Source organism: Faecalibacterium sp. I4-3-84 (assembly GCF_023347255.1).
Lineage (GTDB): Bacteria > Bacillota > Clostridia > Oscillospirales > Ruminococcaceae > Faecalibacterium > Faecalibacterium taiwanense.
In genome coordinates this window covers 2,176,892-2,292,234 of record NZ_CP094466.1, presented here as the reverse complement: position 1 = coordinate 2,292,234, position 115,343 = coordinate 2,176,892, and the positions used below count along the sequence as shown (strand labels likewise).

General features: G+C 55.7%; 104 protein-coding genes, 1 tRNA gene, 1 pseudogene and 2 other annotated features (2 of these 108 running past the window's edge). Of the genes and pseudogenes, 37 read left to right on the top strand and 69 right to left on the bottom strand.

Translation table 11 applies throughout. The features are described 5' to 3' along the window. The 13 genes from MTP41_RS11155 to MTP41_RS11095 form a co-directional block, all read right to left on the bottom strand. On the bottom strand, positions 1–1,809 hold the 5' portion of the coding sequence (locus MTP41_RS11155) for a ribonucleoside-diphosphate reductase subunit alpha (RefSeq protein ID WP_249235536.1). It extends 708 nt beyond the left edge of the window; the window shows 1,809 of its 2,517 coding nt (coding positions 1–1,809); the start codon lies at positions 1,807–1,809; the stop codon falls past the left edge of the window. Between the two features lie 165 nt (positions 1,810–1,974). Next, positions 1,975–3,186, bottom strand: a complete 1,212-nt coding sequence (locus MTP41_RS11150) for an FprA family A-type flavoprotein (RefSeq protein WP_005946385.1) — start codon at positions 3,184–3,186, stop codon at positions 1,975–1,977. A gap of 23 nt (positions 3,187–3,209) precedes the next feature. Then, on the bottom strand, positions 3,210–5,123 hold the full coding sequence (locus MTP41_RS11145; RefSeq protein ID WP_097777351.1) for an acyl-CoA dehydrogenase family protein: 1,914 nt from the start codon (positions 5,121–5,123) through the stop codon (positions 3,210–3,212). A gap of 22 nt (positions 5,124–5,145) precedes the next feature. Further along, a complete protein-coding gene (locus MTP41_RS11140) occupies positions 5,146–5,577 on the bottom strand; it encodes an RrF2 family transcriptional regulator (protein WP_249235535.1) in 432 nt (143 codons plus the stop codon). A gap of 357 nt (positions 5,578–5,934) precedes the next feature. Beyond that, a complete protein-coding gene (locus MTP41_RS11135) occupies positions 5,935–6,606 on the bottom strand; it encodes a GTP pyrophosphokinase (RefSeq protein ID WP_117506265.1) in 672 nt (223 codons plus the stop codon). After that, on the bottom strand, positions 6,603–8,297 hold the full coding sequence (locus MTP41_RS11130; protein ID WP_249235534.1) for an FAD-dependent oxidoreductase: 1,695 nt from the start codon (positions 8,295–8,297) through the stop codon (positions 6,603–6,605). The genes MTP41_RS11135 and MTP41_RS11130 overlap by 4 nt, the downstream gene beginning before the upstream one ends. Next, positions 8,294–8,614: a thioredoxin gene (trxA, locus tag MTP41_RS11125; protein ID WP_156075278.1), complete on the bottom strand. Its 321-nt coding sequence runs from the start codon at positions 8,612–8,614 to the stop codon at positions 8,294–8,296. Before trxA ends, MTP41_RS11130 begins: the two co-directional genes overlap by 4 nt. Before the next feature lie 28 nt (positions 8,615–8,642). After that, positions 8,643–9,218, bottom strand: coding sequence for a 4Fe-4S binding protein (locus tag MTP41_RS11120; protein WP_120121338.1), 576 nt, complete (start codon positions 9,216–9,218; stop codon positions 8,643–8,645). After that, complete coding sequence (locus MTP41_RS11115) at positions 9,215–9,418, bottom strand: 4Fe-4S binding protein (protein ID WP_249235533.1); 204 nt, start codon at positions 9,416–9,418, stop codon at positions 9,215–9,217. The genes MTP41_RS11120 and MTP41_RS11115 overlap by 4 nt, the downstream gene beginning before the upstream one ends. Positions 9,419–9,436: 18 nt before the next feature. Further along, entirely contained in the window at positions 9,437–9,634 is a 198-nt protein-coding gene (locus MTP41_RS11110) for a ferredoxin-thioredoxin reductase catalytic domain-containing protein (protein ID WP_097771466.1), read from the bottom strand. A gap of 121 nt (positions 9,635–9,755) precedes the next feature. Then, positions 9,756–10,130 (bottom strand): desulfoferrodoxin family protein, encoded by a 375-nt coding sequence (locus MTP41_RS11105; protein ID WP_005946408.1) that lies wholly within the window; start codon positions 10,128–10,130, stop codon positions 9,756–9,758. Between the two features lie 22 nt (positions 10,131–10,152). Then, positions 10,153–10,695, bottom strand: coding sequence for a rubrerythrin (rbr, locus tag MTP41_RS11100; RefSeq protein WP_249236571.1), 543 nt, complete (start codon positions 10,693–10,695; stop codon positions 10,153–10,155). Further along, positions 10,631–11,185, bottom strand: a complete 555-nt coding sequence (locus MTP41_RS11095) for a DUF134 domain-containing protein (protein ID WP_243111493.1) — start codon at positions 11,183–11,185, stop codon at positions 10,631–10,633. Before MTP41_RS11095 ends, rbr begins: the two co-directional genes overlap by 65 nt. Before the next feature lie 275 nt (positions 11,186–11,460). On the opposite strand from MTP41_RS11095, the gene MTP41_RS11090 reads away from it, so the two are divergent. After that, complete coding sequence (locus MTP41_RS11090; protein ID WP_082210884.1) at positions 11,461–11,667, top strand: DUF6219 family protein; 207 nt, start codon at positions 11,461–11,463, stop codon at positions 11,665–11,667. A gap of 318 nt (positions 11,668–11,985) precedes the next feature. On the opposite strand, the gene MTP41_RS11085 is transcribed toward MTP41_RS11090, so the two are convergent. Continuing rightward, positions 11,986–12,774, bottom strand: coding sequence for a DUF975 family protein (locus MTP41_RS11085; protein WP_249235532.1), 789 nt, complete (start codon positions 12,772–12,774; stop codon positions 11,986–11,988). A 191-nt stretch (positions 12,775–12,965) separates the two neighbouring features. After that, positions 12,966–13,301: a hypothetical protein gene (locus tag MTP41_RS11080; protein ID WP_015565819.1), complete on the bottom strand. Its 336-nt coding sequence runs from the start codon at positions 13,299–13,301 to the stop codon at positions 12,966–12,968. Between the two features lie 162 nt (positions 13,302–13,463). Between MTP41_RS11080 and MTP41_RS11075 the strand changes: the two genes are divergently transcribed. Next, positions 13,464–15,083, top strand: a complete 1,620-nt coding sequence (locus MTP41_RS11075; protein ID WP_249235531.1) for a tyrosine-type recombinase/integrase — start codon at positions 13,464–13,466, stop codon at positions 15,081–15,083. Between the two features lie 364 nt (positions 15,084–15,447). Here MTP41_RS11075 and MTP41_RS11070 read toward each other — a convergent pair whose 3' ends face one another. The 4 genes from MTP41_RS11070 to MTP41_RS11055 form a co-directional block, all read right to left on the bottom strand. Continuing rightward, entirely contained in the window at positions 15,448–16,821 is a 1,374-nt protein-coding gene (locus MTP41_RS11070) for a sodium-dependent transporter (protein WP_097780897.1), read from the bottom strand. Positions 16,822–16,980: 159 nt separating this feature from the next. After that, positions 16,981–18,273 carry a TRAP transporter large permease gene (locus tag MTP41_RS11065; RefSeq protein ID WP_097780898.1) on the bottom strand — a complete coding sequence of 431 codons (1,293 nt, stop codon included), beginning with the start codon at positions 18,271–18,273 and terminating at the stop codon, positions 16,981–16,983. A gap of 24 nt (positions 18,274–18,297) precedes the next feature. After that, entirely contained in the window at positions 18,298–18,780 is a 483-nt protein-coding gene (locus tag MTP41_RS11060; RefSeq protein ID WP_249235530.1) for a TRAP transporter small permease, read from the bottom strand. A gap of 164 nt (positions 18,781–18,944) precedes the next feature. Then, positions 18,945–20,045, bottom strand: a complete 1,101-nt coding sequence (locus MTP41_RS11055) for a TRAP transporter substrate-binding protein (protein ID WP_154255862.1) — start codon at positions 20,043–20,045, stop codon at positions 18,945–18,947. 392 nt (positions 20,046–20,437) lie between these two features. Between MTP41_RS11055 and MTP41_RS11050 the strand changes: the two genes are divergently transcribed. After that, entirely contained in the window at positions 20,438–21,127 is a 690-nt protein-coding gene (locus MTP41_RS11050; RefSeq protein ID WP_249235529.1) for a GntR family transcriptional regulator, read from the top strand. 70 nt (positions 21,128–21,197) lie between these two features. Here the strand turns inward: MTP41_RS11050 and MTP41_RS11045 are convergent, their stop codons facing one another. From MTP41_RS11045 to MTP41_RS11025, 5 genes are all read right to left on the bottom strand, one after another. Then, positions 21,198–22,691, bottom strand: coding sequence for a DUF1846 domain-containing protein (locus MTP41_RS11045; RefSeq protein ID WP_097776665.1), 1,494 nt, complete (start codon positions 22,689–22,691; stop codon positions 21,198–21,200). 479 nt (positions 22,692–23,170) lie between these two features. After that, the gene (locus tag MTP41_RS11040) at positions 23,171–25,096 is read right to left on the bottom strand and encodes a PTS fructose transporter subunit IIABC (RefSeq protein WP_249235528.1); all 1,926 of its coding nucleotides are present in this window, start codon (positions 25,094–25,096) and stop codon (positions 23,171–23,173) included. Between the two features lie 183 nt (positions 25,097–25,279). Beyond that, entirely contained in the window at positions 25,280–26,185 is a 906-nt protein-coding gene (pfkB, locus tag MTP41_RS11035) for a 1-phosphofructokinase (RefSeq protein WP_249235527.1), read from the bottom strand. After that, positions 26,182–26,937 carry a DeoR/GlpR family DNA-binding transcription regulator gene (locus tag MTP41_RS11030; protein ID WP_249235526.1) on the bottom strand — a complete coding sequence of 252 codons (756 nt, stop codon included), beginning with the start codon at positions 26,935–26,937 and terminating at the stop codon, positions 26,182–26,184. The genes pfkB and MTP41_RS11030 overlap by 4 nt, the downstream gene beginning before the upstream one ends. A gap of 263 nt (positions 26,938–27,200) precedes the next feature. Then, positions 27,201–28,265 (bottom strand): ABC transporter substrate-binding protein, encoded by a 1,065-nt coding sequence (locus tag MTP41_RS11025; RefSeq protein ID WP_249235525.1) that lies wholly within the window; start codon positions 28,263–28,265, stop codon positions 27,201–27,203. A gap of 218 nt (positions 28,266–28,483) precedes the next feature. Between MTP41_RS11025 and MTP41_RS11020 the strand changes: the two genes are divergently transcribed. The 3 genes from MTP41_RS11020 (at position 28,484) to MTP41_RS11010 (ending at position 30,893) form a co-directional block, all read left to right on the top strand. Next, entirely contained in the window at positions 28,484–29,164 is a 681-nt protein-coding gene (locus MTP41_RS11020) for a Crp/Fnr family transcriptional regulator (RefSeq protein WP_249235524.1), read from the top strand. 167 nt (positions 29,165–29,331) lie between these two features. After that, a complete protein-coding gene (locus MTP41_RS11015) occupies positions 29,332–30,312 on the top strand; it encodes a glycosyltransferase family 2 protein (RefSeq protein WP_120020989.1) in 981 nt (326 codons plus the stop codon). Then, complete coding sequence (locus MTP41_RS11010) at positions 30,309–30,893, top strand: flavin reductase family protein (RefSeq protein WP_249235523.1); 585 nt, start codon at positions 30,309–30,311, stop codon at positions 30,891–30,893. The genes MTP41_RS11015 and MTP41_RS11010 overlap by 4 nt, the downstream gene beginning before the upstream one ends. 349 nt (positions 30,894–31,242) lie before the next feature. On the opposite strand, the gene metA is transcribed toward MTP41_RS11010, so the two are convergent. From metA to MTP41_RS10985, 5 genes are all read right to left on the bottom strand, one after another. Beyond that, the gene (gene metA, locus MTP41_RS11005; RefSeq protein WP_005946493.1) at positions 31,243–32,175 is read right to left on the bottom strand and encodes a homoserine O-acetyltransferase MetA; all 933 of its coding nucleotides are present in this window, start codon (positions 32,173–32,175) and stop codon (positions 31,243–31,245) included. A gap of 160 nt (positions 32,176–32,335) precedes the next feature. Then, positions 32,336–33,610: an O-acetylhomoserine aminocarboxypropyltransferase/cysteine synthase family protein gene (locus MTP41_RS11000; protein ID WP_118529154.1), complete on the bottom strand. Its 1,275-nt coding sequence runs from the start codon at positions 33,608–33,610 to the stop codon at positions 32,336–32,338. A gap of 255 nt (positions 33,611–33,865) precedes the next feature. Then, the gene (locus MTP41_RS10995; protein WP_097773982.1) at positions 33,866–34,522 is read right to left on the bottom strand and encodes a methionine ABC transporter permease; all 657 of its coding nucleotides are present in this window, start codon (positions 34,520–34,522) and stop codon (positions 33,866–33,868) included. Next, positions 34,519–35,532, bottom strand: a complete 1,014-nt coding sequence (locus MTP41_RS10990; RefSeq protein WP_118529153.1) for a methionine ABC transporter ATP-binding protein — start codon at positions 35,530–35,532, stop codon at positions 34,519–34,521. Before MTP41_RS10990 ends, MTP41_RS10995 begins: the two co-directional genes overlap by 4 nt. 150 nt (positions 35,533–35,682) lie before the next feature. After that, on the bottom strand, positions 35,683–36,603 hold the full coding sequence (locus MTP41_RS10985; RefSeq protein ID WP_249235522.1) for a MetQ/NlpA family ABC transporter substrate-binding protein: 921 nt from the start codon (positions 36,601–36,603) through the stop codon (positions 35,683–35,685). Positions 36,604–37,140: 537 nt separating this feature from the next. Here MTP41_RS10985 and MTP41_RS10980 point away from each other — a divergent pair. Together MTP41_RS10980 and MTP41_RS10975 are read left to right on the top strand one after the other, a co-directional pair. Continuing rightward, positions 37,141–37,932: a threonine/serine exporter family protein gene (locus MTP41_RS10980; protein WP_118529152.1), complete on the top strand. Its 792-nt coding sequence runs from the start codon at positions 37,141–37,143 to the stop codon at positions 37,930–37,932. Beyond that, entirely contained in the window at positions 37,929–38,384 is a 456-nt protein-coding gene (locus MTP41_RS10975; RefSeq protein ID WP_120020985.1) for a threonine/serine exporter family protein, read from the top strand. Before MTP41_RS10980 ends, MTP41_RS10975 begins: the two co-directional genes overlap by 4 nt. Positions 38,385–38,453: 69 nt before the next feature. On the opposite strand, the gene MTP41_RS10970 is transcribed toward MTP41_RS10975, so the two are convergent. Beyond that, entirely contained in the window at positions 38,454–38,606 is a 153-nt protein-coding gene (locus tag MTP41_RS10970) for a hypothetical protein (RefSeq protein WP_158576386.1), read from the bottom strand. A gap of 179 nt (positions 38,607–38,785) precedes the next feature. Here MTP41_RS10970 and MTP41_RS10965 point away from each other — a divergent pair, with 179 nt between their 5' ends. The 4 genes from MTP41_RS10965 (at position 38,786) to MTP41_RS10950 (ending at position 42,027) form a co-directional block, all read left to right on the top strand. Beyond that, positions 38,786–39,361: a nitroreductase family protein gene (locus MTP41_RS10965; RefSeq protein ID WP_097776676.1), complete on the top strand. Its 576-nt coding sequence runs from the start codon at positions 38,786–38,788 to the stop codon at positions 39,359–39,361. Positions 39,362–39,557: 196 nt separating this feature from the next. Continuing rightward, positions 39,558–40,397, top strand: coding sequence for an amino acid ABC transporter substrate-binding protein (locus MTP41_RS10960; RefSeq protein ID WP_097776677.1), 840 nt, complete (start codon positions 39,558–39,560; stop codon positions 40,395–40,397). A 111-nt stretch (positions 40,398–40,508) separates the two neighbouring features. After that, complete coding sequence (locus MTP41_RS10955) at positions 40,509–41,273, top strand: amino acid ABC transporter permease (protein ID WP_249235521.1); 765 nt, start codon at positions 40,509–40,511, stop codon at positions 41,271–41,273. Beyond that, complete coding sequence (locus MTP41_RS10950) at positions 41,263–42,027, top strand: amino acid ABC transporter ATP-binding protein (RefSeq protein ID WP_097776679.1); 765 nt, start codon at positions 41,263–41,265, stop codon at positions 42,025–42,027. Before MTP41_RS10955 ends, MTP41_RS10950 begins: the two co-directional genes overlap by 11 nt. A gap of 233 nt (positions 42,028–42,260) precedes the next feature. Here the strand turns inward: MTP41_RS10950 and MTP41_RS10945 are convergent, their stop codons facing one another. From MTP41_RS10945 to MTP41_RS10920, 6 genes are all read right to left on the bottom strand, one after another. Then, positions 42,261–42,686: a GtrA family protein gene (locus tag MTP41_RS10945; protein WP_249235520.1), complete on the bottom strand. Its 426-nt coding sequence runs from the start codon at positions 42,684–42,686 to the stop codon at positions 42,261–42,263. Then, the gene (locus tag MTP41_RS10940) at positions 42,683–43,462 is read right to left on the bottom strand and encodes a glycosyltransferase family 2 protein (RefSeq protein WP_442900299.1); all 780 of its coding nucleotides are present in this window, start codon (positions 43,460–43,462) and stop codon (positions 42,683–42,685) included. Before MTP41_RS10940 ends, MTP41_RS10945 begins: the two co-directional genes overlap by 4 nt. A 175-nt stretch (positions 43,463–43,637) precedes the next feature. After that, positions 43,638–45,176, bottom strand: a complete 1,539-nt coding sequence (locus MTP41_RS10935) for a glucosyltransferase domain-containing protein (RefSeq protein ID WP_249235519.1) — start codon at positions 45,174–45,176, stop codon at positions 43,638–43,640. A 164-nt stretch (positions 45,177–45,340) separates the two neighbouring features. Next, positions 45,341–47,155 (bottom strand): molecular chaperone DnaK, encoded by a 1,815-nt coding sequence (dnaK, locus tag MTP41_RS10930; RefSeq protein WP_097776682.1) that lies wholly within the window; start codon positions 47,153–47,155, stop codon positions 45,341–45,343. Between the two features lie 91 nt (positions 47,156–47,246). Next, on the bottom strand, positions 47,247–48,347 hold the full coding sequence (locus MTP41_RS10925) for an SseB family protein (RefSeq protein WP_005946528.1): 1,101 nt from the start codon (positions 48,345–48,347) through the stop codon (positions 47,247–47,249). A gap of 164 nt (positions 48,348–48,511) precedes the next feature. Further along, the gene (locus MTP41_RS10920) at positions 48,512–49,462 is read right to left on the bottom strand and encodes a glycosyltransferase family 2 protein (RefSeq protein WP_097776683.1); all 951 of its coding nucleotides are present in this window, start codon (positions 49,460–49,462) and stop codon (positions 48,512–48,514) included. 199 nt (positions 49,463–49,661) lie between these two features. On the opposite strand from MTP41_RS10920, the gene MTP41_RS10915 reads away from it, so the two are divergent. Together MTP41_RS10915 and MTP41_RS10910 are read left to right on the top strand one after the other, a co-directional pair. Beyond that, positions 49,662–51,401, top strand: coding sequence for an ABC transporter ATP-binding protein (locus MTP41_RS10915; protein WP_330220984.1), 1,740 nt, complete (start codon positions 49,662–49,664; stop codon positions 51,399–51,401). Beyond that, complete coding sequence (locus MTP41_RS10910) at positions 51,398–53,173, top strand: ABC transporter ATP-binding protein (RefSeq protein ID WP_249235518.1); 1,776 nt, start codon at positions 51,398–51,400, stop codon at positions 53,171–53,173. The genes MTP41_RS10915 and MTP41_RS10910 overlap by 4 nt, the downstream gene beginning before the upstream one ends. A 57-nt stretch (positions 53,174–53,230) precedes the next feature. Here MTP41_RS10910 and MTP41_RS10905 read toward each other — a convergent pair whose 3' ends face one another. After that, a complete protein-coding gene (locus tag MTP41_RS10905; protein WP_249235517.1) occupies positions 53,231–54,184 on the bottom strand; it encodes an FKBP-type peptidylprolyl isomerase in 954 nt (317 codons plus the stop codon). Positions 54,185–54,198: 14 nt separating this feature from the next. Next, positions 54,199–54,573 carry a DUF3592 domain-containing protein gene (locus MTP41_RS10900; RefSeq protein WP_249235516.1) on the bottom strand — a complete coding sequence of 125 codons (375 nt, stop codon included), beginning with the start codon at positions 54,571–54,573 and terminating at the stop codon, positions 54,199–54,201. A 230-nt stretch (positions 54,574–54,803) separates the two neighbouring features. Between MTP41_RS10900 and MTP41_RS10895 the strand changes: the two genes are divergently transcribed. Next, positions 54,804–54,890, top strand: a tRNA-Leu gene (locus MTP41_RS10895). Positions 54,891–55,058: 168 nt separating this feature from the next. Then, complete coding sequence (locus tag MTP41_RS10890; protein ID WP_249235515.1) at positions 55,059–55,310, top strand: DUF6061 family protein; 252 nt, start codon at positions 55,059–55,061, stop codon at positions 55,308–55,310. Positions 55,311–55,359: 49 nt separating this feature from the next. Here MTP41_RS10890 and MTP41_RS10885 read toward each other — a convergent pair whose 3' ends face one another. After that, positions 55,360–55,857: a TetR/AcrR family transcriptional regulator gene (locus tag MTP41_RS10885; protein WP_179860443.1), complete on the bottom strand. Its 498-nt coding sequence runs from the start codon at positions 55,855–55,857 to the stop codon at positions 55,360–55,362. Positions 55,858–55,996: 139 nt separating this feature from the next. Here MTP41_RS10885 and MTP41_RS15595 point away from each other — a divergent pair, with 139 nt between their 5' ends. The 3 genes from MTP41_RS15595 to MTP41_RS10875 all read left to right on the top strand — a co-directional run bounded on the left by MTP41_RS15595 (position 55,997) and on the right by MTP41_RS10875 (position 58,125). Then, positions 55,997–56,131 carry a hypothetical protein gene (locus MTP41_RS15595; RefSeq protein WP_256466445.1) on the top strand — a complete coding sequence of 45 codons (135 nt, stop codon included), beginning with the start codon at positions 55,997–55,999 and terminating at the stop codon, positions 56,129–56,131. Continuing rightward, complete coding sequence (locus MTP41_RS10880) at positions 56,128–57,075, top strand: alpha/beta hydrolase (protein WP_249235514.1); 948 nt, start codon at positions 56,128–56,130, stop codon at positions 57,073–57,075. Before MTP41_RS15595 ends, MTP41_RS10880 begins: the two co-directional genes overlap by 4 nt. A 147-nt stretch (positions 57,076–57,222) precedes the next feature. Then, positions 57,223–58,125 (top strand): alpha/beta hydrolase fold domain-containing protein, encoded by a 903-nt coding sequence (locus tag MTP41_RS10875; protein ID WP_249235513.1) that lies wholly within the window; start codon positions 57,223–57,225, stop codon positions 58,123–58,125. 806 nt (positions 58,126–58,931) lie between these two features. Here MTP41_RS10875 and MTP41_RS10870 read toward each other — a convergent pair. From MTP41_RS10870 to MTP41_RS10855, 4 genes are all read right to left on the bottom strand, one after another. Further along, on the bottom strand, positions 58,932–59,867 hold the full coding sequence (locus tag MTP41_RS10870; protein ID WP_249235512.1) for a hypothetical protein: 936 nt from the start codon (positions 59,865–59,867) through the stop codon (positions 58,932–58,934). A 12-nt stretch (positions 59,868–59,879) separates the two neighbouring features. Beyond that, positions 59,880–61,415 (bottom strand): relaxase/mobilization nuclease domain-containing protein, encoded by a 1,536-nt coding sequence (locus MTP41_RS10865; protein ID WP_249235511.1) that lies wholly within the window; start codon positions 61,413–61,415, stop codon positions 59,880–59,882. Next, positions 61,387–61,821 (bottom strand): plasmid mobilization protein, encoded by a 435-nt coding sequence (locus MTP41_RS10860; protein WP_249235510.1) that lies wholly within the window; start codon positions 61,819–61,821, stop codon positions 61,387–61,389. Before MTP41_RS10860 ends, MTP41_RS10865 begins: the two co-directional genes overlap by 29 nt. Positions 61,822–62,891: 1,070 nt before the next feature. Next, positions 62,892–64,115 (bottom strand): argininosuccinate synthase, encoded by a 1,224-nt coding sequence (locus tag MTP41_RS10855; RefSeq protein ID WP_249235509.1) that lies wholly within the window; start codon positions 64,113–64,115, stop codon positions 62,892–62,894. A 203-nt stretch (positions 64,116–64,318) separates the two neighbouring features. Here MTP41_RS10855 and MTP41_RS10850 point away from each other — a divergent pair, with 203 nt between their 5' ends. After that, complete coding sequence (locus MTP41_RS10850; RefSeq protein ID WP_118553935.1) at positions 64,319–65,071, top strand: DUF4866 domain-containing protein; 753 nt, start codon at positions 64,319–64,321, stop codon at positions 65,069–65,071. Positions 65,072–65,190: 119 nt separating this feature from the next. Here MTP41_RS10850 and MTP41_RS10845 read toward each other — a convergent pair whose 3' ends face one another. Further along, positions 65,191–66,525 carry a threonine/serine ThrE exporter family protein gene (locus MTP41_RS10845; RefSeq protein ID WP_118553936.1) on the bottom strand — a complete coding sequence of 445 codons (1,335 nt, stop codon included), beginning with the start codon at positions 66,523–66,525 and terminating at the stop codon, positions 65,191–65,193. Between the two features lie 199 nt (positions 66,526–66,724). Here MTP41_RS10845 and MTP41_RS10840 point away from each other — a divergent pair, with 199 nt between their 5' ends. The 3 genes from MTP41_RS10840 (at position 66,725) to MTP41_RS10830 (ending at position 70,584) form a co-directional block, all read left to right on the top strand. Next, on the top strand, positions 66,725–67,630 hold the full coding sequence (locus MTP41_RS10840; RefSeq protein ID WP_112092015.1) for a LysR family transcriptional regulator: 906 nt from the start codon (positions 66,725–66,727) through the stop codon (positions 67,628–67,630). 117 nt (positions 67,631–67,747) lie between these two features. Continuing rightward, entirely contained in the window at positions 67,748–68,866 is a 1,119-nt protein-coding gene (locus MTP41_RS10835; protein WP_112092016.1) for a 5-methyltetrahydropteroyltriglutamate--homocysteine S-methyltransferase, read from the top strand. A 158-nt stretch (positions 68,867–69,024) separates the two neighbouring features. Continuing rightward, the gene (locus MTP41_RS10830; protein WP_249235508.1) at positions 69,025–70,584 is read left to right on the top strand and encodes a recombinase family protein; all 1,560 of its coding nucleotides are present in this window, start codon (positions 69,025–69,027) and stop codon (positions 70,582–70,584) included. A gap of 389 nt (positions 70,585–70,973) precedes the next feature. Here MTP41_RS10830 and MTP41_RS10825 read toward each other — a convergent pair whose 3' ends face one another. The 3 genes and pseudogenes from MTP41_RS10825 to MTP41_RS10815 all read right to left on the bottom strand — a co-directional run. After that, complete coding sequence (locus MTP41_RS10825; RefSeq protein ID WP_118529304.1) at positions 70,974–71,561, bottom strand: DUF2812 domain-containing protein; 588 nt, start codon at positions 71,559–71,561, stop codon at positions 70,974–70,976. Then, positions 71,558–71,788: a PadR family transcriptional regulator gene (locus tag MTP41_RS10820; RefSeq protein ID WP_207653487.1), complete on the bottom strand. Its 231-nt coding sequence runs from the start codon at positions 71,786–71,788 to the stop codon at positions 71,558–71,560. Before MTP41_RS10820 ends, MTP41_RS10825 begins: the two co-directional genes overlap by 4 nt. After that, positions 71,781–72,140: pseudogene (locus MTP41_RS10815) on the bottom strand (MATE family efflux transporter); the annotation flags it as partial. The gene MTP41_RS10820 and the pseudogene MTP41_RS10815, both read right to left, overlap by 8 nt. 335 nt (positions 72,141–72,475) lie before the next feature. On the opposite strand from MTP41_RS10815, the gene MTP41_RS10810 reads away from it, so the two are divergent. After that, the gene (locus tag MTP41_RS10810) at positions 72,476–72,712 is read left to right on the top strand and encodes a hypothetical protein (protein WP_249235507.1); all 237 of its coding nucleotides are present in this window, start codon (positions 72,476–72,478) and stop codon (positions 72,710–72,712) included. Between the two features lie 3 nt (positions 72,713–72,715). Here the strand turns inward: MTP41_RS10810 and MTP41_RS10805 are convergent, their stop codons facing one another. Together MTP41_RS10805 and MTP41_RS10800 are read right to left on the bottom strand one after the other, a co-directional pair. Next, positions 72,716–75,151, bottom strand: a complete 2,436-nt coding sequence (locus MTP41_RS10805; protein WP_097776693.1) for a GH36-type glycosyl hydrolase domain-containing protein — start codon at positions 75,149–75,151, stop codon at positions 72,716–72,718. Positions 75,152–75,167: 16 nt separating this feature from the next. Beyond that, positions 75,168–75,356 carry a hypothetical protein gene (locus MTP41_RS10800; protein ID WP_005942300.1) on the bottom strand — a complete coding sequence of 63 codons (189 nt, stop codon included), beginning with the start codon at positions 75,354–75,356 and terminating at the stop codon, positions 75,168–75,170. 314 nt (positions 75,357–75,670) lie between these two features. On the opposite strand from MTP41_RS10800, the gene MTP41_RS10795 reads away from it, so the two are divergent. From MTP41_RS10795 to MTP41_RS10780, 4 genes are all read left to right on the top strand, one after another. Next, on the top strand, positions 75,671–76,678 hold the full coding sequence (locus MTP41_RS10795; RefSeq protein ID WP_249235506.1) for a LacI family DNA-binding transcriptional regulator: 1,008 nt from the start codon (positions 75,671–75,673) through the stop codon (positions 76,676–76,678). An 85-nt stretch (positions 76,679–76,763) separates the two neighbouring features. Beyond that, positions 76,764–78,203 (top strand): twin-arginine translocation signal domain-containing protein, encoded by a 1,440-nt coding sequence (locus tag MTP41_RS10790; RefSeq protein ID WP_120020977.1) that lies wholly within the window; start codon positions 76,764–76,766, stop codon positions 78,201–78,203. A 103-nt stretch (positions 78,204–78,306) separates the two neighbouring features. Beyond that, a complete protein-coding gene (locus MTP41_RS10785) occupies positions 78,307–79,278 on the top strand; it encodes a carbohydrate ABC transporter permease (RefSeq protein WP_097774019.1) in 972 nt (323 codons plus the stop codon). A gap of 2 nt (positions 79,279–79,280) precedes the next feature. After that, the gene (locus MTP41_RS10780) at positions 79,281–80,147 is read left to right on the top strand and encodes a carbohydrate ABC transporter permease (RefSeq protein WP_249235505.1); all 867 of its coding nucleotides are present in this window, start codon (positions 79,281–79,283) and stop codon (positions 80,145–80,147) included. Positions 80,148–80,292: 145 nt separating this feature from the next. Here the strand turns inward: MTP41_RS10780 and MTP41_RS10775 are convergent, their stop codons facing one another. Continuing rightward, positions 80,293–81,582: an O-acetylhomoserine aminocarboxypropyltransferase/cysteine synthase family protein gene (locus MTP41_RS10775; RefSeq protein ID WP_249235504.1), complete on the bottom strand. Its 1,290-nt coding sequence runs from the start codon at positions 81,580–81,582 to the stop codon at positions 80,293–80,295. Positions 81,583–81,694: 112 nt separating this feature from the next. Beyond that, a complete protein-coding gene (locus tag MTP41_RS15590; RefSeq protein WP_256466444.1) occupies positions 81,695–81,826 on the bottom strand; it encodes a hypothetical protein in 132 nt (43 codons plus the stop codon). Positions 81,827–82,217: 391 nt separating this feature from the next. Between MTP41_RS15590 and MTP41_RS10770 the strand changes: the two genes are divergently transcribed. Continuing rightward, positions 82,218–82,949, top strand: a complete 732-nt coding sequence (locus MTP41_RS10770; RefSeq protein WP_242960029.1) for a biosynthetic peptidoglycan transglycosylase — start codon at positions 82,218–82,220, stop codon at positions 82,947–82,949. A gap of 184 nt (positions 82,950–83,133) precedes the next feature. On the opposite strand, the gene MTP41_RS10765 is transcribed toward MTP41_RS10770, so the two are convergent. The 5 genes from MTP41_RS10765 to MTP41_RS10745 all read right to left on the bottom strand — a co-directional run bounded on the left by MTP41_RS10765 (position 83,134) and on the right by MTP41_RS10745 (position 92,779). Then, entirely contained in the window at positions 83,134–86,406 is a 3,273-nt protein-coding gene (locus MTP41_RS10765) for an ABC transporter permease (RefSeq protein WP_249235503.1), read from the bottom strand. Then, complete coding sequence (locus MTP41_RS10760; RefSeq protein WP_005942271.1) at positions 86,403–87,107, bottom strand: ABC transporter ATP-binding protein; 705 nt, start codon at positions 87,105–87,107, stop codon at positions 86,403–86,405. Before MTP41_RS10760 ends, MTP41_RS10765 begins: the two co-directional genes overlap by 4 nt. Before the next feature lie 173 nt (positions 87,108–87,280). Next, complete coding sequence (locus tag MTP41_RS10755; protein ID WP_044953740.1) at positions 87,281–87,916, bottom strand: hypothetical protein; 636 nt, start codon at positions 87,914–87,916, stop codon at positions 87,281–87,283. Between the two features lie 171 nt (positions 87,917–88,087). Next, complete coding sequence (gene ftsH / locus MTP41_RS10750) at positions 88,088–89,926, bottom strand: ATP-dependent zinc metalloprotease FtsH (protein ID WP_154255886.1); 1,839 nt, start codon at positions 89,924–89,926, stop codon at positions 88,088–88,090. 168 nt (positions 89,927–90,094) lie between these two features. Then, positions 90,095–92,779, bottom strand: a complete 2,685-nt coding sequence (locus MTP41_RS10745) for a hypothetical protein (RefSeq protein WP_249235502.1) — start codon at positions 92,777–92,779, stop codon at positions 90,095–90,097. 223 nt (positions 92,780–93,002) lie between these two features. Beyond that, positions 93,003–93,269: a binding site (T-box leader), on the top strand. A gap of 250 nt (positions 93,270–93,519) precedes the next feature. Between MTP41_RS10745 and MTP41_RS10740 the strand changes: the two genes are divergently transcribed. The 4 genes from MTP41_RS10740 (at position 93,520) to leuB (ending at position 98,187) form a co-directional block, all read left to right on the top strand. Continuing rightward, positions 93,520–95,172, top strand: a complete 1,653-nt coding sequence (locus MTP41_RS10740) for a 2-isopropylmalate synthase (RefSeq protein ID WP_249235501.1) — start codon at positions 93,520–93,522, stop codon at positions 95,170–95,172. 163 nt (positions 95,173–95,335) lie between these two features. Continuing rightward, positions 95,336–96,595, top strand: coding sequence for a 3-isopropylmalate dehydratase large subunit (gene leuC / locus MTP41_RS10735; RefSeq protein WP_118529126.1), 1,260 nt, complete (start codon positions 95,336–95,338; stop codon positions 96,593–96,595). Positions 96,596–96,613: 18 nt separating this feature from the next. Next, positions 96,614–97,102, top strand: a complete 489-nt coding sequence (leuD, locus tag MTP41_RS10730; protein WP_097776707.1) for a 3-isopropylmalate dehydratase small subunit — start codon at positions 96,614–96,616, stop codon at positions 97,100–97,102. Positions 97,103–97,113: 11 nt separating this feature from the next. Further along, positions 97,114–98,187, top strand: a complete 1,074-nt coding sequence (gene leuB / locus MTP41_RS10725; protein ID WP_097776708.1) for a 3-isopropylmalate dehydrogenase — start codon at positions 97,114–97,116, stop codon at positions 98,185–98,187. A gap of 103 nt (positions 98,188–98,290) precedes the next feature. Here the strand turns inward: leuB and upp are convergent, their stop codons facing one another. The 5 genes from upp to MTP41_RS10700 all read right to left on the bottom strand — a co-directional run bounded on the left by upp (position 98,291) and on the right by MTP41_RS10700 (position 101,907). Beyond that, complete coding sequence (upp, locus tag MTP41_RS10720; protein ID WP_005942246.1) at positions 98,291–98,917, bottom strand: uracil phosphoribosyltransferase; 627 nt, start codon at positions 98,915–98,917, stop codon at positions 98,291–98,293. An 85-nt stretch (positions 98,918–99,002) separates the two neighbouring features. Then, a complete protein-coding gene (gene rpiB / locus MTP41_RS10715; protein ID WP_097776710.1) occupies positions 99,003–99,449 on the bottom strand; it encodes a ribose 5-phosphate isomerase B in 447 nt (148 codons plus the stop codon). A 33-nt stretch (positions 99,450–99,482) separates the two neighbouring features. Then, positions 99,483–100,211, bottom strand: a complete 729-nt coding sequence (tsaB, locus tag MTP41_RS10710; protein ID WP_249235500.1) for a tRNA (adenosine(37)-N6)-threonylcarbamoyltransferase complex dimerization subunit type 1 TsaB — start codon at positions 100,209–100,211, stop codon at positions 99,483–99,485. Then, the gene (gene tsaE / locus MTP41_RS10705) at positions 100,208–100,633 is read right to left on the bottom strand and encodes a tRNA (adenosine(37)-N6)-threonylcarbamoyltransferase complex ATPase subunit type 1 TsaE (protein ID WP_005942237.1); all 426 of its coding nucleotides are present in this window, start codon (positions 100,631–100,633) and stop codon (positions 100,208–100,210) included. The genes tsaB and tsaE overlap by 4 nt, the downstream gene beginning before the upstream one ends. A gap of 98 nt (positions 100,634–100,731) precedes the next feature. Further along, positions 100,732–101,907 (bottom strand): hypothetical protein, encoded by a 1,176-nt coding sequence (locus MTP41_RS10700; RefSeq protein WP_249235499.1) that lies wholly within the window; start codon positions 101,905–101,907, stop codon positions 100,732–100,734. A 296-nt stretch (positions 101,908–102,203) separates the two neighbouring features. On the opposite strand from MTP41_RS10700, the gene MTP41_RS10695 reads away from it, so the two are divergent. Together MTP41_RS10695 and MTP41_RS10690 are read left to right on the top strand one after the other, a co-directional pair. Further along, positions 102,204–103,421, top strand: a complete 1,218-nt coding sequence (locus MTP41_RS10695) for an FtsW/RodA/SpoVE family cell cycle protein (RefSeq protein WP_249235498.1) — start codon at positions 102,204–102,206, stop codon at positions 103,419–103,421. A 263-nt stretch (positions 103,422–103,684) separates the two neighbouring features. Next, on the top strand, positions 103,685–104,365 hold the full coding sequence (locus MTP41_RS10690; RefSeq protein ID WP_249236569.1) for a sugar transferase: 681 nt from the start codon (positions 103,685–103,687) through the stop codon (positions 104,363–104,365). Positions 104,366–104,486: 121 nt separating this feature from the next. On the opposite strand, the gene ilvD is transcribed toward MTP41_RS10690, so the two are convergent. The 4 genes from ilvD to ilvB all read right to left on the bottom strand — a co-directional run bounded on the left by ilvD (position 104,487) and on the right by ilvB (position 109,672). Next, complete coding sequence (gene ilvD, locus MTP41_RS10685; RefSeq protein WP_249235497.1) at positions 104,487–106,145, bottom strand: dihydroxy-acid dehydratase; 1,659 nt, start codon at positions 106,143–106,145, stop codon at positions 104,487–104,489. 168 nt (positions 106,146–106,313) lie between these two features. Further along, positions 106,314–107,333 carry a ketol-acid reductoisomerase gene (gene ilvC, locus MTP41_RS10680; protein ID WP_097774032.1) on the bottom strand — a complete coding sequence of 340 codons (1,020 nt, stop codon included), beginning with the start codon at positions 107,331–107,333 and terminating at the stop codon, positions 106,314–106,316. A gap of 86 nt (positions 107,334–107,419) precedes the next feature. Then, positions 107,420–107,992: an acetolactate synthase small subunit gene (gene ilvN, locus MTP41_RS10675; protein WP_118529110.1), complete on the bottom strand. Its 573-nt coding sequence runs from the start codon at positions 107,990–107,992 to the stop codon at positions 107,420–107,422. Positions 107,993–108,007: 15 nt separating this feature from the next. Then, positions 108,008–109,672 (bottom strand): biosynthetic-type acetolactate synthase large subunit, encoded by a 1,665-nt coding sequence (gene ilvB, locus MTP41_RS10670; RefSeq protein WP_249235496.1) that lies wholly within the window; start codon positions 109,670–109,672, stop codon positions 108,008–108,010. Positions 109,673–109,765: 93 nt separating this feature from the next. Beyond that, positions 109,766–110,024, bottom strand: a binding site (T-box leader). A 169-nt stretch (positions 110,025–110,193) separates the two neighbouring features. Here ilvB and MTP41_RS10665 point away from each other — a divergent pair. Then, a complete protein-coding gene (locus MTP41_RS10665; protein WP_118529106.1) occupies positions 110,194–111,411 on the top strand; it encodes an ATP-binding protein in 1,218 nt (405 codons plus the stop codon). Positions 111,412–111,615: 204 nt separating this feature from the next. After that, the gene (locus MTP41_RS10660) at positions 111,616–112,416 is read left to right on the top strand and encodes an SDR family NAD(P)-dependent oxidoreductase (protein ID WP_097776716.1); all 801 of its coding nucleotides are present in this window, start codon (positions 111,616–111,618) and stop codon (positions 112,414–112,416) included. Between the two features lie 76 nt (positions 112,417–112,492). Here the strand turns inward: MTP41_RS10660 and MTP41_RS10655 are convergent, their stop codons facing one another. From MTP41_RS10655 to MTP41_RS10640, 4 genes are all read right to left on the bottom strand, one after another. Next, complete coding sequence (locus MTP41_RS10655) at positions 112,493–112,867, bottom strand: RidA family protein (protein ID WP_097774035.1); 375 nt, start codon at positions 112,865–112,867, stop codon at positions 112,493–112,495. A gap of 29 nt (positions 112,868–112,896) precedes the next feature. After that, on the bottom strand, positions 112,897–114,102 hold the full coding sequence (gene ilvA / locus MTP41_RS10650) for a threonine ammonia-lyase (protein WP_154260834.1): 1,206 nt from the start codon (positions 114,100–114,102) through the stop codon (positions 112,897–112,899). A gap of 200 nt (positions 114,103–114,302) precedes the next feature. After that, complete coding sequence (locus tag MTP41_RS10645; protein ID WP_249235495.1) at positions 114,303–115,340, bottom strand: TPM domain-containing protein; 1,038 nt, start codon at positions 115,338–115,340, stop codon at positions 114,303–114,305. Next, positions 115,337–115,343: the 3' end of a LemA gene (locus MTP41_RS10640; RefSeq protein ID WP_249235494.1), read on the bottom strand. It continues 752 nt past the right edge of the window; 7 of the gene's 759 nt are visible here — the last part of the coding sequence; the start codon falls outside the window, past its right edge — the gene reads right to left on this strand; it ends in the stop codon at positions 115,337–115,339. The genes MTP41_RS10645 and MTP41_RS10640 overlap by 4 nt, the downstream gene beginning before the upstream one ends.

Sequence of the window (115,343 nt, the reverse complement as noted above, 5' to 3'; positions counted from 1 at the left end):
GTTGAGGTCGATCACATTATCCAGTGCGCGGATGGCCGTTTCCACCGTGCGTTCCATATAGGCCTCGTCCTCCACCGGCAGATTACCGAGAGACAGACTCGCCAGGTTGCAGACCACAAACTCACCTGGGCGTGTGGCCGTCACCACTATTGTGTCGCCGTTCTCCGTGTGCACCTCAGTGCTGATGTGCTCGATGGGCGCCATGTTCTGCGCGATCTCCGTACAGAGATTGGAGCAATAGATCATTCCCGTGTGACCGTTTGGGTTCATATGATTTACACTGTCGCGATTGAAAGCGAAGGGCGTGCCGGTCTCCACTGCCGAGCGAAGCACCAGCCGCACGATGTCCTTGACGGTGACGCTGCGCTTTTCGATGCGCGGGTCATTGACGCAGTCCAGATACCGCTTCTCCCATTCTGTACCCCAGTAATCCTCCAGTGCGTAGCCCTTGACCGTGAGGATCTCATGCGGACACATGAGATGCCACGGCGCGTCTATGTTCTCCTCCGCCAGTCGCCAGAAGAGATCCGGATAGCACACGGCGGGAAACACATCATGTGCCTTCATGCGGTCGTCGCCGTTGTTGGTGCGCAGTTGAAGGAATTCCGGCAGATCCCGGTGCCATGCGTCTAAGTAAACCGCCACAGCGCCCTGCCGCATCCCCAACTGATCCACCGCCACGGCGGTGTCGTTGACCAGCCGGATCCAGCGGATAACACCGCCCGCCGCCCCTTGAAAGCCGCGGATGGTGCTGCCTGCAGCGCGCACCTTACCGAAGTACATCCCCATTCCACCGCCGAATTTAGAGACCTTTGCGAAGTTGTCCAGCGAGCGGTAGATGCCGTCCAGACTGTCCGGCACAGTGTCCACAAAGCAGCTTGAAAGCTGATGGTAGGGCTTTCGTGCGTTGGACATGGTAGGTGTCGCCATCGTGACCTCCATACGGCTGAGCATATCGTAAAAGCGTTTTACCCACCCCATGCGGTCAGAGCCTTCGTTCATAGCAAGATGCAGCGCGATACCCAAAAACATCTCCTGCGGTGTTTCCAGCGGCACGCGGCTGCGTGACTGGATCACATAGCGTTTGAGCAGCAGGTCAAGGCCGGAGTAGGTGAACAGCTCGTCCCGTTCCGGGCAGAGAAAGTCCTCCGCCATGGCAATCTCCTCGTGGGTATAGTGGGCAAGGATATAGTCACCGTAGAGTCCCTTATCCGTCAGATAGCGAAGCTTGCCATAGAGGTCGCAGACGCCGCGCCCCTCCCATTCCTGTGCGTTGCGACAGCGAAAGGAGTGGTTCAGAAGCCGCGCCGCGATGAACTCCCACTTGGGTGCCTCTGCCGTAGTCAGCTCTACCGCTGCCTTAATCAGTGCCTCAGCCCGCTCATCCTCCGTCATGCCCGGGCGACAGAAACTCTCAAACTTCATTTGAAGCGCCGCGAGGGAGTAGACTTCCTCGGTAAAATCCATCTGGATGCGGCGCAGCACCTCGTCAAGCGAGTCATCCCCCACCGTCCGCGCGATGGTATGCCGGACACGGCGCAGCGCAGACCGCTTTTCGCGGTAGAGGATGTACGCCTTGGCCACCTCATAGTGTCCGCGATCCATGAGCGTTCGCTCCACCTCGTCCTGCACACGTTCCACGGTGAGCGGCACTGTGACGGAGAGATTGTTGAGAACGGTGGCGAGGATCTCATCCATCTCTCTGCTCCCGATCTCCTTGCCCTGTCCGTCAAACGCCTTTTTCATGGCGTTGAAAATTTTCTCCTGTTGAAAGGGAACAGACTCCCCGTTTCGTTTTCTGATCTCCATTTCGATCCTCTCATCTTCTCCGGTCACTTCTCATGTCCTTTTGAGCAAAGAGCGGGCAAGCGCAGTATCACGCTTGCCCGCTCTGTTTTTGAAAGCCGGTTTTTCTGCAGCCGACGCGGCGGGGCTGTTTGTTGTCTGTTGTCTTGGTTTTGGCTTTCCTGCCAGTTACTTCATAGATTCCAGAATGGCGTCCGCCAGTGCTTCCAGCTCAGTGCGCTTGTCCGTGCCCATGGACGAGGCGAGGCTGAGCCGCTCGTTGAGCACCGTCATGTTCTTTAGCTCATTGTTGACGAATTTCTGCATGAGGTCACCGGACTTCACCGCCCATGAGCCGTTTTCAATGATGGCAAAGGTGCGGTTTTGCAGATTCAGCGCCTTCATATCCATGAGGAAGTCATGCATGGCGGGGTAGATGCCGAGGTTGTAGGTCACAGAGGCCAGGACAATGTGACTGTACTTAAATGCCTCGGAGATCAGCTGGGAGACATGAGTGGAGGACACATCGTACATCGCCACCTTGCTCATGCCCTTATCGCAGAGCGACGTCGCCAGCGCCTGCGCCGCGTTCTCCGTGTTGCCGTACATAGAGGCGTAGACGATGAGCACGCCCTGGGTCTCAGGGGCATAGCGGCTCCATGTGTCGTACTTTTCGATGAACCAGCCCAGATCCTTGCGCCACACGGGGCCGTGGAGCGGGCAGATGTACTTGATCTGATCCAAAACGCCGCCGGCCTTTTTCAGCAGGAGCTGGATGTGGGGGCCGTACTTGCCCACGATGTTGGTGAGGTAGCGGCGGGCGTCGTCCAGCCAGTCCCGCTCGAAGTCCACCTCGTCGGCGAACAGCTTGCCGTCCAGCGCGCCGAAGGTGCCGAAGGCGTCGGCGGAAAAGAGGACGCCGTCGGTGACGTCGAGGGTCACCATGGCCTCCGGCCAGTGAACCATAGGCGCGCCCACAAAGGTGACGGTGTGCTTGCCGAAGGAGAAGGTGTCGCCCTCCTTCACCTCGATGCACTCATGTCCGTCCACATGGAAGCCGAACTGCCGCATGAGCATGAATGCCTTCTCGTTGGAGATCAATTTCACCTTGGGATGGCGCAGCAGGATCTCCTCGATGCAGGCGGCGTGATCCGGCTCCAGATGGTTGACCAGCAGGTAGTCCAGCTCGCGGCCATCCAGCACATACGCCAGATTTTCCAAAAGCTGGCGGCAGGCAGACCAGTCCACCGTGTCAAAGAGCACCGTCTTTTCATCCAGCAGGCAGTAGGCGTTGTAGCTTACGCCCCGGGGAATGGGAAAGCAGTTTTCAAACAGGGCCAGGCGATGGTCGTTGGCGCCCACCCAGTAGAGGTCGTTCGTTACTTTACGCACGCAATACATCTTATCTTGCCTCCTTCACGGCCTCAAGCCTTTACAAATTGATCCTTCGTCTCCGCGCACTCGGGACACACCCACTCGGCGGGAAGCTGCTCAAAGAGCGTACCGGGCGCGATCTCGCCGTCCTCGTCGCCCAACTCCGGCACATACTCGTAGCCGCAGCCGCTGCAGACGTAGCGGTCGCCGATGGGGGCGGGCTTCGGCGGCGTGGGCCGCTTCATCTTTACCATGGGCGGCGCGGGCAGCTTTTCGCCGCTATCCAGCGCGGCAGTGAGCAGGGGCAGGATCTCCTCCACATCGCCCACGATGCCGTAGTCGCAGTTCTTAAAGATAGGCGCGTTACCGTTCTTATTGATGGCCACGATGGTGGAGGCGTCCTTGATGCCCTTAAGGTGCTGGGATGCGCCGGAGATGCCGCAGGCGATGTACAGATTGCCGGTGAACTTCTGACCGGACATACCCACATAGCGGTTCAGCGGCAGATATTTGAGAGTCTCCGCCACAGGGCGGGAAGAACCGATGGCCGCGCCGGCGGCCTTGGCCAGCGACTCTACCAGTTTCATGTTCTTTTTCTCCCCGATGCCCTTGCCCGCGGAGACCACCCGCTCCGCCTGCGGGATGGGCGTATCCATAGGGATGCCCACGGAGAAGTCGTGACCATCCTTCTTCAGCGCCGCCACAAGGTCGGCCACCTGCTGGGCAGCATCCCCCTCCCGGAAGATGGTCTTTTTGCGAATGCCGGTGATGGGCGCGGGTTTCTTGGCCGCCGAACGGCTCTCGCCGCCGGAGCTCTTGCCCAGCCTGCCCAACAGATGAGAGGCGATGACCACCCGCTGGATCTCGTTAGTGCCCTCGTAGAGGGTGGTGATCTTGGCGTCGCGGTAGGCCCGTTCCACCTCCATGCCCTTGAGGTAGCCGCTGCCGCCGTGGATCTGCAAGGCATCGTTGGTGACCTCCAGCGCGATGTCCGAGGCGTACATCTTCGCCATGGCGGACTCCATGCCGTAAGGCGCGTGCTGCTCCTTCAGCTCCGCCGCGGAGTAGATGAGGAACCGGGCGCAGCGCAGCTTGGTTGCCATATCCGCCAGCTTGAAGGCGATGCTCTGCTGGGCCGCGATGGGCTTGCCGAACTGGACGCGCTCCTTGGAATAGCTCAACGCGTGCTCAAACGCGCCCTGGGCGATGCCCAGCGCCTGCGCGGCGATGCCGATGCGTCCGCCGTCCAGCGTGGACATGGCAATCTTGAAGCCCTCGCCCTCCTTGCCCAATAGGTTTTCCTTGGGAACCTTCACGTCGTTGAAGATCAGCTCCGCCGTGGAGGAGGAGCGAATACCCATCTTGTCATAGTGGTCGCCGAACTCAAAGCCCTTCCAGCCCTTCTCCACGATGAAAGCGGAGATGCCCCGGGTGCCGATGTCCGGCGTGGTGACGGCGAAAACCACATAGGTGTCCGCCTTAGGGGCGTTGGTAATGAAGATCTTGCCGCCGTTGAGGAGGTAGTAGTCCCCCTTATCCAGCGCCGTGGTCTCCGTGCCGCCGGCGTCGGATCCGGCGTTGGTCTCCGTAAGGCCGAAGGCGCCGATTTTCTCGCCCTTGGCCAGCGGAACCAGATATTTCTTCTTCTGCTCCTCGGTGCCATAGGCGAAAATGGGCCATGAGCCGAGGGAGACGTGGGCGGAGAGGATTACGCCCGTGCCGCCGTCCACACGGGCCAGCTCCTCCACCGCGATGGCGTAGCTCAGAGCATCAAGACCGGCACCGCCGTACTCCTTGGGGTAGGGAATGCCCATCCAGCCCAGCTTCCCCAGCTTCTTGACAGCCTCCTCGGGAAACTCGTTGTTCTGATCCATTAAAAATGCGAGGGGCTTGATCTCCTCCTCCGCAAAACTCCGGATCTTCGCGCGCAGCTCTTCGTGCGCCGCCGTGGTTTGAAACAGCATACGGGTACCTCCTTTTAAAATTTTACAGCTTGCTTGTATCTTGGGGATCGGATCCGCCGGTCAGCAGCCTGCGCAGGCTCACGGCACGGAACGCCTCGTCCTGCTTTTGCTGCAAGGCCGCCAGCTGACAGTGGATGGCGCACCGCCCATACTTGTCCTGCCAGCGGCATTCATATCCCGGCTCCATGCAGGCGCATAGGATGCCCCGCTCCCCCACGACCCCCATGAGATCGTAGAGGGAGGTCGCGTCCAGATCGCAGGACAGCGCGCAGCCGCCGAGAGCGCCGCGGCTCACCCGCACCAAGTTGCCGGCGGAGAGCTTGCGCAGAATCTGGTAGGCAAACTGATTGGGGATCAATTCCGTTTCCGACATCTCGGCCACCGAATGCTTCTCCCCGTCCAGCAGCACCCGCAAAATGCGCAGCGCGTAGTCCGTCTCTTTGGTGATGATCATGCTCCACATCCTCTTTTCGCTTGCTTGTTAATACCATCATATCAATCTTGATAAAATTTGTCAAGATAATTTCAAAAAAAATATCGCTTTAATACAGACCGCCCCAGCACAGACCGCCCCAGCCCGGGTCAGCTTCGCTTTCCATTCAGCGAAAAGCCATGTTCCTTACAATTATAGAAGCCGAAAAAGCTGTGCCGTGGCAGTCCGCCGAAAGCAGAAAAGACTATGCCTGAAAACCAGAAAGCGGAGAAATTGGTTGGGGCTCGCAGGGGTCGCCCATCCAAGGCGGATGAGGCGATCCCTGGCAAGTCCAAGGCAAGCACCAAAGTGCGTGCTTTTCATTTTATATCCGACGCATTATGTTAAGATGTGCAGTAGATGTTCCATTTTGCTGTCCCATTCTCTGCTGGAATCGGCGCACTCTTTCAGTTCAGTTTCGATTTCAGCATTTATCGGCAGATTTTTCTTATAGCGGATGGTATGCTCAAGGCTTGCCCAGAAGTCCATAGCGATTGTACGGAGTTGTATCTCCACTGGCACATGGATCTCTTTTTCCGCAAAGAATACCGGCAGCCGGATCGTCAGGTGCAGACTGCGATAGCCATTTGGCTTAGGGTGTGAAATATAATCTTTCTCCGTGATGATTTCAATGTCAGACTGATCTTTTAAGCACTTTGCCAAAAAGAACACATCTTCCTCGAAAGAGCAGATCACCCGCACACCGGCAATATCCATGATATTTGCCTGCATGGTCGGAAAATCCAGAGAAAGTCCGCGCTTCTGCATCTTATTCATAATGCTGGACGGCGACTTCAAGCGACTTTTCATACTTTCTATCGGATTGCGATCATGCTGCAATGAAAACTCTTCGTTTAGAATTTCCAACCTGCTTTCCAGTGCTTTCAGCGCACATCGGTATTGCAGCATGACTTCCTGATACCTGCGATTTTCGCTTAAAAGGCGCTGGCACTGCAGATCATCTAAGCCTTTATCTGCCGCAACCGTCAAGCCAAATAAATTTTCACTCATAGTTTCTCCATTCCGCAGGGATAGGCGCTCCGCGCTGTCTGCTGCTCTTGTGTTACGACCTGATAAAAACTGTATCCGCCGGAGAGATGGGAACAGCTGAAACCATACTGCGTTAAAAGCCGACAGGCCAGATAACTGCGAAGCCCAGTCTGGCAATTCACATAGATAGGCTTGTCCCGCTCTAACTCGTCCAAGTGCTCCCGCAGATCGTCCAGTGGAATATTGCGGAATCCATTCAAGTGCCCACGCCGATATTCGCCTTCCGTACGGACGTCCAGCAGCGTCGCACTGCCATCGCAGGGCAAGTCCTCAACATCATTCCAATGGAACTGCTGCACTTTCCCGCTCTCCAAATCCTCGATCATAAAACCGGCCATATTGACCGGATCCTTGGCAGAGGAATAGGGCGGCGCATAGGAAAGGTCAAGTTCCGTCAGTTCCAAAGCTTTCATTTTTGCGCGAATGGCCGTTGCCAGTACATCAATACGCTTGTCCACGCCCTCGCCGCCAACAATCTGCGCACCGAGCAGCCGCAGGCTTTCTTTTTCATACAGTACTTTCATTGCCATTGACCGTGCGCCGGGATAATAGGCAGCGTGGGATGCCGGGAAAAGTACGACTTTGTCGTAAGCGATTCCTGCTGCCTGCGCTGCCTTTTCATTGATACCCGTGGAGGCCGCTGTCAAGCCAAACAGTTTCAGAACAGACGAACCCTGAGAGCCGGTAAAGTGGCTGTTGCCGCCGCAGATATTGTCAGCGGCAATGCGTCCCTGCTTGTTGGCGGGTCCCGCCAGCGAAATCAACGCTTTCTGCCCGGTTACAAAATGGGTGACCTCTACGGCATCGCCCACAGCATAGATGTCCGGCACGGAGGTTTCCATCCGTTCGTTGACAGCGATGCTGCCACGAATACCAAGCTCAAGACCGACATCTTTTGCTAAATGCGTATCTGGGGTAACACCGATGGCCAGCAAAACCATATCCGAATGCAGCGGCTCACTACCCTCCAGCAGGGTCAGCACGGAATCTCCGTCCTGTCGAAATCCGGTGACGGTTTCACCCAACCGCAGAGTCACGCCGTGTCTGCGCATTTCCGCATGGACAAAGCTCGCCATGTCCGCATCCAGTGGTGCTAATAGCTGATTGGGTCGCTGAACGATGGTGACAGAAACGCCCATTTCTGTAAGGTTTTCCGCCATTTCCAGACCGATAAAGCCGCCGCCAGCCAAAACAGCGCTTTTCAGCTTCTGATCCTCTACAAAGTGCCTAATGCGGAGGGTATCCTCCACGGTGCGCAGCGTGAAAACACGCTCACTGCTGACGCCGGAAAGCGCAGGAACCGTCGGCTTTGCGCCGGGTGCGAGGAGCAGTTTGTCATAGGTTTCCGTGTAGACCTTTCCACTATCCAATGCGTGAATGGTGACGGTTTTCTCTGTGGGATTGATCGCAGTTACTTCCTGCCGTACCCGCACATCAATGCGAAAGCGGTCCCAGAAGCTCTCCGGAGTTTGCAGTGTCAGTTCTTCTTGCTCCTTGATCACACCGCCCACATAATACGGCAGACCGCAGTTGGCATAGGACACATAGCCGCTGCGCTCGATCATGATGATCTGGGCGTGTTCATCCAAACGGCGGATGCGGGCAGCGGCAGAAGCACCGCCCGCCACACCGCCTACGATCACAACTTTCATCTTGCGCCCTCCACCATTGCGGCAATCTCCGACTTAGGCCGATAGCCGACCGATTTGGTAATGGCCTTTCCATCCTTGAATACGACCAGCATCGGGATGCTGGATACTTGAAAACGCATCGCCAGCTCCATCTGCTCGTCCACATTGACCTTGCCCACCTTGAGCGCACCGCTTTTTTCTTCGGCAAGCTCATGCAGTACGGGAGAGAGCATTTTGCACGGTCCGCACCAGTCCGCATAGAAATCCAGCAGGACGGGCTTGTCGGAATGCAGTACCTCATTTTCAAAATTCGCAGCAGTAATTTTCAGTTCAGCCATGAGAAAGGCTCCGTTCTGTTATCTTTGTTTATTCTTTGTTTTTCAGCTTGCAAATGCCCTGCGTCATGGTTCCCATCGGACAAAACGCACACCATGTGCGGGGCTTGTAGAGCACCATAACGATCAGACCCAGCAGCAGAGAGGTCAGCATGAGGCCATAAAAGCCAAAGCTGAACTGCGCCACCCAGTCAGTGACCGTACCGGCTGTATAAGTCCAGCTCCACGGCACACGGAATGTCCAGAACAGCTTAATGGCCTCCCGCAGGGACGTAGCACCAGCAGCGACCAGATAGGTCTGGAACACCATGTTGCCGAACATCGTCAGGAAAAAGAGCAAAAAGGCATAACGGAACCACTTGGAGGACATCCAGCGGGGCGTGGGCTTGCAGCGGGAGCATTTAAGGTCTGTCCCCAGCTTGCTGAACAGTTGACCCCGTCCGCAGAGGTGGTTGCAAAAGAATTTGTTCCCGCCAAAGATGGCTAAAAGCAGCGGCAGAAGAAAATCGATCATACCCAGCCACGCGAACAGGATATTGAAAAAGCCCAGTGCAAAATAGATGATGGCATATACCCACAGGTAATCGTACCAATGCTTTGCTTTCATGCGTCAGCCCTCACTTTCGCCTTAATGCAGCCGACGGGACAGAGCTTTGCGCACTTGCCGCAGCCTACGCAGCGTTCCGCCTCCACGGCGGCGTAGCAGCCACGGCGCACCTTGACGGCCCCCAGTGGACAGGTATTTTCACACACACCACAGGCGACACACCGCGTCTTATCTATGGCAGCCAGTTTCTTTGACAGCATAGCGTTCCTCCCTTAATCCTACAAGGATTTGTAATAGAGCATACAGTGGCAGACCCCCTCGAAGCCCGGATCTGCAATTGGATTCTTGAACTCCTGGCACATACATTTGGTTGCCTCTGTGCGCTCCCTGCGGCAGGGGCAGTACCCGCCGGTGCGCTTGAGTCCTTTTCTGATGGTGCTGACAATCTCCTGATCGGGATTGAGCTTGATTTTCATGTTCGCTAGCTCTTTCTTGATTGTGGCTTTATCATACCGCAGGACAAAGTCTTTTTCTGTGACGAGGTTACATTGAAAAAAAATCCGGTGCTTTTTGAGCACCGGATTTTAAGAAGGTGAATTACGCTTTCCACAGACTGTGGAGGTTGCAGTAGGCGTAGACCGCCTCGACCTCATCGCCCTCGCAGAGAGCGAAGCAGACCTCCGGCTTTTCGCCGGGATGCAGTTCCTTACGCTGATTGCCCTGCTTGGTCTGGAGAGATACCCATTCGATGTAGTGCTCCGGCAGCATGGGGTGCTCCACAGAGCCGACCTTGACATGGACGATGCCGTTTTCCACCGTCCAGACAGGGACGTGCTTTTCCACGGCGGCATCGGTGGTGCCGGGAACGATCTCGCTCATCGGCTCGCCGCAGCAGACAACAGGGACGCCTGCGTCCTTAACTTTGGCAATGATGTTACCGCAATGCTTGCAAATGTAAAACTTCTGCTCCATGATAATTCTCCTTTTCTTTTCTTTAATAGTTTTCTGCATGAATTTCAAAATAGCTCTGGGGATGGTTGCAGGTGGGGCAAACCTCCGGGGCCTTCTCGCCCACGACGATGTGACCGCAGTTGCGGCACTCCCACACCTTGACCTCACTCTTGGCAAAGACCTCTGCCATCTCCACATTGTGCAGCAGGGCACGGTAGCGCTCCTCATGGTGCTTTTCAATGGCGGCTACCAGGCGGAAACGCTGGGCCAGCTCATGAAAGCCTTCCTCATCGGCAGTTTTGACAAAGCCATCGTACATATCCGTCCACTCGTAGTTCTCACCCTCAGCGGCGGAGAGAAGGTTTTCTGCGGTGTCGCCAATGCCGTTCAGTTCTTTGAACCACAGCTTGGCGTGCTCCTTCTCATTATCAGCGGTTTTGAGGAACAGTGCCGCGATCTGCTCAAAGCCTTCCTTCTTGGCCTTGGATGCAAAATAGGTGTACTTGTTGCGTGCCTCGGACTCACCGGCAAAGGCAGCCATCAGGTTTTTTTCGGTTTGAGTTCCTGCGTATTTCGTCTCTTTCATGGTGGATACTATGAGTGATTTTGCCGTCCAAAGCTTCATAAAGCTTGAACTGCTCGGTGTGACCGAAGTGCTGAAAGATTTGACCGTTTTCATAGGCAACTGCAATTTTCATAATGGAATCTCCTTTGCAAGTTTTGCCTGATTTTTCCATGTTGGCTCTCTGCATCCAGCAGCAGCGGCCGCAGTGAGCTGCCTCCTGTCCTCCGCAGATGCGGTAGTTTCCCCCGGTGATGTGCAGCGGTTTCCCGTGGACAAGACACGCTGCGATCTTGCTCCGTGCGCTTTCGTAAATCTCCTGCACGGTAGAGCGGGAAATGTCCATTTGAGCGGCACACTGCTCGTGGGTTTGCTGCTCCAAGTCAACCAGCCGAATGACCTCGTATTCGTCCAGCGTCAGCAGGATCGGCTCGGTATTCTCGCACCCGTTGGGACAGAATGTATCGACCTGTGGTACGCCACAAATTTGACGGCACCGTGGCGGTCTTGGCATGGGAGCTTTCCTCCCTTTGTATTCGGTATATTCCGATTGTAGCACTTTGAGCAGAAAAAAGCAATTTTTTCAAAAGCTGCTACATTTTCCGTCCTCATATGTGTGCCGGCTGATATTCGGAGTCGAATGCTACATGTGAGCCTTGTGCGTAATGCCCACCGATCATGACCGTAGCGGCAGTCACAGCCTCCACATGAAAGCGTTCCCGGTAATGCTTGCATTTTCGTAAAAAAACGTTATAATTGAATCAGTTAAATCAAAGGAGGTATCAAATCATGAAATCACATAAATACTGGTCCTTAGGCGCACTTTTCTGTATGTTGGGATGCATTTATTCTGGAATCAAAAAATCTATGACTGCGCATAAATACTTTGCCTATTCTTCATTGCTTTGTATGGGTATGTCCATTTATTCCGGTCACAAACTGGTTTCTCCAAAGAAGAAAAAAATCACTAAATCAAATAATAGTGAGAATAGTTAAACAAAAAATTTCCTTTATTCATCAAAGACAAAGTTGCTGGAGAATTTTTTTCTCCAGCAGCTTTCTTTCATAGAGAAAACGCTGGGAGAGATCTCCCAGCGCAAGCAGCCCTAATCACAGTACCGACGTGTGCCAAGCCAAAGTGGACCCAGTACCCACAACCAAGGCAGTGAAAACGTTCTCGTCACTTTTAATACCGTAAGCACCAGCGTTAAAGCATACAAGAGGCTCATTGTAATTATTTCGGAACGGTCAGGTTTCTTATCCATACGCAGACCACCTCGAAAATCCGGTCACATCTGCGAAATAGTATAAAAGTCAGTATGCTTCATCCGGTTCGGTAGGTGCTGCGGTAATATCGCGGTAGAAAGTGGCCCATGCAGCTTCCTCATAGGGGCGTACAAAAAAGAAGCCAATGCTCAATGGAATTGTCAGCAGAAGAACAAGAGAAATCGCCATAGCCTCTGAACCGGTGAAATATTTGAGAACCAGAAAACCCCCGGCATACAGTGGCAACGAACAAAGCAGCTCCCAGCCAATGAAGCTGAAATCCAGACAGAACAGCCGCCATTTGTTGCCGTCCATGATTCGCCGGGATTCTGTGATCGCTTCATTTGCGGTCAGCGAAGGATGCTCGGACATGATGTAAGGTGTCATCGCATAGCTGTATGTTTTCACGATTCCCGGAATTACCAACAACAGCGACCAGAGGGCGATATACAGACCCTGCAGGAATTTCATGCAGAAGCCATCCCACAGACGGTCTTTCTGAGAGAACAAATCCGAGATGGCAGCATCCTTTCCATCTACAAGGTTCAAATTAAAATGAGCATATCCCAGTTGAGCTGCACCGCCCACGATCAGTTGGAGGACTGCCCACAGAACAATGCCGGCAAGCAGAACAGCAAGCAGCCGACCGCCGTTGGGCTGGGAGAACAGTTCAAAATGGATGTCCTTTGCCTGATTGGAATTGGATACGGCACTGTTGGAACTGCTCACAATGGTAGCACCGAGCGCACTGGCGGCAATACCTGTCAAAACAGCAGTTTTCCATTTTCCGCGCAGGGCATCGAGAGCGAGCATACGATAGTCGGCAGATACTTTCATAAAAGCAACCTCCTGTCTGAAAACGGCAAGGATTTGTGAAATAGGAAGATGATATGCCACTTTAATTTAGATACGTTTGAAAAGCTGAAAAAATTGCAGCATGAATGAAAAAGAGGCTGTTACACCGGTTTTATCCTTGTGCAACAGCCCCTTCCTTTACTTCAGCAGCTTGTCCAGTTCATCATATTGCATTACTGGAGCTTTGCAAGGATTTCTTCAGCCGTCATACCGCTGGCAAGCAGCTTCTTCAGCACATCTTCTGCTTCGCCCTTCTTTGCTTCTTCTGCTGCCTTTGCTTCGGCGGCAGCTTTTTTGTTTTCGGCTTTGGCAAGTTCCTTGGTGGCGGCTTTCAATTCTGCTTTCTTGGCTTTCAGCTGCGTCTTCAGATCATCGAGATTTGCAGTCAACGTAGCAACCTCAGATTCGATTTTCTCTTTTTTTGCGGCCTTTTCTGCAATGACTGCTACATAATCAACGCTGGCCTTTACAGTACGAGCCTTATTCTTGCTTCCCTTGGGTCTTGCCATAATAATTTCCTCCCATAAAGTGAAATAATTTGATACTTACAAGTATATTTCCAAATAGTCAGAATTGCAATAGGTAACCTGAGCTATTTTCAACTGCCAATGCAAATCTTATTCGGTATGCCCGAAGATCGTCGCAAATGTATTCCTTCAATGGTAACAATCATGGAGATTAGTGTTTATCTGGAGATTAATGGAACGCTAAAGCAGAAATGGGAAACCTTTAGCGACCTTGCAGATGCCAAAAACCGTAAGAAAGAGGTCGAATACAAAGAATCCGTCGGTACCTTTGTGGCACCCCAGTGCCGAACTCTAAAAGACTTGCTTACAGAATATGTTGCCCTGTACGGAAAAACCAAATGGGCACTCTCAACCTATCAATCAAACAATGCTCTGATTTCAAACTACATAATACCGCTTATCGGCTCAATGAAGCTGCAAGATCTCACCACCCGCGTAATTGAGGGATATTATCAGCGGCTGCTCAAATACGAAGCAGTCGACCCTATGTGTGGAAAGCGTCAGCATCAATACGTTTCTCCCGGCACGGTTCGTTCGGTTCACAAAATTTTGAGAAGTGCCTTTGAGCAGGCTGTAAAGTGGGAACTTATGGAAAAGAATCCCTGTATTTATGCCACCTTGCCCAAATACACTTCCAAGAAACGTGATATTTGGACAGCCGAAACGCTGTTCCGTGCTTTGAAAGTTTGTGATGATCCGAAGCTGCGGCTGTGCATCAATCTCTCGTTCTCCTGCTCCCTGCGTTTGGGCGAACTGCTCGGCCTGACTTGGGATTGCGTGGATATCTCCCCTGAAAGCATTGATGCAGGACGCGCATCCATTTACATAAACAAAGAACTTCAGCGTGTGGATGTTGCTTCACTGAACGCATTGGAAAACAAAAATGTTATCACCCGTTTTCCATCGCTGAGTTCCCGCTGCACTACGGTTCAGGTTCTGAAAAGCCCTAAAACGGATAGCAGTATCCGAACCATCTTCCTGCCCAAAACGGTCGCTGAAATGCTTGTCCAATATAAAGCCGAGCAAGACATGACAAGGGATGCACTGGGCACAGAGTACGCTGACTATAATCTTGTGGTCGCCGGCCCGCTGGGAATGCCGACCGAACAATCCACCATCAACGGTGCATTGAAGCAGCTGATTGAGGAAAACAATCTTCCCAAAGTAGTTTTTCACAGTTTTCGACACTCCAGCATTACATACAAGCTCAAGCTGAACGGCGGCGATATCAAAGCCGTGCAGGGCGATTCCGGTCATGCACAGGCTTCAATGGTCACCGAGCAGTACGCACACATTCTGGATGATGACCGGCGTTTGAACGCACAGCGATTCGACGATTTCTTCTACAATATTAAATTTCTTTTCCATTGCACACTCCTAAGATCACGCAAAGTTCCTTGCATCCAGTGCCTTTACTCCCGTAAGAATACCATAAGACCCTTCCTTTTACAAGACAATGCGCATTTCCATTCGCACTGTTACATAGACCAGAGTTTTCTCGCAGAAAGCTCTGGTCTTTTTCTATTGAAAACATTAGTCCATCACACCAGTTACGGCTGTATGGACTGGTTCACGAATGCTAAACAAGCAAATATCCGTAGGGAAACGTACACTTCCCAGCTAATGAAAGGTGGGCATTTTACAATGAACCTTCCACTTTTCATTAGCTCTGCTAATTTTCTGCTAATGAAAAGCCTTTTACTCGTTTTATTTCGGGGTTTGTGTTCTTTACTCGGATTGACAGCACAACAAAAAATCCATTGATAAAACGTTACTTGTTTTACCTACTTTTGTCTAGGATTTATTGCTTCAGCCCCTACTCCTAAGCCTGAGGCCCCCGGTTCGAATCCGGGCGGGGACGCCATATTTTAAGAAAATGCGAAGGTCATTTTTCCATGTGAAAGACGATCTTCGCATTTTTCATTTTGAACCTATCACCAAAATTAGCCAGCGAATGCCATTAGCAGAATTTTCGGTTCCAGCTAATAAAATCAGGCTTCCAGCTAATTGAGGCCAAAATCGCCGTTTTCTATGCTTTATGCAACTTCACAGCATAAGAAAACCTTTTGGACATACAAAAAAGCGCAGAAGGCTTCCTTTGAGAAACACCTTCTGCGCTTTTCTGTTTTTACATTGCGATCCAGCCCAGAGCATTTGCCACAGAGCTGATCAGGATAATGGCCGCAAAGATGGGGCACAGATACTGGATCATGAAGTTGAAGATCTTTTTACGGCGGAAGGGCTTGCCGCCCAGCGTCACCTCTTCTTCGATCTTCTGCACGCCGATCACGCGGGACACCAGCAGGCAGATAGCAATGGCTGCAATGGGCATCATGACAGAGTTGGTGAGGAAATCGAAGAAATCCAGAAACTGCATTCCGAACACCGTCACGCCCGCCAGCGGGCCATAGCCCAGTGCCGAAAGGCTGCCCAGCGCCACCATGATCAGGCCGATCAGTGCCGTTGCGCGCTCGCGGCTCCAGCCCAGCTCGTCCTCAAAGGTGGAGACAGCGCTCTCGGTCAGGGCAATGGAGCTGGTCACGGCTGCAAACAGCACCAGCAAAAAGAACAGGATGCCCACCACATGGCCAAAGCCCATGCTCTCAAACACCTTGGGGATGGTAATGAACATCAGCGCCGGGCCGGCCTGCAGGGTGTCCGGGTCGCCGCCGGAGAAGGAGAACACCGCCGGAATGATCATCAGGCCCGCCATGATGGCAATGGCCGTGTCAAACACCTCCACGTTCTCGGTGGATTCCTCAATGGAGACCTCCTTCTTCATATAGGAGCCAAAGGTGACCAGAATGCCCATAGCGATGGACAGCGAATAGAACATCTGGCCCATGGCCGTGACCACCGTCATCCAGGAAAAGTTTGCCACGTTCGGCACCAGAAAATACTTCACGCCTGCCAACGCACCCGGGCGCGTGACCGAGTAGCCTGCAATGACCACCGAAAGCACCACCAGCACCGGCATCATCACCTTGGAAACACGCTCCACGCCGTTGCGCACACCTGCAAAGATGATGGCCAGCGTAAAGGCCGTGAAGATCAGAAAGCACACCTCTGCCGACAGTCCGCTGGAAATGAAATTGGAAAAATAACCGTCCTGCGAAAGCTCACTGCCATGGCCGCTGATATACTCCGACAGATAGCGGATGACCCAGCCGCCGATGACCGAATAGTACGGCACGATCAGAATGGGAATGACCGCATTGATCCAGCCGCCAAACCGCAGGCCGCCCTTTTTGCCAAAAGCTCCAAAGGCACCCACCGGGCTTTTGTGGGTCATGCGGCCCAGTGCCGTTTCGGCCACGATCATCGTGTAGCCAAAGGTGACGGCCAGCACGATGTACACCAGCAGAAAAATGCCGCCGCCGTATTTCGCGGCGAGGTACGGAAACCGCCAGATGTTGCCCAGACCTACCGAAGCGCCTGCGGCCGACAGCACAAAGCCGATCTTGCCGGAAAAGGCGCTGCGCTTTTGTTTTTGCGTATCCATGATTTAATTCCTCTTTTCCTATATTCCTATACACAAGTGGCCTTAGTGTACCATATCTGTCCGTCAAATACAATGGTCCCGCCTGTTTGCGTGCAAAAAACAAACAGCGCCCCGCAAGGGAGCGCTGCCTGTTTTTTATAAGAGGTATACGCGTTGATCTCAGAAGATGCTGTAGCCCAGCAGCTGCGGCAGGGCGGTAGTAAGCGGGCCCCACAGGCTGATGGAGATCAGAACGATCACGTTGCAGATCACGTAGGGCGCTGCGCCCTTGAAGATCTCGATGATGGGCATGCGGTTGATCTTGTTGCAGGCGTTCAGGCACATGCCGACCGGCGGAGTGACCAGACCGATGGCCAGACCGGTGATCATCATGGCACCGAACTGCAGCGGCGAGAAGCCGTACTGCACCATGACCGGCAGCAGGATGGGGGTGAGCAGCAGGATGGCCGGGCTGACGTCGATGAAGGTGCCGATCATCAGGATCAGCACATCGAAGATCAGCGCAATGGCCCATGCGGGCATGTTCAGAGACATGAAGAAGGCACCCACCGTCTGCGGCACCTTCTGCATGGTCAGCACCCATGTGAAGATGGTGGTGAAGCCGATGATGAGCATGATGGAGGAAGAAGAGATCAGGGTCTTTTTCAAAGCTTCCCAGACACCCTTCCATGTCAGCTCCTTGTAGACGAAGAAGCCCACCAGCATGGAATACAGCACGGCCACACCGGCACTTTCGGATGCAGTGCACACGCCGAAGGAAACGCAGATGATGATGAACAGCGGCATGATGAGGGCAGGGATGCCGGAAAGCAGGCTCTTGGCGGCGCGCTTGCCGTCAAACTTGACCTTTTCCGGATGCCAGCCCTTCTTGGCGCTGATGATGTACACCAGCACCAGCTGGGTCAGACCGATCAGGATGCCGGGCACGGCACCTGCCACGAACAGCGCACCCACCGATGCACCGGAGATCATGGAGTAAACGATCATGGGTGTGGAGGGCGGGATGATCATGCCCATGGTAGAGGATGCCACCGTGATACCGGCAGAAGCTTCCGGCGGGTAGCCTTCCTTCTCCATGGCGGGGATCAGGATGGAACCCAGAGCCGAGGTATCGGCCACAGAGGAACCGGAAATGCCGCCAAAGATCATGGAAGCCACAATGTTCACTTCGCCCAGACCGCCGCGGATGGGCCGCAGCAGTTCCATGCAGAAGTTAATAATGCGCTGGGTGATGCCGCCGGTGTTCATCAGTTCGCCAGCCAGCATGAACAGCGGCATGGCGATCATCAGCTCACTGTAGGCACCGTTCCACACGCGCTGCGGCAGCATGGTGATAAAGGTAGGTGCATAGATCAGGATGTAGGTCACGCAGGAAGCACCGATGGCGAAAGCCAGCGGGATGCCCAGCGCGGCAAAGAAGATCAGCAGCACCAGAAGGATGAGCATTGCCATAGTTGTGTATTCTCCCCTTTCCTCTTATGCGTCGTCACGGCTCAGCGCCTGATTCTTGGGCGCAAAGTAGGAAATATCGGCCTTGTACAGGGTGATGATCTTGATCACGACGCAGATGGCACAGATGATGCCGCACACCGGCATGATGCCGTACATATACATCATGGGGATCTCCATGCCCTGACTGATCTGCTTACCGGCAACTCCCACATACTTGAAGCCCTGATAGGTGAACACCAGCACCACGGCCAGCACGATGAGGTAATTGACGATAGCCAGCCAGCGCTTGCGGGCAGGCTTGACACCGTCGTAAAGGATGTCGATCATGACGTGCTCGTCCTTGATCACGTTGATGCCCATGCCCCAGAAGGTGGTAAAGGCAAACAGGGTGGTGTTGAACTCTGCCAGTTCCTTCCAGCTCAGCGAGAAGAAGTAGCGTGCAATGACCGTAAAGATCACAAGAGCTGCCAGCAGTGCCATGGCAATGACGCCGATGGTAAAATACACGTCGAACAGCTTTTTCCCGAATTTTTTAAGGTTTTCGATGGTGCTCAGCCCCTTTCGGTTATTTTACAACTTTTTCCATTGGCCTGTTACAGCAGAGGGCAGCCCGCAGGCTGCCCTCTCGCCTTTACCGTAACATGGCCGTTCTAGCCTTTGGTCGTTTCTGCTTATGCCTTTGCGACGATATCCTGCATTTCCTTGATCTCGTCGGCGGTGCAGATGCCCTCGGTGACACACTGGTCGTACACGGACTGCACAGCGGTCTGGAAGGCCTTCAGCTCATCGGCAGAGGGCTCGTAGACTTCGCAGCCGGAATCCACGATGGTCTGCTTTGCGGCGCTGGAGTTCTTGTCGATCAGCTCGTCGTTGTACTCGCCCATCTTGGTGGCGCACTCGGTAATGATATCGCGGTACTCCTCGGGCAGGCCGTTCCACCATGCTGCGTTCACATAGAAGGGATCCGGATGGAACTGGTAGTTGACCTCGGTGAAGTACTTCTGCACTTCATAGAACTTCATGCCCTCTACGTTGACCCAGGGGTTCTCCTGACCGTCTGCAACGCCGGTCTTCAGGCCCATGTACAGGTCGGAGTACGGGATGGTGGTGGTGGTAGCACCCATTGCCTGGAAGGTCATGTCAATGGTCTTCATGCCATTGGTGCGCATCTTCAGGCCCTTCAGGTCTGCGGGAGCCTTGATGGGGTGCTTGGAGTTGGAGAACTGGCGGTAGCCGCCCGCATCGCACAGGTTAATGATGACAGTGCCCGTCTCGCCTTCGGCCTCAGCGCACACCTTCTGTGCCAGATCGCTCTGCAGCAGAGCCGTGACCTGCGCACGGGTGTTGGTCAGGAAGGGCAGGGTGAACATCAGCAGACGGGGGCTGAAGTCGAACTGACCGCCGCGCATGCCCTGCACGGTGCCGGCCACGACCTGCTCCAGCATCTCCTTCTCGGTGCCCAGCTGGCCGTTGCCGTAAACCTCGATCTTCACATGGCCGTTGGTGGCCTCTGCCACATCGGCGGCAAACTGCTCCATGGAAACAAAGCGGGGGTTGCCTTCGGGCTGTGCATGACCCACGGTCATGGTGAAGTCGCCCAGAGATGCAAACTTGTCCTCACCGGCTGCTGCGGCACTTGCTGCAGTGCTGGTGGATGCTGCGCCGGAAGCAGCCGGAGTGGATGCACCGGAACCGCCGCAGGCTGCCAGAGCACCTGCAGCTGCCATTGCACCAGACACCTTCAGGAAATTGCGACGAGAGACCTTTTTCATAATCTTCTTCCTCCTTGTTTCAGGGGTGCCGTTTTGCCTTATACGCCAGCAAAGTTTTTGGCGGCCCCTGTATACAGCATTTTCATTGCACGCTAATCGTAACAGAAAATTCACATCCGCACAAGAGCCAAACTTCACCAACTTCGTAAAGTTTCTTTGTGCATAACTAACAATCTTATCCGTTTCTCGTGAAAACTGTTACAATCTGATGACACAATTCCGTTCATTTTCATCTGATATATCAATTTTTGTCAGATATGATAAATTTCGGAGCTTTTCCTATACTTGTATACAGGCTATTGTATACTTCATTCTCATACGTTGACAATCTCTTTTTGGCAGGCTAAAATAGAAATATCTTATCATCAACTATGTAAATGGAGTGTGAGCACATGGCTGAACAGCTGCATCCGGAGGACATCTACCAGACGCTGGAATATGAGATCGTCACGCTGAAGATCAAGCCCGGAGAGACCATCAGTGAAAATCAGCTGTGCAAACGGTTCGGCATCTCTCGCACACCAGTGCGCGCTGCCCTGCAGCGGCTGGAGCAGAATGGCTTTGTGCAGATCATTCCCTGCAAGGGCACCATCGTCACCCCCATTGATCTGGATATCGTGGATCAGATCGTGTACCAGCGCACCGCTGTGGAAAGCATGGTCCTGCGTGATTTTATCCAGGTGTGTTCCCCCAAGGAGTACATTGAGATCAAGCACAAGTATGACCTGCTGGAAGAGATGGCCCAGACCATGACCGACCCGGACAATGTGGATATCAATGCCTTCCTGACGCTGGATCTGGAAATGCACGCCATCTGGTTTTGCAGCATGAACAAGTGGTACATCTGGCAGAACCTGACCAAGCCGCAGCCGGATTATTCCCGCTTTACCCGTCTGGATGTGGTGCGGGCCAACAATGTGCCGGATGTGCTGAGCGAGCACCGGGAAATTTTGCGGGTGATCCGGGAAAAAGATCTGGATGCCATTGAACCGCTGATCCGGCAGCACCTGTACGGCGGCCTGCGCCGCATGGGCACCCAGCTGTACGCAGAAAAGTACAGATCCTATTTTACCGGCATCTGAACCAATGAAAAACAGGCGCATCCGCCAGCCCTTCGGCCTTTGGATGCGCCTGTTTCGTTTTTTGTATGATTTACTGCTTGTGGTACTTGCGGTCCTCTTCCTCGTAAACAGGGTCACAGGTCAGGTACATTCCCAGTCGGTTCAGGGTGCTGGTATCCACACCCGAGAGCAGCACGGTGGAGTGCACATCGCAGCCCTTGAGGTTGGGCAGCTGATGCATGGCCGCTGCAGCCTGCTCGTTGGAAGCAGCCGAGCTGGAAAGTGCGATCAGGATCTCGTCGGTGTGCAGGCGGGGATTCTTGCCGCCCAGATAGTTGGTCTTGAGGGTCTGGATGGGCTCAATGGAAGCCGCGCTCACAAGGTCGGTCTCCTGCGGGATACCGGCCAGCACCTTGAGAGCATTCATCAGAGCAGATGCTGCTGCACCCAGCAGCGGACCGGTCTTGCCGGTAACAACGGTGCCGTCCGGCAGCTCAATGGCGGCAGCAGGGGCTCCGCCGGTGCTCTCGCTGCGGGCATGAGCCTGCTTTTCCACTTCGCGCTGGCCCACGGTCAGGTCGGCCTGATTCATCAGCAGTTCCAGCTTGTAGCGCTCGGTCTCCTTGACCGTGCCGGTGATTTTCTGCTCACACAGGCACTTGAAGTAGCGGCGCAGGATCTCCTTGCGGGAGGCTTCGCGGCAGACCGCATCGTCCACGATGCAGTTGCCTGCCATGTTCACGCCCATGTCCGTGGGGGACTTATACGGGCTTTTGCCAGCGATCAGCTCAAACATGGCGTTCACCACCGGGAAGATCTCAATATCGCGGTTGTAGTTGACGGTGGTCACGCCGTAGGCTTCCAGATGGAACGGGTCGATCATGTTCACATCGTTCAGGTCGGCTGTAGCGGCCTCGTAGGCCAGATTCACCGGGTGCTTGAGGGGAATATTCCAGATGGGGAAGGTCTCGAACTTGGCGTAACCGGCCTTCACGCCGCGCTTGTACTCGTGGTACAGCTGGGAAAGGCAGGTGGCCATTTTACCGCTTCCGGGGCCGGGGGCCGTGATGACCACCAGCGGGCGCTGGGTCTCGATGTAATCGTTCTTGCCGTAGCCCTCGTCGCTGACGATGCGGGCCACATCGTTGGGATAGCCGGGAATTTTGTAGTGGCGGAAGGTGCGGATGCCCAGACCGTTCAGCCGCTTTTCAAAGGCCTCCACCTCCGGTGCAGCGGCGTACTTGGTCACGCACACGCTGCCCACATACAGGCCTACTTCCTGGAAGGCATCGATCAGGCGCAGCACATCCAGATCGTAGGTGATGCCGTAGTCGCCGCGGATCTTGTTGCTGATGATGTCCTCGGCGCTGATAACGATGACCACCTCGGCCTGATCCTTCAGCTGCAGCAGCATCTGCAGCTTGGAATCGGGCTGGAAACCCGGCAGTACGCGGGATGCATGGTAGTCATCGAACAGCTTGCCGCCGAATTCCAGATAGAGCTTGTTGTCAAATTTCTTGATGCGCTCGCGGATATGTTCTGACTGCATCGAGAGATATTTGTCGTTGTCAAATCCAATTTTCATCGTTCGTTTCCTTTTTCCTCTTTGCTGTGCCCGGCACACCGCACCGGAACTTTTCCATAACAGAAACAGTATACCACACTCAAAAACCGGGTGCAATCCAAAAGGGCGGCTGCAAGGCTTTTTCCAGCAAATGCGGTGTTTCGCGCTGTTCTTTGCTGCATTTTTTGTGAAAATGGTTCTTGCCGTGTTATTGACAGCGGGTGTATCATGTTATATCTGATGGCTCATGCTTGGCAAAGTACACACCAGCGTCTATCATGAAGACCGGAAAAGGCACTGCCCGCAAACGGCAGACCTCTTACCGGCAATTAAATTTCAAAAGAAAAGTAACCGCCTGGATTGGAAGTCGTGGGCGGTTACTTTTTTCTTTTTATCCTTCTGATCCTTCGCGCGATCCTGCGTAATACAGCAAGCCCCCGGGTCTCCCCAGAGGCTTGCTGCGGCTTTATGAAGTATCTCGAATATGGAGAGAATGGCGTTTATTCTGCGTCGGTACGGTTTTTCTTGAGCAGGCTCAGGATCACAGCACCCAGCACGCTGCCCACAGCCAGCGCCACACAGTACAGAGCGGTATGGTCCACGACTGGGAACACGAAGATGCCGCCGTGCGGTGCACGCAGAGCGCAGCCGAAGGTCATGGAGAGCGCACCGGCCACCGCTGCACCGGCCACGCAGCTGGGCAGGACGCGCAGCGGATCTGCTGCTGCATAAGGGATCGCACCCTCGGTGACGAAGCACAGGCCCATGACGTAGTTCACGATGCCGTTGCGGCGCTCGTCGGCAGTCCACTTCTTGGGGCAGAAGGTGGTGGACAGGGCGATGGCGATGGGAGGAACCATGCCGCCCACCATGACAGCGGCCATCACCTCATAGTTGCCGGAGGCAAGGGCTGCCGTGCCAAAGACATAAGCTGCTTTGTTGAACGGGCCGCCCATATCAATGCTCATCATACCGGCCACGACGGCACCCAGCAGCACCTTGGAGGTGCCGCCCATGGCGTTCAGGCAATCGGTCATGGCAGTGTTGATCATGCCCATGACCGGGTTGATGCCGCACATTACCGCGCCGAGGATGAGCATACCGCCCAGCGGGTAGATGAGCATGGGACGGATGCCATTCAGGCTGGCAGGCAGCTTTTCGGTGATCTTTTTCAGCAGCTCGACGATGTAGCCTGCAGCAAAACCGGCCAGCAGTGCAGCAAGGAAGCCGCCGGAAACACCGGTGGTCTCACCCGCTGCAATGCCTGCAAAGTTGGTGCCGTTCATGGCCAGCACACCGCCCACAAAACCGACTGCCAGACCCGGACGGTCCGCGATGGACATGGCAATGAAGGCCGACAGAATGGGCAGCATGTAACCGAAGGCTGCGCTGCCTACCGTCTTAAAGAAGGCAGCGACCGGGGTGTTCATGCCAAAGTTGGAGGGATCGATGGTGTAATCGTCCAGCAGAAACGCCAGTGCGATCATGATGCCGCCGCCCACCACGAAGGGCAGCATGTGGGAGACACCGTTCATCAGGTTCTTGTACAGAGCGCGGCCAAAGCTGTCCTTGCCGGAAGCATCCTCGGCGGCCTGTGCGCCGCCCTCGGCGTGGTAAACAGGCACCTCGCCGTGCACGATCTTCTTGATGAGCTCCTCCGGCTTGTGGATGCCATCGTCCACCCGGGTGAACAGCACCGGCTTGCCGTCGAAGCGTGCGGTCTCTACCTTCTTTTCTGCTGCCACGATGATGCCGTCGCAGTTTGCGATTTCTTCTCTGGTGAGGATGTTCTTGGCACCGTCCGAGCCATTGGTCTCCACCTTGGTGGGCAGGCCCAGCTTGTCACCGGCCTTGGTCAGGGCTTCCGCTGCCATATAGGTGTGGGCGATGCCGTTGACGCAGGCGGTCACGGCCAGAATGCGGTAGCCGCTCTGGGGGATCTCCTGCTGGGTGAAGCTCTCCGCGCCGAACTGAGCCTCCTCCTGTGCATCGATGCAGTCAAGGAACTCTGCAGGGGTCTTTGCGGCCTTCAGCTTTTCTACAAAGTCCTCGTTCATCAGCATCTGCATCATACGGGCCAGCATGTCCACATGCAGGCTGCCGTTTTCCGGAGCCGCAATGGCAAACAGCAGGTCGGTGGTACCGTCGTCCTCGGCATTGTACTGCACAGGGCTGCTCAGCCGCAGCGCCGCCAGACTGGGCCGGGTGACTACATTGGTCTTGGCGTGGGGCACCGTGATGCCGTTGTCCACATAGGTGGAGCCCTCCGCCTCACGGGCATAAAGGGCCTTTTTGTAGGCTTCCTTATCCGTGATGTTGCCATGGGTGGCCTGCAGCTCCACCAGACGGCTGATGATCTGCTCCTGATCGGTCAGAGCCTCATCCAGTGCGATGGACTGCGCGGTGAATAATTCCGTAATACGCATGATTTTTCTCCCTTCGTTCTTATCTCTTAGCGTCCTCGCCCTCTCAGGCCGCTTCGCGTCCAGCTCTCCCAAAGGGAGAGCCTCTGGCGAAACCGGAAACTTTGCATGGACTGCCAAAGCCTCTCCCTTTGGGAGAGGTGGCATTGCACCAGCAATGACGGAGAGGGCGAGCCATCTATCCTTTCAAATTTCCTTCATCAGTTCGTCGATTTTTTCTTTGGTGGCAAGGCCAAGGCTGAACGCCGTTGCACTGCCGCAGGCTGTACCCAGACGCAGTGCAAAGGAATAGCTCCGGGTCTGCATCCAGCCAGCCACAAAGCCGGCCACCATGCTGTCGCCTGCGCCCACGCTGTTTACGACCTTGCCCTTGGGGCAGCCGATGCGGTGCACCTCGCCATTTTCGTCCACCAGCAGGGCACCGTCGCCCGCCATGCTTACCAGCACGTTGCGAGCGCCCTTTTGCTGTAGGGTGCGGGCCGCAGCAATGATCTCTTCGTCCGTAGTCAGCACCCTGCCCACGATCTCGCCCAGCTCGTGGTTATTGGGCTTGATGAGGAAGGGGTGGTACTGCAGCACATTCACCAGCAGGTCGCGGGTGGCATCCACCACAGCACGCACGCCCCTGCCCTGCAACCGGGCCAGCAGCCGCTCGTAGGTATCCTGCGAAAGGCTTGCCGGGATGCTGCCCGCCAGAATGAGGATATCGTCCTCGTTCAGGCTGTCCAGCTTCTTTTCCAGCTCCTGCATAGCGCTCTCCGGGATGTCGGGGCCCGCCCCGTTCAGCTCGGTCTCCTGCCCTGCCTTGATCTTGACATTGATGCGGGTCATGCCCTGTTCCAGATGCACAAAATCGGTCTTTAAGCCCTGTGCAGCAAGACCGCGTTCCAGCCATGTGCCGGTCTCACCGGCCACAAAGCCCAGCGCCACGCTCTCGCAGCCCAGCTGTGCCAGCACACCGGACACATTGATGCCCTTGCCGCCCAGCACGCAGTCCTCGCCTTTGGCGCGGTTCACCTCGCCTACTTCCAGCGGTGCATCCAGACGCACCACATAGTCAATGGCCGGGTTGAATGTGACTGTATAGATCATACTTCCGTCTCCTTTACCAGCGTGAATTGTTTGTATTTGGGATTGGGGCAGCGGTTGGTGAGAATGGCACCGCCCTGCAGGTCGGCAATGACAGCCGGGTAGATGCGGGCAAACTTGGCATCATCCACAAGGAACCAGGCTTCCCGTGCACGGTGCACTGCCGCTGCTTTCACGGCAGCTTCCTCGGGGTCCGGCGTGGTAAAACCGGCATCCAGCGCCACACCGTTGGCACCCATGAACGCCTTGGTAAAATTGTAGCGCTGCAGGCTGGTGACTGTGGGTGCACCCACAATGGCTTCGGTCTGGGGCCGCAGCAGTCCCCCGGGCAGATACACCCGGCAGCCCTTTCGGGCCAGTGCCCGGGCATGGGCCACGCCGTTGGTCACATAGCTTGCTTTGAGGGCGTCCCCCGCCAGTGCACGCACCAGCTCCAGCGTGGTGGAGCCTGCATCGATGAACACAAAATCATCGGCGTTGATGAGCTTTGCCGCCGCCTGTGCGATGCTGCGCTTCTGCTCCACAGCCTGCGACTCCTTGGCCTCCATGGTGGGTTCATCCGCTAGAAAACGGCTGTCCGGCAGGGTGGCACCGCCGTGCACCTTGTTCAGCTTGCCCAGCCGGTCCAGTTCGGTCAGGTCGCGCCGGATGGTGGATTCGCTGGTGTTCAGCGCCTCGCACAGTTCCTGCACCGTCACGGTGCGCTTGCGGTTCAGCTGTTCCATGATCAGGCTGAAGCGTTCTTCTGCCAGCATCGGCATCCTCTCCTTTGGTTTGATCTTATCTTTGACGGTTTATGACCGTTTGTGCGTTGTTTTGGTTGATTGCATCTTTATTATAGCAAATACAACGCCAAAATCAATCGCTTTCAGTCAATTTCATTCATTTTCGTTCACAAAAAATTGTCTTTAAATTTGTGCAGGGAGCACAAAAGCTGGGATACAAGCATTTTGTGCAAACAAAAAAGCCGCCGTGCGTACCAATCGCACAGCGGCCGGAGAGATGGCTTATTGAGGAATCACTCGGCAGTCCAGTAGAAATCGTCGCCGGGCATTGCGCCGCCCACTGCCTTGGGGTCGGCATCAAACAGCACCTGCAGATAAGCGGATGCGTTGGTCTTGAGCTCGTCGCCGGTCAGGCAGACGATGTTGCAGTTGGGCAGGGCCTTCTTGGCAATGGCAGCCTTGGCCACAACACCCTGCTCCTCGCACAGAGCGGCAGTGCCGTCCAGATCGGTGTTGGCAGCTTCCACGCTCTTGGCGTAGTCGGTAAGGAATGTGGCCACAACATCCGGGTGTTCCTCGGCATACTCCTTGCGCACCACGGTCACGCCGGTGATGAGCTGGGTATCCGCGACCTTGTTCCATTCCTCGGTCAGGTCGAGGGCCACACGCAGGGTGTCGTCCTGCAGGCCGGCTGCAGTTACATAGGGCTGGGGCAGAACTGCAATGGCATCCTCGGTATTGGCCATCTGGGCCGTGACCTCGGTGGCCTCGCTGTAGTATTCAATGGTCACGTCCTTGTCCGGGTCGATGCCGTTGGCGTTCAGAAGATAGCGCAGCACGTACTCCGGCGTGGTGCCCTTGCCGGTGGACAGGATGGTACGGCCTGCAAGGTCTGCCATGGACTGGATCGTATCGCCGCCTTTTTCCACTACGTACAGCACGCCCAGCGTGTTGACGGCCACAGCCTGAATGCCGCCCTCCGTCTTCTGATACAGGGTGGCGGCCAGATTTGCCGGGATGGCAGCCATGTCCAGCTCGCCCTTCATCAGCAGCGGCACAATCTCATCGGCAGCGCCGTAAAGTTGCAGGTCGTAATCCATGGAAGCGGTGCCATCCTCTTCCATGCTCAGCAGGTTGACAAGGCCCATGGTGGTGGGGCCTTTCAGGCCGGCAATGCGCAGAGCATCGGTGGTGGACAGTTTCTTTGCTTCCTCACTGGAAGCGGCTTCCGAAGCAGCCTCTGGGACAGCTTCGCTGGAAGCTGCACTGGATGCAACAGAGCTGGATGCCGCACCGCCGCAGGCGGCAAGGCTCAGCGCAAGGGCCAGAGCCAGCAGCATGGATGTCAGTTTTTTCATGCGGGGTTCCCTCTTTCCTCACAAGACCGCGCCGTTTTGTGCCTGAAAATTTTGCACAGAACCATGGGTCGGTCTTTTCATATTTTTTACAAGGCAAATTTGCAAAATCATTTGCTTTGCGGGTCTAAGTTTACTATAATAGAGTCAAAAATACCGTTGCGTGTGCAACGGAATTGCAGGAGGGCTGTGGGAAGCCGGATCTTTCCCACGGAATTGTGATGAAAAACTTTCTTCCGCTGTTATGCTCCACCTCTTTATTCAATGGTCTGACCCCTGAAGAGCTGCAGACCCTGCTGGCCCAGCTGGGTTCCGTTATGCGCAGCTACGGCAAAGGCGAAGCGCTTGTTCTGGCGGGCGAACCCAACCGCAGGGTGGGCATCGTGCTGTCCGGTGAGCTGGAAGCCTACCGTCCCGGGCCGCAGGGTGCGCGCATTCCTATCACCCACATGGAACCGGGCGGCGTGTTCGGCGATGTGCTGAGCGGTTCCAGTCTGGCAAGCCCGGTCACGGTGGTGGCTTCGGTGCCCTGCGAGGTGCTGCTGATTCCCTACGAGCGGCTGCTGCTTTCGGATGGCAGTCCGGCGCACCAGCAGACATTGCGCAATCTGGTGCGCACCATCAGCGATAAATATTTTTCCCTCTCCCGCCGCATCGACCTGCTGGTGCTCAAAAGCCTGCGGGCCAAAGTGTGCGCCTATCTGCTCAGTGAAGCCGAGCGGGCTGGCAGCCTGACCTTCAGCATCCCGTTCTCCCGCATCCAGCTGGCAGATTACCTGAACTGTGACCGCAGTGCTCTCTCCCGCGAGCTGAGCCAGATGCAGCGGGACGGCCTGCTGGACACCTACAAAAGCAGCTTCAAGCTGCTGGAGCCTGAGGTACTGAGGCAAATGGTGCAGTGACCATTTGAATAGCCGCCGCGTGCGCTTTGGCTGTATTCAGCTTGAATTTTATTTTTATATTTGAGTTTTAGAAAAATCTACGGATTTTCTCAAACTCTTTTTCACTGGAAGGCCGTAACCGTCAGCGGCATCCTCTTGTTATTTTTAATATAGGAGTATTTTTAAATATGTCAAAACCGATTTTATGGATCGTGATCCCCTGCTACAACGAGGAGCAGGTGCTGCCCATTACAGCGCCCATGTTTCTGGAAAAGATCAGCGGCCTTGCCGCACAGGGCCTTGTGAGCGAGAAGAGCCGGGTGCTGTTCGTGAACGACGGCTCCAAAGACAAGACATGGGAACTGATCCAGAGTTTTGCCGCACAGGACGAGCACTACATCGGCATTTCCCAGAGCCGCAACCGCGGCCACCAGAACGCCGTGCTGGCAGGCTTGATGGAAGCACTGCACAGCGGCACCTGCGATGTTACCATTTCCATCGACTGCGATGGTCAGGACGACATCAACGCCATGGACGAGATGGTTAAAAAGTATCTGGACGGTGCCGAGGTGGTCTACGGCGTGCGCAGCCGCCGCGATACAGACACCTTCTTCAAGCGCTTCACCGCCGAGGGCTTTTACCATTTGATGAACGCTCTGGGCGCAGACATCGTGTTCAACCACGCAGACTACCGCCTCATCAGCACCCGTGTGCTGGAAAGCTTTGCCGACTACAGGGAAGTGAACATTTTCCTGCGCGGCATGGTGCCGCTGGTTGGCTTCAAGAGCGAGGTAGTCACCTATGAGCGCCACGAACGCCTTGCCGGTGAGAGCCACTATCCGCTGAGCAAGATGCTGGCCCTTGCCTTTGACGGCATCACCAGTCTTTCCAACAAGCCCATCCGCCTTATTACCGGATCTGGCATCTTTGTGAGCCTGATCAGCTTTATCGGAGTCATCTGGGCCATCATCGAAGCTGCCATGGGCAGCGTGGTGGCCGGCTGGGCCTCCACTATCTGCATCGTCTGCTTTGTGGGCGGCGTGCAGCTGGTGTGCTTAGGCGTGATCGGCGAGTATATCGGTAAAATTTATATGGAGACGAAAGCCCGCCCTCGCTACATCATCAGCGAGCGCACCTGGGCACCCTACGAAAGGAAGTATCACGGATGAGCAAACAGAGCTGGCGGGGCAGCACCCTGCTGAACCCGGAACCGCCGGTACTGGTGTCCTGCGGCGGGCTGGAAAAGCCCAATCTCATCACCATCGGCTGGACGGGCACCATCTGCACCCAGCCCAGCATGGTGTCCATCAGCGTTCGGCCGGAGCGCTACAGCCACCACCTCATCAAGGAAAGCGGACAGTTTGCCATCAATCTGCCCACCGAAGCGCTGGTGCGTTCGGTGGACTGGTGCGGCGTGAAAAGCGGCCGTGATGTGGATAAATTTGCCGCCTGCGGCCTGCATTCTGCCCCCGGCAGCGTGCTGACCGACTGCCCCATTCTGGTAGAAAGCCCGGTCAATCTGGAATGCAAGGTAACTCAGGTGATCCCGCTGGGCAGCCACGACCTGTTCCTTGCCGAAGTGGTGGCCTGTGATGTGGACGAAAGCCTGCTGGACGAAAACGGCAAGCTGTGTCTCGAAAAGGCAAAGCTCATCGTCTACAGCCACGGTGACTATCTGGCACTGGGCAAAAAGCTGGGCACCTTTGGCTACAGCGTGCGCAAGAAAAAGCCGGTAAGGCGTAAAAAATAATTTACATTTCATCGCTTGACTTTTGCCCAAAACTGCATATACTAAAGATAGGCAATGAGATGAAGGCCTGTTCCGTGGTTACCACGAAAAAACCAAAAGCCCCCCGGTACTGATACTACCGGGGGGCTTCTTGAGTTAGTGCTTACTGCCCTTGAAGAACAGGCTGTCAAGCCACTTGCACAGATAGTAGGCAACTACCTCTGCTCCGACAGTCTGTATAAATGAGATGAAGGCTTCCATTGGTTACCACCTCCTTTCCGCGGTTAGGGGAATGGAGAAGGGCCGCAGAAACAGTATAACATAAAAACCGGTATCGCGCAATTTTGACGCAATACCGGTTTTTGTGCATTTATTCGTGCTTCACGCGCTGGATCTCGCCCAGATCGTAGGGGGTGTTCTGGTAGACATAGTAGTTCAGCCAGTTCTCATACAGCAGGTGGGCGTGGGCACGCCAGCGGAACAGCGGCGGCTTTGTGGGATCATCGTCTGGGTAGTAATTCACCGGCACATGGATGGGCAGGCCCTTGTCCACATCGCGGCGGTACTCTGAATCCAGCGTGTATTTGTCATATTCCGGGTGGCCGGTGACAAAGATCTGCCGTCCGTTCTCGGTGCTCATAAGGAAGGGCCCGGCAGCATCGCTCTCGGCAAGGATGCGCAAAGCCTTACAGTTGTCCACATCCTCGCGGCTGATGCCGGTGTGGCGGCTGTGGGGCGCATAGAACACCTCGTCAAAGCCGCGCACCAAAGGGTTCGACGGGCGGGTGACCCGGTGCTCGAACACGCCGAACATCTTTTCCGGCAGCAGCTGCTTGTGCACGCCGTAGTGGTAGTACAGGCCCGCCTGTGCGCCCCAGCACACATGCAGGGTGGAGTAGACGTTCGTCTCGCTGAAGTCCATGATCTCGCACAGCTCCGGCCAGTAATCCACCTGCTCAAAGTCCATGGTCTCCACCGGTGCGCCGGTGATGATCATGCCGTCGTAGCGGTTGTTCTTCACCTCGTTGAAGTTCTTATAGAACGATTCGAGGTGTGCTGCCGAAACGTGGGTCGCCGCATGGCTGGCCGTCTGCAGCAGGGTCATGTGCACCTGCAGCGGGGTATTTGCCAGCAGACGGGCGATCTGGGTCTCGGTGGTGATCTTGGTGGGCATCAGGTTCAGGATCAGGATCTCCAGCGGGCGGATGTGCTGGGCAAGGGCGCGCTCACGATGCATGACGAAGATATTTTCGTTGTAGAGGGCATCGTAAGCAGGCAGGGTCTTGGGGATGATCAGCGGCATAGTTCGTACTCCTAACGATTTAGAATAGCCTCCGCTGACGCTCTGGCTATCTTCAGCGGAATTTATTTTTTATATTTTGCGTTTGTCGCGCCCTGCGGGGTGCTCCAAACGCGTTTTTACGAGAAGGGCCGGAACCGATAGATGCTGCTGAACTCACCTTTTAGATCTTATCCAGCGCCTGTGCAATATCTGCGATGAGGTCTTCGCTGCTTTCCAGACCGCAGCTCATGCGCACCAGCTCTGCGGGCACACCAGCGGCTTTCAGCTGCTCATCGTTCATCTGGCGGTGGGTGCTGGATGCAGGGTTCAGGCAACAGGTGCGGGCATCGGCCACATGGGTCTCGATGGCTGCCAGCTTCAGGTTCTTCATAAAGATGCTTGCAGCCTCACGGCCGCCGGCCAGACCAAAGCTGACCACGCCGCAGCTGCCGTTCGGCAAGTATTTTTCAGCCAGTGCATGGTACGGGCTGGACTCCAGGCCGCAGTAGTTCACGTAGGCCACCTTGGGATGGCTTTCAAGGAACTCTGCCACGGCCATGCCGTTGGCACAGTGGCGCTGCATCCGGACATGCAGGCTTTCCAAACCGAGGTTCAGCATGTAGGCGTTCATGGGCGACTGCATGGAGCCAAAGTCACGCATCAGCTGCGCGGTAGCCTTGGTGATAAAGGCACCCTCTTTGCCGAAACGCTCGGCGTAGGTGATGCCGTGGTAGCTGTCGTCCGGGGTGCACAGGCCGGGGAACTTCTCAGCGTGGGCCATCCAGTCGAACTTGCCGCCGTCCACGATGGCACCGCCCAGCACCGCGCCATGACCGTCCATGTACTTGGTGGTGGAGTGGGTCACGATATCCGCGCCCCACTCAAAGGGGCGGCAGTTGACCGGCGTGGGGAAGGTGTTGTCCACGATCAGCGGCACACCGTGGGCGTGAGCAGCCTTGGCAAACTTCTCAATGTCCAGCACGGTCAGGGCCGGGTTTGCGATGGTCTCGCCGAACACCACCTTGGTGTTGGGCTGGAATGCGGCGTTCAATTCTTCCTCGGTGCACAGCGGGTCCACAAAGGTGGCTTCAATGCCCATCTTCTTCATGGTGACGGAGATCAGGTTGAAGGTGCCGCCGTAGATGGTACTGGATGCCACGATGTGGTCGCCTGCTTCGCAGAGATTGAACAGGGCAAAGAAGTTTGCAGCCTGACCGCTGCTGGTCAGCATAGCGGCAGTGCCGCCTTCCAGCTCGCAGATCTTCTTAGCCACAAGGTCGCAGGTGGGGTTCTGCAGACGGGAATAGAAGTAGCCGTCAGCTTCCAGATCGAACAGCTTGCCCATGTCTTCGCTGGTGGCATACTTGAAGGTGGTGGACTGAACAATGGGGATCTGGCGGGGTTCGCCGTTGCCGGGGGTGTAACCGCCCTGCACACAGATGGTATCACGATTCATACTACATACTCCTTTACTGGGTTTGTCCATATAGCACAATTCCCCGCAGGAGTGCAGCGGCCTCCGGCGGGGAATTGAAACGTTAAATTTTAGTTCCCGTCCGGGGGCGAAATGAGGAGAGAACTCCTTCCGTCAAAGCCTTTCGGCTTTGCCACTTCCCTCAAAGAGGGAGGCTTTGGCAATACCGGAAAGTTTTCCTCTTCGCCAGAGGCTCCCTCTCCGAGGGAGCTGGCGCACGAAGTGCGACTGAAGGAGTTACTTCCGCAGCCGCTTATCGCTTCTGGTGGCCCAGGCAGTGCCCAAAGTCTGGAACACCTGAACCATCAGCACCAGCAAAATGACACACACGATCATGATATCGGTCTGGTAGCGGTAATAGCCGTAGGACAAAGCGATCTTGCCCAGACCGCCGCCGCCAATGACACCGGACATGGCCGAGTAGCCCAGAATGGTGGTCAGTGCGGTGGTCATGCTGGAGATCAGGCCGGGCAGGCATTCCGGGATCATCACCTTGGTAATGATCTGGAACGGCGTTGCGCCCATGCTCTGGGCGGCTTCCACCACGCCCTCGTCCAGTTCGCGCAGGCTGGTCTCCACCAGACGTGCCACGAACGGGAAGGCTGCCACCACCAGCGGAACGATGGTGGCTTTGGTACCTACCGTGGTGCCCACGATGGCACGGGTAAGCGGGAATACACAGATCATCAGGATCAGGAACGGAACACTGCGCAGGATGTTGATAACGATGTTGAGAATGTGCATCAGCCAGCCGGGCAGCGGCAGAATGCCGTCCTTATCACCGGCCACCAGCAGCACACCCAGCGGCAGGCCCAGCACCAGCGCAAACGCGGTGGAAAGGACCGTCACATAAAAGGTCTCCCAGATGGCAAAGCCGTAATCTGCAATACTCATTCGCCGGTCACCTCCTCTACCGTAATGCCGGGCTGGGCGCGCATATAGGCCGCAGCCTGCTTTGCCTGCTCCACATCAGCGGGCAGCTTGAGCAGCATGGAGCCGTAGCACTGACCGCTCAGGTCGCGGGTGTCGGCGCTGAGCACCGACACCAGAATGCCTTTTTCTGCGGCAAGGCTTGCCACCAGCGGTTTTGCCGTGGACGAACCGTTGAAGGTGACGCGCACCACATGGTCGTCCGGTGCAAAACTGGACAGATCCCGCGCGGCGCTGCCGCCGTTGGGTGCCACCAGACGCTTTGCTGCGGGCGTTTTGGGGTTCGAGAAGATCTCCTGCACGGAGCCTTCCTCCACCACAACGCCGCCGTCCAGAATAGCAACGTGATCGCAGATCTCTTCCACAACGCTCATCTGATGGGTGATGACCACCACCGTGATGCCCAGCTTCTTGTTGATGTCCTTGATCAGGGTCAGGATCGCATGGGTGGTGTTGGGGTCCAGTGCGCTGGTGGCTTCATCGCAGAGCAGAACTTTGGGGTCCGTTGCCAGTGCACGGGCAATGGCAATGCGCTGCTTCTGGCCGCCGGACAGCTGTGCCGGGTAGGCGTTAGCCTTATCGGGCAGGCCCACCACTTCCAGCAGCTCTCTGGCACGCTTTTCGGCATCCGCCTTTTTCACACCGGCCAGCTCCATGGGGAAGCAGATGTTCTTCAGGCAGCTGCGCTGCATCAGCAGATTGAACTGCTGGAAGATCATGGTGATCTCGCGGCGGCGCTCACGCAGCTGGGCTGCGTTTAAAGTCTCCATAGCGGTGCCGTCGATCACAACGCTGCCCTCGGTGGGGCGCTCCAGCAGGTTGATGCAGCGCACCAGCGTGGATTTACCTGCACCGGACATGCCGATGATGCCATAAATGGAACCATCCGGGATGGTGAGGTTGATGTCCTTCAGCGCATTCACCGCGCCGTCCTTCATCTGGAAGGTCTTGGAAAGATGTTTGATCTCGATCACAGAAATTGCTCCTTGCTGTTGAATAAACTCCTTCAGTCAAACCCTTGCGGGTTTGCCAGCTCCCTCATGGAGGGAGCCTGAAACAGAACGGTCAGGCAAAGGCCCCCTCCCCGAGGGGGCTGTCACCGCAAGGTGACTGGGGGAGTCTGCTTAGCCCTCGATCGGTGCCAGACTGTCCTGCTTGCCGCCGTAGATGCCCATAGGCTCCACGTGGATGCCGGCAACCGTCACCAGATGGGTGCCGTGCTCTGCATTGAAGTCGTCCAGATACGGCTGATGCTGGAAATAGTTGGTATCGCACTGGCCGTCCTCAACGATGTTGTTGGGAATGATGTAGTCGTCGTACTCCTGAATATCCAGCGTGATGCCCTTTTCGGCCAGAATGTCCTTGCAGATCTCCAGAACCTCGCAGTGAGGAGCCGGAGTAGCAGCGCAGCTGACGGTCTCGCCGTTCAGTGCATCGTAGTCGATGGAGGAGTCATAGCCGTCGGTGGGGTTTTCCACAACGGACACCACAGCGCCCTTGTAGTTTTCATCCATGAACTCCTTCACCTTCTGGCTCTGCAGAGCAGCGGCCAGAGCCTTGATCTTCGGCTCTTCCTGATTGCCGTCCTTGCAGACCAGAATATTGACGTAAGCAGAGGTGCCGTCCTCCATTGCCAGAGCATCGGTCATGGGGTCCAGACCAGCGGAGATGGCGTAGTTGGAGTTGATGACGGCGTAGTCCTCGTCCTGCAGGACGTTGGGCACCTGAGCAGCCTCGACCTCATCGACGGAAACATTCAGAGGGTTCTCCTCGATGTCCTTTGCGGTTGCGGTCAGGCCTGCATCCGCCTTCAGCTTAAAGAAGCCGTTCTTCTCCAGCAGGGTCAGGGCGCGTGCCTCGTTGGTGGTGTCGTTGGGCACAGCCACCTTCACCTTGTCCAGCTTAGCCACAGCAGAAGAAGCTGCGGAAGAAGCAGTGCCGGAAGCAACAGAAGATGCGGTGGAAGAAGAACCGCCGCATGCGGTCAGGGCAGCTGCAGCTGCTGCAGCTCCGGTAACTTTCAGAAAATCACGACGAGTAATCATAGTTTTGTTCCCTCTCTATTTGCTTATTATAATGTACAGCGGCCCGCACGGCACAGTTCCTTGCTAAGGGCCTTTGACGGATGCATGAAAAAAGCTCCCGTCCTTGACCTTGAGCCAACGCTCAGACAAGGACGGGAGCATAACATACTTCCGTGGTACCACCTTGGTTTACCGCACCCTTGCGGGCACAGCCTCAATGCTGCGGCAGCTTTGCTGCTTACAGCCGGACGCTGTAACGGGCGCATCCCGTTGCAAACTTAGCGCTCATGCACCTCGCCCGCACAGCTCCGAGACCATTTTCAGCTTCCTGTTTCCTGCCCTTTTCCATCGCCCGGGCTTTCTGGTAAGGATCAATGCGAAGGCCTACTCTTCTCTTCACAGCCATTTTTGTGATATTGCATTTATAATAATCCAATCGACCGGATTTGTCAACACCTACAACGAAGTTTTTTAGTAGGGAATTGCGTTTTTTTATCTTGTGCGCCAGCCGCGGACATGGTAGAATAAGACAGCATTATTTATAAAGGAGGTGCGGCAATGAACAGCCGCGAGGTTTTCCCGGATGAAGAACTGCGCCGCCGCATCATGGATTTTATCATGGCGGCGGGCCAGACATTGCTGGAAAACGGTGCCGAGGTGTTCCGGGTGGAGCAGACCATGGAGATCATGGCCCGGTCATTCCACCTGCGGGAGTTCCATGTTTACGTGCTGACCAACGGCATCTTTGCCAGTGCGGGCACCGCCGAGATCAGCGAGGTGCGCAATGTGCCTACCCGCACCACTCATCTGGGCCGGGTGGCGGCAGTGAACGCCCTCTCCCGCGAGATTGCAGAGGGCAGCATGTCGCTGGACGAAGCCGAGAGCCGTCTGGTGCTGGCGCGGCGCATCCCTTTTCCCAAGAACTGGGTGCAGCTGGTCAGCGGCATGTGCGGTGCATTCTGCTTTGCACTGATCTTCGGCGGCACACTGCGCAGTGCACTGGCGGCGGCACTGGCAGGCTTTCTTGCCAGCGGCTATTTGCTGCTGTGTGAGCAGCACGAGCTGCCCGGCGGCTTTTGCAAGATCAGCTGTGCTGCGCTTATCACGCTGGTGTGCATTCTGGCCTGCCGAGTGCTGGGCACACCGGCCAGTCATTCTATTATTGGTTCGCTGATGATCCTGACCCCCGGCATCGCCTTTACCATGGGCATCCGCGACTTTGTGCACGGAGATTACCTCTCCGGCACCATCCGCATGATCGATGCGCTGCTCATTGCAGCCAGCATTGCCATTGGCACCGGCCTTGTGCTGAGCCTTTATACATTCTTTACGGGGGTGGTCGTGGCATGATGTTGACCAGTACACAAATTGGGGAGCTGGCCGCGCAGTTTTTTATTGCCGGCGCAGGCACCCTGAGTTTTGCCGTTCTGTTCGGCTGTCCGCGCAAAAGCCTGCCCTTCTGCGGGCTGGTGGGTGCCGTGGGCTGGTTCGTCTACGAGCTGGCCGTGATGCTGGGGGCAGACAGTGCCGCAGCCTCCCTGCTGGCGGTGATCCCGCTGACCATCCTCACCCGGGTGTTTGCCATCGTGCTCAAAATGCCGGTAACAGTGTTCCTGCTGTCCGGCATCTTCCCGCTGGTGCCCGGCGCGGGCATCTACTACACCGCCTACTATTTCATACAGGGCAACAATGCGCTGGCCCTCTCCAACGGCATCAGTACCTTTAAAGTAGCCGTTGCGCTGGCCATCGGCATCACGCTGGTGCTCAGTGTGCCCATCCCAAAGCGGCACCGGAAACATTAAAAATCATAATTTAAGGGCCGCTGCACATTATTCCCTGCAGCGGCCCCTTCTGTTCTGTGCTATTTTTATTCATCCTCCGCATGTCCCGTTTTCATCTTTCGTCTGCTCCTGTTCCTCTCTCGTCTGCTTCTGTTCCTCTCTTGCCGCCCGCATCAGCCCGGCAAACAAAAAACCCACATTGACCCCCAGAATAAAACCCACGATGCCTGCCGCCAATACCATTGCGCCGCTCCCTTCTTTTACTATATTTTACCATATATCATTCGTCGGATGCAATCGCAGCCTGTCGCAGAAGGCAAGATCACTGCCCAGCGTGCAAGCTTTTTTTGCGCCGGAGCGTTGCAAGACTCTGCCGCATCTGCTATACTTTTGACAGTACTTATACAAAAGAGGTGCTCTTTATGTCTGTTATGGATACTCTTGTCAGCCGCCGCACCTACCGCCGCTTTGCACAGAAAGCTGTTCCGCAGGATGTGGTGGATGATATCGTCGAGGCCGTCCGCCTGTCCTCCTGCGGAGCCAACCGTCAGGCTGTGCGTCTGGTGGTGGTGAACAAGCCCGAGGAGGTGGCAAAGGTGCAGCCGCTGGTCAAGTGGGCTGCCTATCTGCCGCCGGAGCAGGGCACACCCAAAGCCGACGAGCTGCCCACCCTGTATGTGGCCGTGGTGCAGGATACCTCCATCCCCGGCGACCTTGCCACCGATACCGGCATTGCCCTTGCCAACATGACCCTTGCCGCATGGGACAAAGGCGTGGGCAGCTGCATCATGGGCGCGATCAACAAGCCCGCCCTCACCGAACTGCTGGGCATTGAAGAACCTCAGAAGCTGGCATTCATGGTGGCGTTCGGCTACCCGGCCCACAAGGCTCACATTGTGCCGCTGACGGCTGAGACCGGCGTAAAGTATTATCTGGACGAGAACCGGGATTACTGCGTGCCAAAGCGGAGCAAAGAAGAGATCGCAAAATATCTATAATTTGTATATATACATTTTGTCGACGCATTTTTTGTATAATTGTTTTCAATTCGGTTTCAATTGATGAGATTTTTTGCACAAGTATTGACTTTTCAATTTGTACAATCTATACTAAATTCGTTCGCCAGATGTTCGATGAATCGCATCGTTCCGGCGTACCGCAAAAACATACAGTACATTTGAGGAGTGTTTGAATATGAAAAAGATCTCTCGTCGCAGCTTTCTGGCAGCTGCCGGTCTGTCCGTTGCCGCTCTGGCTCTGACTGCCTGCGGTGGTTCTTCCGCAAGCACCGCTTCCTCCGTGGCAAGCTCTGCTGCTTCTTCTGAAGCTGCTTCCACCAGCGCTGCCGCTGGCGAGCTGACCACCGTTGAGGCTGGCAAGCTGACCATGGCTACCAACGCAACCTTCCCTCCGTATGAGATGACCACCGATGCAGGCGAGTTCGAGGGCATCGACATCGAGGCTGCTCAGGCCATCGCTGACAAGCTGGGTCTGGAGCTGCAGATCGATGACATGGACTTTGACGCCGCTCTGCTGAGCGTGCAGCAGGGCAAGGCCGACATCGTTATGGCCGGCGTTACCGTTACCGACGAGCGCAAGGCCGTGATGGACTTCTCCGACAGCTACGCTACCGGCATCCAGTCCGTCATCGTTCCCGAGGGCTCCGACATTGCTTCTCCCGACGATCTGGCCGGCAAGAAGATCGGCACCCAGCGCGGCACCACCGGTTACATCTACTGCACCGATGATTTCGGCGAGGACGCTGTGGTGGCTTACGACAGCGGTCTGACCGCTGTGCAGGCCCTGAACAATGGTCAGGTGGACGCCGTGGTCATCGACAACGCTCCCGCCAAGGAGTATGTGGCTGCCAACCCCGGCCTGAAGGTGCTGGAGACCAGCTACGCCGAGGAGGATTACGCCATCGGCATGGCAAAGAGCTCTCCGCTGGAGGACGCCATCAACTCCGCTCTGGAAGAGCTGAAGGCTGACGGCACCCTGCAGGCCATCGTGGACAAGTACATCACCGCTGAATAATCAGCTGGCTGATAACGGAACCACGGGGAGGCAGCCCCAACTGGGGCACCTCCCCTTTTTTGGAAAAATAAGGTTACAAAATTCTAACAAAACAGGAAAGTGAGGATGCGAATGGCTGCACAGTACGAACTGCTCAAAGAGCTGCTCAACAGCGGCACTACGCTCAGCTTCGGGCAGAATTTCTTCTTCAAGTTTTATCAGGCGTTCATCCTGAATGACCGCTGGACGCAGTACATCAAGGGTGTGGGCACTACCCTGCTGGTCACTGCGCTGGCACTGGCACTGGGCATCGTGCTGGGCAGCGTGGTAGCTCTGGTGCGTGTGGCACACGACCAGCAGCGCCCCGGCCACAAGAACCCGGTGCTGGGCTTCTTCAATGCGGTGTGTCAGGTATACACCACCATCATCCGCGGCACGCCCATGATGGTGCAGCTGCTCATCATGAGCATGGTCATCTTTGCCAACAGCCGCAACTTTACCATGGTGGGTGCGCTGGCACTGGGCATCAACTCCGGTGCCTATGTGTCCGAGATCATCCGCGGCGGTCTGATGGCCATTGACCCCGGCCAGATGGAGGCCGGCCGCAGCCTCGGCCTGAACTACATGACCACCATGGTGGTCATCATCATCCCGCAGGCCATCCGTGCGGTGCTGCCCGCACTGGGCAACGAGTTCATCATCCTGCTGAAGGACACTTCCCTGATCACGGTCATCGGCGGCAAGGAGCTGCTGTACGCCGCACAGGGCATCATGAACCGCACCTATGAGCCCATGTTCCCGCTGCTGGGCGATGCGCTGATCTACCTTGTGCTGGTCATGCTGTTCACCCGTCTGCTGGCAAAGTTTGAGAGGAGGCTTGCTCAAAGTGACCGATAAGATTCTGGAAGTCCGCGGCCTGACAAAGACCTACGGCGGCGAAAAGAAGCCGGGCGCAAAGCAGCCCACCCCCACTCTGGACGTGCTGAAGGGCATCGATATTGATATTTACCGCGGCGATGTGGTCTGCCTGATCGGCCCTTCCGGATGCGGCAAATCCACCTTTCTGCGCTGCCTGAACCGTTTGGAGATTCCCTCCTCCGGCAGCATCAAATTTGAGGGCACCGAGGTGGACGAGGCCCACATTGATGCTGTGCGCCAGAAGATGGGCATGGTGTTCCAGCACTTCAACCTCTTCCCCCACCTGACCGTGAAGAAGAACCTTGAGCTGGCCCCCACCCTGCTCAAGCTCAAGGATAAGCAGGCCATTTCCGACAAGGCCGACGAGCTGCTGGCCCGCGTGGGCCTGTCCGACAAGGCCGATGCCTACCCCAAGAGCCTTTCCGGCGGTCAGCAGCAGCGTATTGCCATTGCCCGTGCCCTTGCCATGGACCCGGACGTGATCCTGTTCGACGAGCCCACCAGCGCCCTCGACCCCGAAATGGTGGGCGAGGTTCTGGAACTGATGAAGGAGCTGGCCCACACCGGCATCACCATGCTGGTGGTCACCCACGAAATGGGCTTCGCCCGTGAGGTGTCCAACCGCGTCATCTTCATCGATGACGGCAAGATCCAGGAGGACGAGCCGCCGCAGGAGTTGTTCACGAACCCGAAGCATCCCAGACTGAAAGCATTCCTTTCCAAGATGCTGTAATGTAAGAAATGAAAAAAAGAAGGGGCTGTTGCACATGCGACAGCCCCTTCTTTTGTACGAATAGGCGTAAGAATCAAGCGGTATCAACGCCTAAAACAAAAGCATGCGCAACAAATTTTCGATGGATTTGTGATGCATGTGCCCTTTTGAATTGTTTGATTATACGATTGATTTTGAAAATATCTGCTGCACTTTCGGCTAAAACGATGTGCAACAGTCCCTTTGCTTGTATGTTATTCTTTACTGCGAAACACAAACAATTTGCTAAAAATATAGTTCAACGCCATAACAATAAACTGTACCACAAATTTGGAAATTCTGTCATACCAGTGTAAAATATTTACCAGCAATGTCATGCAGGCCATTTCGATAAGAAGAGTAGAAACTCTCGCATTGAAAAATTTTAGCATTTCGCGCAATTTATCAGTGCTTTTACTTTCAAAAACGAACTTTCGGTTTGTGATATAAGCAAAAGAAACCGCGCAGATCCATGAGAACGTATTGGCAGCCATCAGTTGAAATAGGTCTTGCGGATCCAGAAAGACTGTAGTGAAAAAATAGTAACTTACCAGACTCACTACCGTAGTCAGACCACCTATGATCACATAGTTGATCAATTCCTTATAACGAAAATAAAGCTGCTTTATTGTTTGTATCATACGCAGCGCCCGGAATTGATTTCTTTTTCCACAATATAGATCGGACGGTTTTTCAGGTCTGCGAATGCAACGGAAAAATATTCACCCATAATTCCGACCAGCAAAAAGAGAACAGCAAATAAAACATTGAATGCCGCAAGAATCACCTTATACTCGCGGAAGCCGCACAGTGCACTTATAGCAAAAAGCACAGCAGCAAGAAAACTTACAGCACCGGCATAGAGGCCGAGTTTCAGTGGAAAATCAGAAAAACCGACTATGGTGCTGATTGCAAAATTCATCAGTTTTTTCAGCGTATGGTGGCTGGCCCCGCCAGCTCTTTCCGCAGCAGTGTATTCCAGCGTTGTTTTCCGGAAGCCAACGCTTTGTACATATCCACGCAGAAAACGAGTCTTTTCACGGTAATTTGTACGCAGAACATCTGCCACACGGCTGCTGATGGCAAAGAAATCCGATGCATTTTCCTCCAGCTTTACTTGATCAGATAAGGCGTTGATCACCCGGTAGAATGCTCTGGATGTAAAGTTTTTGATGGCACCTGCCGATTTGTTGGAGGTTCGGACCATGCTGATAACCTCATAGCCTTCCTCAAATTTCGCCATGATGGGGGCGATGCATTCCAGAGGGTGCTGCAGGTCGGCATCCATGCAAATGATCACATCCCCCGCAGCATGATCGATGCCTGCAATCATGGCAGCCTCGTGGCCAAAATTTCGCGAAAAACTGATTACACGGACATTCTTGTTCTGTTGCGCAATCACTTCCAGAATATTCATACTGGCATCGGTACTACCATCATTTACAAAAATTAGTTCATTTTCCCCCCATATTTCAAATCTTGCTCTATGTTGCAAAAGGCATTATAGAATTTTTCCAGAACGGCTTCTTCGTTATAAACTGAAATGACCAAAGATAATTTTTTCATTTGACCTTCCTGCTTTTTTACAGCGTTTACTGCTCATCCGCAAATTTGACAACGATTTTCCCATTGATACACCGGATCGAGCCCTGTTCCGGGTAGCAAGGCATAGATGCCACCTCTGCATTGCCCTCAAACTCTGCGGCATCTCCTAATTCCGGCGCAAAACCACACCAAAGCTCCATGGTTTCCTTCCATGCGTAATCATTGAAAATAAGTTCCCCTTTATATGTGGGCAGATCCAAATCATCGAAATACTCGCTGACTCCAACAAAATTTTTATCGTGCTTGTCATACTCCTCGATATAAACAACCTGCGCATCTTCAGTATAACCTTCAACGCTTTCAATTCGCGTGATCAAAGTTGTGTAATAACTGATCATTTGTGTCTGCATCACGTCTGCTTTTAGGTAGAGGATATTGCTGTAACGAATATTTAGAGTCACAAGTACTCCTAATAGGGCAACAGCGGCTTTACATAGGGCACCTTCTACTTTTGTTCTATCTTCGGGATATTTATTAATAAGCCATACAACCAAAGCAAAGGCAAACGCCTGTCCAAAAGTCATTACGGCATGAACATCCCAAGGCTCTACCATCAGGTATACAAAGCATGCTGCAATAGGATATGCGATTAGGATCAATAGGGTTTGAGATCCTTTTGGAGTCTTAAGAATATACATTTTCCGGAGCACAAATATGGCAATGATCGCAGTAACAACAATCAACAAAGTATAGATATATCTTGCGCTGAAGTCTTCCACAGCAGTGCTTGGATAAAAGAAAGATCCATAGCCGCACAACATCCGATAAATATAATTGCTCAGATTTGTTCTTCCAAAATGATTGATACCTTTGTAATCCGTCAAAACAACGCCAAACTGATTCAGAAAAAATTGATTGACTAGAAAATATTCCGCAATAAACCCAATGCACACAGTTGCATTACACAGAGCCATTTTCCAAAACGCTTTCCAGCTCATATCAGACTGCCGGACATCTTCCATCATATAAAGCAACAATGTACAGATGCAAACCGGGATATTTGCCTGATACACACCAACAGAACAAGCCATCAAAACCGTGCAGAGTAATAGAGCGACAAAATTCTTTTTCTGGTGAAAAATCCATGCTCCAACCACTCCCAGTAGGGACGCAGCGTAATAGTATGGTGCAGTAAACATGTAACTGAATGTTCCCGTCACTGACGGAAATGTCACCATACTTCCGCACAGCAGAATAACAAGAGGCTTTGACTGGATCCTCAAACTATCCGCCAGCAGATATACGATTGCTGCAATGCACAAAATCGTAATCGTACCATTTACCACTGGCAGGCTGTAGTTTTTACTACCCAGCAAATTTGCACTCAGACTTCCAAGAATGCCCAGCATCCACCGTCCAGATTCGTAAGTAGCGCCCACATCGTTGAAATACCGTGCATCATCATGGAATGAGTATTTGTTGAACAGAACCATGCCATGCGCCAACAATCCCCAAAAAGTAGCACTGCACAGTACTGTTTTTAACAGGCTCTCATTTACCTTTAGCTTTTCCACAATTTTTTCCATGTATTTCTCCCAAACAAGGCATCATTCCCGAATTTAGCCAAAACCATACAGTTGTATTATACAATGTCAGCCTATCTCCTGCAACTATTTCTGCAAAAAAACGTGCTCTGTGGTTTCTATTATCCACAGAGCACAGTTCTCATCACTCTATTTTATTGCAGCTTTTACAGCGCATTATTCGTACCATCTGTTCCCTGCTCACTGGTATAAAGCACCATCAGATGGTTGGCGCTTTCTTCCAGCTGGGTCTTGGCCTGACGCAGGGCGGCTTCCTCGTTTTCATTCATTTTTTCGGGCTTATCCTTGCGCAGGCAGCGGCGGAGGTTGGCGAGGTCCGTTTTGATGCGGTTCTTCTCGTCCTTATCCAGCTCCTTTTTGCATTTGGAAAGAGCCTCGTCCACCTTGTAGGCCAGCACCTCGGCCTGATTGTGCAGGTCCAGCCGCTCCTTGCGGCGGCTGTCCTCGGCCTCATAGGCGGCAGCGTCTGCCATGGCGCGTTGGATCTCATTTTCCGAAAGGTTGGTGCTGCCGGTGATGGTGATGTTCTGCTCCCGGCCGGTGCCAAGGTCCTTGGCAGACACCTTCACCACGCCGTTCACGTCGATATCGAAGGTAACTTCGATCTGCGGCTTGGAAGAAAAGCTTGCCCGGATGCCGGTGAGCTTGAATTTGCCCAGACTCTTGTTGTCGCGGGCAAAGTGGCGCTCGCCCTGCAGCACGTTGATCTCCACACTGGTCTGCATAGGCCGTGCGGTGGTGAAGATCTGGCTCTTGCGGGTGGGGATCATGCTGTTGCGGGTGATCAGCGGGGTGGCCACGCCGCCCAGCGTCTCAATGGAGAGGGTCAGCGGGGTCACATCCATCAGCACAAGGCCCTGCGCCGCTGCGCCGGTGGCACCGGCCAGCTTGCCGCCGCCCTGCAGCAGACCGCCCTGTACCGCCGCACCCATGGCAACACACTCGTCCGGGTTCAGGCTGTGGCTGGGTTCGCAGCCCAGCAGCTCCTTCACCTGACGCTCCACCGCAGGCATCCGGGTGCTGCCGCCCACCAGCAGCACCTTGCCCAGCTGGCTGGCAGAAATGCCTGCATCCCGCAGCGCATTCTGCACGGGAGCCACTGTGCGGGCCAGCAGGTCGCCGGTCATCATCTCGAACTGCGGGCGGGAAAGCGAGATATCCAAGTGGTGAGGGCCGTCCTTGCCCACTGCGATAAAGGGCAGGTTCAGCTGTGCCGACGGCGCGGCAGAAAGCTCCTTCTTTGCCTTTTCGGCTTCCTCTTTCAACCGGCCCATAGCTGCCGGGTCGCGGGAGAGGTCGATGCGATCCGATTTTTTGAACTCGGCCACGGCATATTCCACGATGCGCTGATCGAAGTCGTCGCCGCCCAGATGGGTGTCGCCGCCGGTGGCAAGCACCGTAAAGGTCCCGTCCTCGATCTCGATGATGGACACATCAAAGGTGCCGCCGCCGAGGTCGTAGACGAGGATCTTCTGCGATGCTTCGTTATCCAAACCATAGGCCACAGCGGCAGCAGTAGGCTCGTTGATGATGCGCAGCACGTTCAGGCCTGCAATGCGGCCTGCATCCTGCGTAGCCTTGCGCTGGCTGTCGTCGAAGTAGGCGGGCACCGTGATGACCGCTTCGGTCACCGGCTCGCCCAGATAGCTCTCGGCATCGCGGCGGATCTTGGCCAAGATCATGGCGCTGATCTCCTGCGGGGTCAGGTCTTTGCCGTCGATGTGCACCCGGTAGTCACTGCCCATATGGCGCTTGATGCTGGAGATGGTGCGCCCGGAATTTGTGGCGATCTGGCGCTTGGCCGCACCGCCCACCAGACGTTCACCGTCCTTCGTGAAGGCCACAACGCTGGGGGTGGTGCGCTCACCCTCCGCATTGGTGATGACCACGGGCTTGCCGCCCTCCACCACTGCCACGCAGGAATTGGTCGTGCCGAGATCGATGCCGATTACTTTGCTCATACTGTCTGTTTCCTCTCCGGTGCTGTGCATCTTGGGCGCAGCTCTTCAAATCATTTCCGAGTATATCTTACCGTCCCGATATGACGATTTTTTAGTCCAATTGTAAAGATTCCATGTCGTAAGCTGTGGCTCGGGCAGGCAGTTCACTGGTCAGTTCCCGGATGAGCTGGTCAGCTTCGGCCAGCCACTGCTCTGCGTCCGGCTCGTGTTCACGGGCCTTGATGGAAAAGCCCTGCCTTGCTTCTGCGGCCAGTGCCAGCGCCTTTTTGCGGCTGGTGTAGCGCGTTTCGGTCTGGGCCACACGCAGGCACACCTGCGGAGTGTACTCGATATCCGGCATATGGGCTGCGTTGGCGCGGGCACGGCGGTAATACAAAAGTGCCCGGCCATTGTCGCCCCGGGCAGCGCAGTCATCGCCCAGTGCAATGTTGGATAAGATCTCGCCGCTGTCCGCTGCTTCCTTCCACATGCGGCGGGCCTCGGCACGGTTCGTGCGGGTGCCGCGGCCCTTATAAATGCAGTCTGCCAGCAGGGCAAGTCCCATGGTGCTGCCAAGCTCGGCTGCTTTTTCAAAGCATTCCACAGCCTGCGCCCAGTTGCCCTTGCGGGCGGCTTCCTTTCCGGCATCCGCTTTCTCATCACCGGGGTCTTCCGGCGTATGGCCCGCGTGCAGCAAACCGTTGAGCAGAGCGCCGTCCAGCGTAGCCGAGTGGCTCCACGGGTCCAGCACCACGCCGTCGATCCCCTCAGTGGAAAGGGCCAGCTCCATGGCATCCTGCAGGGTGTAATCTGCCATTGGCCGGGCAGAAGTGCTGCGGTCGGCACAGGCCGCAGCTGCAGAGGTGAACATAGGCAGCCATGTGCGGCCCTTCTCGTTGCGCAGGGTCCACAGCTGCAGGTCCTTCGCCTTTGCCGTGGGCACCGGATGCTCCGTCCACGGTGCAGGCGTGTTGTGCACCGTCAGTGCCGTGCGCAGCGGCACCAGAACATGGGTCTCCATTTCCAGTGCATAGTTCAAAGCGCCCATCAGCGTCCAGAAGCTTTCTTCGTTCTGGCCTTTATATAAATTTTCCACTGCCTGCTCAAAGGCCGGGCAGCCGGTGCCCGCCGGGCTGTAGGCCGGAGCGTTCTGCCGATGCTTGCGGGTGCCCACCGGGCGCAGCCGGATGCCGCCGTCTTGTCTTTTTGCCATCTGCTCACCATTCTTCCAGTTTCTAGTCAGTTTTTAGTATAGCAGGAAATGGCTTTGGGTACAACGCCTATCTGTATGTATCCATTTTTCCCTACTCAAAAAAGCGGGGTGCCAGATCAGCTTCTTCTGGCACCCCGTTAAAAAAACATTTTTCCTGAAACGCCTTATTCCGCGTCCAGATCTTCTTCGGTCTCAGCAGCAATATAGATCGGTCTGTGCTTTGTTTCAAGATACGTTTTGGCAAGGTACTCGCCCGCAATGCCCGTACACAGCAGTTGCACACCACTGCACAAAAGGATAATGCAGACAAGGCTCGGCCAGCCGGAAGTAGGGTCGCCGAACATCAGTGCACGCACCACCACGATCATGATGCCTACAAACGCCAATACGCAAAAGGCAAGGCCAAGGCCCGCCGCCATCAGCAGCGGAGCTGTGGAAAAGCCCACAATGCCTTCGATCGAATATTTGAGCAGACCCCAGAAGTTCCACTTTGTTGTGCCCGCCACACGCTCTACGTTTTTGTAGTCGATCCACTTTGTTTTAAAGCCGACCCAGCTGAAAATGCCCTTGCTGAAGCGGTTATATTCCGCCATGCTCAGCACGGCATCAGTCATCTTGCGGCTCATCAGGCGGAAGTCTCTTGCTCCATCCACGATCTCTGTATCCGAGAGCTTATTGATGATCTGATAAAACTTTTTGGCAAACCAGCTGCGAACGGGCGGTTCACCCTCGCGTGTCGTGCGGCGGGTGGCCGCGCAGTCATATTCGCCGGAGAGCAGCAGCTCCAGCATTTCCGGCAGCAGCGAGGGCGGGTCCTGCAGATCCGCATCCATCGTTGCTACATAATCGCCCTTTGCCGCTTTTAATCCGGCATAAATGCCTGCTTCCTTGCCAAAGTTCCGGCTGAAGGAGATGTACCGCACACGGGCATCTTTCCGGTGCAATTCCCGCGCGATCTGCAGTGTGCGGTCTTTTGAACCGTCATCCACAAAGATGAACTCAAAATCTGCTCCGTGGGATATTCCCATCTGCTGTGCGATCTTGCTGGCCTCTTTATAAAAAATGGGAAGTGATTCTTCCTCATTGTAGCACGGAACGACCAAACTTATCAGCATTCCTGTTTCCCCTTTTGTGCAATATTTAAAATCATTGTAGCATACCCCCACCCTGGTTTCAACCGTTTTCGGCATTTTGCCCGGCGGTTTTCAGCACACTTTTGCAATAAAAACATTTTCTATGGCTTTTTAAGTTTTTGTACGCTATAATAAGTAGGATTTCATAAACCTTATAATGCAAGAAAGAAGGAGTATCGCCTTGAACAAGATGCTAGGCTATCTGAAGGACTACAAGCGCGAGAGCGTGCTTGCGCCCCTTTTCAAGATGCTGGAAGCCACGTTCGACCTGTTCGTGCCGCTGGTCATGGCGGATATCGTGAACATCGGCATTGCCGCCCACGACTTCCACTATATCCTTGTGCGGTGCGGCATTTTGCTGCTGCTGGCCATGATCGGCCTTGCCTGCAGCCTGACGGCACAGTATTTTTCCGCAAAGGCGGCCGTGGGCTATTCCACAGCTCTGCGCCACGCCCTGTTTGAGCACATCCAGACCCTGAGCTTTACCGAGATGGACACCCTCGGCACCAGCACCCTGATCACCCGTATGACCAGCGACGTGAATCAGGTGCAGAGCGGCCTGAACCTGTTTTTACGCCTGTTCCTGCGCAGCCCGTTCGTGGTGATCGGTGCCATGGTCATGGCCTTTACGGTGAATTCCCGTGCAGCGCTGATCTTTGTAGTGACCATCCCGCTGCTGAGCGTGGTGGTGTTCGGCATCATGGCTGCTACCCGGCCCCTGTACAAGACGGTACAGAATCGCCTTGACCGGGTGCTGGGCCTGACCCGCGAAAACCTGACCGGCGTGCGCGTGGTGCGCGCTTTTGATAAGGAAAAGAGCGAGGTAGAGCGCTTTGAGAATGCCAACGACCTGCTGACCCGGATGCAGCTCCATGTGGGCCACATTTCCGCCCTGATGAACCCGCTGACCTATGTGCTCATCAACATTGCCATTGTGGCACTGCTCTATGTGGGCAGCATTGAGATCAATGTGGGTGGCATGGCTTCCGGCGACGTGATCGCGCTGGTGAACTACATGAACCAGATCCTTGTGGAGCTGGTCAAGCTGGCAAACCTGATCGTGCAGGTGAGCAAGGCGCTGGCCTGCGCAGGCCGCGTGCAGGCTGTGCTGGACACCACGCCCGGCATGGCCTTCCCGGAAAAGCTTCTGGGCGAGGTGCCCGCCGAAAAATCCGGCGATGCCGTGCGCTTTGAGCATGTAAGCTTGACCTATGCGGGTGCCGGTGCACCCAGCCTTTCCGACATCAGCTTCACTGCAAAGCGCGGCCAGACCATTGGTGTCATCGGCGGTACCGGCAGCGGCAAATCCAGCCTTGTCAACCTGATCCCCCGCTTCTACGATGCCACCGAAGGCACGGTGGAGATCATGGGCCGCGATGCCCGGAACTATCCCCGTGAAGAACTGCGCGGCAAAGCAGCCATGGTCATGCAGAAGGCCCAGCTCTTTGGCGGCACCATCCGCTCCAACCTGCTGTGGGGCAACAAGAATGCCACCGATGCGGACCTGTGGGCTGCACTGGAAACAGCACAGGCTGCGGAGTTCGTCAAAGCCAAGCCCCTTGGGCTTGACGAGCCTGTGGAGCAGGGCGGTCGCAACCTGTCCGGCGGACAGAAGCAGCGCCTGACCATCGCCCGCGCCCTTGTGGGCAAGCCGGAAATTCTGATCCTTGACGACAGCGCCAGCGCACTGGACTACGCCACCGATGCCGCCCTGCGCAAGGCACTGGCTGCTCTGCCCGGCAGCCTGACCGTGTTCATCGTGAGCCAGCGCGCCGCCAGCCTGCAGCACGCGGATCAAATTCTGGTGCTGGATGACGGCCATCTGGTGGGCATCGGCACCCACGACCAGCTGCGCCAGACCTGCTCCGTCTACGAGGAGATCTACGAGAGCCAGTTCAAGAAAGGGGATGCGCAGAAATGAGTGCAAAAGCAAAAACAAAGCTGACCCCGCAGCAGCGCAAGGCCACCTTGACCCGTGTTCTGGGCAAGATCAAACCTTATTCCCTGTTTGTGGTGTGCAGCCTTGTAGTGGCTGCTGTGAGCGTGGGCGCACAGCTGTATATCCCCATCCTCTGCGGCAGCGCCATTGATATGATGCTGGGCAAGGGTGCCGTAGATTTTGGCGGTGTGATGCGCATTATCATCGAGGTGCTGGTGGTTGCCGGTGTGGCCGCTCTTGCACAGTGGCTGCTGAGCGTGTGCAACAACCGCATCACCTTCCTTGTCAGCCGCGACCTGCGCAACGAAGCCCTGCGCAAAATTCAGACCCTGCCGCTTTCCTACCTCGACAGTCACCCCTCCGGCGATATCGTCAGCCGCATGGTGGCCGATGTGGATACCTTTGCGGACGGCCTGCTGATGGGCTTTACACAGCTGTTCAGCGGCGTGCTGACCATCCTCGGCACCCTTCTGTTCATGCTCAGCGAGAATGTGCCCATCACGCTGGTGGTGGTGTGCATCACCCCGCTGAGCCTCGTGGTGGCAAGCTTCCTTGCCAAGCGCAGCTATGGTTACTTCCAGAGCCAGAGCGCCGTGCGCGGCGAGCAGACCGCGCTGGTCAACGAGATGATCGAGGGCCAGAAGGTGGTGCAGGCCTTCGGCCACGAGGCCGAGAGCCTTACCGCCTTTGACGAGGTGAATGGCCGTCTGCAGGACGTGAGCCTGAAGGCCATCTTCTTTTCCAGCCTGACCAACCCCGCCACCCGCTTTGTGAATAACATCGTGTACGCAGGCGTGGGCCTTGTGGGTGCCGTGTACGCGGTGCGGGGCGGCATCACCATCGGTCAGCTGAGCGTGTTTTTGAGCTACGCCAACCAGTACACCAAGCCCTTCAACGAAATCTCCGGCGTGGTGACGGAGCTGCAGAATGCTCTGGCCTGCGCCGCCCGCGTGTTCGAACTGCTGGATGCCGACGATCAGGTGCCTGAAGTCGAGAACGCCTCCGTGCTGCAGCCGGACGGCCATGTGCAGCTGGAGGATGTTTCCTTCCGCTACCTGCCCGACCGCCCGCTGATCGAGGGCCTTTCCCTCGACGTAAAGCCCGGCCAGCGCATTGCCATCGTCGGCCCTACCGGCTGCGGCAAGACCACCCTCATCAACCTGCTCATGCGCTTCTATGATGTGAACGGCGGTTCCATCAAGGTGTCCGGCACCGACATCCGGGATGTGACCCGCGCTTCCCTGCGCGGCAGCTACGGCATGGTGTTGCAGGATACATGGCTGCGGGCCGGTACCGTGCGGGAAAACATTGCCTACGGCAAGCCGGATGCAAGCCTTGAAGAGATCGTGGCAGCAGCCAAAGCCGCCCATGCAGACAGCTTCATCCGCCGCCTGCCGGAGGGCTACGATACCGTCATCGCCGAGGACGGCGGCAACATCAGTCAGGGCCAGAAGCAGCTGCTGTGCATTGCCCGCGTGATGCTCTGCCTGCCGCCGATGCTGATCCTGGACGAAGCAACATCCTCCATTGATACTCGCACCGAGGTGCGTATCCAGAAAGCCTTTGCCCGCATGATGCAGGGCCGTACCAGCTTTATTGTGGCGCACCGCCTTTCCACTATCCGCGAGGCGGACGTGATCCTTGTGATGAAGGACGGCCACATCGTGGAGCAGGGCAGCCACGACGAGCTGCTTGCTGCAAACGGCTTCTACGCCAAACTCTACAACAGCCAGTTCGAAGGCGTGGAGATCTGAGAGTTCCCGATAATAATAACAAAAAGGAGCGGTGCGCTGCATCGCTCCTTTTTATTATTATTTGCTTTCAACTTTCTGCACGATGGGTTCATCGGGCGGCGGCGTGAGGGTAGAGTGCTCCACAATGAACTGCTCCGCCCTCTCCCGGGCCAGACGCTGGCGCACCTTGCGTGCATCGTTGGCGGGGAAGGTGCGCTCGCCGTCCAGCTTGGCATCCCAGTGGGCAGCGGCTGCTTCCACCTCGGCGTCCGTGGGTGCAAGGCCCTCCTTTTCTGCCACCAGCAGAAGCCCCAGCCAGCTGCGCAGCTTGCGCTCTGCCTGCGCGTGGAGCCATGCACGGAACTCTTCCACCGTCTGGCCGCGCACTTTAAGGAACTGGTCAAAGTTGATACCATTGGCCTGCAGGCTCAGGTTGAACTGGCGCTGCTCGGCAAAATAGTTACCGCCCACCAGCTGCTTTGGCAGCGGGCCTTTCACTGCATCGCCCAGCTGCCATACCAGCTCCTTGCGTGCCCGCTGCTCAGCCTGGGCACAGCGCTGTGCCCAGATCTCGCGGGCCACCTGCTGCCGCAGCGCCGCCTTGCCCGCAGCATCGGCTGCACGCTCCTCGTCGCCGTGGTGACGGTTGATCTCCAGTTCAATGGTCAGCTGCCGGATGGGGTGCGGCTCCACGGCCTGCACGAAACCGGTGTACTGCCCCACTTCCAGCGGCGGCAGCGCATAAAACTGTGCACCCGCCCGGAAGCCCTCGGCCCGGTTCACCGCCAGCAATTCAAAATCCGGGTCGGTCACCGGCACCACATGGTACTCCTGTACCAGCTGCTCATACAGCGCCGAAAAGCCGCCAAGAATGGTGCGGTTCACCGCCTCGGTCAGCAGACCGTCCTCTTCCTGCGGTGCGTCCGGCCCTGCCTGCACCTGTGCAATGGCTGCCGCCAGCTCCTCGGCACCGGCTGTGAATACCAGACGGCAGTCGCCCGGCTCAGCCATGCCAAAATGTTCCAGTTTCATCCTCTTTTCCCCTTTCAGCAGGCAATGCCCACGGTCAGCACCAGCAGGGCCACACCCAACACGGCATACAGCACCTCGGCTCCCAGCGTAGCGCGGTCGCCCTCTACATACATTTTTTCCGGGTTTTCGGGGTCATAGTATAAGGTGACGGTATCCCCCACCGCAAAGCTCTTGCCCCGCGCAGGCTTCGGGTAGTGCAGCCGATGGCTGCCGCCTGCGGTGGTAAAGGCCAGCACATAGGCACCACCATCCCGGCTCTTCACGGTGCCCTCCACCGTGGCCGTGACCTTCTGCCCCTGCGTGCACAGCCTGCGCCGTGCCAGCACACTGCGCAGAGCCATAAAGAACATGATGCCTGCTCCCAGCAGGAAAATAATGATATTGAACATTCTGCATTTCCCTCGTTTTCTCAGTCTGCGCGCAGGACACCCTCCCGGCACGTCCTGTTTATTGTATCACACTTTGGCAAAAATTTCGCCCTGCAGCTGCCATTCAGAATGCATCAATTTTCAAGCAAAATTTTGTCGAGAAAATCTGAAAATAATGCTTGACATTCTTCGTATATCTGGTATAATAACTATCGTTCCGAGCAACACAGCTCACGAACAAAACAGAATATGCGGATATGGCGGAATTGGCAGACGCGTTAGATTCAGGTTCTAATCGGGGCAACTCGGTGGAGGTTCAAGTCCTCTTATCCGCACCAAACCATGAAAATCCGAACTTTTTTCCAATAGGAGAAGGGTTCGGATTTTTTGTTTTCTTTGGAAAACAAAATGAATCCCTTGCTTCCATCGAAAAGCGTCCTAGACCTTATCATAAGAAAGCACGACAGACCACTGTAAGAGTGCCGTAAGGCAGAAAGGACACAAACATGAAGTACGATGCAAGAGCTTGCCATTTCAACATGGACACCGGCTGTGTGGAACTACTGCTCCGGGATGGGAGAAAAATTTCCATCGACTGCACCGGGGTCGAGGATGCACTGGACGTGACCATGGCGCAGAGGTCAGAGTTAGACTATCTCGTCTATAATGACCCGCTTGGCTATGCGGATTTGATTCTGAATGGCGATCCGAAGGAATATTTGAAAAACGTAACCGAGAGCCATGGCTTAGAAGATTAAGAATAGCAAAACAGGGCGTATCTCTTTTTATGGGATGCGCCCTGTTCTTTTATGCCTGTTTTTTCTGTGCTTCTGCAAACATCCGGGCAATCTCCGTGCCGGATTCCTGCATTCCACGATTCATCCACTCATGTACCCAGCCATATAGCATATAACCGATGGCAGAATTCAGATACGCCAACCCGTTGGGAATCTCCGGCGAACGGTCAAAATAGCCAAGAAGTGTTTCCAGCATGATATTGGAAAGCCCTGCATGGTACAATGCAAGGTAAAATTCAGCATGGTCCTTGTAAAAATCCAGCAGACTGACGAGCCATAGATTATCCTGACCCGGTGTGCCATCAGGATGCTCATGGTCAAAATTTGTCTTCCATTCATTGGTCAGACGCACAGACTCCTGCTGTAATACGTCCTCTTTGCTTGCGAAATTGCGGTAAAAAGATGCCCGCCCAACACCGGCAGCATCCACCAACGCCTGAATGCTAATGGATACAAAGTCCTGTGTGTGCATCAATTCCAGCAGCGCAGACAGAATGTGCTGCCGCACATAGGTGTTCTTTTCCTGATTGTTCATGTTCTTCATGGGATGATACAAACGCCCTTTTTTGTCTCATTTTGGCTGAGACGATTGACTCAGCGCTGTTTTGATGATACACTCGTCCCACCAAAAAGTCAAGGAGGTTTTTATGACAATGACTTCAAAACGAATCATCTTACTTGCCGTCATTATTGCAGTGGCTTTTGTATTGGGACGTTTGGCAGTTCGAGAAGTGTTGAATCTGCTGCTGGGCGGCACGCTGTTTGGAGGGAATATTCTGTGAAAACACTGAAATGGGGATTGCTCTATACTGCTGCGTTTCTTGCAGCGTTTGTCGGCTCTGCTTTACTCAAAATGAACAGCGACCCGACCCACGGCAAATACAACACCCGTTGGGATGAAACGGTTGGCAAGGTGTACACCGACTTGCCTTATGGAGAGGGTGCTGCCAACAAGTTTGATCTTTATGTGCCGGCAGACAAAAGTCAGGATGCATACGGTCTTGTGGTCTATCTTCACGCCGGTGGGTTTACCAGCGGAGACAAAGCCGGTGATGCCGAGATGCTGAAATGGCTGTGCAGCAAAGGCTATGTGGCGGCAGGGATCAACTACACATTGTTTACGGAAGAAAACCCGGATGCCAGCGTATACAGCCAGTCGGAGGAGATCAAAGCGGCCATGCCCTCTGTGGTTGCAGCAGCCGAAAAACTGGGGTATAAGCTTGACCGGATGGCGATTGCGGGCGGCAGCGCAGGCGGATGTCTTGCGCTGATCTATGCCTACCGGGATGCCGACACCTCGCCGCTTCCGGTCAAAATGGTATTTGAAGCAGTCGGCCCCGGCAGCTTTCATGTGGAGGATTGGGGCATCTTCGGTCTCGACCAAAGCCCGGAGGCCGCCGCAGGACTGTTCAGTGTAATGTCCGGTCAGGCGCTGACCCCGGAGGATATCACATCTGGTGCCTATCTGGATGCAGTCAAACCGATCTCTGCTGATCGCTGGGTCACAAAGGATACGGTGCCCTCTGTCCTCTGCTACGGCGCACACGACAAGATGCAGCCATTTGCCGCATCCAAGCCGCTGGTCGCCGCACTGGAAAAGAACGGAGTAGATTACCGGTATTTCGTAGCGAAGCATTCCGGCCATGGGTTGCAAAACGACAATAAGGTTTATATGGAGTATCTGGATGCCGTGGTAGAATATCTGGACAAGTACATGAAGGACTAACTCTGTATGAAAGGAACCGTTTAGGAGGCTATCATGCAAAAGAATGATCTTCTTGTAGTGGCAATTATGATAATTGCCGCTGGCATTTCGGGCGCAATATGCGGAAAGCTGCTGTTGGATAACATTATATGAGAAAGAAAAAATATCATGAAGAACGGAATATTTGTTCTGGTGTTTCTTGCCAGCGCATTGACAAGGATCTTTCTGCTGGGAAGTGCACCGGAGCGACTGGTAAAGTCGCTGGGACAAGATCTGACCTGCGCGGTTTTCAGCGACCAGAACTATGAAAACGAGAACGGAAACCAGTACGACCTGTATATTCCTGCCGGACTGGACAGGACGCAGGATCAGAATTTGATCCTCTATATCCACGGGGGTAGCTTCAACTCCGGTTCAAAAGCTGATGGCGAAACATGGTGCAGATACTATGCCGCACAGGGGTACATTACAGCATCCGTGGATTACACTCTGCAGATGCACGGAAAAGATGCGTCCGTTTATCAGATGAACAAAGAAATTGAAAATGCAGTCCGGGCGATCCGGCAAAGGACGGAGGAACTGGGATATCATATTGCAGGAATGGCTCCGTTTGGTGTGTCCGCAGGCGGGACCTTGGCGATGAATCTAGCTTATAACGGGAATTCTGCGATTCCGGTCAGATTTGTTTTCCAAGTAGCTGCCCCCACATACTTTGAACCATCCGAGTGGACCCTGCTCATGAAGGTAGACAAGCTCGCATCGGAACACGACTTTTGCAAGATGATGACCGGAAAGGAATTGGAGGATTATACACAGGAGATCCAGAAGATCTCTCCGGCAGGCATCGTGAGCGATGATTCTGTGCCTTCACTGATCGCCTATGACCGGATCGACCATTGCGTCCCCGTGAACCAAAAAAATTATCTCATGGAAGCGTACCTTTTTCACGACGTTCCATACGACTATATCGAATTTCCGAAGTCCAACCATGGGATGTATAATGATCCGGATAAGCTGCAGGAATTTCTGGAAAAGTCTTTGGAATATGCCGAGCGTTATTTCACCGATTGATCCGCATGGGCTGAGGAGGAATTGTGTCAATTTGACACAATTCCTCCTCGTCCGTTCTAAGCAGGGTTTGGGGTGGAACCGCGTTTGCGCAGCGCAGCGGAGCAATGAAAGCCCCAGTGGGGCTTTTAAGCGGCAGCGCGGTCTGCGACAGCAGATGGAGGGGCGTTGCCCCGACAAGTTCGACAAATGTTTCCGAATTGTTAAGGCGCAAAAATAAGTAGAGGGATTCTGCTCATGTAAGGGGGGCGCCGGTTGCTCCGAACGAAGTTCCTGCCCCTGTTTGTGCAGCGGCATTGTCCGGCTCGCCCACAGAAAGTGTGAGGTCATGGCACGGTAGAGAGGAATTGTTTCTCCCATAAGAATACGCAGTTTGGTACATCGGATATATAACAAAGAAAAAACAGGGTGCGCCCTGCCGGACGCACCCTGCAAAAATCCACATACGATAGCGATATGTATAACAGGGCGTTCCCCGTCGGGAACGCTCTGTTTTTCTTTGCTGGTGGTGTGATGAGCCTGCTCTGCCTGCCATGCAGCAAATTCTCTTTGCCCTTCCTCGCTGTTCCAGCAGGCAAGGATGGCCGGGTAGAATGCCCGTGCCAGACGGTCGATGGCTTCATCGGGGTAGGGGGAAGTGTTTGTGGACTTTTTCTTTTTGTTCAAACGCACGCTCCTTTGATCGTCCCACCGTGGCAAAGCTGGGCGAGAAAATCAAAGTTCCAATTTTTATCAGGCGCAAGGGCGCGGATGCTTTCCACCCTGCACTTGCGGCTGGTGGCTCGTTGATGGCTTACAAGTGCCTGTCGTTATGCCGTTTTAGAGGATTCACCGCTGGATTCTGCAAGAACTTCGTCCAGCGTTTTCAAAAATTCAAGATGAGGTTTCAAGGCAAAGCGGAGAACTTTGACCTGTTCCGGATGCGTAAGAAGTTTCGGGTTCAAGTCGAACGTAACTTCCCAACTCTTTCGCATGAGAGATTCAGCATTGTGGAGCCGGTAGTACAGTTCGAGAAACTTTTGGGGAACATCATAGCTTTCATCAATGGTGTTGCTGGCGGCTTTCTCTGCCTGCTTCACCGTTACTTTGTTAGGCTTGACTTTCTTCGGCTTCGGCACATAATTCTTGATTTCCTCAAAAATTTCAGCCTGTTCTTCGGGCTTGGCCTTGCCGAGATTTTCGAGAAGATAATCGGGAATGTGCAGTTCCTCGCGGAAGAACCGATCACGGAAACCGGGAGACAGTTCATCCGCAACGTCAACGCCGTGGGCATAGTATTCTGCACGGCGGACTGAACTTGCGCTGCTGTGATTTTCCTGCGCAATGCGCTCACAGGTTTTCATTGGCTTCTGGTTGTGTTCAGATTGAACACTGCCAGATTTCTTTGCAGTATGCTGATTGCCGCGAAATGCTTCGGTGCGCTTTTCAGAGGAATACTGCTTACCCATAAGGAACTTCTTCTGCTCCGGGGTCAGATTACGCCGCCCTAACTGATTCTTGCAGATCCATGCGAGGACTTCTTCTCTGCTTTCAAACGGGAGCGGCATGGTAGAGAAAGAGATTTCGGGATGCTCCTGAACGATTTCATAACGATTGTGACCGTCAACAAGGGTGTTGTTCCAAACGATCAAAGGAGAGATCAGCTTGCCCTCTTTGAGGATGTTTTCTTCAAGCTGCTTGAATTCATCATCGGTCAGAGGGGGAATCTGGGACTGGAACTCCGGGTCAATTTTCAGATTGATCATACGCACACTCCTTTATCTCTCCTGCTGCGCCGGTTCTTCCTCCCGGAAGTAGGACGCAACATTCTGCTTTGCGGTTTTCAGTTTGAGCAGTTCTTCCTTGGCTTCCTTGTACTGCTCGTAGAACTTTGCCTTTTCGGATGCCAGCTGCGCATACTCGGCTTCCAGCTTTTTCGGGCTGGGCAGCTTTGTGATGCTGTTTGCCTTGAAATAGGCTGCTGCCGCCCGGTACGCTGTCAGCTCTGCACGGTGCTGCTCCTCAAAGGCTGCGGGTCGCTTGGCGGTCTTTAGCTGCTGTGCGACATTCTTGGTGCTGGTGTAGGCTGCGATGTGATAGCGCAGCTCATTGTTGGTTTTCATGCGACCTTCGAGGTCTTTCACCACCGCCAGCGAGTCGTGATACTTGGTTTCCAGTTCGGTGATGCGCTGGTTCAGAGCGTCCTCGTCGGTCAAGCCCTTTTCCTGCAGAAGCTTCACGGTCTGTGCCATAACTTTGAGATTGTGTTTCGTGAGCCAACGCTTATAGCCAATGCCTTTGCCCTCGGTCATCCTCGACTGGATGTCGATCAGTTTCCCGATGGTATCCTGCTTGGACTGTACCTTGGGTTTGCGTTCGGCGTTTGCCTGCAATGTGGCAAGCACTGCCGTCTTATCGAACTTGTCCCCGAGATGTTTCGCGCGGATGAACTTCGTTCTGCCAGCGGGCAGATAGCTCAGACACCCACGGCTTTCCTTGACGGCAATACCATACTTCTGCATGAGCCTGTCAGAAAATTCTTCAAAGCTCGTGGCACGGTACAATACAGACGAAATCTGTCTCCGTAAAGTATCCTTCACAGTTTCAAACTTCTTCTGCCGGGGCTGCTGTCCAGTTGCGGTGAGGGCTGCGTTCTCACGGTCAAGTTTCAACTGGCCGCGTCTGCGCACCCAATACTCGGCTTCGCTCACGCGCTCTTTCGAGCCGTTGAGCAGGTCGATCTGGTACAGTCCAGCACCTTCGCACAACTCCATGACCTCGACACGCAAGTGCCGCATGGTCTGGGCAGTGCTGGAGTGCTTCATGCCCTCTAGCCAGTCACGGGGCTTCTGCATATAGGGCTTGCGTTCCACCTCGCGCATTCGGATGCTGCCGATCACGATGTGGACATGGATGTTCCCCGAATGGTTGTGCCCATCCGGGTGGGTGCAGACGATGGCAGGATGACCGGGGAAGTTTTCTTCGCAGAATTTCAGGCCAAGTGCCTGTGCCTTTTCCATGGTCAGCCCGTTGTCGGCTGCATCTCTTGGGTCAAAGCTGATGATATACTGGTGGCTTTTGATATCACCATGCTGGGTGTTCTTGCCGTACTTGCGGTTTGCCAGCAGACAGGCAGTTGCAAACGAGAAATCGCCACACTCAAGGGTGTCCAGAATGTACGATTCTCGCAGCATGGGTCTGCCATGTTCGTCCAAAAGTTGCTTCCCGGTGAACGCATCGTGCTGGTAAACGAGGTACGCTTCGATGGCGGTGTAGGCCGAGTTCTTAGAGGCGATATGCTTGAGCGTTGCCATACAGTTCACCCAGAACTTTCTCGGCGTGGAGCCGGAATGCAGTCAGGTCTGCAAGTTCGTCAAGGATTTTCGCCCGGATCTGCGCGGTGTCTGCACCGCCGGAATTGAAGTGCCTTGCAAGCTGGTTGAGGTTGGTGCCCACCTTGCTGCACTGGGCAAGCAGGGTGGAAACAGCGGTCAGGGTTTCTTCTCCGCCACCTGCAACGATGACCGCTTTCTCGATCTTGACGTTGTGGATGGCACGGCGGATAAAAGTGGAGAGGGAGAGATTCAGGAGTTTGCAAGTGAGTTCCAGTGACGCTTTTTCCTCCGCTGTCACACGGAACTTGATGACGTGCGTTTTGTTGTTCGGCGTGTCGTGGTGCTTGGAATTGCTAGGGGTCGGTTGAACATTCGTTTTGGTCATTGTACCTCCTGTCTGTTCGATAACTCCTCGGTGAAGTTATGTAAGCACGACACGCCGTTGCTGTTCGCACCGTCAGGTGCGAACCATGAGCAGGGTTTGGGGTGGGACCGCGTTTGCGAAGCGCAGCGCAGCAATGAAAGCCCCAGTGGGGCTTTTAAGCGGCAGCGCGGTCTGCGACAGCAGATGGAGGGGCGTTGCCCCGACAAGCGCTACCCCAACAAGATCACTTCGGAAATGCAGGTGCATTGAAGAAGTGAAGTCCCGATGGAGCACAACATTTTCAAGAATTGAAAATTTGTGGCCACGGGACGGTTCTTGCCCTCTACCGCTGCGCTCAAAATCGTTTCCGGGTAATTGTTTCCGAATTGTTAAGACGCAAAAAAATAAGTAGAGGTTGTGCTGCTCATGGATGGGAATCACCGTTCGCTCCGAACGAAGTTCCTGCCCCTGTTTGTGCAGCGGCGTTGACGGAAAGTCTGTATCACGTCCGGTCGGCTCATGAAATTTTCAAGGTGCGTTTCCCATAAAAGAAAAATACCGCCCATGCAGCATAGCGATGGATTTTGTCGGGTGAATCGGCGGCAAAATGAATCGGATGTGTTGCGGGGCGGTAGATCTTTCAGGGATAATCCACGGTGAGGCAGTGTTCAAAATGAACACAACCACATCTTGTGGATGGGTTTGGACCAATCCACAAAATCAGTGGAATTTACAAGGAAAATACCACGGTATGTTGAATACGTCAAGAGGATTTTGAAAATTTATTGCGGTAAAGCGGGAAAAGTATGACGCATCTTGCGAGTATAGGAAAAATTGACTGGGTATTGGTCTGTATTCCTGTTCAAGGGATGGGCACAGGCAAATCTGATGATAGCAAGGCGACAACGATTTTTGTGCAAAAACATCATTGAGCACTATATGACTGTGCCTTTTTCAAAACAGAAAACCGCCCACGCAGCGCAGCGATGATTTTGTCGGGTGAATCGGCGGCAAAATGAATCGGGTGTGTTGCGGGGCGGTTTTCTTCTTTTGGGGAGGCTCTATGGATACGGCAATCAGCCTAAACTACTTCATTTACCTTCTTTTTCGCTGTTTACAATGGCCTGCACCTTGGTGGGCAGACCGTAGATGCTGATGAAACCGGTGGCATCGCTCTGCTTGTAGTCACCGCCTGCGGCAAAGGTGGCGATGTCTTCCCGGTAGAGGGAGTAGGGCGACCAGACTCCTGCATTGATGAGGTTGCCCTTATACAGTTCCAGACGGACTTTGCCGGTGACGTACTCCTGCGTGGAGGTGACGAAAGCACTCAGAGCCTTGCGCAGAGGGCTGAACCACTGGCCGTCGTAAACCAGCTCGCCAAAGGTGATGGCCAGCTCGCGCTTCTTGTGGGCAGTCAGCTTGTCCAATGTCAGGGTCTCCAGCACTTCATGCGCCTTGTACAGAATGGTGCCGCCGGGGGTCTCGTAGACGCCGCGGCTCTTCATGCCCACCAGACGGTTCTCCACCATGTCGTACAGGCCGATGCCGTTGCGTCCGCCAATCTCGTTGAGCTTTGCAATGATGGCGGCGGGCTTCAGCTTCTCGCCGTTCAGAGCCACCGGCACGCCCTGTTCAAATTCCAGCTCCACAAACTCGGACTTGTCCGGGGCAGTCTTGGGGCTGACGCCCAGCTCAAGGAAGCCGGGTTTGTCGTACTGCGGCTCGTTGCCCGGATCTTCGAGGTCAAGGCCCTCATGGCTCAGATGCCACAGGTTCTTGTCCTTGGAGTAGTTCGTCTCGCGGCTGATCTTCAGCGGGATGTGATGAGCCTCGGCGTAGTCGATCTCTTCATCGCGGCTCTGGATATCCCACTCACGCCACGGGGTGATGATCTTCAGGTCGGGTGCAAAGTGCATGATGGCCAGCTCAAAGCGCACCTGATCGTTGCCCTTACCGGTGCTGCCGTGGCAGACCGCATCCGCACCCTCGGCACGGGCAATCTCCACGACGCGCTTTGCCAAAATCGGGCGGGCAAAGCTGGTGCCCAGCAGATAGCCCTCATAATCGGCTCCGGCCTGCATGGTAGGGATGACGTAGTCCTCCACGAACTCGTCGGTCAGGTCTTCGATGTACAGCTTGGATGCGCCACTTGCCTTCGCACGCTCCTCCAAACCGTCCAGCTCACCCTTCTGTCCCACATTGCCGCACACGGCAATGACTTCGCAGTTGTTATAGTGCTCTTTCAGCCACGGGATGATGATGGACGTATCCAGACCGCCGGAATATGCCAGCACGACCTTTTTGACCTCAGACATAGGAACTGCCTCCGTTCAAACCAACTTTATATACTTTTCTATTTCCCTCGTGCAATTTCAAGATTGCAGTGTCATTATACAGGCACTTAGAAAATGTGTAAAAAGTATTCTGCATATAGCGGCGATATAAAAGCAGTATTTCACAGCAGGACTTTCTGAACCTATAATAACAGTTGGAAATAAACAGAAAGAGGGTCTTTTTGATGGCTACGATATTTCCAAGAGAAGAAAAAGCAGAGGCACTGTTCGGGGAGATCCTGAAAAATCCGGAAGCCTGCCGCCGTCTGATGGATACCTTCAACGATTCGCTGGACATGGCAGACGTACTGGATGCGCCGACGCTGAGTGCACAACAGTTTGCTGCGGCATTATTCGATGCCTACGAGAACAAGGATCTGTCTGCATTTCTGATGGCGCTCTGTCAGCACAGTATGTTTGATCTGCTGCGGAATGCGGCATTGATCCCCTTTAAGTTCAATGCGGACGGCCAGCCGAACCCGGTGATTCTGACGGATGATGCCGGCGTTCTTTTGCCGGACAATAAGTTTGCAGTCAATAAAAAGCTATATGATCGGTTTGTCCGGGTGTTCCAGAAGCAGGAAAAGGTGAAAATGTACCTTGCCAGCGGCTACTGCAAGTATCACGGCTACGACGAAGGCTCTATGGATGTGGTGGAGTACCACTATAACCAGCATCTGGGGCTGCTGCTGATTTACGAACTGCCGGACACCGTAAAGCAGAAGGTGACCGAAGCCGAAGCCTATTCCACCGTCTGGGACATCCAGATGAAGCTGCAGCACGCACTGCCCCGTTCCGTGGTCTACTATGGACAGGACACGCTGAAGGACGGCGGCACCCGCTACGATGAACTGGGCGTTTTTCTGCCGCTGGAGCACTTTGCTGACCGGCTGGAACGCCATGTAGAAACGGCTACCAAGATCGTTTACGGGGAGTAAGCTCTCCTACAAACGAACTCCCTTTATAAGTGCATCACACAGCAAAACAAAACGCAGCGAACCTTCTGACGGCTCGCTGCGTTTTGCATTATAGAGGGGAGAATGGAAGGCATTGCACCTCAGGTGCAATAACGGAATGTCTTATCGGTGATGATGCGGGCAAAGATCAGACCCAGCGGCAGCGCCACGATGATGAGGATGGCGTTTGCAAACCATGTGGCAGAATCCGTCAGGGACAGGATGCCCAGATTATAGATGGCGCGGTAGAAATACAGCCCCGGCACCATGATAACAATGGACGGAACCGTGACAGAGATGCGGGGATAACCTGCGGCGCTCTTCAGGCAGGATGCCAGCAGGCCGGCCAGCAATGCGCCCAGAAACGCCGCTACGGCAGGCGGGAACCCTGCAAGGCTTACCAGCTCCAGCCGGAACGTGTTCGTCACCGCACCGATGAGCGCGGCGCAGACTGCCAGATTCCGGGGGCTGTTGAACATCAGCGAAAAGCCGAACACACCGCCAAAGCTCGTCAGCAGCCGGAACAGGATCTCTTCCGGGAGCGTCAGGCTCAAAGCCGGGAACTGCACCGGCTGCAAATGCAGCAGCAGTGCCATGATCCATGCCGTCATGGTCGCCACCAGAATGATAAGGACGGCGTAAGCCAGACGCTCCAGCCCGGAGCGCATATCCAGCTTGGCAAGGTCGATGCCGCTGGTGATGAACGGAAAGCCCGGAATGATGAAGAGCATGGAGCAGATATATCCCGCCTCGTGCTGCGCCGATACGGCAAACAGCACCTCGGCCAGCTTCAGCAGGACGGCATACACGAGGCTCGCCGAACAGACCGAAGCTGTGATGCCCAGAAACAGAGTGAAGTGGTGCTTTGTCAACTTGCACCGTACAAAGTTGCCGATGCCCGCGCCACAGAAGGCACATAGCATCTCAACGATGCCGCCGCCCAGCAGAAAGGTGAAGCAGCCGCAGGCCAGTGCGGCTGCAAAGCCCAGCGCAACCGGCGAATACAAGCCGTGGATACGCTCGATCTCGTCGAGGTGGCTGTGCAGTTCTTCGCCGGTCATAAATTTGCCCTCCCGGTCGAAGTCGCTGACGAAATGCTCCAGCCGGTTCAAGCGGGAGGTGTTCACGCCCGTGTTTGTCAGACAGAGCGACTGGGTATAACACTGGTCGCCATCAAAGCAGGTGAACTCAATGGACAACAGGCCGATATCTGCTGTCGTTGTGACACCCAGCTCCCGCGAAAGGGTGTTCATGGAGCTTCGGACGCGCCATGCGCCGGTGCCGCATTCCAGCAGCATCAGCCCGGTGCGGCCAATGACGGAGGCTTTTTCCACAAGTCCCGCCTCGGTAATGGGGTTGCCCTTACTGGCGGACGCATAATCGTGCCAGTAGACTTCCATGTGATTTTTGATGATCTCGCTTTGCCGCTGTCCCATACCGGAAAGCCTCCTTTTTGATATGGGAATGTTGCAGTCCTTTAAGACTGCGGTGCTATTATAAGGGAAATTGCAGGATGGGTAAAACGTATCTTGAATATGCCGACAATATTCGGTTGGTATTGCAAACAAGAAAAGACATTGCGTTTTTGTCCGTTCTGCGATAGGATGATAAAAAAGCCATCGGGAGGAATCCGCTATGACCTTACAGCAGCTTCGTTACGCTACCGCTGTAGCCGACACCGGCACCATCAGCCGGGCGGCACAGCAGTTTTTCATCGCACAGCCCAGCCTGACCAATGCCATCCGGGAGTTGGAACAGGAAGTTGGACTGACTATTTTTCACCGCACCAATCGGGGTGTGGCTCTGACCCCGGAGGGAGAGGAGTTTCTGGGATATGCCCGGCAGGTGCTGGCCCAGATGGAACTCATCGAGGAAAAATATCTCGGCTCAGCTCCGGTCAAGCATCAGTTCTGCGTGTCGGCCCAACACTATTCCTTTGCCGTGGAAGCCTTTGTGGAGTTGCTGAAAGAATACGGCGGAGAGGAATATGATTTCCGCATTCGGGAGACGCAGACCTATGAGATCATTGAGGATGTTGCAAAGCTGCGCAGTGAGGTGGGCGTACTCTATTTGAACAACGACAATGAAACCGTTCTGCGCAAGGTCATCCGGGAACACGATTTGACTTTCACGCCGCTCTTCACCGCAAAGCCCCATGTGTTCGTCAGTGCATCTAGCCCGTTGGCGCAGAAAAAGGCTTTGACACTGGACGATTTGAAGCCCTACCCACGCCTTTCCTATGAGCAGGGGGAGCACAATGCGTTCTATTTTTCGGAGGAGATTTTGAGCACTCTGGACAGCAAAAAGGACATTCTGGTGCGTGACCGCGCAACACTGTTCAATCTGCTGATCGGTCTGGATGGTTATACCATTTGCAGCGGCGTCATCAGCGAAACACTCAACGGTCCGAACATCCGTGCCGTGCCGCTGTTGGTAGATGATTCCATGCAAATCGGCTATCTGACCCACAAACAGGTGCAGCCCGGACGATTCGGAAAACAGTATATTGAGATTCTGAAAAAGTATACGGAGCAAGTATAGCTTCAAGCTATGTCAAACCGTCTGCATTTCGTATTTTACACAAATCAACTCCTGCGGTATACTGTTGCCATCAAGCAACGAGTACTGAAAATTGACGTATAGAGAGGGTTTTACGATATGGCAGAGTTGAAATCACCGTTCCGTTATGACTTTGTGGGCAGCTTCCTGCGCCCCCAGCACTTGAAAGAGGCACGTGCCCAGTTCAAGGCTGGCGAGATCGACCATGCTGCGCTGACCGCGGTGGAAAATGAGGAAATCACCCGCCTCATCGAGAAGCAGAAGCGTGCTGGTTATCACGCCATCACCGATGGCGAGTTCCGCCGCAGCTACTGGCATCTGGACTTCATGTGGGGCTTCCACGGCATTGAGGAAGTGGAACTGGATCACGGCTACTTCTTCCACGGTGAGGAGACTACCCACGGTTCCATTAAAGTGAGTGGTAAGATCAGCGGTGAGAACCACCCTTTTGTAGAGCACTACAAATTTGTTAAGCAGTTTGAGGATGAGAATTGCATCGCCCGCCAAACTATGCCTGCCCCGGCGCAGCTGCTGGCCGAACTGTACCGCGAGGACAACGGTAAAAACACGGATACTGTTTACCCTGACCACGAACAGCTGATTCAGGATATTGCTGTCGCCTACCGCACCGTCATTCAGGAGTTGTATGCCGCTGGCTGCCGCAATATCCAGTTTGACGACTGCACATGGGGCATGATCGGAGACCCGAATTACCAGAACTTCCTCAAGGAGAGCAATACCAAAGTGGAGGATGTAGCCGCAGAGTACCTGCGTCTGAACAATTTGGCACTGGAAAACCGCCCGGAGGGTCTGACGATCACCACTCATGTCTGCCGTGGCAACTATCATTCCACTTGGGCCAGCGAGGGCGATTACTTCACCGTTGCTCCCTTCCTGCTGGCACAGGAAAATGTGGATGCGTTCTATCTGGAATTTGACGATGCGCGTTCCGGCAGCTTTGAGCCGCTGAAGTATGTGGCCGATGGCAAAAAAGTGGTGCTGGGTCTTGTCACCACCAAATCTCCCCGACTGGAAAATAAGGATACCGTCATCGCCCGCATTCATGAGGCAGAGAAGTACATTCCTCTCGACCGTCTCTGCCTCAGCCCGCAGTGCGGCTTTGCATCCTGTGAGATCGGCAATAAGCTGACCGAGCTGGAACAGTGGAACAAGCTCAAACTGGTCAAGGAAATCGCCGAGACCGTCTGGGGTAAATAAGAAGTATGACCGGCAGTTCTTAGAAAACAGAGAACTGCCGGTTTTTAATATAAATTCATCTTGCAATCTTCCGCAAAATATGATATATAGATTATACGAAACATTGCTTTGAAAGAACGCTCCACCGTTCAATGATGTATAAATAGGAGGTGTCCGCCATGACCGCCGTGATCTACGCCCGTTATTCCAGCGACAATCAGCGTGAAGAATCCATCGAAGGTCAGATTCGTGAATGCACCGCCTATGCCGAAAAGAACGGCATCACCATCGTCAAGCATTACATTGACCGTGCGATCTCTGCCAAGACGGATAACCGCCCGGAGTTCCAGCAGATGATCAAGGACAGCGACAAGAAGCTGTTTGATATCGTTCTGGTCTGGAAGCTGGATCGTTTTGCCCGGAACCGCTATGACAGCGCCCGGTACAAGACCCAGTTGAAGAAAAACGGTGTCAAGCTCATGTCTGCCACCGAGATCATCTCCGAAGGCCCGGAGGGCATCATTCTGGAATCCGTCCTTGAAGGCTATGCCGAGTATTATTCGGCAGACCTTGCCGAGAAGGTCGTGCGTGGACAGACTGAGAACATCCTGAAAGGCCGCTGCAACGGTGGCCGTGGAACCTTTGGGTATACGCTGGATTCCGAGCGGAAGTTTCACATTGACCCTCTCATCTCTCCTTTTGTACTGGAATCGTTCAAGAAGTACAATGAAGGCTCCACCATGAAGGAGATCCGTGATTGGCTGAACGAAAACGGCATCAAGAACCCGGTGGGCGGTGCATTTACTTATAATAGTGTCGAACATATGCTCAAGAACCGGCGGTACATTGGAGAACTGAAATTCCGGGATGTGGTCGTACCGGATGCCATCCCGCCCATTATTCCGCTGGAACTGTTTGAGGATGTGCAGGAGAAGATCGCCAAAAACAAGAAAGCCCCTGCCCGTAGAAAGGCAGAGGATGACTACCTGCTCACCACCAAGCTGTTCTGCGGCTACTGTGGGGCGTTGATGTTTGGCGAAAGCGGCACGAGCCGGACTGGTGAAGTCCACCGTTATTATAAATGTGCCACTGCCAAGAAGCATAAAGGCTGCAAAAAAAAGACCGTCCGTAAACAGTGGCTGGAAGATCTGGTGGTCAACCAGACCATGCAGCTTGTCAAGGACGATGCCGCCATGGAATCCATCATTGCCAAGGTGATGGAACTGCAAAATAAGGAAAACACCAACATTCCCCTCTATGAGAAGCAGCTTCGGGATGCGGAATCGGGTATCCAGAATATGCTCAATGCGATTCAGGCCGGTATCCTGACCAGCTCCACCAAGGAACGGTTGGAGCAGCTGGAGGAAACCAAGCGTGAGCTTGAAGCCCGCATTGCAGAAGAAAAGCTGGCGAAGCCGAAAGTCACGGAGGAGTTCATTCGTTTTTGGTTGCTGCGGTTCCGCAAGCTGGACATGAGCCTGAAAGACCAGCGGCAGGCACTGGTGGACACCTTCATCAATGCGATTTACCTGTATGATGATAAGGTTTTGATAACCTTCAACTATAAAGAAGGAACACAGACCGTCACCTTTGGAGAAGCGACAGAAGTTGCAACCGAGGGAAATGGTTCGGATTTGGATTGCTTTACTGCACCACAAGGAAGACAGCTTTTGATAGCTGTCTTTTTTGTTTTATACAGTAGTTTCCCTTTAGCTGCAACAGCGGATAAGAGGACTTGAACAGCACGGCCCCACCGCAGGCGGGGCAACAAAAGCCCCAGTGGGGCTTTTGTTAGTGCGCGGTTCCCAACCTGTAGGAATGTCTACCGGGAGGCAGACTGCCCACTGTCTTTTTTGTTTTACACAGCAGTTTCCCTTTAGCTGCAACCGCGGATACTGCTCGTAGAATTTCGCCTTTTCGGATGCCAGCTGCGCATACTCGGTTTCCGATTTCTTCGGGCTGGGCAGCTTGGTGATGTCGTTTGCCTTGAAATAGGCTGCTGCCGCTCGGTATACTGTCAGCTCTGCACGGTGCTGCTCCTCAAAGGCTGCGGAGCAATCTTTTTGGTATTTCTATAAATAATAATCAAGAGGGCGACAGCTTTTGTTGTCACCCTCTTGATTATTATTTATTGTTCCCACGTTTTGGCTTTTTGTCGGACATTTATAATTTGGAGCTGGTATAAAATGCTGGGAATTGCAGAAACCAATGAAAAAATACCCAAGACAATAGAATGCTTGATAATGGCAAACAGTGCAAATAGGAGCAGCAGGAATAGCCATGGATTACGCAAATTGCGGTAGTATTTTTCTTTATCGGCATAAGAAGTATGAAGTTCAAAAGGCTTTCCGTCGTTTGATTTTTCTACAATCAATAGTTCCCTGTTAAAAGTTGTTGCGTTTGTTGCAATACAACCGCCCATTTCCGCCCATGGACGCAATCGAACTTTTCCGACAGAATAGTTTAGATTGATATTCTTGAAAAATACCTTGTAGCCCATATCCTCCAAAAAATCAGCGTAGTCCGTTGCATTCTCTTTTGATTTTTCTCCGATAAACTCTACACAATAGGTCACTTCATCAGGACTGCATTCTTCAAATTCATAGAGCACCCTCCCTGTCCGGACAAGTCGATAGCCTTTTTCGGACATTTTGTTTAACCATTTTGCCTGTGCATTTAGCAATCCACCAAAGAAGCGATAACATTTTTTACTCATACTGCACCTCCAATAATTTCACTTGCAATGCTTACAAGTTCGTTTAGTCTTGCAAGCTCTTTTTCTGCAATTTCTTTTCCCTGTGCTGTAATGTGGTATTCTTTTTTTCTTCCCTCACTATCGCCATAAGGTTCAATCCACTTCTTGTCCTGCAAAGAGTTTAATGCTCCATATAAAGTGCCTGCGCCTAGGGAAAGCCGTCCGTTTGTTTTTTCTTCAATCCTCAAAAATCAGATAGAGCGCCGCCAACACAATGCTGCTGACCAGACACATCACTACCGCGTTGCCGACGCTCCGCTTTGCCTTGGGGACTTCGTTCTGCCCGAGGCTGATGCTGACGAGGGCGCAGCAACCGTCACCAATCATCACGGCGATGGCCAGAGCCACCACCGTCAGGGGGAACACAACGGTGTTGGCGGCGTTGCCGTAGGAGCCCAGATAGCAGGCGTTTGCAATAAAGATCTGGTCCACGATGTTGTACAGCGCACCCACCAGCAGCGAAATAATGCACGGGATCGCATACTTTTGCATCAGCTTGCCGATGCGCTCCGTGCCAAGGAATTGATTGGAACTTTCCATGGGATTCACCTTACCTTTCCATTTTGGGGCAAAAAAAAAACAACGAGCAGCCCTCATGCAACCGGTTTTACGCATGAGTGCTACTCGTTGTACGAAATTATTATAGCCCGCCTGCCGGGAATTTGCAAAGGCAGTTTTGCACAAGAATTACACTGGGCATTCTGCGCAGATTGCACGAGGCAAACTTTGTGGAAGATGCCCTTTGAAGCCCGCCAACCTACCGTGGTACAATAAAGTAAAGAGTAAAATTACGCTGGAAAGTCTGTTTTTGCAGCCTTTCCATACAAGGGAAAGAGGCAAGGTGATTTTTACCAATAAATGCAAGGGCTCTTTTTGTGAAGAATGAGACGGGGACGATCCTGTTCATTGGAATGAAGAGACTTCTTCTTGCGGCGATATCCTATCGACACCACCGACATCCGGGCGAAACCACGCCGGAGCAGGCCCACGAGATTGGTCGGCAGCTTGCAGATGAAGTCCTGCAAGGCAAATATGATGCCAAGCAGGATCGTAATGCGGAGGCCGCTGTTCTTTCAGAACAGCACAAAGGAAAAATTATGAAAATGCAGTAAAGGTTATCCCATGGTCACCTGCACCTCTACCACAGCGCCTTCTGGTGCCAGCGGCAGCAGGCTGCCCTCAATGGGCTTGCCATCCACAGCGACGCTCTTCACACCGTACTGGACTGCAGCGGTATTATCCACTGCAATGTGATAGGTTGCGCCCCGGTAGCGGCGGGTAACGGTGAAGCCGCCCAGCGTGTGTGGGATACAGGGGTCTACCTTCAGGCCGTCCAACGTGGGCTGGATGCCAAGGATATACTGGCTCACATTGAAGAAGGTCCATGCGGCAGTGCCGGTCAGCCAGCTGTTCTTTGCTTCGCCAAAGGTGGGGGCATCCTTACCGGCCACCATCTGGCTGTAAACATAGGGTTCGGTGCGGTGGATCTCGGAAATATCCTCGATGTAGGCCGGGCATGTCTTGCGGTACACCTCAAAGGCCCGGTCGCCATGCCCCAGAACGGCTTCGGCACAGCTGATCCACGGATTGTTGTGGCAGAAGATACCGGCGTTCTCCTTGTATCCCGGAGGATAGCTGGAAATTTCGCCCAGATTGAGCTGATAACTGGTGTATGCAGGTTGGTGCAGAACCACACCGTACTTGGTATCCAGCCGTTCCTCTACGCTCTTCAATGCCTGCGCGGCCTGACCGGTCTCCTTGCCAATGCCAGCCATGACGCACATGCCCTGCGGCTCAATGAAGATCTGGCCCTCGGTGCACTCCTTGCTGCCAACAGGCTTGCCAAAAGCATCGTAGGCGCGGCGGAACCATGCGCCGTCCCAGCCAGAGGTCAGGGCCGCCTGTTCCACGCCGTCCACGGCCTTGCGGGCCGCAGCGGCTTCATCGGCAAGGTTCAGGTGGTCGCACAGTTCGGCGTACTCGTGGCCGTACTTGACGAACATGCCCGCAATGAACACGCTTTCGGCCACAGGGCCTTCGCTGGGACCGGTGATCTGGAAGCTCTCGCCCGGGTGCTCCGAGAAACAGTTCAGGTTCAGGCAGTCGTTCCAGTCGGCGCGGCCAATGAGCGGCAGGCCGTGGGGGCCAAGGTGGGTGACGGTAAAGTTGAAGCTGCGGCGCAGATGCTCCATCAGGCTCTGTGCCTTGCTGGCATCATTATCAAAGGGCACCTGCTCGTCCAGAATAGACCAGTCGCCAGTCTCGCGCAGATAGGCGGCAGTGCCGGCAATGAGCCACAGCGGGTCATCGTTGAAGCCGGTGCCGATATCGCGGTTGCCTTTCTTGGTCAGGGGCTGGTACTGGTGGTAGGCGCTGCCATCCTCAAACTGGGTGGCGGCGATATCCAGAATGCGCTCCCGTGCGCGGGACGGAATGATGTGTACAAAGCCCAGCAGATCCTGACAGCTGTCGCGGAAGCCCATGCCGCGGCCGGTCCCGCTTTCAAAGTAGCTGGCCGAGCGGCTCATATTGAAGGTGACCATACACTGATACTGGTGCCAGATGTTCACCATACGGTTCAGCTTTTCCTCGCCGGATTCCAGATGGTAGGTGGAGAGCAGAGCTTCCCAGTGGTCGGCCAGCGCCTTGCGGGCCGCGTCCACCTGTGCATCGGTGGCATAGCGTGCGATCATGGCATGAGCACGCTCCTTGTTGATGACACCGGGAGCCGTGAACTTTTCTTCCTGTGGGTTCTCGATGTAGCCCAGACCGAAGAGGATCTTCTTTTCCTCACCCGGTGCAAGGGTGACATGGATGTGCAGCGCGCCCACCGGTGCCCAGCCGTGGGCAATGCTGCCGGAGCAGTGCCCGGCGCGGACGGCCTGCGGGTCTGCAGGGCCGCCATACACACCGCAGAAGGCATCGCGGGTGGTATCAAAGCTGGTAACGGGCGTATTGCTCCAGAATACCGCATAGTGATTGCGGCGCTCACGGTATTCCGTCTTATGGTAGATGATGGCCGGCTCCACCTCCACCTCGCCGGTGGAGAAGTTGCGCTGGAAGTTGGAGCTGTCGTCAATGGCATCCCACAGGCAGAACTCCACATAGCTGAACACATCCAGCTCTTTTGTGGCATTCGTCTTATTTTTCAAAGTCAGGCGGTCCAGCTCACAGGCATCGCCGGTGGGCACGAACAGCTCCTGCGCAGCGGAAACACCGTTCTTCTCACCCTCCAGAATGGTATAGCCCAGACCGTGGCGGCAGGCGTAGCTGTCCAGCTCTGTCTTGGTGGGCTGCCAGCCGGGGTTCCAGACGGTATCGCCATCCTTGATGTAAATGTGGTGGCCGTCCATATCCAGCGGGGAACTGTTATAGCGGTAGCGGGTCAGGCGGCGCATCCGCGCATCGCGGTAAAAGCTGTAGCCGCCCGCCGTATTTGAGACAAGACTGAAGAAATCCTCGCTGCCAAGGTAGTTGATCCAGGGCAGAGGCGTGCGCGGGGTGGTGATGACATATTCTTTGCGTGCGTCATCAAAATGGCCGAATTTCATAAATGCTTCCTCCTTATCAGCTGCCGGTAGCCCCGGCGGCATCGCTTTTGCGAAAACGATTAAGACAGACGATCAAAGCATTCTCTTTGCTTCTAGCATAGCCCAAGCAGGCCAAAAAAGCAAGAGGATTTTCTAAAAAATTTCTGAAAGTATCTTTCATAAATACGCATGTTTCCATGATTTTCAGAAAATTCATTTCAATCACGCTTTTTGTGCTTCCTGTAAGCGAAAACGTTGAAACACAATTTATAGGTAATATTATATACGGCGAAAATCATAACGAAACCGCAACGAAAATCTTTTGATTTTAACCGAAATGTAACGAAATCCATTCAAGGTGCACAATTTCGGTTCTTCAGAAACGAACAAAACGCCAAAATTGAGTCAAAAGCAATGAAAGTTATTCTTTTGAGCTTGATTTTTCGTACAAAATACGCTATTATGAAATTGCGAAAACGATTAAGGGCTTGATGGAGAGCATCCCCCGTAAAACGTTCTTCGGAAGGAGGCAAACGAGCGATGCCGTCCCTGAAAGATCTGGCAAAGGAATGCGGCGTATCGGTGGCAACGGTCAGCAAGGCACTGAACGACCAGCCGGATATCTCGCCTGCCACACGAGAACGGGTGCGGGCCGCAGCGCACCGTATGGGCTACATGCCAAACGCCGCCGCCCGTTCCTTGAAAACAAACCGTACTTACAATCTGGGCGTTCTGTTCGTGGATGAACGGCAGAGCGGCCTGACCCACGAATACTTTTCCGCCGTGCTGGACAGCTTCAAGGTGGAAGCCGAGAAACACGGTTACGACATCACCTTTATCAACCACAATATCAGCGGCAAGAGCATGAGCTACCTTGAGCACTGCCGCTACCGCAATGTGGACGGTGTGGTGATCGCCTGCGTGAACTTCTACGAGCCGCAGGTGGTGGAGCTGGTGAACAGCGAGGTGCCGGTGGTCACGATCGATCATGTGTTCAATAACCGCATGGCGATCCTCTCGGATAACGTTTTCGGCCTGAAGGCACTGGTGCGGCAGGCATGGGCCTGCGGCCACCGCCGCATCGCCTTTATCCACGGCGAAAAGACCGCCGTTACCGAGAACCGCGTTGCAGGTTTCTATCAAGCCTGCGAAGAGCTTGGCCTGAAGATCCCGGAAGCTTATGTGCGGGAGGGCATCTACCATGATGTTGACCGCTGTGCCGCCGAGACCAAAGCGCTGCTGGAGCTTCCGCAGCCGCCCACCTGCATCATCTTCCCGGACGATTTCTCCGCGCTGGGCGGCTACAACGCCATCAGCGAAAAAAGGCTTTCGATCCCGGAGGATGTTTCGGTGATGGGCTACGACGGCATCTACCTCTCGCGGGTGGTCAAGCCTCAGCTGGTGACTTACCAGCAGAACACCGCCGCGCTGGGCCGCACGGCTGCCGACAAGCTCATTGAGCTGATCGAGCATCCAAGAGTGACCCTGCCCGAACAGATCCGCGTTTCCGGCAAATTGCTGGACGGCGGGTCGGTCAGCATTCTTTAATATGTCTCCAAAGGCTCTTGCTACGGAACCTTTTATGAAGAAAACTTTTGCAAATAATGGAAAACCATGAAGGAGGTTTACCCTTATGAAAAAGATCTCTCGCCGTAATTTCCTGCTCGCTTCCGGTGCCGTGACCATTGGTGCAGCTCTGGCTGCCTGCGGCGGTTCTTCCGCTTCCACCAGCACCGCTTCTTCTGCTCCGGCTTCCTCTGCTGCTTCCGCTGCTCCCGCAGCAGGCGGCAAGGTGCTGAACATCTGGTGCTGGAACGATGAGTTCCAGAGCCGCTTCAACGACTACTATCCGGAAGTTTCCGAGATCGCAGCCGACAAGTCCACCACCACCCTGAAGGATGGCACCGTTGTGAAGTGGACCATCAATGCCAACGAGAACAACAACTATCAGAACAAGCTGGACGAAGCCCTGCTGAGTCAGGACAGCGCTGCTGATGACGACAAGATCGACATCTTCCTGATCGAGGCTGACTATGCTCTGAAGTATGTGGATTCCGATTACGTTCTGGATGTCAAGGCAGACATCGGTCTGACCGATGACGATCTGGCTGGCCAGTACCAGTACACCAAGGACATCGTTACTGTGGACGGCAGCCAGCGCGGCACCACCTGGCAGGCAACTCCCGGTCTGTTTGCATACCGCCGCAGCATTGCCAAGGATGTTCTGGGCACCGATGATCCCGCCGAAGTGCAGACCTACCTGTCCGACTGGGATAAGTTCAATGATGTAGCTACACAGGCAGCCGCCAAGGGCTACAAGATGCTGTCCGGCTTTGATGATGCATACCGCACCTTCTCCAACAACGTGGCAGCTCCGTGGGTCACCGGCACTACCGTTACCGTTGATGAGAACATTATGAAGTGGGTCGATCAGACCAAGGAGTACACCGATAAGGGCTATAACAACAAGTCCAGCCTGTGGGACAGCCAGTGGGCAGCCGATCAGGGTCCCACCGGTAAGGTGTTCGGCTTCTTCTACTCCACTTGGGGCATCAACTTCACCCTGCTGGGCAACTCGCTGGAGACTCCTGTCGCTGAGGGCGGCAAGGAAGAAGTTGGCAACGGTATCTACGGCGACTACGCTGTGTGCGAAGGCCCTCAGCCCTACTACTGGGGCGGCACCTGGATCTGCGGCGCAGCCGGCAGCGACAACATCGAGACCATTAAGGATGTTATGCAGAAGCTGACCTGCGATGAAGCCATCATGAAGCAGATCACCATGGATACGCAGGACTACACCAACAACGAGAAGGCTATGAACGAGATCGCAAACAGCGATTACAGCTCCGCTTTCCTGGGCGGCCAGAACCACATCGCTCTGTTTGCAGAGGCTGCAACCAAGATCGATATGTCCAACGCCGGTCCGTACGATCAGGGCCTGAATGAGAGCTTCCAGAATGCGTTCAAGGATTACTTTACCGGCAACGTGGACGAAGATACCGCAAAGGCAAACTTCGAGACCTCTATCAAGGAGAAGTATCCTGAGCTGACCGACGTGGTGTGGCCCGCATAATAGCAGCCGACCCTAAAACGGAAAAGTGAATACGCAGGGGCGGGCCGGACGCTGTTCCCGCCCGCCCCTGTTCTTTCCGCAAATTTATCAGGAGGCGATCCTTATGGGAGAAAAGAAAAAGAAAGGGTCGATCAGCTACGCGAAATGGGGCTACATCTTCATTGCGCCGTTCTTCATCATCTTCGCGGTATTCCAGCTGATCCCTCTGGCATCCACCATTTACTACAGCTTTTTTGAATATTACCGCAGCGGCCTGAAGATCATTGGCCCGAACTTTGTAGGCCTGAAAAACTACATTACCCTGTTCGCAACCGATCTGCCCAAGTACTTTGGCAACACGCTGATCCTGTGGATCATCGGCTTTATCCCGCAGATCGCCATTTCCCTGTTGCTGGCAGCATGGTTCACCGATCTGCGCCTGAAGCTGAAGGGCCAGACCTTCTTCAAAACGGTCATCTACATGCCCAACCTGATCATGGCCTCCGCCTTTGCAATGCTGTTCTTCGCGCTGTTCTCGGACAACGGCCCGGTGAACGCCGTGCTGCAGAGCATGGGCTGGATCGATGCACCCATCAGCTTTTTGAACACCGTGTGGGGCAACCGCGGGCTGATCGGCCTGATGAACTTCCTGATGTGGTTCGGCAACACCACCATCATGCTGATGGCGGCCATCATGGGCGTGGATCCCACCCTGTACGAAGCGGCTGAACTGGACGGCTGCACCCCGAACCAGATGTTCTGGAAGATCACCATTCCGCTGATCCGTCCCATCCTTGTTTACGTCATGATCACCTCCATGATCGGCGGCCTGCAGATGTTCGATGTGCCGCAGATTTTGACCAACGGCAAGGGCGGCCCGGACCGCACCTCCACCACCATGATCATGTACCTGAACAACCACCTGTTCAGCAAGAACTACGGCATGGCCGGTGCTGTATCCGTGGTGCTGTTCCTCGTGTGCGCAGTGCTGTGCGTTGTGGTCTACTTCTCCCTTACCAAGGAGGATGACGGCCTGACCCGCGCCCAGCGCAAAGAACTGAACGCCGCCAAAAAGGCAGCAAAAGGAGGGAAATGATTATGGCACACACTCCTAGAAATCAATCGGAAAAAGCAACACTGGCTGCACGCCGCGCATGGTGTTATCTGGTGCTGGTGTTCATCAGCTTTTTGTGCCTGTTCTTCTTCTATGTGCTGGTGATCAACTCTACCCGCACCCACTTCGAGATTCAGAAAGGCTTCTCGCTGCTGCCGGGCAAATCGCTCATTACCAACTTCCAGAACGTGCTGGCCGATGCTAACATCCCTGTCATCACCGGCATCCGCAACAGCCTGATCGTCTCCGCTTGCTCGGCGGCGTTCAGCGTGTACTTTTCGGCCCTGACGGCCTACGGCATCTACGCCTATAACTTCAAATTCAAAAAGGCCGCGTTCGCCATTATCCTGCTGATCATGACCATGCCCACGCAGGTGTCCGCTCTGGGCTTTTTACAGCTCATCACCAAGATGGGCCTGAAGAACAGCTTTATCCCGCTGATCCTGCCCAGCATTGCAGCGCCCACCGTGTTCTTCTTCATGAAGCAGTATCTGGACGCTTCCCTTCCCATGGAGATTGTAGAGGCTGCCCGCATCGACGGTGCAGGCGAGTTCTACACCTTCAACAAGATCGTGCTGCCCATTATGAAGCCCGCTCTGGCAGTGCAGGCCATTTTCTCCTTCGTGGCCAGCTGGAACAACTACTTCATTCCCGCTCTGGTGCTGGACAGCGCCGACAAAAAGACCCTGCCCATCCTGATTGCACAGCTGCGCAGTGCAGACTTCCTCAAGTTTGATATGGGCAAGGTTTACATGATGGTGGCTATCGCCATTCTGCCCGTCATCATCGTGTACCTGCTGCTTTCCAAGTTCATCGTCCGCGGTGTTGCTTTGGGCGGCGTGAAAGGCTGACGGCATTTTGCCGCAAACGACAAAAGGGTCCCGGAGAAAATTCCGGGACCCTTTTGCTGTGTTTAGGATATAAGGAATTTTTGGAAGAGATCAGGAGAAAAAACAAGGCATACACATTCTGTCGGAGTTTCTAAGGGGATAAGATTTACTCGCCGCGGACGGCTGCGAAACCTGCTTCCAGATCAGCAATGATATCGTCGATGTGCTCAGTGCCGATGGACAGGCGGATGGTGTTCTGATAGATCTGCTGCTCGGCCAGCTCTTCGTCGTTCAGCTGGCTGTGGGTGGTGGAAGCCGGGTGGATGACCAGGCTCTTCACATCAGCAACGTTTGCCAGCAGGGAGAAGACCTTCAGGTTATCGATAAACTTGAATGCCTCCTTACGGCCGCCTTTGATGTTGAAGGTGAAGATGGATGCACCGCCGTTGGGGAAGTACTTCTCGTACAGGGCGTGATCCGGGTGATCCGGCAGGGAGGGGTGGTTGACCTTCTCCACCTGCGGGTGGTTTGCCAGAAACTCGACCACCTTCTTGGTGTTCTCCACATGGCGCTCGATGCGCAGGCTCAGGGTCTCGGTGCCCTGCAGCAGCAGGAAGGCGTTGAACGGCGAAATGGTGGCACCGGTATCACGCAGCAGGATCGCACGGATGTAGGTGACAAAAGCTGCGGGGCCTGCTGCATCGGCAAAGGAAACGCCGTGGTAGCTGGGGTTGGGGTCAGCAATATTGCCGAACTTGCCGCTTGCCTTCCAGTCAAACTTGCCGCTGTCCACGATGATGCCGCCCAGCGTGGTGCCGTGGCCGCCGATGAACTTGGTGGCGGAATGGACGACGATATCTGCGCCGTGCTCAATGGGACGGATCAGGTACGGGGTGCCGAAGGTGTTATCGATGACCAGCGGCAGGCCGTGCTTGTGCGCGATGGCTGCAATGGCATCGATATCGGGGATATCGCTGTTGGGGTTGCCCAGAGTTTCCAGATAGACGGCCTTGGTGTTGGGCTGGATGGCATTCTCCACCTCAGCCAGATCGTGTGCATTGACAAAGGTAGTGGTGACACCGAACTGGGTCAGGGTGTGCTCCAGCAGGTTGTAGCTGCCGCCGTAGATGGTCTTCTGAGCCACGATGTGGTCACCGGCCTGTGCCAGTGCTTCGATGGTGTAGGTGATGGCAGCAGCACCGGAAGCGGTAGCCAGAGCAGCCACGCCGCCTTCCAGAGCAGCGATGCGCTTCTCGAACACGTCCTGCGTAGAGTTGGTCAGACGGCCGTAGATGTTGCCTGCGTCTGCCAGGCCGAAGCGGTCTGCTGCGTGCTGGCTGTTGCGGAATACATAGGAAGTGGTCTGGTAGATAGGCACTGCACGGGAATCGGTTGCGGGATCGGCCTGCTCCTGGCCAACGTGAAGCTGCAGGGTCTCAAATTTATAGTCAGACATAGTATTTTACCTCTCTATTTGTACTTTTAGTATAATTTTATGATACAAAAAATCCCGATGCGTGATACAAAAGCGCACCGGGCAAACACAATTCAAAGCTATTCTGTCAACGTCACATTCGGGTACACATTCGTGCACAGCAAGAGGGCATCGTACAGTTCGCAGCCAGATGTTCTGCCCGGTCACCGTACATTCGCCCATAGCGGAAGTTTGCGTGCAGCAGGTCGTTCCAAATCAGCTTCATATCCGTGCCCTCCTTTCCCGTAAAACTCTTTCCCACTCATCTACAAACCGGCACCTCTATCTGCTCTGTACCGGGAAGCAAACCTTTGTTTTCTTTTTCCCACTAGGTTTGTGGATTTGTTGTTTGCATTATATTCTCTCTTACCCAGTTTGTCAATAGGTTAATTCCAGTTTTTTTCAAATTGAGTTTTCTGCACGATGCGAAGCCCGCATTTGCAGCATCCCGTTGTGCAGTTCCAACAGGAGTAACACTTCTGCTTCTTCGAAAATTTTTATTTTTCCATTGATAAAACCTTAAAATTTTATTGTTATACTAAAGCTGTTCCTTGCAAACGCCCTGCAAATCGTTTATTATGGTAGCGTTCTTTTTTATCATCAAAGGAGTTTTTTCGATGCTGCATCGTTTCTTTCATTTTTTAAAGCAGAGCCTGCTCGTTGTTCTTTGCATCCTGCTGCTTGGCGGGCTGCTGGCAGGCGGCTGGTTCTTTTATCAGGGCAGGCAGCTGTACCGCAGTGCCGCCAGCAGTTACCCAGTGGCTTCCATGTACGACACCATCTGTGCCCGTGGGAGCTATACTTCCTACGATGCGCTGCCGCAGATCTATATTAACGCAGTCATCTGCACCGAGGACGAGCATTTTATGACCCACAAGGGCATCGACCCGGGGGCCATTGCCCGCGCCCTGCTGGCCGACCTGCGCACCCACTCGCTGGCCGAGGGTGGCAGCACCCTGACCCAGCAGCTTGCCAAGAACGAGCTGTTCACGCAGGACAAGCATCTGGCCCGCAAGGCTGCCGAGATGCTTGCTGCTTTTGATCTTGAAAAGACCTACTCCAAGCAGCAGATCTTTGAGATGTACGCCAACACCATCTATTTTGGCAGCGGGTATTATGGCATTGCAGAAGCTGCCGAGGGCTACTTTGGCAAGGAACCCGCCCAGCTGACCGATGCCGAAGCGATCTATCTGGCGGGTATGCCCAACGCGCCTTCCACCTACGCCAGCAGCCCGGAGCTTGCCTTCAAGCGGATGCAGGTGGTGCTCAAGCGGATGGTCAAGTGCCGCGTGCTCACCCAGCAGCAGGCCGATGCCATTGCCGCAGATGCTGAAAACTTAACGGTTTAAACAAGACACCGCGCCCTGTCTGCTGCGGATCAGACAAGGCGCGGTGTTTTGTTTTGCGGTATTTGGTTTGGTAAAGGAGGAATCATGTTACCCGCTCAGGCGGTTGCGGCCCCGCCTGTCGGTAGCATTATCATACCAAAGAATTTCTGCGAAACCATGTTCTTTTTATGAAGATTTTGTAAATTCACTCCGGCGCTTTCATGCTTTCCACCATGCTGATATGCCGCACATGCCGTCGCATGGCAAAGCACACCACAAAGGTGAACAGCATCGTCAATGCCACTGCCAGCAGATAACTGTGGGGTGCAATGGTGCGAATAAACATCAGCTGATCCATTTCCACGGTCAGGACGATGAACCGGTGCAGCGGCACGCCCAGCAGCAGGCCCACGCCGGAGCCGATGAGGGACAAAAGCTCGATCTCGCGGAAGATGTAGCGGTACACTTCTTTGTCATAGAAGCCCAGCACCTTGATGGTGGCAAGCTCCTTTTTGCGCTCGGCAAGGTTGACGCTGATCAGGTTGTACAGCACCACCGCCGCCAGTGCCGCCGCGCACACGATGATCAGCACCACCACGTAGTTCAGGCTGCCGATCAGGCTGCCGAACATGGAGGTGGTGTCCTCGGTGAAGCTGACGCTGCTCACATAGTTGCAACCCAGCAGCTTTGTGCGCAGGGCGTTGTACTCCGCCTCGGTGGTACAGCCGGTCAGGCCGTACACAGTATTCCACTCCGGTGTGCCGCCCAGCAGGCTCTCCAGCTGTGCACCGGACAGATACAGCCGGGTGAACATGTAGTTCTCGGTAATGCCGGTCAGGGTCAGCGGCACGCGGCTTCCGTCTGCAGCCTCCACATAGAACGTATCGCCCACGCTCAGCTCCAGATTCAGGGCCGTTTTTTCGGTCAGGATCACGCTGTCCTCTTCAAAGGGAATGGGGTCGTGGCCCACCCGAGTGCGGAAGGTGAAGTATTCGGTCATCCGGGCATCGTCCTCCGCGCCTACGATGCTGACATCGGCGCTCCCGCCCTCTTCATTATAAAGGGTGGTGGACTTTGTGTAGAACGCGCCCCAGCTGCGGACCGCACTGCTGCTGTCCAGCGTGTCGGCAAGGCCCTGCTCCATGGTCAGCGCCTTTTCATCGCTGAGCGAGATGGTGAGATCGTTGTGGGTCAGCTGCCCGGACTGCTTGTCCACGATGGGCAGGATGGAATCCTGAATGCCAAAGCCGATCAGCAGCAGCGCCGTGCAGCCCGCCACGCCCAGCACGGTCATGAAGAAGCGCTTTTTGTAGCGGAACAGATTGCGGGCAGTGGTCTTTTGGGAGAAGCTCATGTGCTGCCACAGCGGGGTGATGTACTCCAAAAAGATGCGCTTGCCTGCCACCGGGGCCCGGGGCAGCAGCAAAGCTGCAGTCTTTTCCTTCAGGCTGGCACGGCAGGCGTTCCATGTAGCAAAACCGATGACGGCCGCGCTGATGGCCACACTGGCTGCCGCCATGCCGGGGTAAAAGTGCAGCGTAAAGGTGGACATGCTGAAGATCATCTGGTAGGCATACCAGATGATGAGCGGGAACACCACAAAACCGATGACCATGCCCACGATGCTGCCCAGCACGCTGGCGCTGAGGGCATAGAACAGATACTTGCCTGCGATCTTTGCGTTGGAGTAGCCCAGCGCTTTCAGGGTACCCAGCTGCAGGCGGTTCTCGTCCACCATGCGGGTCATAGTGGTGGTGGCCACCAGCGCCGCCACCAGGAAGAAGAACACCGGGAACACCCGTGCAATGGCATCCATGCGGTCGGCATATTGCTCAAAGGTGACAAAGCTCATGGTGGAGTCTCGGTCCAGCACATACCACTCACCGCTCTTGATCTGGCTCACCTGCTCCTCGGCATCGTTCAGCTGGGCAAGGCCGTCGGCCAGCTGCTGTTCGGCATCGGCCTTCCGGCTCTCGTACTCCGCGCGGGAATCGGCCAGCTGCTGCACGCCGTCCCTGTATTCCTGCCAGCCCTCGTCCAGCCGGGTGCGAGCCGCATCGAACTGGGTGTAGGCTGTGGCCGTGCCGGTGGTCAGCTGCAGCTGACCCTGCAGAAGCTTTACCTTCATCTGGCGCAGTGCTGCCTTTGCCTCAGTCACCAGCTGCTCGTTGGAAAGGCTGGGCGAAGAGATCAGCCCCTGTGCATACATCTGGCGCTTGCCCTCGTCCAGCTGGGCCTGATAGCCGTTCAGCTGGCCGCTGATGTTGTCGTAAGCATCCTGCGCCTTCTGCAGGGCATCCCGCAGCTCGGTGTACTCTTCATCGGCGGGTTCCGCTTCGTCCAGCGCTTTCTGTGCATTGTTCAGAGCCGTTTCGGCATAGCCCAGCAGCGGGTCGGCCACCTTTTTCAGGTTCACCAGCATCTCGATCTGTTGCAGCTGATCCTCAAATTCCAGCAGTTGTTCCTCGCCGCTCACCAGCTCGTCCGCACCGCCCTGCATGGTATCCGGCAGAGCCTTTTTGTTGGCGGCAAGCTCCGCTTCGCCCGCGTCCAGCTGGGCTTTGGCGCTGTCCAGCTGTGCCTGTGCATCGGCCAGCTGCTGTTCTGCCTCCGCAAACTGACGGTCTGCTTCGGCTTTTTTGTCGTTGTACTCGGCCCGGGCATCGGCCAGCTCTGCACTGGCATCCTCGATCAGCTCCGCCCGCCGGGCTGTGCACTGTGCCCCGCTGATGGCCTTTACCCTTGCGGCTGTGTCATCCACTGCTGCCTGATACTCGTCCGAGTAATTATCATACAGGCCGGCATTTTTTACCTTGAGATAGCACGCCGTATAATAATCCGTGGTCAGGCTGCCCTCCGGCAGGAACACAATATCATCCAGCTGGCCGTCACCGGCGGTGCTGCTCTCCTTGTCCGTGGAAAAATGCTGCGGGTCCTGCACGGTGCCCACTACCGTGAATTGCTTCCGGCTCACATATTCGGTGTCCTCCGGCAGAGTGAGCACCGTGCCCGGTTCCACCGGGTCGCCGTAGCCCATCACATGCACCACGCACTCATCCGGAGCCTCAGGCATCCGGCCCGAGAGCAGCACCAGACGGTTCATATTTTCTGCCGTGTCGGCCCCGGGGTCGGCGGGCAGCTGCTGCAGGCGCACCACCGCCGTCTCGCTCTGGCCCTGCCACTGGGCCTCCACGTCCTGATATTTTACCGCCTGTACGGCCTCCACGCCATCCACGGCGGCAAGGACGGCAATGTCCTTCTCCGAAAGGCCCAGTGTGGACAGCACCCGCAGGTCGAACACGTTCTGCTGCACGTAGTATTTCTGCCCGGCGATGCGCATGCTGGGCGCAAAACTCATCAGGCCGGTCAGCATCATCACGCCCAGCGCTACGATACCGAACAGCGAGACCATGCGGCTCAGGTTGTCCTTCATTTCCCGCAGGATGTTTTTACGATAACTTTTCAGCACAGCTCTCACCACTCAATCTCCTGCACCGGCACAGGGTGCTCGTTGACCTGATTGGAGACGATCTTACCGCTGCGCACCTGAATGATGCGGTCTGCCATCGCTGTCAGGGCGGTGTTGTGGGTAATAACGATCACCGTGCGGCCGGTGCGGCGGCAGGTATCCTGCAAAAGGGCCAGCACCTGCTTGCCGGTCTTGTAATCCAGTGCACCGGTGGGCTCGTCGCAGAGCAGCAGCTTGGGGTTTTTGGCCAGTGCGCGGGCAATGGACACCCGCTGCTGCTCGCCGCCGGAAAGCTGGGCCGGGAAGTTGTTCAGCCGCTCTCCCAGACCCACGCTGCGCAGGGTCTCTTTGGGGTCCAGCGGGTCGCGGCAGATCTCGCTGGCCAGCTCCACGTTCTCCAGTGCGGTCAGGTTCTGCACAAGGTTGTAGAACTGGAACACAAAGCCCACATCGTACCGGCGGTAGGTGGTCAGCTCTCTGGCGGTAAAATGGCTCACGTTCTGGCCGTCCAGCCAGACGTTGCCCTCGTCGCAGCTGTCCATACCGCCAAGGATGTTCAGCAGGGTGGTCTTGCCTGCGCCGGAGGGCCCCACGATGATGCAGAACTCGCCCTTATCCACATAGAAATTCAGGTGGTCTGCGGCGGCGATCTTCACACTGCCGGTCTGGTAGTATTTGCAAACGTCCTCAAACTCCACAAAATGCTCCATGGCGTTTTTTCCTTTCTATCGGGAATGCATACTGTTTCAATTTAACTATAACATCTCCCGGCAGACTTTGCAAAGACATCTGCGCAAATTTTCAAAAACTTAACAGAAAAGCGCAAAAAGGGCCGCTGCACATCTCTGCGTGCAGCAGCCCTTTCATCATTTGATCTCAGCGGTCAGCGCCCCACGATCAAATCGCGGCGGCAGCGCAGGCCCACGGTGAGGAAGGTGTTTTCGCCCAGTCGGCGCAGCACCACGCGGTCGGTGCCCTTCTGGCCCTCCACCAGCAGAGACAGGTTCAGGGTGGTGGATCCCTTCTCAGTCTGGACCACCAGCGTGCTCACGCCCTCGTTCAGCAGGGTCTGCATGTCCTGCACGGTGGTGCGGAAAGTAGCAGAACCGGCGGGCACATCCAGCGTCAGCACACTGTCCTTCTGGCGGGCAGTGTACAGCACTTCTCTGCCGAACAGGCCCTTGACGGTGTAACGGGCCTCGCTCTTTTTCGCCGCTGCATCTGCGGACGGGGCGGCCAGCTCATCGCCGGAGATCAGCATGATATTTCCCTGAATGGGGTTTCCCTCCGGTGCGCCGTAGCCGCCGTAGGTGGGGTCCTTTTCGCCGATCGCCACATCGGCGCTGTGCAGGGCGATATCCCCCTGCACCATCTGCTCCTGCGGGGGCAGATAGCCTGCGGCAGCAGGGTCGTTGATGTCTGCCTCTGCGGCAAATGCGCCCACGCTCAGCATGGCGGCAGCACCCAGCACTGCAGCGGTGGTGGTGACGGTACGGACAAATTTATGGTTCAGTTTCATTTGGAATACCTCCGTTGACGGCGGTTTTGCACCGCACATTTTTGTTTTGTGGAAAACCATGGTCTGCCATGCGGTGTAATACAAAACCGCCGCATCTGTCTTATAAACGGATGCGGCGGCGGGATTATTGCAGCAGGCTAAAAAAAATTTTTGGCAGCTCTGCCGCCGGGGTCACTGGGCCTGTGCCGGTTCCCGGTTCAGGATCTCCATGAACTCCTCGCCGGTGATAGTCTCTTTCTGGTACAAATACTGTGCCAGCTCATCCAGCTTGGCGCGGTTGTCGGTCAGGATGCGGACAGCCTTTTCGTGCTGGGCCCGGACCAGCTCCACCACCTTCTGGTCGATCTCGCGCTGGGTCTGCGCCGAGCAGGCCAGCGAGGTGTCACCGCCCAGATACTGGTTGTTCACGGTCTCCAGCGCCACCATGTCAAAGTCCTTGCTCATGCCGTAGCGGGTAAGCATGGCGCGGGCAAGCTTGGTGGCCTGCTCGATATCGTTGGAGGCACCGGTGGTGATGGATCGGAACACCACTTCCTCGGCGGCGCGTCCGCCGGTAAGGGTGGCGATCTTGTTTTCCAGCTCTTCCTTGCTCATCAGGTAGTGGTTGCCCTCGTCCACCTGCATGGTGTAACCCAGTGCGCCGGAGGTGCGGGGGATAATGGTGATCTTCTGCACAGGGGCAGAGTTGGATTGCTTGGCCGCCACCAGTGCATGGCCGATCTCGTGGTAGGCCACGATGCACTTTTCCTTGTCGGTGAGGATGGAGTTCTTCTTCTGGTAGCCTGCAATGACCACCTCGATGCTCTCCTCCAGATCGGCCTGCGTCACGCTCTTGCGGCCTGCACGCACAGCGCGCAGAGCTGCTTCGTTGACAATGTTGGCAAGTTCCGCACCGGATGCACCGGAAGCCATGCGGGCCACAGTGTTGAAGTCGATGCCCGGGGCCAGCGCCACCTTTTTGGCGTGCACTTTCAAAATCTCTTCGCGGCCCTTAAGGTCGGGCAGCTCCACCGGCACACGGCGGTCAAAACGTCCGGGACGGGTCAGCGCCGGGTCCAGCGAATCCGGGCGGTTGGTAGCCGCCAGAATGATGACGCCGGTGTTGCTCTCAAAGCCGTCCATCTCGGTGAGCAGCTGGTTCAAAGTCTGCTCACGCTCGTCGTTGCCGCCGAGATTGCCGCTGTTGCGCTTCTGACCGATGGCATCGATCTCATCGATGAACACGATGCAGGGGGCCTTTTCCTTGGCCTGCCGGAACAGGTCGCGCACCTTGGATGCGCCCATGCCCACGAACATCTCCACGAATTCAGAGCCGGAAATGGAGAAGAACGGCACGTTGGATTCGCCTGCCACGGCCTTAGCCAGCATGGTCTTGCCGGTGCCCGGAGGGCCCACCAGCAGAATGCCCTTGGGCATGGATGCGCCAATGCTCTCGTACTTGCCGGGGTCGTGCAGGTAATCCACGATCTCCTGCAGGTTTTCCTTAGCTTCATCCTCACCGGCAACATCCGCAAAGCGGATGCCGTGGGTGGACTGCACATAGACCTTGGCATTGGATTTGCCCACGCCGCCGAACATCATGGACCCCGGGCCGCCGCCGGCCTTTTCCATCAGCTTTTTGTTCATCTGGTTGCCGATGAAGCTGAACAGCAGGATGGGCAGCAGGAACCAGATCAGGAAATTGAGCATCGGCGACCCCTGCTCCACGATCTCGCTGGAAAACTGTGCTCCGGCATCATACAGGCGCTGGGTAAGCTCCGGGTCGTTCATCAGGCCGGTCTTGTAGACCTGCTTTTCCTCTTTATCGGTAAAAATGATCTGGTTGGATTCGATATCCACACGGCCGATGTTCTTTTCCTCGGTCATGGTCATAAAGGTACCGTAGTCCACTTCCTCCACCTGACGCTCGCTCATCCACGGCAGCAGCACAAGGTTGAGCAGCAGCAGGACCGCCAGCACAATGGCGTAGTAGATCGCCAGCGGCTTTTTGGAAGGTTTGACTTCTTTCATGGGGCAATTCCTCCTTTGGTTCCTGATGCAAGTAGTATAGCACAGTAAAACCGGGCGCAACAGCAATTCGAGCAGAACTTTCCAAAAACTTAGCAGTTTGTTAACAAAGGTTCCCTTTGCACACAAAAAGAGAGCAGCCGAAGCTGCTCTCTTTGGTTCAGCATGGGTTTACTGCTTGGGGAAAGCCCTTTCCCACACTTCAATGGTCTTGAACTTGGGCATCCAGCCTTCCGGCTTGAAGGTGCTCTCGCTCTTGGCATCCATGATGCCCTGTTCCACACACCACTGGGCTGCCTTGGCGGTGTCGGCATCTGCCACATCCGCAAAGGCCGGGGTGTTCACAGGTTCAGGTCTGCCTGCGGTGTTCCACACCAGCAGTGCCAGCTGGCCGCGGTTTGCGGGGATCTCTGCACCCTCGGGCAGGATGTTGTGCAGGATCACCCGGGTAGTGATCTCGTAGCCGCCCCAGACTGCTGCACCGCCCACCAGAACGGCTGCAACAGCGCCGCCTGCGCCGGAATCGCCGCCGGTAAAGTCGTCATCGCCGGGCACGACAGGAGGAGTGCCCACAGCGGTAATGGAGATGTACGAAGGTACAGGATTCGTCTCAGGATTCGTCTCAGTGTTCGGCACAGTGTAAGAAGTTGTACCTTCTTCGTCCGTATAAGCAACCGTTGCACTTTCAGCATTCTTGCCGGTCTTCACCTCATAACCCTTGGCAGGACTCTGAGTGTAGACCAGTTTGCTCTCCACTACAGCGCCAGTGCCCTTGTTTTCCAGCACCACATCACCAGAGCAGGTGATTTCAGCATCACCGCCAATGGTTGCTCCTTCGTCTCGCTTACCAGAAATGGTCACGTCTGTTGCGCCAGTGATCGTCAGCTTGCCATCATGGAGTGCCGCAGCATTCTTACTTGTGATCTTCACTTCACCACTGCAATTGATGGACGAATCGAGGTAACTGCGCGAATCCCAGACAGCGCGCTGGTTTGCAGTGATCGTCACATTAGCCGCCTTGGTGATCACGACCGGGTCCCAAACTGCACCGCCATTCTGGCTGGTGATCTCCACATTACCGCTGCACTCAATCTCGGCTCTGCCATAGATGGTATAGTTGTTTCCATCTTCATCGGTGCCTGTACGGCCCTCACCATGGATGGTCACATTCTGTGCGCTCTGAACATCGAGATTGCCGTGGTCACCATAACCCAGCACATTGCCAGAACCGGTATTATCCATCAGGATGTCACCGGCGCAGGTAATAGTAGCGTCCCCCGTGATAAGGGCGGTGGAGGATACTCCCGTTACCTTCACATCCTGTGCGCCGGTAACGGTCAGGCTGCCATTTACCACAGCACCGTTCGCATTGCTCAGTACCACATCCACCTTATCCTCGAGATCGTCAGTGATCTCGACCTTCATCTTGCCAAAGCTGCCGGTACCGGTCAGGGTGTGGGTATCCGGGTCATAGGTGAGCTTGTCGTTTCCGACTCCAAGAATGTGCCCGCAGTTTTCGCTGGTCACTTCAATGGGAGGATTATTGCCTATCGTGACTGTGATGCCGTAGTTGGTTGCTTGATCAGTGACCTTCTCCCATTTAGCGGTCAGGGTCGTGTTTTCGTTCACAGTAACAGTGATATTTTCGCTGGTCTCGCTGCTTCCCTCCCAGCCAGTGAATTTCCACCGAGAGACATTATCCGGCGCTTCGGCAACGACATACACCTTAGTGCCTTTGGCAACAGAATAAATACCAGCTTCGTTCTTGTCTGCTTCCACCGTATGGTTTTCGTCGGTATAAGCCTTGGCATTCGTCAGGGTAAGGGTGTGCTTGACAGTGGTATTTTCCGGCGTTCCGGTCTGGATGTTCAGATACTTTGCATCCACCGTTGCAGAGTAATTCGTATCCGTCAGCGCAGTCTGAGTATTGCTGCTTTCACTTTCACCAACTGCCACACGGTAAGCACTTGTGGTATCTGCGCCGGTGAACACGACCTTGCCCACAGTGCCGCCGTTATTCTTCATGGTCAGGGTCTTGGCTTTGATCATGGTCGAATCGTAGGTTGTTCCGTAGAGCCATGCCAATCCGTTGCTGCTGCTGCCTTCGATTTTAACGTCTCCGGCAGATTCAGCAACCCGGATGTAGCTTTCTGTGATTGCGCCGGACGGATTCGTCAGTGTAACATCGCCCTTGCTGTAAACAGAAAAATCACCCGAAATGATGAATCTGCTGTCATCGCCGGTCACTGTAACATTCTGTGCATTACCATATACCAGAACGCCTTCGGCTGTGCGGGTAGCACCGCCCGTGACCTTGCCGCTCGGGTTTTCAATCACCACATTACCATAGCAGTCAAGGCAGGCGTATCCCCTGATCGCCGCACTGCTGCTACTGTCTGTCACAATGGTAATGTTCTTGGCACCTCGGGTCTGAGACGGGAATCCGACCGTCAAAGCCGCACCTACTGCGTTATCGCCATTGCCGTCCAGCTTGATGCTGTCGGTTTTAGGGTCTGTACAGGTCAGATTGACAAACGGCTTCTCACTCTCGGGAAGTGACAGCGTTCCCGTAAAAACAAAGGTACTGGTTGCCGTATCGTACTTCACATCAATTCCTTCAAACGGCTTTTTGCCGTTTTCCCAGCTGACTCTTCCGTCTGCATAGTGGTTCAGCGTATACTTGACGGTCGCATAATTGTCGGAATCTCCGTCGCGGACGATCAGCAAACTTACAGGAGCCACCTGTGCCGCTCCGCTGATATCCTCCGCCGCCAGTGCGCTGAGGGGACTTGCCGCCTGCAGCAGCAGGCCAAGGCTCAACAGACCGGCAAGGAGTTTTCGGGTCCATCGTTTCATAAAATGAGTGCCTCCTCTCTTTCTTTGTCTGTATCATATCATGCTTGCCCCTCCCCCGGACGATCTCCGGCACGAATCGACCGAAAAATGCGTCGAATCGACCGGTGCACAATTTTGGAAAATTCTGCCCCTTATTTTGTGAAATTGTTTCATTTTGAGAATGAGTCAGATTGCTTGACACTGCCCGCGAATCATGCTAAAATTAGTCCACTTTGAAAAAAGCACAAATGCGTTGACGGGGAAAAAACGATTTTCTTCTGCGTACAGAGAGCCGCCGGGTGGTGCAAGGCGGGTGCAGAGGGTTTCGGTTACTGGCCCCTGAGCGGCAGGGCTGAACACACAAGTAGGCTCTGACGGATGTCCACCGTTACAAGGACAGCGATTCGCCGCAAAAAGCCGATCGTGCAAAGCGGCTGTGCCCAAAGGCGCAGCAAAGAGAGTGGTACCACGGGTGCCCTGTAGTTTGAATTTACAGGCTCTCGTCTCTCAAGGTTTTCGCCTTGAAAGACGAGAGCCTTTTCGTATATCTGCCTTTTGGAAGCAGGCTTGCCCTCTCCGTCACGGCTTACGCCGTGCCACCTCTCCCAAAGTGAGAGGCCTTGGCAGTACGGCAAAGTTTCCGGTTTTGCCAAGGGCTCCCCCTTTGGGGGAGCTGTCGAACGAATGTGAGACTGAGAGGGCGAGGACGCTCACAAAGAGCATGGAGCAAGAAGTGTAAATCGTTTGGGAGGACGCACATTATGATGGACGCAACCAAGTACGCTCCGGGTTACTACCCGGTACCCGCAGGCTATGACAGCTGGGTAAAGAAGGATCACATTGAAAAAGCCCCCGCATGGTGCAGCGTGGACCTGCGCGACGGCAATCAGGCCCTGATCGTGCCCATGAGCCTTGAGGAAAAGCTGGAGTTCTTCCAGATGCTGGTCAAGATCGGCTTCAAGGAGATCGAGGTGGGCTTCCCTGCCGCCAGCGACACCGAGTACGAGTTCCTGCGCACCCTGATCGAGAAGAACATGATCCCCGATGATGTCACTGTGCAGGTGCTGACCCAGTGCCGCGACCACATCATCCGCAAGACCTTTGAGGCCGTCAAGGGCGCACCCCGCGCGGTGATCCACTTCTACAATTCCACCTCTGTGGCCCAGCGCGAGCAGGTGTTCCACAAGAGCAAGGAAGAGATCAAGCAGATCGCCACCGACGGCGCAAAGCTGGTCAAGCAGCTGAGCGAAGAGTATGAGGGCAACTTCCTGTTCGAGTACAGCCCTGAGAGCTTTACCGGCACCGAGGTGGACTATGCGGTGGATGTGTGCAACGCCGTGCTGGACATCATGCAGCCCACCCCGGACCGTCCCATGATCATCAACCTGCCCGTTACCGTGGAAATGAGCATGCCGCACGTCTACGCAAACCAGATTGAGTACTGCGACAAGCACCTGAAATACCGCGACAGCGTGATCATCTCCACCCATCCCCACAATGACCGCGGCACCGGCGTGGCCTGCGCAGAGCTGGCCGTGCTGGCGGGTGCACAGCGCGTGGAGTGCTGCCTGTTCGGCAACGGCGAGCGCACCGGCAACGTGGATGCCGTGACGCTGGCAATGAACATGTACAGCCACGGCGTGGACCCCAAGCTGGACTTCTCCGATATGCCGGACATCTGCGCCACCTACGAGCGGGTGACCCGGATGCACATTTACGAGCGCACCCCCTACGCCGGTCAGCTGGTGTTTGCCGCCTTCTCCGGCAGCCATCAGGATGCCATTGCAAAGGGCATGGCTTTCCGCAAGGAGCATGGCGAACACCGCTGGACCTGCCCCTACATCCCCGTTGACCCCCACGACATCGGACGCACCTACGATGCCGATGTTATCCGCATCAACAGCCAGAGCGGCAAGGGCGGCATCGGCTTTGTGCTGGAACAGAACTACGGCTACAACCTGCCGCCCAAAATGCGCGAGGCGCTGGGCTACAAGGTCAAGAGCGTTTCCGACCACAGCCACAAGGAGCTGAGCGCAAACGAGGTGCTGCACATCTTCGAGGATGCCTTCCTCAACCGCTGCAAGCCGCTCAACGTTCTGGAAGCCCACTTTGCACAGGTGAGCGGCATCACCGCCACCGTCACGCTGGAGCTGAACGGTCAGCGCAAGGTGGTCACCTCGGTGGGCAATGGCCGTCTGGACGCTGTGGCAAACGCCATCCAGAGCGCCACCGGCATGGAGTTCCACCTCGAGACCTACTCCGAGCACAGTCTGGACGAAGGCTCCACCTCCCGCGCCGCCTCCTACGTCGGCCTTGTCTGGGGCGATAACACCGTCACCTGGGGTGCCGGCACCGACACCGATATCATCGTGGCTGGCATCAAGGCACTGGTGAGCGCGATCAATAATAAATAAAGAACTCCCCCAGTCTGCTTCGCAGACAGTCCCCTCGGAGATGGGGCCCTTGGCAGTGCGGAAAAGCTTCCCGTTTCGCCAGAGGCTCCCTCCTTGAGGGAGCTGGCACGGCGCAAGCCGTGCCTGAAGGAGTTCTACCAACAGATAAAAGGAGAGTACCATCATGGGAATGACCCTGACGCAGAAAATTCTTGCCGCACATGCCGGTCTTGCCGAGGTCAAGGCAGGCCAGCTCATCAATGCAAAGCTGGACATCGTGCTGGGCAACGACATCACCACCCCGGTTGCCATCAACGAGTTTGAAAAGGCCGGTTTTGACGGTGTGTTCGACAAAGAGCACATTGCCATCGTGCTGGATCACTTTGTGCCCAACAAGGACATCAAGAGCGCCACCCAGTCCAAGCAGTGCCGCGAGTTCGCCAACAAATACGATATCCTCAACTTCTATGATGTGGGCCAGATGGGCATTGAGCACGCCCTGCTGCCGGAAAAAGGCATCGTGACCGCAGGCGACTGCGTGATCGGTGCGGACAGCCACACCTGCACCTATGGTGCACTGGGTGCCTTCTCCACCGGCGTCGGCTCCACCGACATGGCCGCCGGCATGGCCACCGGCATGGCATGGTTCAAGGTGCCCTCTGCCATCAAGTTCGTGCTCAAGGGCAAGTTCGGCCCCCGCGTGTCCGGCAAGGACCTGATTCTGCACATCATCGGCATGATCGGTGTGGACGGTGCGCTGTACAAATCCATGGAGTTCACCGGCCCGGGCGTTGCCAGCCTGACGATGGACGACCGCCTGTGCATCTGCAACATGGCCATCGAGGCCGGTGCCAAGAACGGCATCTTCCCCGTAGACGATGTGACCAAGGCTTACCTCAAGGGCCGCAGCCAGCGTGAGCCGGTGTTCTTTGAGGCCGACCCGGATGCCGAGTACGAAAAGACCATTGAGATCGATCTGGACAAGCTGGAACCCACCGTCAGCTACCCCCACCTGCCCGAGAACACCCACCTTGCCAGCGAGGGCAAGGACATCAAGATCGATCAGGTTGTGATCGGCAGCTGCACCAATGGCCGTCTGGAGGACATGGAAGCCGCCTACAACGTGCTCAAGGGCAAGCACATTGCCAAGGGCGTGCGCGGCATCATCATCCCCGCCACCATGGCCGTTTACAAGGAATGCATCCTGCGCGGCTGGACCACTGCCTTTATTGATGCAGGCTGCATCGTGTCCACCCCCACCTGCGGCCCGTGCCTCGGCGGCTACATGGGCATTCTGGCTGAGGGCGAGCGCTGCGTTTCCACCACCAACCGCAACTTTGTGGGCCGCATGGGCCATGTGAAGAGCGAGGTCTACCTTGCTTCTCCCGCCACTGCCGCCGCCAGCGCACTGACCGGCTGCATCACCGACCCCCGCACGGTCTGATCGGAAAGGAGCACAACAATGAACGCAAAAGGTTCTGTTTTCAAATACCCGGACAACGTGGATACCGATGTCATCATCCCGGCCCGCCACCTGAACACGCAGGATGCTAAAGAGCTGGCCAGCCACTGCATGGAGGACATCGACAAGGACTTCGTCAAGAAGGTGAAGGACGGCGACATCATGGTGGGCGGCTGGAACTTCGGCTGCGGCTCCTCCCGTGAGCACGCACCGCTGTGCATCAAGACCGCCGGCATCTCGGTGGTCATTGCCAAGAGCTTTGCCCGCATCTTCTACCGCAACAGCATCAACATCGGTCTGCCCATCATGGAGTGCCCGGAGGCTGTGGATGCCATCAATGCGGGCGACACCGTCAGCGTCGATTTTGACACCGGCGTGATCACCGACGAGACCAACGGTAAGGTGTTCCATGCCGAACCCTTCCCGCCGTTCATTCAGGAGATCATCTCCGCCGGTGGACTGATGAAGTCCATCAAAAATAAGAAGTAAGGAGCTTTCCCATGGAAAAAAACATTGCTGTCATCTGGGGCGACTGCTCCAGCCCGGAGATCGTCAAGCAAACCATCCGCGTGCTTGACAAGGTGGCCGAGAAGTACGGCCACACCTTCCACTACACCGACGCTGCCATGGGCGGCGAAGCCATTGACAAATACGGCGACCCACTGCCCCAGCACGAGCTGGACAAGTGCCTTGCTGCGGACAGCGTCCTGCTGGGTGCCGTGGGCGGCCCCAAGTGGGAGGGCCTGCCCGGTGAGCAGCGCCCGGAGAAGGGCCTGCTGCGTCTGCGTGCAGGCATGGGCCTGTACTCCAACAACCGCCCGGCCAAGATCTGGCCGCAGCTGGCTCCTGCCAGCCCCCTGAAGCCCGAGATCGTGGCACAGGGCATCGATTTCATCATCGTGCGTGAGCTGATCGGCGGCGTATACTTTGGCAATCACGAGACCCACACCCTCGCCAGCGGCGAGAAGCAGGCCATCGACTCCATGCCCTACGCGGAGCACGAGATCGAGCGCATCGGCCGCATCGGCTTTGAGACCGCACGCAAGCGTCGCAAGAAGCTGTGCTGCGTGGACAAGGCAAACGTTTTGGACACCAGCCGTCTGTGGAGAAGCGTGATGCACCGCCTGCAGGCCGAATACCCGGATGTGGAATACAGCGAGATGTTCGTGGATAACTGCGCCATGCAGATCGTCAAGAACCCCGCCCAGTTCGACGTCATCGTCACCGAGAACATGTTCGGCGACATCCTGTCGGACGAGGCTTCCATGATCACCGGCTCCATCGGTATGATCCCGTCCTCTTCTCTGGGCGACGGCACCCGCGGCCTGTACGAGCCCATCCACGGTTCGGCCCCCGATATTGCGGGCAAAGACATCGTGAACCCCACCGCCTGCATCCTGTCTGCCGCCATGATGCTGCGCTACTCCTTCGGCCTGACCGCGGAAGCCGACGCCATCGAGAACGCCGTGAACAAGGTGCTGGACAAGGGCCTGCGCACCGCCGACAATATGAGCGAGGGCTGCACCTGCCTTGGCTGCACCGCCATGGGCGACGCCATTCTGGCCGAGATCTGAGTTTTTCTATAACGCACAAAGGGGAACGACAGCCGTCGTTCCCCTTTTCGTCTGCACAAAAAAAGAGCAGCTGTTTCCAGCTGCCCTTCTGCGATACAGTTTCTTACTTGGTGCCGTAGATGCGGTCGCCTGCGTCGCCCAGACCGGGAACGATATAGCCGTTCTCGTTCAGGTGGTCGTCCTGTGCGCCGAGGTAGATATCCACATCAGGGTGTGCCTCGTGCAGGGCCTTGATGCCTTCCGGAGCGGCGATCAGGCCGATGAACTTGATGCGCTTTGCGCCATGCTTCTTGATCTGGGTGATGGCATCAATGGCGCTGCCGCCGGTAGCCAGCATCGGGTCCAGAACCAGAACATCGCGCTCTGCGATATCCTGCGGCAGCTTGCAGAAGTACTCCACAGGCTGCAGGGTCTCCTCGTCGCGGTACAGGCCGATGAAGCCCACCTTTGCAGCGGGCAGCAGGGTCAGCATACCGTCCAGCATACCCATGCCTGCGCGCAGGATGGGCACCAGAGCCAGCTTGCGGCCAGCCAGCACCTTGGTCTTTGCCATGGTGATGGGTGTTTCGATCTCCACCTCTTCCAGAGGCAGGTCACGGGTCGCTTCGTAGCACAGCAGGGTCGCGATCTCGCCAACGAGGTCACGGAACTCCTTGGTACCGGTCTGCTTGTTGCGCAGAATGCTCAGCTTGTGCTGCAGCAGCGGATGCTCAACGATCATCGGGGTCATAAAAACACGCTCCTTATTTTAAATAGATAACTCTATCGGGTCCAAGATTACGATTTAAAACAGCTCCGCATACGCTTCGCCATGATCAGCGGTTCTCCAGTGCGGTCAGCTTGTCGATGCGGCGCTGATGGCGGCCGCCTTCAAACTCGGTGTTCAGGAAGAGATCCACCAGCTGGCAGGCCAAGCCTGCACCCACGACGCGGCCGCCCATGCACAGGGCGTTGGCATCGTTGTGGCGGCGGGTATACTCGCAGCTGAAGCTGTCAGAGCAGCAGCAGGCACGAATGCCCTTGATCTTGTTTGCTGCCATGCTGATGCCCACGCCGGTGCCGCAGAACAGCAGTGCCTTGCTGCACTCGCCGCTCACAACTGCATCGCAGGCGGGCACGGCCATATCGGGGTAATCCACGCTGTCGGTGCTATGGGTGCCAAAATCGATGTATTCCAGCCCCAGCTCCTTCAGATGCGCCTTGACAGCTTCTTTCAGTTCAAATCCGCCGTGGTCAGCGGCCAGTGCAATGGGTTTTGCCATGGAAATGTTCCTTTCTCTCAGTCACGCAGGGTTTTATGCCTGCTCCTTGTTTTGGGCGGCATTGGCTGCAGCTTCTGCTGCAAGGCGCTCTGCGCGCTCCCGCTCGGCCTGACTCAGGCGGTGGTAGTCCGGCAGCAGAGCCTCCGGCAGCACAGCCTTTCCGGCTTCGGCCATCTGCTTTGCCACAAGGGCCACTGCAGCAGCACGCCCGCCGCGCAGGGCCGCAGGTGCCTGCAGCACACCCGGCACACTGCTGTATTTATTATAGCACAGAGATGCGCCATCACCAACAAAAAACAGGGGCTTTTTGCAATTTTCTACAAAATCGGCCAGATCTGCCACCGCCCGGGCATCGTCTTCCAGCAGGCGGCTGTGGGTGGCAAGGTCGAACGCGGCACTGTATACCTGCGCACGGCGGGCATCCAGTGCGCACAGCACGGTGCCCTCGCCCGTGTGGGCTGCGGCCAGTGCTTCCAGCGTGGAAACCGGTGCGCACAGCGTTTCCCGCGGGAAGGCCAGACCCTTGACCGCCGCCAGACCGATGCGCAGCCCGGTAAAACTGCCGGGGCCTGCGTTGACACCGTACAAGTCAATCTCTGCACAGGTCATGCCGCACATCTTCAGGCAGGTGTCGATCATGGGCATCAGCGTTTCGCTGTGGGTCATGCCTGCGTCCAGATACACCTCGTACAGCAGGCGGTCATCCTGCAAAAGAGCCACACCGGCCGTTTTGCCCGCTGTATCCACAGCTAAGATGTTCATAGCGTTACCCCCTCAATGGTGATCCTGCGGGTATTTTCGTCCACGCGCTGGATATCCACCCGGATGGGGTTTTCCAGTGCCAGCAGGTCTGCAAAGTTCTCGCTCCACTCTGCTGCCACAATGGCCCCCTGATCCAAATAATCGTAAAAGCCTGCAGCACACAGGTCGTTCTCAGTGGAAATACGGTACAGGTCAAAGTGCGCCAGCGGCTTTGGGCCGCGGTAGTAGTTCACAATGGCAAAGGTTGGGCTGGACACCGGGTCGGTGCAGCCAAGGCCCTCGGCAAGGCCCTCGGTAAAAGCGGTCTTGCCCGCGCCCAGCCCGCCGGTGAACGCAACCAGCGAACCCGGTGCCAGCACTGCGGCCATACGGGCACCCAGCGCCACCGTCTCGGCGCGGGAGTGGGTGATATATTCTGACATGAAGCTTACCTCATTTTATAAAGCAAAAGGGACGGCAGAATGCTCTGCCGTCCTTTAGTATAATATACTTTGTGCAAAAGTGCAATGCCGTGTGTTGCTTACGCCGCCGCATCCACATCCGCTGCCGTGTAGGGGTTGGGCAGTGCAGCGCTTCGGTCTCCGCTGAGCATCGCATAGGATGCCGCCGCATGGGGCCGTCTGCCGCCCTGCTCGTTGTACCAGATGATATCATCGGTGCCGTAGATGCTCTTGGCATAGTCCACGGCCCGTTCCAGCGTTTCGCCCTCGATCATCCGGTTCACAGCGGCCCACAGCATACTGCGGGAATACACCGAGTAGACATTGTTCACATAGCCCATCACCGCCTTGGCACCGCCTGCCAGCAGGCCGTCTGCCATAGAGGTGTCCACATGGCCGTTCTTGCCGTAGAACTCGCAGGTCTCGCTGAGCACGATGCCGTTGCCGCGGTAGGCACTGCGGAAGAAATCGCCGTTGACGGCGTACATGCCGTTCACCTTGACCACGCGGTGGGCCAGCAGGTCAAAGCCATAGCGCAGATCGCTCCAGAAGTCCGATCTCTCGGTCAGCAGGATCAGCGGTTCCGTGGCGGTCTTTTTGAACAGCCAGCCGTATTCATAGGTGTAGTACGCGCCGTGGGTGCTCAGGATGCACAGGTCGTAACGGCCCATCCTGCGCAGGTCGGATACGGTAACGGTGGTATCCAGATCCGTCTGCAGGCCCACCGAATCCCAATAGGTCTGCATGTAGGCATAATACGGGTAGCGGGTGCTGTTGATCGTGTTGTCAAACGCATAATAGATCGCCGCCGTGCCCACCCGCTTGTTCTCTGCCAGCTCCTGCAGCTGGCTCTCGTCCAGCTCCGGCAGGGCTGCGGTGTTCTCCTCCTCCGGGTCGGTAAGCAAGATGCCGCCCAGCGCGCCGCAGCTGTAGGTAAAGCTGATCATGCCGTTTTCGGCATCGGTGTAGACAGACCCCTGCTTCACAAGGCCCTGTGCGGTCAGCGCATCCAGCTGCCGCAAAGCAGCATCTGTGCGCTCGTCCTCGGTCATCTGTGCATAGTCGCTGCCTCCGGTCAGTGCGGTCACAGCAGCATCTGCCTGCTGCATCTCGCGCACATCTGTGGCCGAAAGGCTCTGCTGCACAGCCGCCTGTTCTTCCGGCTGCTGTGCAAAAGCCGCTGTGGGCAGCGCTGTGAGCGCGAAAGCCAGAGCGCACAGTGCACACCCAAAACGGCGGAGCATATCGTGTTCCATTCCCATTTCCTCCGGGCATATCTGCCGCCCAATGCGGCACGCCGCCCTTTTCCAGCAGGCATCTTCCTGCCATTTTCTTTGCGCGGCAGGCGCTCTGCAAAGGAGCTTTCTGCTGCACCTTCATTGTAGATGGTGCGGTCTGCTTTGTCAAGCATTCGTGCGGATTTTGCAAAGCTGTCACACCCGGTGGATTGCAAACGGTGTGCAGGCTGTGTATAATAGGATAAACTGGGTTGGTATTGCCCGCTGCAGCGGCAAAACCCGGTGTGCATCTGGGAACGAAAGGTGGTGCTTTCTTGGAAAGCATTCGACAATATTTTAAACGAACAGATAAGATCTATCTGCTGCTGTGCATCTTCAGCAGCACCATGGCGGTGGTGGCTCTTGCCTCCTGGGCCGCAAAGCAGGGCAACGGCTTTGCCACGGACGAGATCACTGGTGCCATTACCGGCATCGGCGATTACCGCCGCGCGCTGGTGCAGGCCGGTGCGGCGGTGCTTGGCATCGTGATTGCGCTGCTGCTCTCCTGCATCGACTACCGCAGCCTTGTCAAGGTGTGGCCGGTGCATGTAGCCCTGACATGGGGTCTGGTGCTGCCCACGCTGTTCATCCGCAATGTGGCCATCGGCCCGCTGACCATCGGCTTCAACGCCGGTGACACCGACAACTACTCCTGGTACAAGCTGGGCGGCTTTACCTTCCAGCCCACGGAGCTGGCAAAGATCAGCTTTATCCTTACCTTTGCCATGCACCTGAACAATGTGCGCAGCCGCATCAACGAGCCAAAGGAGCTGGCAAAGCTTCTGCTGCATCTGGCCGCGCCCATCCTCATTATCCACATTCAGGGCGACGACGGCACCGCCATCATCTACGCCATCATCGGCTGCTGCATGATGTTTGCAGCGGGCCTGAGCTGGAAGTATATCATCGGTGCCATCTCGGCGGCAGCTGTGGCCGTGGCGGCGGCGTTTGCCTTTTTCAGCGATAAGATCGGCAAGGGCTACCAGTGGTACCGCATTCTGGCCGTTATCGACCCGGAGAATTCCACCGGCTGGGCACCCAACGAAGCCACCTGGAAAAACATCATCTATCAGCAGCAGCGCGGCGAGATCGCCATCGGCTCCGGCGGCATCTTCGGCAACGGCCTGTTCAGCGGGCGGTACTACAGCGTGCCCAATGCCCACAACGACTTTATTCTCAGCTGGATGGGCAATGCCATTGGCTTTGTTGGCCTGTGCATCGTGCTGGGGGCACTGCTGGCACTGGTGATCAAGACCTTTGCCACCGGTGCGCGCAGCGAAGACCTGCTGGGCAGCTACATCTGCGCCGGCATCGGCGGTGCTTTGATGGCGCAGATCGCCGTGAACGTGGGCATGAATCTGCGTCTGCTGCCGGTCATCGGTGTCACCTTGCCCTTCTATTCTGCGGGCGGCAGCTCGGTGCTGATGCTGTATATCTGTGTTGGATTAGTCCTTTCCGTATATATGCACAATACAAAGAGCCTGTTCGGGTAAAGTGCAGCTTACCCCCCCCCCTGTATTTTCCACATTTGCCGTTATATCAGTTGAAATCTCCGCATCCTGCTTGCAATCCACTGGGATGCATGATATAATAAAAATGTGCAGTTTTGCTGCTCAATATGGTGCAAGAAGCTGCATGGAGAGAGATTGGGGACTCTCCCCTACTTTTATAGTATCAACCGGAAAATGGAGTGAAACGAATCATGACATCCACAACAACTGCGCCAGAGGCGGAATACTGGCTGCAGACCGGTTGGATGGAGGAACCTGGCGCGGAGTTTGGCATCCGCAAACCAGTCACCATCGACCGCAAAACAAACCTGTACGAGCACCGTGCCTACTGGTGTGTGCGCCGCGCACAGGATGTCTTCTTTTCTCTGCTGGCGCTGGTGGTGCTTTCGCCGCTGCTGCTCATCACCAGCCTTGCGATCTGGCTTGACAGCCCGGGTTCAAGCCCCATCTTCAGCCAGTGGCGGGTGGGCCGCAATGGCAAGCTGTTCCGGCTGTACAAGTTTCGTTCCATGTGCCCGAACGCCGAGAGCAAGCTCAACGATCTGCTGAAGGACAACGAGATGGACGGCCCGGTGTTCAAGATGAATGATGACCCGCGCATCACCCGTGTGGGCCATTTCATCCGCAAGACCAGCATCGACGAGCTGCCGCAGCTGGTGAACATCCTCAAGGGCGATATGAGCATTGTAGGCCCGCGCCCGGCGCTGCCCCGCGAGGTAGCCCAGTACACGCCCTATGAATGGCAGCGGCTGTACGTGACACCCGGCCTTTCCTGCTACTGGCAGATCGCGCCGCACCGCAACCAGCTGAGCTTTGACGAATGGATGGCATTGGATGTGAAGTACGTCAAGGAACGCAGCTTTCTGGTGGACTGGAAGATCATCTTTGCAACCTTCCGTGCGGTGCTGTTCGGCCACGGAGAATAATTCGGATCACAGATCGGCAGAGCCTGCAGGCTTTGCCGATTTTTTTACAGATAGCCTTCAGGAAACAAAAAACAGAGGAACGACGCGGGGTCGTCCCTCTGTTTTTGCTTAGATCATCAAATTACTTCAGCACGGCGCCCAGATTTGCACTGGTGACCATGCGTGCGTAGCGGCTCAGCCAGCCGGTTTTGATGTTGGGTTCGGGTGCAACATACTTTGCCTTGCGCTGGGCCAGAACTTCGTCGCTGACCTCCAGCGTGATGGAGGCATTGGGGATATCAATGTTGATGGTATCTCCCTCCTCGATCAGGCCGATGGGGCCGCCGGAAGCAGCCTCCGGGCTGACATGGCCGATGGCTGCGCCGCGGCTCGCGCCGGAGAAGCGGCCGTCGGTGATGAGGGCCACGGTCTTGTCCAGCTTCATGCCGGCCAGTGCGGAGGTGGGGTTCAGCATCTCACGCATACCGGGGCCGCCCTTGGGGCCTTCGTAGCGGATGACCACTACATCGCCCGGGACGATCTTGCCCGCATAGATGGCGGCAATGGCCTCGTCCTCGCTGTTGAACACGCGGGCCGGGCCGGAATGCTGCTGCATCTCGGGGGCCACGGCGCTGCGCTTGACCACACAGCCGTCCGGTGCAATGTTGCCCCACAGGATCTGCAGACCGCCGGTCTGGGAGTAGGGGTTGTCGATGGGACGGATGGCCTTGTCGTTCAGGATGTGTGCGCCCTTGATGTTCTCGCCCAGCGTCTTGCCGGTAACGGTGGGCACATCCAGATCCAGCAGGCCCTTCTTGGCCAGCTCTGCCTGCACGGCGGGGATGCCGCCTGCGGCGTAGAGATCCGGCATGTGGGTGGGGCCGGCCGGTGCCAGATGGCACAGGTTCGGGGTCTTGGCGCTGATCTCATTGAACAGCTTCAGGTCGATGGGCACACCGGCCTCATAGGCGATGGCCAGCAGGTGCAGCACGGTGTTGGTGGAGCAGCCCAGCGCCATATCGCAGGTAAGAGCGTTGCGGATGGAGCGCTCGTTGATGATCTGGCGTGCGGTGATGCCCTTCTTGACCATATCCATGATGGCCATACCGGCGTGCTTTGCCAGCTGCAGACGCTTGGAGTAGACGGCAGGAATGGTGCCGTTGCCGGGCAGTGCGATGCCGATGGCCTCGCACAGGCAGTTCATGCTGTTGGCGGTGTACATGCCGGAGCAGCTGCCGCAGCTGGGGCAGCAGTTGCAGGTGCAGTCTTCCAGCTGATTCTCGGTGATCATACCGGCCTTGTAGGCACCCACAGCCTCGAACATCTTGGAAAGGCTGACCTCTTCGCCGCCGTAGGTACCGGCCAGCATGGGGCCGCCGGAGCAGACCACAGCGGGCACATCCATACGGACAGCGGCCATGACCATGCCGGGCACGATCTTGTCGCAGTTGGGCACCAGCACCAGACCGTCCAGCTGGTGGGCCATGAGCATGGTCTCCACGCTGTCGCAGATCAGCTCACGGGATGCAAGGCTGTACTTCATGCCCACATGGCCCATGGCGATGCCGTCGCACACGCCAATGGCGGGGATCAGGATGGGGGTGCCGCCTGCCATCTCAACACCGGCCTTTACGGCATCGGCGATCTTGTCCAGATTCATATGGCCGGGCACGATCTCGCTGTAGGCGCTCACCACGCCGATCAGCGGGCGCTCCAGCTCTTCCTTGGTATAGCCCAGTGCGTAGAACAGGCTTCGGTTCGGCGCACGCTCCGAACCCTTGGTCACATTGTCGCTTCTCATTTCAAATCCTCTTTTCTGACAAAAAACCTCTCCGTCACGGCTGCGCCGTGCCACCTCTCCCGAAGGGGAGAGGTTTTTGCGGAGGATCTATAAGGTTCTCACTTTCAACAAAAGCTCCCCCTTTCGGGGGAGCTGGCCGCCGAAAGGCGGCCTGAGAGGGTTTTCCCCTTACTTCTTCAGCCAGCTCATCATGCCGCGCAGCTCTGCGCCGACCTTCTCGATGGGCAGCTCTGCTTCCATGCGGCGCTTTGCCAGGAAGTGCACCTTGCGGCCACCGTTGGGGCTCATCTCGGTCAGGAACTCGGAAGCGAAGGTGCCGTCCTGGATCTCGGTCAGGACCTTCTTCATCTCCTTGCGGGTCTCGGCGGTGATCAGGCGCTTGCCGGTGCGGTAGTCGCCGTACTCAGCGGTGTTGGAGATGGAGTAACGCATCTTGGAGAAGCCGCCCTCGTTGATCAGGTCAACGATCAGCTTCATCTCGTGGCAGGTCTCAAAGTATGCCATCTCGGGCTCGTAGCCAGCTTCCACCAGCGTATCGAAACCGGCGTGGATCAGCTCGGAAACGCCACCGCACAGCACTGCCTGCTCGCCGAACAGGTCGGTCTCGGTCTCCTCCTTGAAGGTGGTCTGCAGGATGCCTGCACGGCCAGCGCCGATGCCGGAAGCGTATGCCAGAGCAATATCCTTAGCCTTGCCGGTGTAGTCCTGCTCCACGCAGATCAGAGAGGGGCAGCCCTCACCCTCGGTGTACAGGCGGCGGACGATGTGGCCGGGGCCCTTGGGAGCGATCATGATAACGTCAACGTTCTTAGGAGCAGTGATGGTCTTGAAGTGGATGTTGAAGCCGTGTGCAAAGGCCAGTGCCTTGCCCTCGGTCATGTAGGGAGCCACCTGCTTGTTATAGATGTCAGCGCACAGCTCATCGGGCACCAGCATCATGACAACGTCGCCGGCCTTGGCAGCTTCTTCCACTTCCATGACCTTGAAGTTCTCGTGAGTTGCTGCGAACTCAGAAGCCTTCTCCCAGTGAGCAGAGCCCTTGCGCAGGCCGACGACGACGTTCACGCCGCTCTCGGCCAGGTTCTCGGAATGGGCGTGGCCCTGGCTGCCGAAGCCGATGACAGCGACGGTCTTGCCGTCCAGCACGCCGAGGTTGCAGTCGGAATCGTAGTATTTCTTGATAGCCATGGTAGTTGTTCTCCTTTTTTGTTTTGTGTTTATTCAGTGGCTGATTGTAAACATTTTATTTTTTCGCTCCTTGAGAGCGGAAAAGCTCAGGTTCGTTCCGGGCAGTGGGTCCCCGGCAGAGGCAGCTGTGCTTCGCGCACCTCCTGCGGAGGCTTCTGCATATGCTGATGCATCCCGCCGCGCTCCAGTGCGGTAACGCCGGTGCGGCACTGCTCCAAAATTTTGTAATCTGTAAACATTTTCAGGAAGGCATCGATCTTATCCGGCTTGCCGATCAGCTCAAACACCATGCTGTCCGGCGAAAGGTCGATGATCTTGGCCTTGTAGATGCTGGCGATCTCCCGCAGCTCGCTGCGGTTGTGCACATCGGATGCTACCTTCAGCAGCAGCAGTTCCCGTTCCAGAGATTTTTCGCCGTCCAGCACGAACACCTGACGGGTAACTTCCAGCCGTTCGGTCTGCAGGATCAGCTGCTTGAGGGCCTTGTCATCGCTGGTAATGGTCACGGTGATGCGGCTGACTGCCGGGTCGTTGGTGGCCGAGACCGTCAGGCTGTCGATGTTGAAGCCGCGGCGGCAGAACAGGTTGGACACACGGGCCAGAACACCGCTCTGGTTGTCCACCAGCAGGCTGATGACCCTGCGCTTGTTGGATTCCATATTGCTGTGCCCTCCTTATTCCATGATGATATCGTTGATGTCGCCGCCGCCGGGGATCATGGGCAGCACCTTTTCGTCCTTATCGATGATGCACTCGATCCAGGTAGGGCCTTTCTGCTTCATCGCATCCGCAAAAGCAGCCTGAAACTCCGGCAGGTTTCTGCAGCGGTAGCCCTTCAGGCCAAAGCCCTCGGCCAGCTTGACGAAGTCCGTCTTGCGGTGGGGATCGGTCTGGCTGTAGCGCTTTTCGTAGAAGGTGGTCTGCCACTGGCGCACCATGCCCAGCACCGAGTTGTTGAAGATCACGGTGATGATGGGCAGCTCATAGCTCACGGCGGTGCAGGCCTCGTTCAGGTTCATGTGGAAGGAGCCGTCGCCGGTAAACATGACCACCCGCTGGTCGCGGCCCAGAGCCATCTGTGCGCCAATGGCGGCACCGTAGCCAAAGCCCATGGTGCCCAGACCGCCGCTGGTGATAAAGCCGCGGCTCTTGGCGTGGCGCAGGTACTGTGCCGCCCACATCTGGTGCTGGCCCACATCGGTCACATACACGGCCTCCGGGCCGCACTGGTTGCACACCTCGCCGATCACCTGATGGGGCATCAGGCGGGTGGGGTCGGACACCGGGTGGTAATCCTGTGCCTGCCACTCACGGATCATCTTCATCCAGTCGGGATGCTTCTTTTCCTCGATCTGCGGCAGCATGGCGTTCAGCACGTAAGCGGCATCGCCCACGATGGAAAGATCGACCTCCACATTCTTGCCCAGCTCACTGGGGTCGATGTCGATCTGGATGATGGTGGCGTTCTTTGCAAAGGTCTTGGGGTTCAGGGCCACACGGTCCGAGAAGCGGGTGCCCACCGCGATCAGCACGTCGCAGTCGGCCACGGCACGATTGGAGGTGTAACAGCCGTGCATACCCACCATCCCAATGTTCATCGGGTCGCCGTAGGGCACAACGCCTGCGGCCATCAGGGTGTAGGTGGCCGGGATCTCTGCCTTGTGCAGCAGATCACGCAGCGGCTGGCAGGAGGCTGCGCTGCGCACGCCGCCGCCAAAGTAGACCAGCGGGCGCTGGGCCGCATTGATAAGATCCGCTGCCCACTTGACCTGCTCCGCGTTGAAGGTGGTCACGGTGCGGATGGGCTCCGGCTTTTTGGGGGTGAACTCGCATACCGCCGTTGTCACGTCCTTGGGGATATCCACCAGCACCGGGCCCTTGCGGCCGCTCTGTGCAATACGGAAGGCAGAGCGCATGGTATCGGCCAGCTCTTCCACCCGGCGCACCGTGAAGTTGTGCTTGGTAATGGGCATCGTGATGCCCTCAATGTAGGCTTCCTGAAAGCCGTCCTTGCCAAGGCCCGCCGTGGCTACGTTGCCGGTGAAGGCCACCATGGGCACCGAGTCCATATAGGCTGTGGCAATGCCGGTGACCAGATTGGTGGCACCCGGGCCGCTGGTGGCCAGCACCACACCGGTGCGGCCGGTGGCACGGGCATAACCGTCTGCCGCGTGGGCCGCGCCCTGTTCATGTGCCGTCAGCACATGGGTGATGCGGTCCGAATTTTTGTACAGCTCATCGTAAAGATTCAGCACTGCGCCGCCGGGATAACCAAAAAGGGTGTCCACGCCCTGCTCGCAGAGGACCTCCACAAAAATCTGAGAACCATTCAACTGCATGGTGAGTTTCTCCTGTTTTCCTAACCTTTTTCCACTTTTTACACGTTCCCGGGGAGCTTCTTTTTTAAAAGAAAAGGCCCTTGTCCCCTGTTATCAAGAGACAAAGACCTTGTGATCATCAAGCTCTCTGCGGTACCACTCTCGTTGGCGTGCTGTGCACACCCTCTCACGGGCTTCCAACAAAGCCCTGCACGGTAACGGCTGCAACCGGCGCTGCTTACAAGGGTTTTGCACCCGTTGGGCAGGCTGCTCCGGGATGATTTTCCGCACGAAGCACTGACTGCCTTGCACCAGACGGCAGCTCTCTGAACAGTGGGGATCGTGTGGTACTTTTTCCCATCTGCGCATTTGTTGATGTAAATTATACTATAAATCGGCCTTTTGTCAATCGACAATTTGTAACCTGAATCACCCCAAACATGAAGTTAATTGAACACCTCTTGCGCCATGGCACAATGCGCTGTATACTTCTGATATGCGCGCCTGCGCGTTTAATTTAAGACCAACTAGAGGACAGGAATATGAAATTGAGAGAATGGAATGCCCGGCTGCACGGGCTTGTTGTTTTCCGCAGCCTGCTGGACGACCCCGTTGTGGCAAAGCTTGTGGACCTGACCGACCGCATGGAAGCCGGTGCGCCCGGCTATGGCCCGGTGTGCGACGCTGTGGCCCAATTTGAAGCCGCACTGTTCGAGCACACCACCAACTGGGGCAGCTACCTCAGCGCCGCTGTGCTGGAAGCCGAGACCGTCTGCGTACGTCAGGCTGCATCGGGCACCCTTGCCCCTGCATTGCAGACCGCGCTGGACAGTGAACTGGCTTTTCTGCAGGCTCTGTGCGGCCTGACGCTGGACGAACTGCTGGCCGCTGCCGGTTCTGCCACAGGGCAGGCGCAGGAGCTGGCTTTCCTGCCCCGGTGGGAGACCTCCAGCATCGACCTGCCTGCCGCCTACGCCCAGCGCATGAGCGAGGTGGGAAAAAAGGGCTATGGCATGTTTGCCAAGCACCATGTGTTCACGGTGGAGAACGGCCAGCTGGTGCCGGTGAAATACCCGGATCCCCAGCGCCTTTCCGAGCTGCCCGGCTACGAGAAGGAGCGCGAAAAGGTCATTGCCAACACAAAGGCCCTGCTGGCCGGGATGCCCGCCAACAATGTGCTGCTGTACGGCGATGCAGGCACCGGCAAGTCCAGTGCGGTGAAAGCCATTGCCAATGAGTTTGCACCTGAAGGCCTGCGGCTGGTGGAAGTGAAGAAGAACCAGCTCTACCAGATCCCGGATCTGATGGACAAACTGGCCGCGAACCCGCTCAAATTCATCCTGTTCATCGACGACCTGAGCTTTACCGCCAACGACGACAACTTTGCCGCCCTGAAGGCCATTCTGGAGGGCAGCGTGGGCGGCAGAGCCAAAAACATTGCGGTATACGCCACCTCCAACCGCCGCCACCTTATTAAAGAAACACTGACCGACCGCACCGGCGACGACATCCATGAAGCCGATACCCGGCAGGAGCTGATGAGCCTTTCGGCCCGATTCGGCCTGACGGTCACTTTCCAGCGGCCGGAGAAGGCCCGGTTTGAGACCATTCTGGCCGAACTGGCAAAGCAGCACGGCATCGACATGCCGATGGATCAGCTGCTGGTCAAAGCCGAAGCCTTTGCCATCCGCGCCGGCGGCCGCAGCCCCCGCGTGGCAAAGCAGTTTATTGAGCAGTGCGAGGCGGGCGTGCAGAAGTAATTAGTTTGTCTTTATTTTAACATCAAAGTCTCTGATAAATCTTTCACAAAATGCCGAGAAGTCGTGAATTTTTTCACCTTCTCGGCATTCTTTGTCTATTTTTTATTTATCGGTAAAAAGCCTTGCATTCTATGGAAATTCAGGCTATAATATGGCCAACATCAGCCAATTGATATATCAACTGAGTATTTCTGGAGGGCAACTATGGGCTTTTTAACGGGTAAGACCGCTATCATCACCGGCGCAGGACGCGCCGTACTTTCCGATGGCAGCTGCGGCTCCATCGGCTATGGCATTGCCACCGCCTTTGCAAAAGAGGGCGCAAATCTGGTCATCACTGGCCGCAATGTAAAAAAACTGGAAGAGGCAAAAAACGAGCTGGAAGCCAAGTATGGCATCCGCGTTCTGCCGGTGCAGGCAGATGTGTGTGCAGGCACCGACAACGAAGCCACCGTGCAAAATGTCGTCAAGCAGGCTGTGGATACCTTTGGCGGCATTCAAGTGCTGGTGAACAACGCACAGGCATCCGCTTCCGGCGTGCCGCTGGCAGAGCACACCACCGAGCAGTTTGATCTGGCCCTTTATTCCGGCCTGTACGCCGCATTTTACTATATGAAGGCCTGCTATCCCTATCTGGCCAAGTCCAAGGGCAGCGTAATCAACTTTGCATCCGGTGCAGGCTTGTTTGGCAACTTTGGCCAGTGCGCCTACGCTGCCGCCAAGGAGGGCATCCGCGGCCTGTCCCGCGTGGCCGCTACTGAGTGGGGCAAGGATGGCATCAATGTCAACGTGATCTGCCCGCTGGCCTGGACCGCCAAGCTGGAGCAGTTCCAGCAGGCATACCCAGATGCGTTCAAGGCCAACGTCAAGATGCCGCCCATGGGCCACTACGCCAACCCCGAGACCGAGATCGGCCGGGTATGCGTGCAGCTGGCCATGCCGGACTTCAAGTATCTGTCCGGCGAGACTCTCACGCTGGAGGGCGGCATGGGTCTGCGCCCGTAATTGCTGTTCTCATTCTTCCTCATACATGCAAAAGGGGCTGTGCCAGCGGCACAGCCCCTTTTGTGTTTAGGCCTGATTATTCGCGCACGGCGATGCACTCGATCTCCAGCTTTGCGCCCTTGGGGATGGCGGCCACCTGCACGCAGCTGCGGGCAGGGAACGGCTCAGCAAAGGCCTTGGCATACACGGCATTCACAGCGGCAAAATCGTTGATATCGGCCAGAAAAATGACAGTCTTGACCACATTTGCCATGGAAAGGCCAGCCTCGGCCAGAATGGCCTTGAGGTTTGCAAGACTCTGCGCAGCCTGCTCTTCAACCGTATCGGCCATCTTGCCGGTAGCAGGGTCTACCGGGATCTGGCCGGAAACAAACACCATATTGCCCAGATCGATCGCCTGGCTGTAAGGGCCGATGGCTGCGGGTGCGTTGGAAGTGGAAACGACTTTCATGATAAAACGTTCCTTTCTTTTTTCTTCTATTATACTCTTTCGCTCACAAGCTGGAAACCCTCTTTTGCAAGCTCTGCGCGGATCTGCTCGATCTGCTCGGCATCGCGGGTCTCAAGAGTGAGCTTGAGGAAGCAGCTGGAAATGGGCATATTGGGATCGGAGCCATCGTGCTGCACCGACACCACATTGCTGCCGCAGCGGGACACGATCTCGGCCACCTTCTTGAGCTGGCCGGGCCTGTCCTCCAGCGCAATGGTCATGTTCGCCTTGCGGCCGCTCATGACCAGACCACGGGTGATCACGCGGTTGAGGATGTTCACATCGATGTTGCCGCCGGAGACGACGCAGGCCACCTTTTTGCCCTCGACCGGCAGCTTGTGGAACAGCACTGCAGCCACCGGCACGGCTCCGGCACCCTCGGCAACCAGCTTCTGGTTCTCCATCAGCGAGAGGATGGCGGCAGCGGTCTCATCCTCGCTCACGGTCACGATGTCGTCCACATACTGCTCACAGATCTGGTAGGTCAGCTCACCGGGAGTCTTGACCTGAATGCCGTCTGCAAAGGTAGAAACGGCTTTCAGGGTCTGGTACTTATGCTCGTGCAGGCTGCGGTACATGCTGGGTGCACCCTCGGCCTGTACGCCATAGACCTTCACCTCCGGGCGCAGACTCTTGATAGCAAAGGCCACGCCGGAGATCAGGCCGCCGCCGCCCACCGGCACAACGACCGCATCCACATCCGGCAGCTGATCCAGAATTTCCAGACCAATGGTTCCCTGCCCCGCGATGACCTGCTCATCGTCATAGGGGTGGATAAAGGTCATGCCGGTCTCTTCCTGCAGCTCCACAGCCTTGTCGTGGGCATCATCGTAGGTGCCGGGCACCAGACACACCTCTGCGCCCAGATTCTTGGTATTCTCCACCTTCATGATGGGGGCACCGTCCGGCATACAGACGATGCTCTTGATGCCGCGACGGGTAGCAGCCAGCGCCACGCCCTGTGCGTGGTTGCCGGCAGAGCAGGCGATCACGCCCTTGGCGCTCTCCTCCTCGGAAAGCTGGCTGATCTTATAGTAAGCACCGCGCACCTTAAAGCTGCCGGTGGCCTGCAGGTTTTCGGTTTTCAGGTACAGCTGGCAGTCCTTGGAGAGCTTGGGTGCCTCGATGAGGTCGGTCTTGCGGGCAACATCCTTGAGCACAAAGGCTGCATGGTAGATCTTATCCAGAGTCAGCATGGTTTTCTCCCTCTATTTTTATCGTTCCCTGCTCTGCGGCTTTTCCGCCCTCAGAGCCTTTATTTCTGGCTTATTATGCATGTTTCTCAGTATAGGTTAGCAAAGTTGATTTGTCAAATGAATTTCCTTCACGCCTGAAACCGAAAAAGAGAACTGCCGCAGGCATACCGCCCACAGCAGTTCTCCGTGTTTTTGTGTTTTTAACGGCCGCGGCCACCGCCGCCGCCGTGGCTGCCGCCGCCGCCCATTCCACCGAAGGAGCCGCCGCCGAAGCTGCCGCCGCCGAACGAGCCGCCCCCAAAGGAGCCGCCTCCGCGGGAGCCACCGAAGGACCCGCCGCCAAAGCCGCCGCCCATGGGAGGACGGGGCGGACGCCGGTTGTTGTTCCGGGGCGGGCGGGGCCGGTCATTGCGGGGGCCGGGGCCATAGCCCGGGCCGTATCCGGGACCGAAGCCGGGGCCCGGAGGAGGCGGCGGGCCGGGACGGTGCCGACGGGCCGAACCTGCCATGTAGCCCCATGCAAAGGGACCCCAGTTCCAGCCTGCTGCGTGGCCGATGGGTGCAATGAACACCCGGAACACGAACAGCACGATGATCAGCATCACCATCAGGGACATGAACAGGATCACGATGCCCAGAACGACATCCTCAAAAGTGGTGGGGCCGTCGTCCGGCTGGGCATAGCTGCCATTATTGCCCGAAAGGCTCACACCGTAGATATCCGCAATGGTGCTGGCCACATTGTTGGCACAGGTGGTCACTGCACCGTCGTAATCATAGGCAGCAAAGTCGTTTTCCATGCTCTGGGCAATGGCACTGGCCTGACTTTCCAGCGTGGTATTGCGGAAGCCGTCGCCGTAGGTCACGTAGTAATCGCCGTCCTCGTAGATGGGCGATTCCATCACCAGCAGGATCAGCACGCCGTTATTATTCGTAGCATCGCCGATGCCCCAGGCGTTGAAGGCCTGTGTTGCATAATCCTCAGTGGAATAATTACCCGTATAATCTACAGTCAGTACGCCGATCTGTGCTCCGTTGCAGCTGGACTGCAGCTGGTTGTTCAGATCAACGATGGTCTGGGTAGTGCTGTCGCTCAGGATGTTGGCATCATCCACCACACATTCGTCTCTGGGCAGGTCCGGCAGGCTGGCGGCGGCAAGGGCCGCCGGGCACAGGGCCGCTGCGCCCACCACAAGGGCCAGCACCAGAGCGCTTACGCGTTTTGCAAAATTTTTCATGCG

Coding starts and splice junctions, on each gene's coding strand:
- MTP41_RS11150 (WP_005946385.1), bottom strand. CDS start 3,186: ATGTATTGCGTGCGTAAAGTAACGAACGACCTCTACTGGGTGGGCGCC.
- MTP41_RS11145 (WP_097777351.1), bottom strand. CDS start 5,123: ATGCTGTTTCAAACCACGGCGGCGCACGAAGAGCTGCGCGCGAAGATC.
- MTP41_RS11140 (WP_249235535.1), bottom strand. CDS start 5,577: ATGATCATCACCAAAGAGACGGACTACGCGCTGCGCATTTTGCGGGTG.
- MTP41_RS11135 (WP_117506265.1), bottom strand. CDS start 6,606: ATGAGTGAAAATTTATTTGGCTTGACGGTTGCGGCAGATAAAGGCTTA.
- MTP41_RS11130 (WP_249235534.1), bottom strand. CDS start 8,297: ATGAAAGTTGTGATCGTAGGCGGTGTGGCGGGCGGTGCTTCTGCCGCT.
- trxA (WP_156075278.1), bottom strand. CDS start 8,614: ATGGCTGAACTGAAAATTACTGCTGCGAATTTTGAAAATGAGGTACTG.
- MTP41_RS11120 (WP_120121338.1), bottom strand. CDS start 9,218: ATGAAAGCAAAGCATTGGTACGATTACCTGTGGGTATATGCCATCATC.
- MTP41_RS11115 (WP_249235533.1), bottom strand. CDS start 9,418: ATGCTGTCAAAGAAACTGGCTGCCATAGATAAGACGCGGTGTGTCGCC.
- MTP41_RS11110 (WP_097771466.1), bottom strand. CDS start 9,634: ATGAAAATCAAGCTCAATCCCGATCAGGAGATTGTCAGCACCATCAGA.
- MTP41_RS11105 (WP_005946408.1), bottom strand. CDS start 10,130: ATGGAGCAGAAGTTTTACATTTGCAAGCATTGCGGTAACATCATTGCC.
- rbr (WP_249236571.1), bottom strand. CDS start 10,695: ATGAAAGAGACGAAATACGCAGGAACTCAAACCGAAAAAAACCTGATG.
- MTP41_RS11095 (WP_243111493.1), bottom strand. CDS start 11,185: ATGCCAAGACCGCCACGGTGCCGTCAAATTTGTGGCGTACCACAGGTC.
- MTP41_RS11090 (WP_082210884.1), top strand. CDS start 11,461: ATGAAATCACATAAATACTGGTCCTTAGGCGCACTTTTCTGTATGTTG.
- MTP41_RS11085 (WP_249235532.1), bottom strand. CDS start 12,774: ATGAAAGTATCTGCCGACTATCGTATGCTCGCTCTCGATGCCCTGCGC.
- MTP41_RS11080 (WP_015565819.1), bottom strand. CDS start 13,301: ATGGCAAGACCCAAGGGAAGCAAGAATAAGGCTCGTACTGTAAAGGCC.
- MTP41_RS11075 (WP_249235531.1), top strand. CDS start 13,464: ATGGAGATTAGTGTTTATCTGGAGATTAATGGAACGCTAAAGCAGAAA.
- MTP41_RS11070 (WP_097780897.1), bottom strand. CDS start 16,821: ATGGATACGCAAAAACAAAAGCGCAGCGCCTTTTCCGGCAAGATCGGC.
- MTP41_RS11065 (WP_097780898.1), bottom strand. CDS start 18,273: ATGGCAATGCTCATCCTTCTGGTGCTGCTGATCTTCTTTGCCGCGCTG.
- MTP41_RS11055 (WP_154255862.1), bottom strand. CDS start 20,045: ATGAAAAAGGTCTCTCGTCGCAATTTCCTGAAGGTGTCTGGTGCAATG.
- MTP41_RS11050 (WP_249235529.1), top strand. CDS start 20,438: ATGGCTGAACAGCTGCATCCGGAGGACATCTACCAGACGCTGGAATAT.
- MTP41_RS11045 (WP_097776665.1), bottom strand. CDS start 22,691: ATGAAAATTGGATTTGACAACGACAAATATCTCTCGATGCAGTCAGAA.
- MTP41_RS11040 (WP_249235528.1), bottom strand. CDS start 25,096: ATGCGTATTACGGAATTATTCACCGCGCAGTCCATCGCACTGGATGAG.
- pfkB (WP_249235527.1), bottom strand. CDS start 26,185: ATGATCTATACAGTCACATTCAACCCGGCCATTGACTATGTGGTGCGT.
- MTP41_RS11030 (WP_249235526.1), bottom strand. CDS start 26,937: ATGCTGGCAGAAGAACGCTTCAGCCTGATCATGGAACAGCTGAACCGC.
- MTP41_RS11025 (WP_249235525.1), bottom strand. CDS start 28,265: ATGAAAAAACTGACATCCATGCTGCTGGCTCTGGCCCTTGCGCTGAGC.
- MTP41_RS11020 (WP_249235524.1), top strand. CDS start 28,484: ATGAAAAACTTTCTTCCGCTGTTATGCTCCACCTCTTTATTCAATGGT.
- MTP41_RS11015 (WP_120020989.1), top strand. CDS start 29,332: ATGTCAAAACCGATTTTATGGATCGTGATCCCCTGCTACAACGAGGAG.
- MTP41_RS11010 (WP_249235523.1), top strand. CDS start 30,309: ATGAGCAAACAGAGCTGGCGGGGCAGCACCCTGCTGAACCCGGAACCG.
- metA (WP_005946493.1), bottom strand. CDS start 32,175: ATGCCGCTGATCATCCCCAAGACCCTGCCTGCTTACGATGCCCTCTAC.
- MTP41_RS11000 (WP_118529154.1), bottom strand. CDS start 33,610: ATGAATCGTGATACCATCTGTGTGCAGGGCGGTTACACCCCCGGCAAC.
- MTP41_RS10995 (WP_097773982.1), bottom strand. CDS start 34,522: ATGAGTATTGCAGATTACGGCTTTGCCATCTGGGAGACCTTTTATGTG.
- MTP41_RS10985 (WP_249235522.1), bottom strand. CDS start 36,603: ATGATTACTCGTCGTGATTTTCTGAAAGTTACCGGAGCTGCAGCAGCT.
- MTP41_RS10980 (WP_118529152.1), top strand. CDS start 37,141: ATGAACAGCCGCGAGGTTTTCCCGGATGAAGAACTGCGCCGCCGCATC.
- MTP41_RS10975 (WP_120020985.1), top strand. CDS start 37,929: ATGATGTTGACCAGTACACAAATTGGGGAGCTGGCCGCGCAGTTTTTT.
- MTP41_RS10970 (WP_158576386.1), bottom strand. CDS start 38,606: ATGGTATTGGCGGCAGGCATCGTGGGTTTTATTCTGGGGGTCAATGTG.
- MTP41_RS10965 (WP_097776676.1), top strand. CDS start 38,786: ATGTCTGTTATGGATACTCTTGTCAGCCGCCGCACCTACCGCCGCTTT.
- MTP41_RS10960 (WP_097776677.1), top strand. CDS start 39,558: ATGAAAAAGATCTCTCGTCGCAGCTTTCTGGCAGCTGCCGGTCTGTCC.
- MTP41_RS10955 (WP_249235521.1), top strand. CDS start 40,509: ATGGCTGCACAGTACGAACTGCTCAAAGAGCTGCTCAACAGCGGCACT.
- MTP41_RS10945 (WP_249235520.1), bottom strand. CDS start 42,686: ATGATACAAACAATAAAGCAGCTTTATTTTCGTTATAAGGAATTGATC.
- MTP41_RS10940 (WP_442900299.1), bottom strand. CDS start 43,462: ATGAATATTCTGGAAGTGATTGCGCAACAGAACAAGAATGTCCGTGTA.
- MTP41_RS10935 (WP_249235519.1), bottom strand. CDS start 45,176: ATGGAAAAAATTGTGGAAAAGCTAAAGGTAAATGAGAGCCTGTTAAAA.
- dnaK (WP_097776682.1), bottom strand. CDS start 47,155: ATGAGCAAAGTAATCGGCATCGATCTCGGCACGACCAATTCCTGCGTG.
- MTP41_RS10925 (WP_005946528.1), bottom strand. CDS start 48,347: ATGGCAAAAAGACAAGACGGCGGCATCCGGCTGCGCCCGGTGGGCACC.
- MTP41_RS10920 (WP_097776683.1), bottom strand. CDS start 49,462: ATGCTGATAAGTTTGGTCGTTCCGTGCTACAATGAGGAAGAATCACTT.
- MTP41_RS10910 (WP_249235518.1), top strand. CDS start 51,398: ATGAGTGCAAAAGCAAAAACAAAGCTGACCCCGCAGCAGCGCAAGGCC.
- MTP41_RS10905 (WP_249235517.1), bottom strand. CDS start 54,184: ATGAAACTGGAACATTTTGGCATGGCTGAGCCGGGCGACTGCCGTCTG.
- MTP41_RS10900 (WP_249235516.1), bottom strand. CDS start 54,573: ATGTTCAATATCATTATTTTCCTGCTGGGAGCAGGCATCATGTTCTTT.
- MTP41_RS10890 (WP_249235515.1), top strand. CDS start 55,059: ATGAAGTACGATGCAAGAGCTTGCCATTTCAACATGGACACCGGCTGT.
- MTP41_RS15595 (WP_256466445.1), top strand. CDS start 55,997: ATGACAATGACTTCAAAACGAATCATCTTACTTGCCGTCATTATTGCA.
- MTP41_RS10875 (WP_249235513.1), top strand. CDS start 57,223: ATGAAGAACGGAATATTTGTTCTGGTGTTTCTTGCCAGCGCATTGACA.
- MTP41_RS10870 (WP_249235512.1), bottom strand. CDS start 59,867: ATGATCAATCTGAAAATTGACCCGGAGTTCCAGTCCCAGATTCCCCCT.
- MTP41_RS10865 (WP_249235511.1), bottom strand. CDS start 61,415: ATGGCAACGCTCAAGCATATCGCCTCTAAGAACTCGGCCTACACCGCC.
- MTP41_RS10860 (WP_249235510.1), bottom strand. CDS start 61,821: ATGACCAAAACGAATGTTCAACCGACCCCTAGCAATTCCAAGCACCAC.
- MTP41_RS10855 (WP_249235509.1), bottom strand. CDS start 64,115: ATGTCTGAGGTCAAAAAGGTCGTGCTGGCATATTCCGGCGGTCTGGAT.
- MTP41_RS10850 (WP_118553935.1), top strand. CDS start 64,319: ATGGCTACGATATTTCCAAGAGAAGAAAAAGCAGAGGCACTGTTCGGG.
- MTP41_RS10845 (WP_118553936.1), bottom strand. CDS start 66,525: ATGGGACAGCGGCAAAGCGAGATCATCAAAAATCACATGGAAGTCTAC.
- MTP41_RS10840 (WP_112092015.1), top strand. CDS start 66,725: ATGACCTTACAGCAGCTTCGTTACGCTACCGCTGTAGCCGACACCGGC.
- MTP41_RS10835 (WP_112092016.1), top strand. CDS start 67,748: ATGGCAGAGTTGAAATCACCGTTCCGTTATGACTTTGTGGGCAGCTTC.
- MTP41_RS10830 (WP_249235508.1), top strand. CDS start 69,025: ATGACCGCCGTGATCTACGCCCGTTATTCCAGCGACAATCAGCGTGAA.
- MTP41_RS10825 (WP_118529304.1), bottom strand. CDS start 71,561: ATGAGTAAAAAATGTTATCGCTTCTTTGGTGGATTGCTAAATGCACAG.
- MTP41_RS10805 (WP_097776693.1), bottom strand. CDS start 75,151: ATGAAATTCGGCCATTTTGATGACGCACGCAAAGAATATGTCATCACC.
- MTP41_RS10795 (WP_249235506.1), top strand. CDS start 75,671: ATGCCGTCCCTGAAAGATCTGGCAAAGGAATGCGGCGTATCGGTGGCA.
- MTP41_RS10790 (WP_120020977.1), top strand. CDS start 76,764: ATGAAAAAGATCTCTCGCCGTAATTTCCTGCTCGCTTCCGGTGCCGTG.
- MTP41_RS10785 (WP_097774019.1), top strand. CDS start 78,307: ATGGGAGAAAAGAAAAAGAAAGGGTCGATCAGCTACGCGAAATGGGGC.
- MTP41_RS10780 (WP_249235505.1), top strand. CDS start 79,281: ATGGCACACACTCCTAGAAATCAATCGGAAAAAGCAACACTGGCTGCA.
- MTP41_RS10775 (WP_249235504.1), bottom strand. CDS start 81,582: ATGTCTGACTATAAATTTGAGACCCTGCAGCTTCACGTTGGCCAGGAG.
- MTP41_RS15590 (WP_256466444.1), bottom strand. CDS start 81,826: ATGAAGCTGATTTGGAACGACCTGCTGCACGCAAACTTCCGCTATGGG.
- MTP41_RS10770 (WP_242960029.1), top strand. CDS start 82,218: ATGCTGCATCGTTTCTTTCATTTTTTAAAGCAGAGCCTGCTCGTTGTT.
- MTP41_RS10760 (WP_005942271.1), bottom strand. CDS start 87,107: ATGGAGCATTTTGTGGAGTTTGAGGACGTTTGCAAATACTACCAGACC.
- MTP41_RS10755 (WP_044953740.1), bottom strand. CDS start 87,916: ATGAAACTGAACCATAAATTTGTCCGTACCGTCACCACCACCGCTGCA.
- ftsH (WP_154255886.1), bottom strand. CDS start 89,926: ATGAAAGAAGTCAAACCTTCCAAAAAGCCGCTGGCGATCTACTACGCC.
- MTP41_RS10745 (WP_249235502.1), bottom strand. CDS start 92,779: ATGAAACGATGGACCCGAAAACTCCTTGCCGGTCTGTTGAGCCTTGGC.
- MTP41_RS10740 (WP_249235501.1), top strand. CDS start 93,520: ATGATGGACGCAACCAAGTACGCTCCGGGTTACTACCCGGTACCCGCA.
- leuC (WP_118529126.1), top strand. CDS start 95,336: ATGGGAATGACCCTGACGCAGAAAATTCTTGCCGCACATGCCGGTCTT.
- leuD (WP_097776707.1), top strand. CDS start 96,614: ATGAACGCAAAAGGTTCTGTTTTCAAATACCCGGACAACGTGGATACC.
- leuB (WP_097776708.1), top strand. CDS start 97,114: ATGGAAAAAAACATTGCTGTCATCTGGGGCGACTGCTCCAGCCCGGAG.
- upp (WP_005942246.1), bottom strand. CDS start 98,917: ATGACCCCGATGATCGTTGAGCATCCGCTGCTGCAGCACAAGCTGAGC.
- rpiB (WP_097776710.1), bottom strand. CDS start 99,449: ATGGCAAAACCCATTGCACTGGCCGCTGACCACGGCGGATTTGAACTG.
- tsaB (WP_249235500.1), bottom strand. CDS start 100,211: ATGAACATCTTAGCTGTGGATACAGCGGGCAAAACGGCCGGTGTGGCT.
- tsaE (WP_005942237.1), bottom strand. CDS start 100,633: ATGTCAGAATATATCACCCACTCCCGCGCCGAGACGGTGGCGCTGGGT.
- MTP41_RS10700 (WP_249235499.1), bottom strand. CDS start 101,907: ATGGAACACGATATGCTCCGCCGTTTTGGGTGTGCACTGTGCGCTCTG.
- MTP41_RS10690 (WP_249236569.1), top strand. CDS start 103,685: ATGGAGGAACCTGGCGCGGAGTTTGGCATCCGCAAACCAGTCACCATC.
- ilvD (WP_249235497.1), bottom strand. CDS start 106,145: ATGAGAAGCGACAATGTGACCAAGGGTTCGGAGCGTGCGCCGAACCGA.
- ilvC (WP_097774032.1), bottom strand. CDS start 107,333: ATGGCTATCAAGAAATACTACGATTCCGACTGCAACCTCGGCGTGCTG.
- ilvN (WP_118529110.1), bottom strand. CDS start 107,992: ATGGAATCCAACAAGCGCAGGGTCATCAGCCTGCTGGTGGACAACCAG.
- ilvB (WP_249235496.1), bottom strand. CDS start 109,672: ATGCAGTTGAATGGTTCTCAGATTTTTGTGGAGGTCCTCTGCGAGCAG.
- MTP41_RS10665 (WP_118529106.1), top strand. CDS start 110,194: ATGAAATTGAGAGAATGGAATGCCCGGCTGCACGGGCTTGTTGTTTTC.
- MTP41_RS10660 (WP_097776716.1), top strand. CDS start 111,616: ATGGGCTTTTTAACGGGTAAGACCGCTATCATCACCGGCGCAGGACGC.
- MTP41_RS10655 (WP_097774035.1), bottom strand. CDS start 112,867: ATGAAAGTCGTTTCCACTTCCAACGCACCCGCAGCCATCGGCCCTTAC.
- ilvA (WP_154260834.1), bottom strand. CDS start 114,102: ATGCTGACTCTGGATAAGATCTACCATGCAGCCTTTGTGCTCAAGGAT.
- MTP41_RS10645 (WP_249235495.1), bottom strand. CDS start 115,340: ATGAAAAATTTTGCAAAACGCGTAAGCGCTCTGGTGCTGGCCCTTGTG.